Raw genomic sequence first — 113,946 nt, forward strand, 5'->3', positions numbered from 1 at the left:
CGATACCTCATCCCTGCAGTATGAAAACGATGACCTGATGCGCACCGACTTCGAGAGCGATGACTATGCCATCGCCTGCTGTGTGAGCCCCATGGTGATCGGCAAGCAGATGCAGTTCTTCGGTGCTCGCGCCAACCTCGCCAAAACCCTGCTCTATTGCATCAACGGCGGGGTGGACGAGAAGCTGAAGATCCAGGTCGGCCCGAAAGTGGCGCCCATCATGGACGAGGTGCTGGATTACGCCACTGTCATGGCGAGCCTCGACAGCTTTATGGATTGGCTGGCGGTACAGTACATCAGTGCGCTCAACCTTATTCACTATATGCATGACAAATACAGCTACGAGGCTTCCCTGATGGCACTGCACGATCGTGACGTCTATCGCACCATGGCCTGCGGTATCGCCGGTCTATCGGTAGCGGTCGATTCGCTGGCAGCCATCAAGTACGCCCGGGTCAAGCCGGTGCGCGATGCGGATGGGCTGGCGGTCGATTTCGTGATTGAGGGGGAGTATCCCCAGTATGGCAACAATGACGAGCGGGCCGACTCCATCGCCTGCGATCTGGTCGAGCGCTTTATGAAGAAGATCCAGGCGTTGCCGACCTACCGCAATGCGGTGCCGACCCAGTCGATCCTGACCATCACCTCCAACGTTGTCTATGGCCAGAAGACCGGCAACACCCCGGATGGTCGCCGCGCCGGTGCGCCCTTTGCGCCGGGGGCTAACCCGATGCACGGTCGGGATCGCAAGGGGGCGGTCGCTTCGCTGGCCTCGGTGGCCAAGCTGCCGTTCAAATACGCCAAGGACGGGATCTCCTACACCTTCTCCATCGTGCCGGGGGCGCTCGGCAAGGAACCCGCCAATCGCGAGAGCAATCTGGTGGGGTTGATGGATGGCTACTTCCACCATGAGCGGGATGTAGAAGGGGGTCAGCACCTCAACGTCAACGTGATGAATCGCGAGATGCTGCTGGATGCCATCGACAATCCGGACAAGTACCCCAGCCTGACTATCCGGGTCTCCGGCTATGCGGTGCGCTTCAACGCCCTGACCCGCGAGCAGCAGCAGGACGTCATCTCCAGAACCTTCACCAACATGATGTAACTCTCATGCCCGGGGTGAGCAGGCTTGCTCCGGGCCTACTTTTTGTTTGTCAGCACGAGGAAGTAACAGATGCGACAGGTTATCACTACCAAGGCGGCGCCGAGCGCCATCGGCCCCTATGTGCAGGCCACCCGGATTGGCAACATCCTATACACCTCCGGTCAGATCCCGCTGGACCCGGTAAGCGGTGACATTGCGGAGGGGATCGAAGCGCAGACCCTGCGCTCCCTGCAAAACGTACAGGCGATTGTCGAGGCGGCAGGCGGCGAGGTGCGCAACATCTTCAAGACCACGGTGTTTGTCTCGGATCTGAACGACTTTGCTGCGGTTAACCGGGTCTACAACGATTTCTTCACCGAGCACGATGCCATGTATCCGGCTCGCTCCTGCGTAGAAGTGGCTCGGTTACCGAAGGATGTGAAGATCGAGATAGAGGCGATTGCTGCGCTGTAACCCCATCGGGAGTGTGTCAGCAAGCCAAAACAGAGCGGCTGCCAATGGCAGCCGCTTTTGTCTATATGGTCATCGGGCAGATCAGGCGATCCGTTCGATACGAGCCATGTAGAAGCCGTCGAAGCCGGTCTCGGACGGGCTCACGGTGTGATCGTCACGCAGACGGAAGTTTTCGTTGGCGGCGAGGAACTTGTCCACCTGCTGGCGGTTCTCCTCGGGCAGGATGGAGCAGGTTGCATAAACCAGCAGGCCGCCGACTTTCACCATCTGGCTGTAACGCTGCAGGATCTCTTCTTGCAGCGCGACCAGCACCGGCAGACGCTCGGCGGTATCACGCCACTTGGCATCCGGATTGCGCTTGAGGACGCCAAGACCGGAACAGGGCACGTCCAGCAGTACGCGGTCGGCGCTCTCTTTGAGGCGCTTGACGGTCTTGCTGCTGGTGATGACCCGGGTCTCCACGTTGTGGGCACCGGCGCGACGAGCGCGTTGCTTGAGGTTCTCCAGCTTCCACTCTTCCACATCCATTGCCAGCAGACGGCCTTTGCCCTGCATCATGGCGGCGATATGCAGGGTCTTGCCACCAGCACCGGCACAGGCGTCGATAACGCGCATGCCTGGGGCAACTTCCAAAGCGGCAGCAACCAGCTGGGAGCCTGCGTCCTGCTGTTCGAAGCAACCATCGGCAAAGGCCTTGGTACGGAACAGGGCGGCGTCGGAGGTGACCTGCAGGGCAGTCTCCACACCTTCAACCGGAATGGTGGTGACCTGCTCTTTGGCCAGCATGGCCTGCAGCTCATCACGGGTGCACTTGAGGGTGTTGACCCGCAGGTAACGCTTGGGCATCCAGGCCAAGGCTGCACGCTCGGCAGGCCAGGCTTCACCCAGCTGCTCGCTGCCCAGTTTCTCCAGCCAGCTCGGGCAACCATCCATCAATACCGGGTTCTTCTTCGCCTCGGTCAGACGGCGGCGGAATGCCTCTTCATTGAAGCGATCCAGGGTCGGGTGGTTGGGCTGGGCAATTTTGTGGAATGCGTGCCAGCTGTGAAGCAGCGGCCAGACATTCTTTTCGGCCTGACGCACCTGAATACCGGTGAGGAAACAATAGAGGCTGAGACGGCGCAGCAGGTCGCCGGTGACCAGGGCAATCCTTGCCTGTTCTTGCGGTTTGAGTTCGATGCCGGAGAAGTGACGGGCATAAGCGCGGTCGAGGGTAAGACCCTGACCGAGCACATCGTCAACAATGGCAACGACCAGATCCCCGAAACGGGGCAACAGTGGGGATTTGAGCATGAGATTAACCTTGGCCAGATAAAGATGAACCGCACCTTTGTGAAGAGGAGCAGTTCTAAAATTGACAAATCCGCGCAATGATAGGGGTTAGACGGGGTTGGCGCAACACTCCCCATGGGTGAGTGGCTGAAACAGTGGCGCCGGGCTTTTTGATTCGGCGGGATAATGATGCCGGTAATGGTTCAAAAAAGTGCATGACTACAAGGATGACAAAGATGCATGTGACCAGTAAGTGTTCGTTGGCCTTGTTAGTGGCCAGTTTGTTGGGGTCAACCAGCCTGATGGCCAGCGAGTGGAGCACGGTAGCCGCCAGAGCGACTGCGGAGCAAGGTTATGAGGTGCGGGCTAATCAGTTTCGGGTGGCCAAGGTGCCGCTCGACTATTTTGCCGGGCTGCAAGCCGGGGCGAGTGAGCTGACCCTGCCGCTGCCCGATGGGGGGGAGGTCACCTTTGCTCTGGAAGCCTACGACTTGCTGCCTGCAGATCTTGCCGCCAAGTATCCGCAGATCCGCACCTTCAAGGGTCACAACCCGGCGCATCCGATAGAGACGGGGCGCTTCGATCTGGGGCCGCAAGGTTTCCACGCCATGTTCAGCCATCAGGGCAGGATGGTGTTTGTCGATCCGCTGCGCAATGCCGAAGGTTACGCCATCTATTACCAGCAGGATGCCCATAGTCGATTGGAAGAGGCTGCAGATGAGGTGATAGGGCCCAAGCTCAGCAAACTGGTGCGCAAGGTGCAAGTGGATGGCAATGTTCGCAAGCGCTACGTCATTGCCATTTCGGCGACAGGAGAATTTACCCAATACCACGGTGGCTCCAAAGCGCTTACCATGGCGGCGATTGCGACCTTGCTCAACCGCGTCAATCAGGTCTATCAAAGGGATGTGGGCGCCGAATTCGTGCTGGCCAGTGGCAATGACAACCTGATCTTTACCGATCCGGCCAGCGACTTGTTTGCCAATGATAATTCGGATGCGCAGACCAATATCGGGGTACAGGCTTATTACTTTACCAATATGCAGCTCGGTAATTTTGATATCGGCCATGTCCTGAATACCAATGGCGGCGGTCTGGCCGGATTGGCAGTGCTCTGCACCAATCAGAAGTCTGGTGGGATGTCGGGTTCACCCACACCGGTAGGAGATGCCTTCTTCGTTGACTATGTGGCTCATGAAATTGGCCACCAGTTTGGTGCCGATCATACCTTCAACGGCACTACCGGGAGTTGCGGTGCAGGTACCCGGGTTGCCAATCAAGCCTATGAGCCAGGTAGTGGTAGCTCCATCATGGCCTATGCCGGTATTTGTGGTGATGAGAATATCCAGACTCACAGTGACCCCTATTTTCATAGCAAGTCCATCGAGCAGATGCGTGCGCACATGGCGACCGTATCGACTTGTGGAACCACACTCGCGTTGAGCAATAATGCCCCGCAGGCAGCAGCAGGGGGGGACTATGTGATCCCTGCCAATACGGCCTTTATGTTAAAAGGGGCTGGTGGAGATCTGGATAATGATTCTCTGCTCTACAACTGGGAGCAGATCGATCTGGGTACTGAATCGAGTAGTGCCGCCACCATGATTGACGATGGCTCCCGGCCGCTGTTTCGTTTTGTCTCTCCCACGGCATCGCCGGAGCGGATCCTGCCGAGTTTGCCATCCCTGCTCTCCGGCACGCTTGCCAAAGGAGAGGTCTGGCCGACTACCAACCGGGATCTCAATTTCAGACTGACGGTGCGTGATGGTCAGGGTGGCGTTGCCAGTGATGACATGAAAGTGCAAGTGATCAATACCGGTGCGGCATTTCGCATCACCAACCCGTTTTACGGGGTGACTCTCACTCCGGGGGCCAGTCAGGCAGTGGCATGGGATGTGGCGGGCACAACTGTGGCGCCGATCAGTTGCAGCAAGGTGGACATCTCGGTGACCCAGGATGAGGGCGTCAGCTGGACAATGCTCGCCGCCGGACAACCCAATAACGGCGCAGCAACGGTAACGTTGCCTGCCGATCTCACCAGCAGCGTCAGGCTGAAAGTGGCATGCAGCGACAATATCTTCTTTGCCATCAGTCCCCTCAAATTGCCTCTGGTGCAAGGTGGCTCGACTTCAGGTGGCGGCGGTGGTGGCGGGGCGCTCGGATTGTGGACGCTGACTCTGGCGCTGCTCGGCTGTCAACGGAGGCGCACATGAAGGGAGTCCCTCTGTTGCTGCTTGTCATGCTCGGCGGCTGTCAGGCCGATGCCAGCACGCTGGAACAGGAGCTGAGTGCAAACCTCGCCAGGCAGGATTACCGCCTGATAGTGATAGCCGGGCGGGGAGAGTTCGCCCCCGGTATTGCAGCCGAGCAGCAGGCAGAGGCCAAGGCGCGCTGTGGAAAGCGTTATCTGGATGGATTGGGCGATGTGATAAGGCCCGGTCAGCAAGAGATACATGCCAAGTTGAGTGCTTACGCCAGCGAGTATAACCAGCGTATGCTGATTCATTGCCCAATAGCATCGGGCGCTGGCAAGCAGTAATACACCAACGAACCAATCCAAATGGAGGGGATATTCATCCCCCTATCTATCCGTGAAGGCGCCAATGGCGCCTTCACTTTTTTCCGTTGTTGAATGGGGCCAGTCTGTATTGCCTGAGATGGGGAGCGCGGGTATAGCACGATTTTTCAGCGTGACAGAAGTTTTGTGCGAATTTTCTTTTCTGTCTGTCACGCAGATCGTCAATTGACGCTGCACCATACTTGTTGTCACCAAGGTAGGGCAAGGAGGCTCTATGAAGCATGGCATTGCGGTGATTATCACCAGTTTGTCTGTTCAGGTTGCAGCAGAACCACAGTGGACCTTCATGGATGAAAACTTGGAAAGGGGAGGGGTCTATGATGTGCGAGCTGAAAAGGTCAGAGTGGTGGTTCCTGACAAGCCTTTTGAACCCGGGCATCTCGCCAGTGTATTGACCTTGCCATTGCCGGATGGCACTACGGTGCAGTTTGATGTTCATCCCAATGCCTTGCTCCCGGAGCCTTTGGCCCAGCGCTACCCTTCTATCAATACTTACAGTGGGAAGGCTATCGATCGGGCGGCGGATACAGGCCGATTTGATGTCACCATACATGGTTTTCACGGTATGTTTACCTATCAGGGGCGTACCTTTTATGTCGATCCGCTTCAGGACGGTTTCTCTTATGCCGTTTATGAACAGCAAGATGCCTGGCGGCGACAGGATGTGGATCAGGTGATTGATCCTCATGGTATCGAGCGTGAGCGAGCTGTGCTGGTCGATGGCAATTTGCGCAAGCGCTACACTATCGCCATCTCGGCAACCGGGGAATATACCCAGTATCACGGTGGTACCAAGGTTGCAGCACTCTCGGCCATTGCAACACTGCTTAATCGGGTCAATGAAGTCTATCGCCGTGATGTGGGGGCCGAGTTTCAGCTTGCAGCTGATACGGATAATGTGATTTTCACCGATCCTGCGACGGATCCTTTCACCAACTCGACCCAGGATATCGCCATCAACCAGACCCAACAGGGGGTGTTGCTCAATCCTTCTTTTGATCTGGGCCATCTGCTGGCGACATCAGGCGGCGGGGTGGCGACCCTGAGATCTTTATGCAACCCTTTCAGTCGTTCACGGGGTATGACCGGAGGCTCACAGCCTATCGGCGATGCATTCTTTATTGATTATGTGGCTCACGAATTGGGGCACCAGCTGGGGGCAGAGCACTCCTTCAATGGCATGGCCGACAGTTGTGCCACGGGTCGCAAGGCTAGCTCAGCCTGGGAACCGGGCAGTGGCTCGACCATCATGGCCTATGCCGGGATCTGTGGTGAGGAGAATCTGCAGGTTAACAGCACACCTTTTTTTCACAGCAAGTCGATCGAGCAGATGCGGGCTCTGATGGCCTCTCTGCCCTCCTGCGGCACCGACCTTGCGCTTGCCAATAACGCACCGGTTGTGGATGCGGGGGGCGATAGGGTGATCCCCGCCAATACGCCTTTCACTCTTGTCGGTAGTGCGCTGGATCTGGATGGTCATCCCCTCAGTTACACCTGGGAGCAGGTTGATCTTGGCAATGCATCCTACAGCGTGGCAACCATGGTGGATGATGGAACCCGCCCGCTGTTTCGCTTTGTTTCACCGACATCGGATCCCCGCAGAACATTGCCCGCCATGAGCTCTCTGATATCGGGTGTCTTGGCCAAAGGAGAGGCGTGGCCTGCGACCAATCGCAATCTCCAGTTCCGCCTTACCGTACGTGATGGTCAGGGGGCGGTGAGCAGTGATGAAATGGTGGTTCAGGTGATCAATACCGGCGCTGCATTTGCCATCACAGCTCCGCAGATCGGCGCCATGGTGGCGGGTAGCACTCAGCTAGTGACATGGAATGTTGCCGGGACCGATCAGCCTCCTATCAATTGTCCCAGCGTGGATTTGGCACTGACACAGAATGGCGGCTCTACCTGGACTACGCTGGCAAGCGGGCTTGCCAATAACGGTTCGGCCAGTGTGGTGTTGCCTGCACCGTTGACCAGCACGGCCAGGCTGAAGCTGGCATGCAGCAATAATATTTTTTTCTCTATCAATGGGATAAGAGGTAATGCGTCTGCCACTACGGAAAGTGCAACGGTCATTACCGACAACAATGCGGGTGGCGGCGGTGGTGGTGGTGGTGGTGGTGCAGTGAATCTTATCGTGATCCTCCTGATGGGAGGGGCAGCCGGATGGCGCAGGTATTACGGTTAGCCGTCAGTTTGCTGTTTCTATATATCTGCGCAGCGCCTGTTGTGGCCGCATCACTGACCGAGGCAATAGATGAAAGTCTTGCAGCTCAAGATTATCGGCTCATCGTGCGTGGCGGGCGCGGCGGTATGGCTCCGGGGGTTGTGGAGTCATTGCAAGCAGAAGCGAGAACCCGGTGCGGAGTCCGTTATCTGAAAGGGTTCGGTGATGTGATTGAGATGGGCAAGGAGTCGGAGTTTGAGCAGCGGATTGACTATGCCACCCGATATAACCGACAGATGCTGGAAAGGTGCATGCCGGAGGCGATTTCAAGGCCGTAGTGGCTGTTCAACAACGGCGTGTAAATCGGCATGATTGGAGTTATAACTCTAATATTCCAAACATAGTTATAGCCTCATGGGAATGATTCGATGACTCACATATGAGCCTCCATATAATTTTTTTGGAGTTTTAACTCTATTAAAAAGAACTGCTGAAAATGCTAACAAAATGAGCTATTTATAAACTATAACTCACTAACTGCATGACTTTAAATGAAATAAAATTCATTTAATTTTTATTGAAAAAGTTGAATTGTGATTTTCGTCACGTTATTCTCGCCGGCTGTTCAGTCAGGTGATTAATAATGATGAAGTTCACAATAAATGCAATCTCAGTTGTCATCGCAATGTCAGCCAATATCGCGCTGGCATCCCCATGGCATATGGTCGAAGCACACAATAGGCAGGCGGCTGATACAGTCACAACTAGTGCCTATACCAGCTTTAAGGTCGATGAAGAGTTTATTCAAAATCTACGTGCTGGCGATACGCTGATTACTTTGCCATTACCAAATGGTGGAATGGTGCAATTTGAAGTGCAGCCCTCGTCGGTGTTGCCACCTGTATTGGCCGCCAAGTATCCGGATATCATGACCTTTAAAGGCCATGAAGTGGGCAATGAAAATAATACCGGTAGTTTTGATATTTCCCCACGTGGTTTTAATGGCATGTTTATGCACCAAGGGGAGCAGGTGTTTATTGATGTTCAACGTAGTGGTCTTTATTCTGTTTATTACAAGAAAAATGTAAAGCCGCGAAAAAATGGGCATCATGAAGAGCTGATGCAGAATAATACAAGTGAGCATGAAAGTGAAAAAAAGCGCTCATTGTTAGATAGTGCAACTAAGCAAGCAGCACAAAAATATAACTTTCCTGGAATAAAAATATATCGGATTGCGATATCTACCACTGGAGAGTACACCACCTCATTTCATGGTAAAATAGGTGCGTTGTCATCTATTGTAACATTGCTGGTTCGAGTCAATGAGATATATGAGCGTGATCTCGGTATAAAATTTATCTTGGCTGATGGCAATGATAATATTATTTTTGACGATCCGGACACAGATCTATTTTTTAATGGAACTAATAAAGACCGCACATTTACCACGCCTACAATAGACCGTGATGATGCACATCGAAATGAGCTTGTTCAACTGTTGGCTCAAAGAGAAACCAATCCTGCGAAAAAGTTAGGTGAGTTTGATATTGGCCACGTGCTGATGACGACTAATTATTCTGGCTTGGCATGGGGGACGCTGTGCGCAGCTCCAAATCTGGATTATTTCGGGAATAAGTCCCTTGGTCGAAACTTGCGATCTAATGCAATGAGTGGAGCCGGTAATGGCAGCTCGGGAGCGGGAATCGCAGAGATCGATGCGATGTTTGTCGATACCTTTGCGCATGAAGTGGGTCATCAGCTCGGTGCAGAGCATATCTTTAATGTCGACCAAGGCGGACGTGTAGCTAATTCCGCTTGGGAGGTTGGTAGCGGTGCGACCATCATGGGTTATCCGGGCAGAGTTGGCATGGGGTCACAAAATCTGCAATCTAAAACGACTGGTTATTTTCATAGCAAGTCCATTGAGCAGATGCTTGCTGTGCTAGCCAGCCGTCCAGATAATTGTGGCGTTGTTGAGCCTATGTTCAAGCAAGATATTGATGTGAATATCTCACCAGCATCGCAATCAAAAGTTATTCCTGTTAGAACTGCATTTTCACTCACAGGGATTGGTTCTGGTGAAGATGGAATGACCTTTAGCTGGGAACAGGTTGATCTTGGTCGAGCGACAGAGAGTGCATCTGATATTTACTATGGGAAATTGAACGATGGACCCTTATATCGTTTTGTAGCGCCTACAACGTCTCCTGAACGTCACTTTCCTTCTTTGGCTACTCAGCTAAGGGGATATGAACGATTTATGTTGCAACAGCCTGAGCTAATAAAAGATGAAGAGAAGGGCGATCCATGGGTCAATGTACCGCGTACTCTGAATTTCCGTTTGGTGGCCCGTGATGGAAAAGGCGGTGGTGCCTATGATGAGACCTCGGTCGAAGTGGTCGATACAGGTTCACAAACCTTCAAGATATTGCCAGCCCCTGACCAGCGTATTCTGGTTGGCAGCCCGACCACAGTGAACTGGCAAGTAGCTGGAACCGACGGTGGCCGCATCAACTGTCAGCGGGTCGATATCAGTTATAGCAACGATGAAGGCAAGAGCTGGCAGCCGCTGGTCAATGGCGTGAACAACAATGGCGCCCATGAGGTGACCATTCCGGCCAATGCTGGCAGCGCTGTTCGCCTCAAGCTGGCCTGTAGCGACAATATCTTCTATGCCATTACGCCAAAACTGGCGACCAAGAGCAGTGATACACCGGCTCCCCAGCCTGAAAGCAATGGCGGCGGTGGTGGCGGCGGTTCGACCGGTCTGTTCGCGCTGTTGGGCCTTGGTATCGCTGCGCTGCTGCGTCGTCGTGAGATCATGAGCTACTAAACCAGATAACCCAAGGGTGAGATTACCCATCTTTGGTAAATTGATAAACCAAGCGAAGAGGCGTTAGCCTCTTCGCTTTTTTTGTATGGTTTACAAGGTCGCTTTATCGAGCGCACAATGCCTGCGTCACTCTCTTGATGGTCGTGGAACCATTATTTATTTGAAGGAAAATCAAGATGATGGATGTTGCTGATCTGCGCCGTGAATACTCCCGTGGCGGGCTGCACCGGGCCGATCTGCCGGCCGAGCCGCTGGCGCTGTTCGAGAAGTGGTTGGCGCAGGCTTGTGAGGCCAAACTGACCGATCCCACCGCCATGGTGGTAGCGACGGTGGATGCCGATGGTCAGCCCTGGCAGCGCACTGTGCTGCTCAAGCACTACGATGCCCAGGGGATGGTCTTTTACACCAACATGGGCAGCCGCAAGGCGCAGCAGCTGGCAGGCAATCCTCGTATCAGCCTGCTCTTCCCCTGGCACACGCTGGACAGACAGGTGCATGTGACCGGTCGGGTGGAGAAGATGAGCACCTTCGAGGTGATGAAGTATTTCCACAGCCGTCCCAAGGATAGCCAGATCGCTGCCTGGGTCTCCAAGCAGTCGACCCGCATCTCGGCCCGCGGCGTGCTGGAGGCCAAGTTCCTTGAGCTCAAGCAGAAGTTTGCCAATGGCGAAGTGCCGCTGCCGAGCTTCTGGGGCGGATTCAGAGTGGTGATCGAGACGGTGGAGTTCTGGCAGGGGGGCGAGCACCGGCTGCACGACCGCTTCTACTACACCCGCGACGGGGATGGCTGGCATATCGAGCGTCTGGCACCCTGAGCGCGCTGTTCAATTCTGTTTTCACAAGGAGTGTGTATGCGTCTGTATGGTGATCTGCGTTCCGGCAACTGTTACAAGGTGTGGCTGCTGGCCCGCTGGCTGAAGCTGCCCCTTGAGTGGGTTGAGGTGGATATTCAGGCGGGGGATACCCGTACCCCCGTATTTCTGGCCAAGAACCCCAACGGCAAGATCCCGGTGCTGGAGATTGGCCAGGGCGATACGCTGGCGGAATCTAATGCCATCCTCTTCTATCTGGCGCAGGGCTCGTCTTTGTGGCCAACCGATCCGCGCCAGCAGGCCGAGGTGCTCAAATGGATGTTCTTTGAGCAGTACAGCCATGAGCCCTACATCGCGGTGGCCCGCTTTATCGTTCACTATCTCGGCCGACCCGAGTCGCAGGAGGCGCGGCTCGACGGTCTGAAAGCCGGTGGCGAGAAGGCGCTGGCGGTAATGGAGCAGCAGCTGAAACAGAGCCCCTATCTGTGCGGTGATGCGCCGACTATCGCCGATATCGCCCTTTATGCCTACACCCACGTGGCAGAGGAGGGGATCTTCTCCCTGCAGGGGTGGCCCGCTATCCGTAGCTGGATCGCCCGTATCGAAGCCCATCCCCGCCATCTGACGCTGCCAGCGGCCTGTCAGGCCAGCTGATGGAACTGCTGATCGAGGCCAGTCTGTGGCAACCGCAGTGGGCTGCGCTGTTGCTGCACTGGCAGCAGCAAGGTCATCGCTGGCAGCTGCTGCTGGGCAAAGAGGCGGCTGCCGCCCTCGATCAAACCGATGCTCCCTGGGCGAGCAGTCCTCCTGACGGGGTGCTCTGCCCGGGGGCCCTGCTGGCTGCCTGGCTCGATGGGGATCTGCTGGCGGATTTTCATGTTGATCCCAGCCGCCAGGTTCTGATCAGTGCCTCTACCTCGCTATTGACCCTCGCCAAGGAGCAGGGACTGCTCACCCTTGGCCCTGTGGGGGCCGATCTGCCGCTCACCCCCGAGGCCGATTTGGGCGCCGTGCTCAATCGCCTGCTGGTGCGCCGCGTGACGGTGCCGACCCTGGCTGAGGGGCATTCGCTATCAGGTGTCGTATTGCGACCACTGCAGGCCGACGATGAGCGCGAGATAGTGCGCTACTGCAGCGACGAGGCGCTGGCGCGCTACACCCTCAATATTCCTCACCCCTATCCGCCCGAGGGGGCCCGCGACTGGCTGGCGCTCAGCTGGCGCAAGGCGGCGCTTGGCCTTGGCTGGAGCTGGGCCATCACCTTGCCAGAGGAGCAAGGTGCGGCGTTGCTTGGGGTGATCTCCCTGCACTGGAATGGCGAGCTCGCCTGGTGGGTGGGCGTGCCCTGGCAGAATCGCGGTCTGGCGACCCGGGCCGCCAGCTTGGTCAAGGGGTTCGCCTTTGACCAACTGCAACTGCCTGCGCTGACGGCTCGCCATATGCCAGACAATTTAGCCTCCGGCCGGGTGATGGCAAAAGTGGGCATGCACTATCGCGGGCGGCGCCATATCAGCGGTCGCCAGCCGTGTGAGGTGAGCTACTGGCGGCTGGATCGCGCTCCCTCCTTGCCCAATCCCTTGCCCGAGGAAATTTCCCGCTGGCTTGCTGATGAGCGGATCGCCGTGGTGATCCTGTGGGATCCCGCAACGAGCAATCGGCAGAGTGCCAACGGCAAGCTGGCCATCTCGCTCTTTGTTGATGAGAGGGGCGCGGGGGAGGAGTCCTGCTCTATTCGCTGCCCGCCGCATCTTGAGAGGTCTCTGGAGCTGCACTGTTACCCCGTCGAACTGCTGGAGCAGGCCGAACCGGAGCAGTTGTCCCATCTTGGCGGCGTCTTGCTGAAAGACAGGGATGAACAGGGGCTGGCGTGGCTGCTGCAACTGGCCGCGCTGCAGCGGCTGGGGCCCGAGCTGCTTAGCCGCGAGGCGCGCGCATCACGGCGCCACTGGTTCAACCAATTGATGGCGCAGGCGCTGGGTGGCAACGGTGACTCGCCGCAGATACGCTATCAGCAGTTACGGCTGCTGGTGGAGCTGCCGGAGCTGGTCGACGAGCTGGATGGCTGTTGGCATCAAACGCCCGAACTGACCTTTGAGCGGTTGGCGCGGGAGGCTCCCGCCCTCTGGCTGGCCTACCGCGAGGCGATGAACAGGGTCACCCCGGCTACGCTAACCGCCTTGCAGCTGCAGTTTGCTGCTCGTTTTCCTGAGTGCACCCTCCCATTTTTGGACAAAGGTACTCAGAATGACCAGCCGTTGTGTGGAATAATGCCCGCTCTGCTGTACGAGGAGTAATACCTGATGTTGAGAACCGAGCGCCCCGGTGACATGCTGCCGGTCTATGAGCTGCTGAGTGCCGCCTTCGGTCGTTCCGATGAGGCCGAACTGGTCAACCGCCTGCGCGAATGTGGTGCTGCCGTAGTGACCATGGTCGAAGAGGAAGAGTACGAGTTCATGGGGCACCTGATGCTAAGCCCGATCACCATTAACGGCATGGAAGGGCCCTGGCTTGGTCTGGCGCCGGTTGCGGTTCATCCCGACTGGCAAGGCCAGGGGATTGGCTCGGATCTTATCCGTGAAGGGCTTGATACGGCGCTCGAGATGGACTGGAAAGGGGTGGTAGTACTCGGGGATCCGGCCTATTACAGCCGTTTCGGTTTCCGCCCGGCCAGCGAGTTTGGCCTCCACTGCATCTATGAGGTGCCTGCCGACTGCTTTATGGCGATGGAGCTGCAGGAGCGCGGTTTTGCGGGTGTGCAGGGTGAGGTGCTCTATCACCCGCTGTTTGACGAGCTGCCTGACGAAGAGCCGCTCGAGGTGTGAATGGTCGACATCTGTGAAAAAGGCGCCTGATGGCGCCTTTTTCATCTCTATCAGCCAGTCAGGTTAGTTGAAGAACCAGTAACCACGGTTGACCAGACGGGTCAGCAGTTGCAGGAAGCCAGCCTGATCGGCCAGCTCCACCATGTCGGCCTGAGTGATGATGTCTTTGTCACACAGGAGCGAAATGGCGGCCGCATCTTCGCTCTGCAGCGTCCAGGCTTCGCCGTCGATGAAGCACTGCTGGCTCTCGCCGCTGAACCAGACGGTGCGCAGACCCGGCACCTTGATGGCAGGTTCGCCCTGGGTCAGCAGGTCGGCCACTTCCTCGGCGCTGTAGTCCGGCTCGACCGGATTGACATCCAGATCGTGCTTGGCCTCGGAGATCATGGTGCCGAACCACTCCTTGAACAGGGTCTCGTCATCGAGGGCCTGCTGCATCAGCTCGCGCAGACGGTGCAGCTCGTGGGGCTGGATCTCGCCGTGACGGGCACGGGGCTTGAGATCGGCATCGCCATAACGCTCGGTACGCACCTCGTTGTCGATCAGATGATCGGCAAAGGAGGAGATAAGCGCCTTGGCATCTGGTGCGCGGAAACCCACCGAGAAGTTCATGGAGGGCTCGATGGCGTAGCCTTCGTGGGGGAATCCGGGCGGAATGTAGAGAATGTCACCCGGCTCCATGATGACGTCGATGATAGCCTCGAACGGCTCGCAGTGCAGCAGGGCGGCGTGGGCGGCAAACTCGTTGAGCGGCTTGGCATCGCCAACCCGCCAGTGGCGTTTGCCCAGCCCCTGGGTGATGAACACATCGTAGTTGTCGATGTGGGGGCCGACACCCGCGTGAGGGGTGGAGAAGCTTACCATCACATCGTCAAAGCGCCAGCCCGGAATGAACTGGAACGGCACCGCCAGCTCGTTCACCTCGGGGGCCCAGTGGTTGCAGGCCTGTACCAGAATGGTCCAGTTCTCTTCGCCCAGATGGTCGTAGGATTCGAAGGGGCCGTGGGCCGCATCCCACTTGCCGTCGAAACGGGTGACGAGGCGGGACTCTACCACCTCTTCCATGGCCAGACCCGCCAGCTCGTCCGGGCTGATGGGATCCTGAAAGTCGGTGAAGCCGCCCTTGATAAGGAGCGGGCGCTTCTGCCAGTAGTGCTCGAGGAAGTGAGCGATATCCAGATTGAGTTCGTACATGCTGTTTCTCGTGTCTCGCAAAGAGGTTTTGCCCAAGGCGGGCTTGGGAAAAGCCACTCGGGATCCTGCCGTGGCAGGGAAAATAACAGGGGCCCTGTGGCGTATCGTGCACAGGGCCCCTTCGTCACTGCCGGTTGGCTTACTTCAGCAGATCAACCAGACGCTGGGCGTCACCGATGTAGTTGGCCGGGGTCAGCTTCTTCAGCTCAACCTTGACCGCTTCCGGCAACTCCAGAGTGTCGATAAAGGTACGCATCCCTTCGGCATCGACGCGGCGACCACGGGTCAGCTCCTTGAGCTTCTCGTAGGGCTTCTCGATACCGTAGCGGCGCATCACGGTCTGGATCGGCTCGGCCAGCACTTCCCAGTTGGCGTCCAGATCGGCGGCCATGGCGGCGTCGTTGGCTTCCAGCTTGGAGATGCCCTTGAGGGTCGCCTGATAGGCAATCAGGGAGTAACCCACCGCCACACCCAGGTTGCGCAGCACGGTAGAGTCGGTCAGATCACGCTGCCAGCGGGAGATGGGCAGCTTGCTCGCCAGATGCTGGAACACAGCGTTGGCCAGACCCAGATTGCCTTCGGAGTTCTCGAAGTCGATGGGGTTGACCTTGTGCGGCATGGTGGAGGAGCCGATTTCACCGGCGATGGTGCGCTGCTTGAAGTGACCCAGGGAGATGTAACCCCACACATCGCGGTCGAAGTCGATCAGGATGGTGTTGAAGCGGGCCATGGCGTCGAACAGCTCGGCGATATAGTCGTGCGGCTCGATCTGGGTGGTGTAGGGGTTCCAGGTCAGGCCCAAGGAGGTAACAAACTCCTCGGAGAACTGGTGCCAGTCCACATTCGGGTAGGCGCTAAGGTGGGCGTTGTAGTTGCCGACCGCACCGTTGATCTTGCCGAGGATCTCCACCGCCATGATCTGCTTGAACTGGCGCTCCAGACGGTAGGCGACGTTGGCCATCTCCTTGCCCATGGTGCTCGGGGTCGCCGGCTGACCGTGGGTACGGGAGAGCAGCGGCATGTCACGATACTCGTGAGCCAGGCGCTTGAGCTCGCTGATCAGCTTTTCGCAATAAGGCTTGATTACCTCCTCGCGAGCGGTTTTCAGCATCAGACCGTGGGAGTTGTTGTTGATGTCTTCCGAGGTACAGGCGAAGTGGATGAACTCGCTGACAGCCGCCAGCTCCGGGTTCACTTCGACTTTCTCTTTGAGGAAGTACTCCACCGCTTTCACATCATGGTTGGTGGTGCGCTCGATCTGTTTGATGCGGGCGGCGTCGCTCTCATTGAAGTTGCTGACGATGCCATCGAGCAGGGCGTTGGCGGCCGCGCTCAGGGCAGGGACTTCCGGGATCCCGGCGTGGCTGGCCAGTTTTTGCAACCAGCGAACCTCGACTTCAACGCGAAAACGCAGCAGGCCGAATTCGGAGAAGATAGGGCGCAGGGCATCGGCCTTGTCGCCATAACGACCGTCAATCGGGGAAACAGCAGTCAGCGCGGACAGCTCCATGGGGTGAACTCCTGATGATTGGTGTGGGGGATCCGTATTCACTTGCGCGCCGGTCGGGGTGTATCAAGGCTGATGTGCGGCTGTTCACCTTGTCCTCCCTCTGCCTGCGCGCAAGCCAATGATTAGTAACGCTTGGCCAGCTCCACCATCTTCTTGCGAGCGAAGATGATCTGGGTGCGGCTGCCACCGAGCTGACGCCACAGCACGCAGGCACGAATGCCCGCCAGCAGCAGGGCGCGCACCTTGTGCTGCACCAGCGGTTGCTGCAGGAACAGCGGGGTACCCGCCACCTGGATGCGTGGCCCGATGGGGCTGATAAGATCGCTGTAGATGCTCGCCATGTTGGCCAAAATCTGCTCGTCGAGCAGATCGAAGTGCTGTTGCTGGCGGCCAATCTGGCTGATCCGCTCACCCAGCATGTTGAGAATGTCCTTGCGCTTGGCCAGCTTGCGCTCCAGTGCAATCAGGCTTACCACGTAGCGGGTCAGCTCGGCATTCTTCTGGCTGCCGTCGGCACCCAGCTGCTCGACCAGCGCACGGTAGCCGTCGCGAATGGCCAGATGGGTGTTGTTGAACACCTCGAGCGGTTGGCTCGGGTTGGTCACCAGAATGCTGGAGAGGCTCTCGCGCAGGGCGGCCTCGTCACAGCTGCCGTCTCGGGCCACCTTCTGCACCAGATACGCGGCCTGGCAGATGCCGGCAAAGGCCATGGTTCTGTCTTGGAATTTATCGCTCACGTCTGCTGCCTTCTGTTAAGGATTCAAACCGGATGGCTGAAACGTTGTTCGATGATGCCGCCGCCCAGACACACTTCCCCGTCGTAGAAGACGGCGGATTGGCCCGGGGTCACCGCAGCCTGTTTCTCGTCGAAGATGACCCGGATGGTCTCGTCGTCGATGGGCTGGATCAGGCAGGGGATATCCTGCTGGCGGTAGCGGGTCTTGACGGTGCAGCGACGCGGCTCGCGAATGGGGGTGCGATCCACCCAGTGCAACTGGCTGGCAATCAGGCCATCGGAGTAGAGGCGGGGATGTTCGCCCTGCGCCACCACCAGCACGTTGCGCTCGACCTCTTTGTCGACCACATACCAGGCCTCTTCGGTGGCATCTTTGCGACCACCGATGCCGAGCCCCTTGCGCTGGCCCAGGGTGTGATACATCAGCCCCTGATGCTCGCCGATCACCTTGCCATCCACGGTCTCGATTTTACCGGGCTGGGCGGGCAGGAACTTGGCCAGGAAGTCCTTGAACTTGCGCTCACCGATAAAGCAGATGCCGGTGGAGTCTTTCTTCTTGGCGGTGATGAGATCGAGCTGCTCGGCGATGCGGCGCACCTCGGGCTTTTCCAGATCGCCAACCGGGAACAGGCTCTGACCCACTTGCTTCTCGCTCAGGGTGTAGAGGAAGTAGCTCTGATCCTTGTTGGTATCGAGACCGCGCAGCAGGCGCGGGCGGCCGGTGCTGTCGTCACGGCGCACATAGTGGCCGGTGGCGATGTAGGTGGCACCCAGCTCTTCGGCGGCAAATTCGAGGAACGCCTTGAACTTGATCTCCTTGTTGCACAGGATATCCGGGTTTGGCGTGCGGCCAGCCTTGTACTCTTCGAGGAAGTGCTCGAACACATTGTCCCAGTACTCGGCCGCGAAGTTGATAGTGTGGAGTTTCATCCCCAGCTTGTCGCAGACGGCCTTGGCATCAGCCAAATCCTGGGCGGCAGAGCAGTACTCGTCCGTGTCGTCTTCTTCCCAGTTCTTCATGAACAAGCCTTCGACCTGATATCCCTGCTGCTGGAGCAGGTAGGCCGAGACGGAAGAATCCACGCCGCCGGACATGCCGACGATCACCTTGATTTGGCTGTTGTCTGTCATTAGTCGAAGTTACCAGTTCGTTTAAACGGGGCATATTCTACCAGAGTTTTGCGCCCCCGGTCACATATCCATGCCGCAGTTCCCATCAGGAGCCTGATAGCAGGAAATCGTTTTTCTGTTGTTGGCCTTTGTCACCGAAAAAGAGTGTCAAATGGCCTCAGATAAAGGCCTTGAGGGCCGAGAGTGGCAGCCGTGTCCCCGCCAGATAATCCTGAATGCACTGCCATACCAAGGGGCTGCGCAGGGCCGGTTTGCATTCCGCTATTTCTTCCAGAGTGAGCCAGTGGCAAGCCAGCACATCACCGTCAGGATCCTCTGGATGGTGTTGACCGGGCGCTTTTTCAAGGTCGAAGATGATGGCGGTGCGCACATAGGTGGCCTCGCTGTCGGCCGGTTTGAACAGATAGGTGCCAAGCCAGGCGGTCGGCGTGGCGGTCAGACCCGTCTCCTCTTTGAGCTCGCGGCAAGCCGCTTCAAGCAGGTTTTCTCCCGGCTCCACATGGCCGGCGGGTTGGTTGAAGCGGCGCTGGCCTTTTATCTCCTCTTCCACCACCAGAAAGCGCCCCTGCCACTGCACCAGGGCGGCGACCGTCAGGCGCGCCTCCATGCGGGCGTGACTGGTGGTCGATTGCTCTGCCTGATTGCTCATCATGACTCCTTGTCGTTGCTATTGGGATTGCCCGCTCGGGCCGGTCGGCGTGCCGTTCCTCGACCACTGCTGCGGGGTTTGCCGCTGGTCGGGTTTGAAGTTGAACGCTCGGTTGGGTGAGTGGTGCGGGGGCGCTCGTCCCGTCTCGGCTGGCTGGGCCGCCGTGGTGCCTCCCCTGTCGGTTTGGCCGGTTTGGCGGTATGAGCGCCTGAACGGGATGAGGAGGGACGTGGGCGGCTGTTGGAGAGCGGCGCCAGCTCGGGGGCGGGCAGGCTGCGGCTCTCGCCGGGTGCCAGTCCATCGAGGGTCCAGTCACCGATGGCGTAGCGAATAAGGCGCAGGGTGGGGTGGCCGATATGGGCGGTCATCCGCCGCACCTGTCGGTTGCGTCCCTCGATGATTTTGATCTCCAGCCAGCTGGTGGGGATCTCCTTGCGCTCGCGAATGGGCGGATTGCGCGGCCACACCGCAGGTTCATCCATGATGCGCGCCCCGGCGGGCAGGGTCATGCCGTCATTGAGCTCCACCCCGGCGCGAAGGGCGGCCAGTTTCTCCTCGCTCGGGATCCCTTCCACCTGCACCCAGTAGGTCTTGGGGGTCTTCTCCCCCGGCTGGGTGAGGCGCGCCTGCAGCTTTCCATCGTTGGTGAGCAGCAGCAGCCCCTCGCTGTCGCGATCGAGCCGCCCTGCGGCGTAGATGCCGGGCTCTTTGATGTAATCCTTGAGAGTCTCGCGGCCCGCCTCGTCGGTGAACTGGCAGAGCACCATATAGGGCTTGTTCAGCAGGAGCAATTTGCGATCCGCTGGGGCCAGCTCCGGTTTGCGGGGGGAAGCATGGCGGGGGGCTGCTGGTTTGGCCGCCGTGCGCGGGGCGTTATCGCGCGGCGCACGGATGACAGAGAGACGGGAGCGGGGAGATTTCATCGGATACACACTTCAGACAGACGATGGCAGCGAGTGTACCACAGGGTGCTGAGGGCAGGATGAATGGCTGGGGTTTCAACAAACAGCGCCCAGAGCTAATTCGCCTAGCGCAGCAGGCTCTCGATTTCGCCTAGCTCAGCAGGCTCTCGATCACGATAGCCTGACGGGCGGGGGCCGAGCCTGCCTGCAACAGAGCGTGGCTGACCACATCCTCGATCATCGCCTGCGCCAGTCGGGTGAGGGGGCGCAGAGTCTCCCGCCCGCAGCCGGTCGGCACCGCCAGCAGAATAATGGTCTGCACCTGCCCGATTTGAGAGCCCCACTCGATGGGCTCCTTGCAGCTAAGCAGAGTCAGCGCTGGCTGGCTGATCCCTTCGCTCAATACATGAGGCATGGCAAGGCCGGGGCGGATGATGGTGGCCGAGACCTGCTCGCGCCGCTCTACCGCAGCGGTCAGTGTGGCGCGGTCGGTGACCAGTTCGACGGGCAGCAGATCGATCAGATGCTCGAGCGCTTCGGCTTTGGTCAGCGGTTCGGGGTTGTAGGCCAGCTGGCGCAGGGCAAAATGGTAGTCGGGCAGGGCGTTGGCCAGTCGCAACTCCGCCAGCGCGGCGGTGCGCGGGCGCACCAGTGGTTGACCCAGTTCCCCGCACCAACAGGTAAAGGCCATGTGGGCCAGCTCGGCATCGCACCCTTCAATCTGCAACTGGCAGAGATCGCCGGGTTGGGTGGCGAGGGTCAACAGGGAGAGCTGGTTGCTGGCGGCAACGATCTGGCGCCGGGTGAGGTTGGCGCAGCGGATGGTGGATTTGAACATCCTCGCCAGCCGGTTCAACTGCTTGGCCTGGGTGATGCTCAACCCCTGCTGGCAGTAGAAGGTGATTTCGCGGGTCAGCATCAGGCCGGGATCGGCAGGGCCTTGAGTACGGCGTTGGCATCCAGCAGCACGGTTTCCAGTCTCACCTGATGGATGGTGCAGCCGAGGAAGCGCTCTTTCTGCTCAATCTCGATATCGGAGGCAATCAGCACCAGGTCGGCGCTGGCAATATCGCGGGCGGTCAGCATGTTCTCCATGCCCATGGCGCCCTGAGTCTCGACCTTGATCTTGAGTCCCAGCCCAGTGGCGGCTTTTTGCAGGGCATCGGCAGCCATATAGGTATGGGCGATACCGGTCGGGCAAGCGGTGACGGCGACGATCTTCATCTGCTCTCTGTGATGCTGACAAGGGGGAGCAACAAGATAGCGCCAGTGGGGGGCTTTTACCAAAAGCGCATATGAAAAGTGGGATCTTGATGGGGATATGCCTGCCCCTTGAACGGTAGTGCAGGCTCATGCCGGGCCAGCCGGAAGTGGTTTTTCCCCAAACAACAAGGGCCACCCCTGTGGGTGGCCCAGATCAATCTGCGTCTGTTGTTATGGCTATCAGGCGGTCTGGGCAGCCAGCTCGGCGGCTTTCAGTTCGCGCTTGATGCGGCGGATCTTGCGCTCCTCGGCGACCGCGACACAACCCATCAGCACCAGACAGGCGGCGGCTGCGATATCCAGCGCCGCGAAGGTGCCGGTCCAGCCGGTCAGACCGAAGATGGGGGTGCCATCGGCGATCATGCCCAGACCCAGTTTGGCGAAGCTGTCACCAATCAGGTAAGCGAAGGTGCCCTTGACGCCATCGGCTACGCTGATGCCCTGCTTGGGGACGAAGCCCACGGCGGCGACGCCGATCAGCAGTTGCGGGCCAAACACCAGGAAGCCCAGGGTGAACAGGGAACCCAGGAACATAAACTGGGTGGTCGCATGCTGGTAGAGACCCAGGGTGGCGATGATCAGCGCCAGTGCCACACAGGCAACCAGACCACGACGGCCGTTGGCCAGATCGGAGAGGTAACCCCACATCAGGGTGCCGACCAGAGCGCCCACTTCGAAGAAGGTAAAGCCCTGAATAGCCACGTCTTTGGAGAATCCCAGCTCCTGGTGTGCATAGACGGTGGACCACTGGTCGATACCGATACGCACCACGTAGAGGAAGATGTTGGCAAAGCAGAGCAGCCAGATCACCTTGTTGAGCAACACGTACTTCACGAAGATCTGCCACTTGGTCAGCTTCTGCTCTTCGGTAGCGATATCCTCTTCGCTCGCCACTTCGTCAAACAGCTCTTCCACCTTGCCAAGACCATAGGCTTCCGGTGAATCGCTACCAAAGCGCAGGCCGATAAAGCCGACGATCAGCGCGATGATGGAGGGGAAGATAAACATGCCGAGCACGTTGCCATCGAACAGGTAGTTGGCACCGAACAGCGCCACACCGGCTGCACCTGCACCGCCCACGTTGTGGGAGAGGTTCCACATACCCAGATAGGTGCCGCGCTTGTTGCGAGGGGTCCACTTGGTGATGGTGGAGTAACTGCACGAACCGCCACAGCTCTGGAAGAAACCGCTCAGGGCGTAGAAGAAGATCATGAAGTAGAGGCTGAAACCGGTGCCGCCCATGCTGGCACTGAAGCCCAGCATGCAGAGTGCGGAGAGGATCAGCATCAGCGGCAGGAACTGCTTGGTGTTCTTGCCGTCGGCATAGTAGGAGACGATGGTCTTGCCCACCCCGTAGGTGATGGAGAAGCCAAGGCCGATCATGCCGAGCTCGGTCATGGAGAGACCGTACTCCTGGATCATGTCATTTTGCGCAATGTTGAAGTTCTTGCGGATCAGATACATGGTCAAATAGCCAATAAATACAACCAGATAAGATTGCATAAACGGCTTGAACCAGAGCTTGCGCCGGGCTTCGACCGGCAGGTCCAGGGTGGGGACCCGGACCTGTTGGAGCAATTTCAACATCTTCGTTCATCCTCTGCGAGATAGACGGTATTTCCGCCGCGCCCCTCATTTGTAGATAGGTTGTTCGAGGTCACGCCACGGAAGGGGGAACGGAACGTCGGGGCTGTCAGCCGTTGCTGCGCTCGACGCTCCATCCATATAAACCCGGGCCCGGCACGGGATGACGGGGCGCATTGCCCGTCGCGGTGCGGGTCACGACATCAGGTGGGGTGACTCTAATAAGAGGGGCAAAAAATGGCTTGAGAGCCATCCCTAGTGGGGCTAGGAAATTTTCCTAGTTTTTGCGCTTTCGCGGACAAAGCGTGAGAAACATCACACCGCTGACGCCAGATTGCTGCCATTTCAGCCAGTTTGGCGCTTTGTGTAAGGTCTGGGCTGAGGAGGGGAGAGGTCAGAAGGGAGCCAAGGAAAGGCAAGGAGAGAGGTGAAGGGATAGACGAGGAAGAGTGCTTATCGACCACTATTTCTCGGGGGGCGATATTGGGAAATACGGCTCGCCAGCCATCCCAAAAACAAGAGGCCACCCCGTGGGGTGGCCTCTTTTATGCTCTACGAGCCGCGATGGCGAGGGGCTCTCAGGCCGCCTTGGCCAGGGTCACCTCGTCACTCTTCTTGACCCGCAGTTTTTTCAGGGCAACCGCGACCACGCCTGTGACGATGGCACCGCAGATCATGCAGAGCAGGGCCAGCAGCGGCTTGTTGACGGCGCCCAGCAGGGCCACGATGGGGCCACCGTGGGCAACGCTGTTGGTGATGCCGAACAGGAAGGCCATCACAGCGGCGGTCATGCTGCCCAGAATGTTGGCCGGGATCACGGCCAGCGGGTCACGGGCGGCGAACGGAATCGCCCCTTCGGAGATACCCACCAGACCCATGGCACCGGCGGCTTTGCCCGCTTCGATTTCAGAAGCATCGAAGATACCGAGCTTGCGACCGAGCACGGTCGCCAGCGACATGCCAAGGGGCGCAGCCGGGATGGCGCAGGCCATGGCACCCATAAACTGGGTCTGACCGGAGGCGATCATGCCGACGGAGAAGAGGAAGGCCACCTTGTTGACCGGGCCACCCATATCAAAGCCGGCCATACCACCCAGCACGATACCCAGCAGCACCAGACTGCCACCGCTCATGGAGAGCAGCATGGCGTTGAGGCCGGTCATCATGTCGGCAATCGGGGCACCGATGATGAAGATGAAGACCGCAGCGATAAAGAGCGACCCGACGATGGGGGCGATCAGGATCGGCACCAGCGGCTGCACCATCTTGTGGTACTGACGGGTGGCGATCCAGCGCACCAGATAACCGACCAGGAGGCCCGCAATGATGGCACCGATAAAGCCGGTACCGGCATCCGCGCCGTAGAAGCTGCCGTTGTTGGCGATCCAGCCGCCGATAAAGCCCGGTGCCAGCGCCGGACGATCGCCGATGGCGTAGGCGATATAGCCCGCCAGTATGGGGATCATCAGGGTGAAGGCGGCCACGCCCACGTTGAGGATCTGGTTCCACATGCTCCCTTCCGGGATCTGCATGCCGCTCGGGGTCGGGTTGCCGCCGATGGCCAGTGCCAGCGCAATCAACAGACCACCTGTCACTACAAACGGGATCATGTGCGATACGCCGTTCATCAGGTAGCGATAGAGATCCGAGCTGCCGCCGCTGGCGCGCTTCTCGTCACCCTTCTTCTCATCCTTGTCTGCCACATAGGCGGGGGCTTTCAGAGCCTGCTCAATCAGACCCTTGCCATCCTTGATGGGGGCTTTTACGCCGGTCTTGATGAGGGGCTTGCCAGCGAAGCGGGCCATGTCCACCTGCTTGTCGCAGGCAACCACGATGGCGGTGGCGCGGGCGATCTCGTCTGCGGTCGGGCTGTTCTTGACGCCGATGGAGCCGTTGGTCTCCACCTTCACCTCATAACCCAGCTCCTTGGCGGCGCGCTCCAGCGACTCGGCAGCCAGATAGGTGTGGGCGATTCCGGCCGGGCAGCCGGTGACACCGATGATAAAGCCTTTGCTGGTGGTCGGTGCCGCGCTCTGCTCCTCTTTCTTGGCCAGCAGCAGCGCCAGCGCATCGGCCGGGGTGTTGGCCGCCAGCAGTTTGGCGATAAAGCCCTCTTCGATCAGCTTGGCGGAGAGCTCGGCCAGCACCTCGATATGGTGGTTGGCGCCGCCATCGGGGGAGGCGATCATGAAGAAAATATGGGACGGCTTGCCATCTTCGGCGCCGTAGTCGATGCCGTTGCGGCTGATGCCGATGGCGACCGCCGGGTTGCATACCGCCGCACTCTTGGCGTGGGGCAGGGCCACGCCCTCTTCAAAGCCGGTGTTGCCCAGCTCTTCGCGGGCCCACAGATCCTTGATAAAGGCCTGCTCGTCGCTGACCTTGCCTTGCGACGCCAGCAGGCGGGCCATCTCGGTGAAGACCTCTTCCTTACGCGTCGCTTTCAAATCGAGGTTGATCAGATGTTCATTGATCAAGGTGGTGATCATGGCGCTCTCCCCGCTTCCGGTGACGGAAGCTATGCGTGAGTACGTATCGACGTACTGGATAAAAATGACCTGATCATTATCGCGGCTCGCCCGTACCCTCCCTATCGGACAAATGTGCTAATCACTGGATTTTTGTGCGAAGAAAAACGAGATGTGATGAAGATCCCGTTTTCAGGCAGGACTCGCCATTTTCAGCCGACCATCCATTTTTTCTTTAAAAACAGATAAATGAATTGATGTCAGGCTCACCGTCAGGTTTGTAATGCGCCATGTCAATAAATTAATCATCAGCAGGGTCTGGATTTATATGTGGTTAAACGGTGCCATCAGATGTGACCCTTCTCACAAAAAGTCGCCATTTCGCCGGGCGGATTAGGATTTTTATGCGCCATTTCTCCCCCTGCCTTTTGCCCTCGCGAATAGCGGGTTGGCGCGCCCTGGAATGATGCCAGGGCGAGCTTTAATGAGTCCCCAAACCTCTTCGTTGGAAAAAATAGTTTGTTGCATATGCCATAAACTGAGCGTATACATGGCATATGCCAATTACGGCGGCATCATGATCAGACGCTTATCGAGCCGAATGATGCGTGACTAAACCAGTAAAAGTTGATGCGTACGGCTCTTCATCTGGTTGCTGCAAGAGGCTGGGAACATGGCCATGCCAACCGGCAAGCCTGCGGGAAGATCCTGAACAAGGGGACTAATGCAGAGTGGCAAGGGGCAGGGCCGGAATATCAACAGTGATAGCAGGAGGTCAAATGACCATCATCACAGCCATTCCGATGAATGACGACCATATCGCAGGACATTTTGCCAAGGCAGAGCGCTTTGTATTCGTAGATGAACAGGGGAGCACCCTGGCAGAGATCGCCAATCCGGTGGCTGGCAACGAGTGCAAAAGTGCGTTGGCGGAGCTGCTTCAGGCGCAGGGAGCCCGTCGTATCGTGCTGAAAAATATCGGTAGCAAGATGCTTGGCAAGCTGCTGGGCAGTGGGCTTGCCGTCTATCAGGCCAGTCAGGGGCGTCTCGCTATGGCTGACATGCTGAGCAATGAGTCGGGCAATCTGACCGAGCTGACATCCGCTGAACAGGGCAGTGCATCGCGCTGCGCCGAGGGGGCTGGCCATCACGGCAAGGGAAGCCGTCAATGCGCTCCCCGTGGCCGCCTTGGCAAAGGGGGTTGCTGCAAGTCAGCCTCCGGACAACAGCAGGGCTGTCAGGGTAACCGTCAGCGCAACCACAAGAAATGTTGTGAAGAGTAAGCACTACCGCTAGGCCGAACTGGAGGGGAACGTTGATGGAAAACCTGAATCAAGAGGGTAAGCAAATCCCCTCCATAACCAAGATTGCACATATGCCTGTCACACTCTTTTCAATCATCATGGGGCTGACGGGGGCGGCGATTGCCTGTCGCAAGGCATTTCCGGATCTGCTGCTGTTGCAGTCGGCAGGGTTCCTGTTCGGGTCTTGTCATCCCTGCTACTGGCGACGTTTCTGGTGATGTATGGCTGGAAAATCCTCAGACACAATGACGAGTTCCTGCATGAGCTGAAACACCCGGTCAGGATCAATTTCTTCCCGACCATCTCAATCAGCTTGCTGCTGCAATCCGCCTACTGGGCCAGCTGGCATGATGCAGCGCTGGCCCTCTGGTCGGTGGGAGCCAGCTTGCAGTTGCTCTTCACCCTCTACATCATGAGCAACTGGATCCATCGCGACCATTTCACAATCACCCACACCAACCCGGCATGGTTTATACCGATTGTCGGCAATATCGTGGTGCCCCTAGGTGGCATGCCGCTTGGCTTTCACGAGATCAGCCTGTTCTTCTTCAGCATTGGTCTTATTTTCTGGTTCTCTCTGCTGACCATAGTGCTCTATCGGCTGTTCTTTCATGAGAGCCTGCCCGAGAAGCTGATGCCCACCATGTTTATTCTGCTGGCACCGCCCTCCATCGGATTTATCTCGTATAGCGAAATAGCCAGCTCCGGCGATCTGTTTGCCCATGTCATTTATTATTTTGCGCTGTTTGTATTTATCTTGCTGATGTACAACACCCTCACTTTTTTGAAACTGAAATTCTTTCTCTCTTCGTGGGCGTACTCATTTCCACTGGCGGCATTTTCCGCAGCCTCGGCCATGTTTGCCGACGCAACCGGGAATATCATTCCATATTATCTGGCCAAAATAGTGGTGTGTGCCCTGATTGTATTGATCATCTGGTTAATCAGCATGACAGTGCAGTCATTCTATAAAGGTGAGATTTTCACACCGGAGAAATAACGTGATGAAAAATTATCGAGAGATCAATAAAGAACAACACCAGCTTGGCTCTGCTTATCGCAAGAGCAGCCCGGATACCATGAATGCGTTTATTGCGCTGCACAAAGCCGTTATGAAAGAGGACGAGGCGCTGGCGCTGAAATATCGGGAAATGATCGCCCTCGGTATTGGTATCGCTTCCCGCTGCGATGGCTGCATTGCCGCCCATGTTGCCGGGGCCGTGAAGGCCGGTGCTTCGCGAGCGGAACTGATTGCCACCGTGGATGTCGCGGTATTGATGGGAGGCGGCCCCTCCATCATCTATGGCACCCAGGCACATGCCGCCATCGAAGAGCTGCTCTCCTAGCACTCTGTTCTCAACATGCGAGTGGCCAAATAGCGAGTGAATAGATCAAGTGGATGAATATCAATCAGAGAACTATCAACAGACCATGATGTCCCACGCCCGTTGCATGGTGTGTGGCACTCATAACCCGGATTCACTGGGAATTCGCTTTTATCAGGGGGAGGAAGGGACGACGGAAGGGCTGTTTATTGCCAACCAGCGCCATCAGGGTTACAGCGATATTTTGCATGGCGGCATGACCAGCACCCTGCTCGATGCGGTGATGACACATGCGTTGCTGCAACGGGGAATAAGAGGATTAACAGCGGAGCTGAGCGTTCGTTTTATTGCTCCCATCGATATTGGCAGCCAAGTAGCGCTGTCGGCCAGAATAGTCGACCAGCGTCACGGTATCTATCGCCTGAATGCCGTAGCGTCGGTCGGCGGGATGATTGTTGCAAAAGCATCGGCCAAATTTATCAAGCCGAAAGCCAATAACAGGAGTTAGCGTGATGAAAAAAGAGAGTGTGGTTTTACCAGAAATGGATATCGGTATTTCAGCCGCCGATCGCAAGAAAATTGCAGATGGATTGTCGGCACTGCTTGCCGATAGTTACACCCTTTATTTGATGACCCACAATTTTCACTGGAACGTAACCGGCCCGCAGTTCAACAGCCTGCACAATATGTTTATGGATCAATACACCGAGCAGTGGAATGCGCTGGATGTTATCGCCGAGCGGATCCGCGCATTGGGCTTCCCCGCACCCGGCACATATAAGGAGTTTGTCCGTCTCTCCTCCATTGAGGAGGTCGAAGGGGTTCCCTGTGCCAGTGAAATGCTCAAACATCTGGTGTTGGCGCAAGAAGCCACGGCGAGAACCGCCAGAAAACTGTTCGATCTGGTCGATGCCGTCAATGACCAACCCACTGCCGATGTGCTGACCCAGCGCATCGATATTCATGAAAAAACCGCCTGGATGCTAAGAAGCATGCTCTCCTGATGACACGGGGCTGCCATATTCTGTGGCAGCCCGATCCTCCCTTACCTGTTTGGTCCAACCGAGCCTTTTGGTTGCTGTCGTTTGGTTCGATAGCGATGCACGAGCCAGTCAATTCCCGCCATTGCCGCCGCGACGCCAATCATGATCAGAGTGAGGCGGCCGCCCTCCTGCCATGAGAGCAAATCCAGATAAAAGTCCTGCCGAATAAATTCTGGGATCAGGCCGATAGGCAAGGTAATAGCCAGATAGGATATAAATTTTCTGAAAAACATATGGTCAGGTTTTGGAGTCTATTTGTATTGGTCCATCAAGTTTCTTGTTAGCTGTTAACGGTCAGTTGAGATAGCTATTTACCTCTGCCCGAGTCGTGAAACGGTGCTTGTCGTTTGGGAATCGATCAAACAGCTCGCGATGGAAGTGGCGGGAGCTTTTACTGGCTCGCTGCCCATATTCCGATGCCCACACCAGCAGTTGTTGAAAGTTCTTTTCCGCTGCCACTGCATCCCGTTGCCTGGCACTTTGTGATCCGCGCGATAGCAGTGAATCACGGCATACCGACCAGTCGAGATCCAGAAAAAGCAGGGTATCGGCGGCATCAAGCAGTTGCTCGGCCAGGGCACCAAATACCCCTTCGACCACCCATGATGGCTCTTGAGCAAAGGTTTGAATGGCATAGTCAATCTCATGCTGGGGCCGTTTTTTGTTAAACCCGCCCGGTTGCCAGATAATGGTGTCCAGATTGACCTCGCGGATAGTTAACTGCTCAGCCAATCTAGCCGCCAACCAGCTCTTGCCCGATCCAGAGTTGCCAATAATCAGAATACGTTTCATCTATGAGCGCTCTTTTCTGGAACAGATATCTGGAAGCTGGAAAGTCGATGTGGCTCCGAGCATATCCGAATACGAATCGCTAAGCTAACTTACACTCTAGCAAGTTGGATTTAAAATAAAAATATCAACTCTTGAGTTGTCGAAACATATAATCTATTTCATCTTGCTCTGTTCTTATGTGAGAGAGAATTTTAGCTGGTGATTCTTGTTCTATTTTGTCGGGTTCGTCTTCATAACTTGAGTACTCATTTATATCATCCAGAAGTTCTGAGATTGAAACGTGTTCATTTATTAAATCAAAATCATCTGAAATAAGTAGTTCATAGTCGAGAGAGAGATTGTCAATTACTGATGAAGCAAATGATTCTAAGTCTACCTCGTTGTGACATTCATAAAACCCATGGGTGTTTTTAATGATGTAATTGATATCTGATTCAAGCTGTTCTCTCAACGCATTTTTAAGGTGATATTGAATTGATGGGAAAATAGCATCATCCTTAATACATTGATATATATACTCCAGCTCTCCGGCGTTGAATATACCAAGAGATATTAGACTTTTGTAAGTAGTGGTTTTTACGCCAAACTCAACTCCTGAACCTAGAATATTTGACAGTGTGTCTGACGACAGTCCTTTAGGTAATGAAATAGATGTTTCATTAAATAAGTTAATGGCGTTGGAAATGTTTATATTCTTATGTGATAAATTTCTCATGCCTAAATCAAGAGAGGTGATAAATTGTTGACTTATGTTTCCGCTGAATTTTTTAAGCATAAAGTCAATGATTTCATTAGCATCATGTTTTTTATTTTATTTGATTTTATTAAGTCCGAGTAAAATTTAACAACAAGGTTGTTATTTAGGCTGTTAATTAGTTTCTTTGCTTCAGATATGCTACTTATTTTATCTATGACATAGTCTGTTACAGATGGGTTGAAGTGAGTGTAATATATTAAATCATTGCTTATGTGACGTAATAGAATTGAGCCACATACTAATCTTGATGTATGAAAAAAGTCTTTAGGTTGGTTTGTTGTCGATGTGAAGTTATATTCAGTAAGGCCTTGCTCATATGCCACTTCAAGTTCTTGTTCTGATATTTTCCCTCCAGCTGCAATGCAGATTTTTACTAAAATTCTAGCCTGTTCATCAAGTTGAACTGTATAACAATGATCCCAAATTTGATCTGGATGTTCAAGATTATCGTACACAAACTGAGAAAGTGATTTTTCATTTTTGTTTTCTAAGTTCATGGTAAATGCGATCAGTCTAGGATTGAAGTTTCTATGATTTATAATCTTATTGTAAAATCCATCATTTATTATATCTTCTTTCCACTCTAATGGAAGGGGACTATGCCATAGATGGTTATAAAGAATTTTTGCTTTTGTTAGTTTAGAGTAACTGTTGATATTTACGATATATTGGCGCGAGGTAAGTTTAAATGAACGATAAGACTGGCTCATAACTTCCGCTTTGTGAATTATATTTGTCCTCGAAGTTAGAATTAGTCTCTTGTTGGGTTCGTTTTTTAAATGCTCTATTATTTTTACAATATTGTTATCTTGGCTTCCTGAAATGACACTGAAGTAATTAGAACCAAGGAAATCATCAAAGTAATAGATGGTTTTTTCTTCTGGATTGCTAAAGTTGAAAGGATGGTTAGTAACATCCCCTTCGATTACTTCAACGGTATAGCCTCTTTTCATATGTACTTGACATAAATATTCAGCTAGCGTGGTTTTTCCTACACCAGGCTCACCAGAAAGAACGACAACATGTTCGCTATTTAATGATGACAGTGCAGGATGAATATCTTCTGTCATAACAAAAGTTTTATTTATTTTATTCAGTCGCGACAACAGTATAATTTCACGAGATTTAATTGCTGGGTGAAGAAAAAGTTGTAAAACATTTGAGCTCTCAGACCATAGTTTATACCATCGAATTAGTACATCTTGGTTATGTCGTAATAGCGAGTTAAGGTCATCATTTCCAATGATGTCTGAGACATCAAGATTCACTCCCGAAAATGCACTTTTAATTTTATCTTTGTTATTTGGGCTAAGATTCAATGATGTAACGAAAACATATCTTTCTGGGTTGAGCTCTTTTACTTTTTGGACTTCGTTAAGAGCTATTTCTCTGAGTAGCTTATCGACACCTGATTTACGATAATGCTTTGATTGAATAATTATAGTTCCATTTATTGTACTTGAACGGCCATCAATTCCAAAATCACGGCCAGGTTTAAATGATTCAATTTCCCAACCATAAGCACATGAAAGTAGATCATTGACAAAGTCTTCAAATTCAATGTCGGTAAGTTCTTCGAATGTATATTTTTTCATGGTTTGAGCATTTTTTTAAATGGTTGAGTCTATTTTTGAATGGAAATGTATAAATTTTATTCGAGAAGATTAGTTTATTTGATTTTTTTAAAAAGAAAGTTATTTATTGCCAGCCTTTAGTTAGAAACCCTAAACATTAATTATTTCAAGCCATAGGTTATATTAGTTAAGCGTGATCAGGCGAGCGCGAGGGATTTATCACTAGATCAATTTATTGCAGACACGCTACCGCCCGTGGATTACAGCCTCCAGCCTGCTATGGTTATCCGGCGATGTGGGGGGATGGCGAAACGGCTGCACAGGGTTATCTCTGCAAGAGTGGTTGCCAAGTGAGGCATATTAATCGAGTGAGGGGTAGGGTGAAACCGCAGTCGGGCAAAAACCTGCCAAGGATCAATAAATTACTTATTAAGTGGCTGCTATCGGTTCGCTTGGCACAGCAACCGCAGGCAGAGCTTCATCTCTTGCCGGATACAACCGCCACTCAATACTCCAGAAACTTCTCGCCGCAGCGTTCGCAGATCAGATGTTTTACATGGGTGGCCTGATAGGCGAGGGTCTGGCCGAATACCGCATTGGTCAGGCTGCTGGAGCGAAAGGCTTGCCAGAAGGTTTTGCGTGGATCCTTGGGCATGATGTCCTGGCTGTGATCGCGGGCGACCAGCACCACGATATGGCGGGTATGCTCGCCGCATTTGTCACAGCGATGGATTTCACTCGGCGGATTCTGGTCGTGCGGGTTGCTCATAAATGGGCTCGTGCAGAGAGGGGGCCCCCATCATATTCCTCTCCACTTGGCTCTCAACCTTTCTGGTCGAGGGCGTGTGCCGGTTGTGAACAGGATCACCTTTTGTGGCGTAACGCAGACTTGGCCGTGGTGGCAGCCTTTGCGACGTGCTTGTGAGAGGGGATGCCCATGCTGGCCAATACCCGGGCGGCGTTCTCTTCACAGGGCATCTCGTCGGGTTTGGACTCCACCAGCCGGATCAGGGTCTGCAACTGCTGCTTGCTGTGGGCAAGTCTGGCCTCCAGCGCCTCTATGTCGTTCACCTTGGCCTTGAGTGCCGCCAGCAGCGGGGCGTGTTGCCAGGTGCTGATATCCGCCGGTACCAGCTGCTTGATCTCGTCGAGGGAGAAGCCTGCCTGTTGTGCCTGGCTGATGATAGTCAGCAACGGCACTGTCTCGGGTGGGTAGTCGCGATAGCCGTTGGCCCCCCGTTGCACCTTGTTGAGCAGGCCCCTGGCTTCGTAAAAGCGGATAGCCGAGGCCGCCATGCCGGTCTGTTTGGCCAGTTCACCGATCTTCATCTTGCCTCCTGGGCTGCAGGTTGATGGCCCCTGACGTTAAGGCTGAGGGGCGGGTGCCGGGAGATTCTAGGGTTAAAGCTCACTTGAATGTCAACGGCCCTGAGCAAGCAAGGGTTGGGTGGATAGCCTTTCCTTGGTCGTAGCGGCATCTCGACAAAGGGCTTGACCTTCAAGTCAGCTTCAAACTTATGGTGGGGCCCTCACTACTGAGGAGATCGCCATGAACCCATTTACTCCCCTGACCCTGCCAAATGGCAGCCAGCTTATAAACCGCCTCGCCAAGGCAGCCATGGAAGAGAACATGGCTGACCGTGATCATGCCCCCTCCGAGGCGCTGATCCGCCTCTATCGCACCTGGGCTGAGGGCGGCGCTGGCCTTATCATCACTGGCAATGTGATGGTGGATGGACATGCCATGACGGGAGCGGGGGGCGTGGTGCTCGACACCCCGGCGCTATCCCCACAGCTGGCCGGGCGTTTCAGGGCCTGGGCCGAAGCGGCCAAAAGCGGGGGCGCCCAGATCTGGATGCAGATCAACCACCCCGGTCGCCAGATGCCGGCGGCGCTGGGGCAACCTACCCTGGCACCTTCCGCCGTGCCCATGGCGCTCGGCAGTTTCTCCAAACAGTTCTCTCCGCCCAGGGCCATGAGCGAAGCCGATATTGCCGAGGTGAAAGCACGCTTTATCAATACGGCGCTGTTGGCACAGCGTCTCGGCTTTGACGGAGTGCAGATCCACGCTGCGCACGGTTATCTGCTAAGCCAGTTCCTCTCGCCGCTCACCAACCAGCGCCACGATCGTTGGGGCGGCAGCCTTGAGAATCGTGCCCGCTTGCTGCTGGAGATAGTGCAGGGGATCCGTGAGCAGGTGGGGGAGCGCTTCTCGCTGTCGGTCAAACTCAACTCCGCCGACTTTCAGCGTGGCGGCTTCAGTACCGAAGATGCCAAGGCTGTGGTCGACATGCTCAACCCGCTCGGGGTGGATCTGGTGGAGCTCTCCGGTGGCAGTTACGAGGCGCCCGCCATGCACGGTCAGGCCCGCGATGGCCGCACCCTGGCGCGGGAAGCCTATTTTCTGACGTTTGCCGAAGAGATAGTGGGTGCCGCTCATATGCCCGTGATGGTGACCGGGGGGATCCGCCGTTATCCGGTGGTGGAACAAGTGCTCGGCAGCGGAGTGGCGGTCGTTGGCATGGCCACCGCGCTTGCCATCGCCCCGGATCTGCCTGCCAGATGGCGCCGTGAGCAGGCGGCAAGCGCCGAGCTCAGACCCATCCCCTGGCGCAACAAGGTGCTGGCTTCGGTAGGTTATATGGCGATGGTGAAATATCAGCTGCGGCGGCTGGGCCGAGGTCAGCCGAGCCACCCAAAGGTTGCACCATCGCTGGCGCTGGCTTGCCAACAGTGGCAAACCCTGCTTGGCAACGCCCGCTATCGGCGCTGGATCAAGGCGCAGGAAAAGTGAAGAGAGGGTGATTCGCAGGCGGGCGAGCCAGCCAGGCCAGCTTAGGCCGATGCCCGCTTCTGCGGTTTGTTGGTGAGCGGTGATGATATGGCGGGTGGGGGCGAGCTCGGGCTTGCCCAGCCAGCTCAGGCAGACTCCCGCTTTTGTAGATTGGGGGTGATGATATGGCGGTTGGGGGCGAGCTCGGGTTGCTGCATCCGGGTCAGCAGTCGTTTTGCCGCCTGACGGCCGATTTCGCGGGCCGGTGAGCTGACAAAGGTAAGGGCGGGGGAGGTCAGTTCGGCCTCCGCCACATCGTCAAAGCCGAGCAGGGCCACCTGCTGGCCGATGTAGTTGTCCTTGCCCACGGTGCGGCCGCTCGCCTCGACACCATAGATGGCGCCGAGCGCCACCTCGGGGTAGTGGCAGAGCACGGCGGTCACCTTGGGGTGCTGGTGCAGCAGCTGGGCGATGGTGTCGGCTGCGCTGCGCTGGGTGCGCTCGCACTCGAGTACCCACTCCGGTTTGAAGGGCAGGCCATATTGCAGCAGGCTGGCGCAGTAGCCGCCGATCCGCTCGGCGCGGGTGAGGGAGTCGGCTCGCCCGCCGACGTAGGCGATATGGCGGTGGCCCTGCTCGATAAGGTAGGTGGTGGCCTGCTTGGCGGCGTGGGTGTTGTCGGGGCCGATAAAGTCGACGTCATCCCGATAGTAGGAGCGGGCGGCGCACACCACCGGCAGTTCGGAGTCGAGCAGGGTCTCCAGGGTTTTGGCCGCCGCGCCGCGCACCGGATTGAAGATGATGCCCGCCACCCCCTGCCGTGACAGGGAGTGGATGCTCTGCTGCAGCCGCTCCGGGCTGTGGCCGCACTGGGTCAGAAACAGCAGATAGCCCTGCTGCTCCAGCACCTCGCTCACCCCGGCGGTCACCTCGGTATAGAAGGGGTCGGTGATGTCGCGCAGGATCAGCCCCACCAGATTGGATTGCTGGCTGCGCAGGTTGGCGGCGGCGCTGTTGGGCACGTAGTCGAGCTCTTTTATCGCCTGCTGCACCCGCTCGGCGGTGGCCGGCGAGATACGCCCCTTGCCGTTGAGCACCATGGAGACGGTGGTGACCGACACTCCCGCCCGCTGGGCGACATCGGTGATCTTGGTGGCTTTGGCAGAGAGGGATTTGGGCGACATAGGGCGAACGGACGACGGACAGTTGAAAGCGAGGCCCCAGCATACCTGCTCAGATGCTCAAGTGAAACGTTACATCACCATTGGGCCGATCCGGCTCACAAATTTGGATCCTGCTGCCAGCCAGCCCCCTTATTCTGTGATCCTGTCGGCACTTGTAAGTTGATAAAACGTTTTATCATCCAGCAAAACCTGATGCTGACCCGCGCCTTTTGCTTCGAGATTGCTTCGAGATTGCCTCGAGCGGGGGAGGGTAGCCGCAGATATTGCTGTCTATTCACAAGGAGCCGTTTCATGGCCAAGCCTCAAGCCAAATCCACTATCTGGGAGTTCCTGCAGAGCCTCGGCAAGACTTTTATGTTGCCGGTCGCCCTGCTGGCCTTCTCGGGCATCCTGCTCGGTGTCGGCAGCTCGCTCACCAGCGATGCGGTCAAACAGAGCATGCCCTTCCTCGACAATACCGTGCTGCAACTGCTGTTCCTCTGGATGACCAAGGTGGGGCTGGTGGCCTTTATCTACCTGCCGGTGATGTTTGCGGTGGCCATTCCGCTCGGGCTGGCGCGAGAAGAGAAGGGGGTCGCAGCCTTTGCCGGTTTCGTCGGCTATGCGGCGCTCAACCTCTCCATCAACTTCTACCTGACCGTGGCCAACGTCATCGGTGACGCGGCGGCGGAGAAGGCCTACGGGGTGAAATCGATCCTCGGCATCAGCTCCATCGACACCGGTATTCTGGGGGCTATCATCGTCGGGGTGATCGTCGCCAAACTGCACGCCCGTTTCTACACCTACAAGATGCCCGATGCGCTCGCCTTCTTCGGCGGCGCCCGCTTCGTGCCCATCATCACTGTATTGGTGCTGGGTGTGGTCGGCTTGGTCGTGCCGTTCGCCTGGCCCTGGTTTGCTGCCGGTATCAACGGTATCGGGGCGCTCATCTCCCACGCCGGTCCCTTCGGCCCCTTCCTGTTCGGTACCGGTGAGCGTCTGCTGCTGCCGCTCGGTCTGCACCACATTCTGGTGGCGCTTATCCGCTTTACCGAAGCGGGCGGCACCCAGCTGGTATGTGGTCACGAGGTGAGCGGCGCCCTCAATATCTTCTACGCCGAGCTCTCCTGCGCCGACACCACCGGTTTCTCGGTTTCTGCCACCTCCTTCCTCTCTCAAGGCAAGATGCCTGCCTTCCTCGGCGGCCTGCCGGGCGCGGCGCTCGCCATGTATCACTGCGCCCGCCCGGAAAATCGCGGCAAGATCAAGGCACTGCTGGTCTCCGGCGTGGTGGCCTGCGTCATCGGCGGCATCACCGAGCCGCTCGAGTTTCTGTTCCTGTTCGTGGCTCCGGTGCTCTACGTCATTCACGCCATCCTGACCGGTCTGGGCTTTATGACCATGGGGCTGCTCGGCGTCACCATCGGCAACACCGACGGCAACCTCATCGATTTTCTGGTGTTCGGCGTGCTGCAGGGCACCGCCACCAAGTGGTATCTGGTGCCGGTCGCGGCGGCCATCTGGTTTGCCATCTACTACAGCGTGTTCCGCTTTGCCATCGTGCGCTTTAACCTCAAGACCCCCGGCCGTGAAATCGAGACCAGCGAGACTGCTCAGCCCGCAGGCAAGAAGGCCGGCAACAGCGGTTACAACGGTGAAATCATCCTCAACGCCCTGGGCGGCGCCGATAACATTCTGGCGCTCGATAACTGCATCACCCGCCTGCGGATGTCGGTGCAGGACATGAGCAGGGTCGATGACAAGGTACTGAAAGCAAACGGCGCCATCGGGGTGATCAAGCTCGACGAGCACAACCTGCAGGTGGTGATCGGCCCGCAGGTGCATCTGGTGAAAAACCAGCTGCAGAGCCTGATGGGGGCCTGAACCGGCCAATAAGATCCGAACGGGGGGCGCAAGCCCCCCTTGTTTGCCTCTCCCAATATGTCTCCTGTTTATGGAGGGAGAAAATTCATGCACGATATTTATGACTTCGACCATGTGGTCGGCCGCCACGGCACCTACTGCACCCAGTGGGACTATGTGGCCGACCGTTTTGGCCATGCCGATCTGCTCCCCTTTACCATCTCCGATATGGATTTCGAGACCGCCCCCTGCATTCGCCAGACGCTGGCAACCCGCCTTGAGCACGGGGTATTTGGCTACAGCCGCTGGAATCACGACGACTTCAAGGGGGCGGTGAGCAACTGGTTTGCCCACCGCTACGGGGCGAGCCTTGACCCCGAGACGCTGGTCTACGGCCCCTCGGTCATCTACATCATCGCCCAGCTGGTGAGCCTCTGGTCTGCGCCCGGCGAAGGCGTGCTGGTGCATACCCCCGCCTACGACGCCTTCGGCAATATGCTGGCCGCCAACGATCGTGTACTGCTCTCTTGCCCGCTGATAAAGGGGGAGGGGAGCTACCAGATCGACTGGGCCTGCTTCGAGCAACAGGCGGCCCGCTCCGATTGCCGGATTTTGCTGCTGTGCAGCCCCCACAACCCCACCGGCCGGGTCTGGACGCGGGATGAACTGGGCCGGATGGCCACTATCTGTCAGCGCCACGGGGTCAGGGTCATCTCGGATGACATCCATATGGATGTGAGCTTTGCCCGCTACCTGCCGTGGAGCGAGGTGGCACCGGACGATCACTGGGCGCTGGTGAGCTCGGGCTCCAAATCCTTCAATATTCCGGCCCTTGGCGGCGCCTACGCCTTTATTGCCAACGCAGCGGCGCGGACCGCCTATCTGCAGCGGCTCAAGGCGGCCCATGGCCTCTCATCGCCCCCCATTCTCGGGGTGCTGGCCCATATCAGCGCCTATCGGGACGGCGCTGGCTGGCTCGATGCGCTCAAATCCTACCTGCACGGCAATCTCGCCCATGTGGCGGCGCGGCTCAACGCGGCTTTCCCCGCCATCGACTATCGGGTGCCCGAGGGAACCTATCTCGCCTGGATTGACCTGCGCGGCCTTGGCATCGACTCCCCCGAACGGATGGATGCGCTGCAAACCTTGCTGGTGGAGAAATACCGGGTCGCCATCATGCGTGGAGACACCTACGGCCCGGAAGGCACAGGCTATATCCGCCTCAACGTCGGCTGTCCGCGTTCAAAGGTCGATCAAGGACTCGACGCTCTGATCGGCGCTCTGGGGGAGCAGGTGTAAGGCAAATCCATTCAACATGAGAAACATAACGGGGCCATCAGTGATGGCCCCGTTATGTGGGGCAATATAAAAAACCGCCCCGAAGATCCGGGGCGGTTTTTTTATTTGGTGATACCGAGACGAGTCGTCTGGGTGGGTAAGGGCTCAGCGATAGCGGCCACGTACCGAGCTGCTGGCACGGCCGGCCATCTTGATCAGGCTCTGGCGGGTGTGCAGGTGGCAGAGCGCGACGCCGAGGGCATCCGCTGCATCCGCCTGCGGGGTGGCGGAGAGTTTCAGCAGATGGGTCACCATATGCTGTACCTGCTCCTTGGCGGCGCCGCCGGTGCCGACCACCGCCTGCTTGATCTGGGTGGCGGAGTATTCGCTCACTGGCAGATAAGCGTTGACTGCGGCGACGATGGCGCTGCCCCGGGCCTGTCCCAGTTTCAGGGCCGAGTCGGCGTTGCGGGCCATAAAGACCCGCTCGATGGCAAACTCGGTGGGCTTGAACTGGGTGATGATCTCGCATACCCCGTCATAAACCTGCTTGAGGCGCTCCGGCAGCTCGCCGCAATCGGTGCGGATGCAGCCAGAGCCAAGATATTCGGCCTTGCCGCCCACGACCCGGATAACCCCGTAGCCGGTGATCCGCGAACCCGGATCGATGCCCAAAATAATGCTCATGGGTGTTGATTGCTCTAAACGCGAGTGATGGCCGCCAAGATAGCAAACTGTGGCACGTTTGGCTGTATGTCCCTGGTCAAGCGGGCAAAGATTGGCCAGCCTGCGTCGGGCGTGGCTACCCCTTGAACAATTCTATGGTGTCGCCATCCTGCAGGCTGCCGGCACCGCGCACCACCACCCGGTCCCCCTGCTTGAGGGCGCCGCTCACCGCCACCTGCTGGCTGTCGCCAAACAGCACGGTGACCGGCACCCGATTCACCTTGAGCGCCTTGCCGCTTCTCGCCACCTGATAGACCACGCTGCCATCGGTGCCGAGCACCAGAGCGTCACGGGGCAGCAGCATGCTCTGCTGATCCCCCAGTGGCAGGGCAACCCGTACCGGCGAGCCGATGATGAAGGTGCCCGCTTCCGGTTTGAGGCGCAGCTCGATGAGGCGCGACTTGGGATCGGCGCTGGCGGCTCGCTGGTAATAGACGCCGTGACCGCTCAACTGCTCCCCCTCCACCCGCAGCCGGGTTTGCGGTGCCAGCTGCTGGGCCCATAGAATGGGGGCCTGCAGGCGGATATCCGGCTGATCCGGGTTGACCAGCTCCAGCGCCTGCTCGCCCGCGTCCACATGCTCGCCGGGCTGGATGAAGTGGTTGTTCACCACCCCGTCGAACGGGGCATAGATGTGGCTGCGGCGCAGCTGTTCTTCAATCTGGTTCACCTGTATGGCGGCCAGCCGCTCGGCCAGCGCGGCCTGCTCCACATCGTAGCTGGCCTTGTCGTACTGGCTCTGGGAGGCGCTCTTTTGCTGGTGCAGTCGGGTGATCCGTTGGGATTCGGCGCGGGCGAAGCGCAAGTTGCTCTGCCATTTCGCCTGCTCGGCGCGAGCTTGCTCCAGCGAGAGGCGCAGTGCCGCGCTGTCGAGGCGCAGTAGCTCATCCCCTTTTTTGACCCGGCTGCCAAATTCGGCGATCCACTCCACCCGGCCGCTCACTTCGGCGCTGAGTGCCGCCTGCTGGCGACTCGCCACCGTGCCGCTGACCCAGATATTGGCGGCCGCATCCCCTTGGGTCACATCCGCCAGGGTCACCATCTTGCCCTGATCGGCCAATACCGGTAGCGCACTGCCTGCAATCAGCACCGCGCCAGCCAACATTCGGGTAATCATATGTGTCATCGATGAGCTCCTTGCTCAGGCCCGCTGGCGCAGGGGTTGTGGGATCGCAACCTGCTCCCCGAGACGCAGGAAGGCAGGCAACAGGATCAGGGTAAACAGGGTGCTGCAGCTCATGCCGCCGACAATGACGGTGGCGAGCCCGCGGTAAATTTCGCTCCCTTCGCTCGGGCTCAGCATCAGCGGCAGCATGCCGAAGATGCTGGTGAGACTGGTCATGGCGATGGGACGCATCCGGCTTTGCAGGGCATCGGCCACCGCCAGCTGGCGGCTCATGCCGTCCCGCTCGGCGGTGCGGGTCTGATGCACCAGCAGGATGGCGTTGTTGACCACCAGTCCCAGCAGGATGACAAAGCCGATGATGGTGAGCAGATCCATCGGCAGCGGCACCAGCAGCCCGCTCAGTTGCAGCGCCAGCACGCCGCCAACCGAGGCAAGGGGCAGGGTGAGCAGCACCAGCAGGGCATCCTTGATGGAGGCAAACACTCCCCACAGCAGCACCAGCAGGATCACCACGGCGAACAGGAAGATGGTCCCCAGATTGTCGAGCGCCTGTTGCAGGCTGTCGGCATTGCCGGCAATGCGCAGCTCGCCACCGGCGGGCAGCAGGGGGCGGATGGCGGCAAAACTGCGGTTTTTCAGGGTGTCGAGCACCTGCTCCATGGTCATGCCCGCCGGAGGTGCTATCTGCAGGCTGATGCTGCGCCGCCCATCGGCCCGGAAGATACTGGCTGGGCCCATGTCGTGCTCTACCCGCAGCAGCTCGCCAAGGGGAACGATGCGCCCGGAGGGGGTGGCCAGCGGCACTGCCTTCAGTTCGTCCGGATTGGCGGAGCTCTGCCCCATCAGCATGATGTCGAGCCGATCCTCGCCGTCGAAATACTCGCCAACCCGCAAGCCGTCGCCAAAGGTCTGGATGATGGTGGGCAAGGGCGTGCGATCCCAGCCCACTTCGGCGAGACGCCGATCTTGCGGCACCAGTTTGAGCTCGGGGGCGGTGAAGTCGAGACTCGGCTCGGGCCGGATTTGTGCTCCCGGCAGGTCCTTGCTGAGGATCCCCATGCTGGCACGGGCCGCCTGATAGAGCTCGGGCAGGTTGCCCCCCTGCAGCAGCAGGGAGACGCCGTTCTCGCTGTCAAAGCCGCCAAACAGCGACCCCTGACCGCCGAACACCCGGGTGTCGGGAATGCCTACCAGCAACTGTTTCATCAACAGGCTCTCCAGCTCCTTGATACGGTTTTCGTCTTTGGGGCGCACGCCAATCTGGGCGCCCCCCGGGTAGCGCAAGATGTAGTAGTTCTTGAGGGCAGGCTCTTTCTCCCCCTTCATGTAGGGGGCGAGGCGGGCGATCAGGGTATCGATCACCTCTTCGCGCTGGGCCTTGAAATTGACCCCGGGGGTGAAGTTCATCCAGACATCCACCGCGTCCCGTTTCACGTCCGGCAGATAGTCCATCTTGGGCAGCAGCGCCCAGGTGGCCAGTGCCGGCAGACTCATCATCAGGGTGATGACCGCCCAGCGCTGGCGTGAGGTCGAGGTCCAGCGGATCACGTGACGGGTAGTGCGCTGCCACAGCGACTCATAGGGGTCGGTCAGCGTTTCATGTCCCATCCAGCGCGCCGCCACCGCAGGCAGCACGATGACGGCGACCAGCATGGAGACTGTCACGGCGCAGGCGATGGTGAGCGCCAGATCGGCAAACAGCTGACCCTCCACATCGTTGAGCAGCAGCACCGGCAGGAAGATGGCGACCGTGGTGAGGGTGGAGGCGACCAGCGCCGTCCACACCTGACGGGTACCTTCGAGCGCTGCCTCCGCCTTGCTCAAATCCCCCCGCTCGTGGCGCCGGTAGATACTCTCCAGCACCACGATGGCGGCATCGAGCACCATGCCGACGGCAAAGGCGATGCCTGCCAGCGAGATGATATTGAGGGTGCGATCCATCACCTTGAGCAGGCAGAAGGTGAGCATGATGCTGATGGGGATGGCGAGGGCAATCATCAGGGTCGCCTTGAGTTGGCGCAGAAAGAGCCAGAGGATGGCACAGGAGAGCAGCACCCCGAGCCCCAGGTTGGCGGTGACCATGCTGACGGCGCGATTGATGTAGAGGGAGGCATCGAACGACTGCTCCATGTGCAGCCCGACCGGCTCCAGCACCTCGCGGTTGAGCTCGTTCACCCGGGCCTTGATCGCCTCAAGGGATGCCAGGGCATTGGCGCCGCTCTCCTTGAAGATCTGGGCGGCGATGGCGGTATTGCCGTTCTGGATCCGCAGCACCGGGTTCTCTTCCCGGGCCACCCTTACTTCTGCTACATCCCGCAGATAGATGGGCAGGCCATCGCGCCAGTCCACCACCTTGTCCCCCAGCGTCTCGACATCATAGCGACCGGCGAAGCGCAGCTTGTACTCCCAGCGCCCGATGTCGAGGGTGCCGGCCGACACGTCCCAGCCGGTGGTGGCCCGGCTGGCCAGCACCGGGATCTCCACCCCCAGCTCGGCGGCGCGGTAGGGGTCGAAGCGGATCTGGATCTGGCGCTCGTTGATCCCCTCGACTGCGACCGTCGAGACCCCTTCAATGCGCTCCAGCTCGGGTTTGACCCGCGCCTCGATCAACGCCTGATGATCATCGATCACCCCTTTGGCGCCGGGCAGCTGCTGGATGAAGAAGAAGGTGAGGGTGTCGTTGCTGCTGTAGTTGTTGACGTAGGGGCCGCCAATCTTGTCCGGCAATCCCGAGACCCGGTTCAATCGCGAAATCACATCGAGCTGGGCCCGTTGCATGTCGGTGCCGAGGGCAAACTCCATGTCGATTTCGGTAAAGCCGGGATAGCTGTTGCTGACAAGGCTCTTGAGCCCCTGAACCCCCTGCATCTCCTGCTCGATGGGGTCGGTGATCTCCGACTCCATCTCTTGGGGCGAGGCTGAACGCCAGCTCACCGAGATGTTGAGGTGTGGACGGTCGATGTCGGGGAACAGCTGGATCGGCAGTCCCCGGATGCTGAGCAGGCCCAGCAGGAAAATCAGCACGATCGAGACCGCCACCCAGATGGGGCGCTCGATCGCCGTTTTGGCGAGGTTCATTCACTCTTCCTGAGTTGTTGTTATCGGCCATTCCGCTGGCCTTGCTTCCAAAGCCCCTTCAAAGGGACTCAAGCATTTAACTGGAATTCTCCCGGCTTGTAAATGCATGGTTAACAAACAAAAAAACCGGCCACGAGGGCCGGTTTGGTACTGGTTTGCCAAGGGGTCAGGCGGCGTGCTCGACCTTGTTTGGCTGCTTGTTTGCTTGCTGGGAGAAGCCTTCCAGCTCGCCCGGGGCGAAGTTATCTACCTGAATCGCTTCGTAGCGCAGGGCATCGGCGGCCAGCAGCTTGTCCGCTTCGTCCTTGCTCAGGATGGAACCGGCCAGTGCGGCGGCAACCAGCTCCGGCAGCGCCAGTTTGCGGGGCAGTTTGCCCTCTTTCTGGGCCTGCACCAGCTTCTTCTCGTAGGGCTGCACTGCAACCATGGCCTGGAAGGCACGCTCCATCAGGCCGACCGGATCCGCCTCGTCTTTGCCTACATAGCAGAGAGCGGTCAGACGGTCGCGGAATTCGCCCGGCTTCATCATGGCCAGACAGATGGCGTGGCAGCGATCGTCTGCCGGCATCTTGTAACCGACGCCGAACGGGAACACCACCCGCTTGAGTACGGCACCCACTACCTTGTTCGGGAAGTTCTGGAAGAAGCCCTCGAACGCCTTGCCAATCAGGTAGAGGTTGCGTTCCACCGCGTACTGCACGAACGGCAGATCGGAGACCATACGGCCCTGATCCTCGTAGTGCTTGAGGGTGGCGGAGGCCAGATAGAGGTGGCTCAGCACGTCACCCAGACGGGCGGAGATCATCTCCTTGCGCTTGAGATCGCCACCCAGCATCAGCATGGAGACGTCGGCGCACAGGGCCAGCCCTTTACTCATGCGGGAGAGCTGCTTGTAGTAGCGGGCGGTTTCACCGGCTACCGGCGCGCTGTTGAACTGCCCCAGGGTCAGCCCCTGGAACAGGGAACCGAAGAAGTTGCCGGCGCCAAAGGCGATGTGTTTCATCAGCAGGGCGTCAAACTTCTCGAGACCGCGTTCCACGTCGGTATCGGCTGCCGCTTCCAGCTCGGCAAACACGTACGGGTGGCAGCGGGTAGCCCCTTGCCCGAAGATCATCAGGTTGCGGGTCAGGATGTTGGCCCCTTCCACCGTGATGGCGACCGGAATACCCATGTAGGCGTAGCCGGTGTAGTTTTTCGGGCCCAGCTGGATGGCACGACCGGCGTGGATATCCATGGAGTCATCCATGATCTGACGCGCCATTTCGGTCATGTGGTACTTGGAAATCGCGGTGACGATGGCCGGTGCCTGACCCAAATCCAGCGAACCGGCGGTCATACGACGTGCTCCTTCCAGCTGATAGGTGAGGCCGCCGATGCGAGCCAGCGCCTCTTGCACCCCTTCAAACTTGCCGATGGACATGCCGAACTGCTTGCGTACGTAGGAGTAGGCGCCCACGGTGCGGCTTGCCATGTGACCACAGGCGGTGCCAAGGGCAGGCAGCGAGATGCCGCGACCGGCGGAGAGGCACTCCACCAGCATGCGCCAGCCGCGACCGGCGTAATCCGGGCCGCCGATGATCCAGTCGAGCGGAATGAACACATCCTTGCCGAAGGTCGGGCCGTTCAGGAACGCCAGACCCATGGGGTAGTGGCGATCGCCGACACGCACGCCCGGGTGGCTGGTGGGGATGAGGGCGCAGGTGATGCCGAGCTCTTCCTTGTCACCCAGCAGTTTTTCCGGGTCATAGAGTTTGAACGCCAGCCCCAGCACGGTGGCGCGGGGTGCCAGGGTGATGTAACGCTTGTTCCAGTTGAGGCGAATACCCAGCACCTCTTCACCCTTGTGCATCCCTTTGCAGACGATCCCCTTGTCAGGAATGGCGCCCGCATCGGAGCCCGCTTCCGGCCCGGTCAGGGCGAAGCAGGGCACTTCCTTGCCATTGGCCAGCCCCGGCAGCCAGAAATCTTTCTGGGCCTGGGTGCCGTAGTGCATCAGCAGCTCGCCCGGACCGAGGGAGTTCGGCACCATGACGGTGACCGCCACGCTCAGGCTCTTGGTGGCGATGCGGGTGACGATAGTGGAGTTGGCAATCGCAGAGAATTCGCGGCCGCCGTAGGATTTCGGGATGATCAGGGAGAAGAAGCCTTCCTTCTTCAGATAGTCCCACACCGGCTCCGGCAGGTCTTTGGTTTCGTTGACGATCTTGAAGTCATCAACCATGGCGAGCAGGGTTTCGACCTGATTGTCGATAAAGGCCTGCTCCTCTGCGGTCAGCTCGGCCTTGCCGTAGCCGTGCAGTTTTTTCCAGTCGGGGTTGCCGCGAAACAACTCGCCATCCCACCAGACGGAGCCGGCTTCCATGGCCTCCCGCTCGGTAGCTGACAAGGGCGGCAATATCTTTTTGAAGATGCCGAACACCGGACGGGTTACCACCTTTTTACGGATGGAGGGTACGCCGAGCACAACGGCTATCGCCAGCACCAGCAGGACAAGCAATGTGATCATACCGAAGTTCCTTCTATTTCACTGTTTCCGTTGATTTATTGTTGGTTGTTACACGGCCAGGGAGAGCCTGGTCGACTCCACGGGCGCCCCGACTCCGGACGCCAGATAAGGAATAACGTTGCGCACCAGCCCTTCCACATCGAGCTGCTGGCCAAAGTCGGCCAGGGCGATGTCGCGCAGCGCATCGGCAGAGGCCATGGTGAATACGACGGTGCCCAGGGTGAAGTGCAGGCGCCAGAAGAGATCCGCTGGCGACAGGGCCGGATTGGCCTTGGAGATGGCCTGGGTGATCCGCTGCAAAATGGGGCCATAGTGGGCGGTGATAAAGCGGCGCAGGTGGCCCTGGCTGTCGATATAGCCGCGCCCCAGCAGTTGCATGAAGATGGCCGGGCCGTTGGCCCGCACTGCCGAGAGCTTCATCAGCGGCTCGACAAAACTTTCAAACAGTTGCAGCAGGGTCAGCTGCTCCTGCTCCATCAGTACCCGCAGGCGAGCATCGAGATCGGGCATAAACAGGCTCAGATAGCGGTCGAGCACTGCCTGGATCAGCTCCTTCTTGGAGCCGAAGTGATAGTTCACCGACGCCAGATTGACGTCGGCCTCGCTGGTGATCAGACGCAAAGAGGTATCGGCGAATCCCCGCTCGGCAAACAGCACTTCAGCGGCGTCGAGAATACGGTTTTTGGTATCGATTTTACTCACTGGACACCTCACTTAAACGAATGTTTAAAAAGTACGTTTCATAACGTGAAGTGTCAAGAGAATGTGAATGAGTGTTAGCGGAATGTTTTTCGATGAAAAAAGCAAAGTGGGCGGAACTTAGTCAAAAAGCAGGACTCTATATCTATGCCACTGCAATTAAACATTAAGTCTCGCCCAACCTGCACCATGCTAGTTGGGCCTTTTTTTGCGCGTCTGTTACCGGTTTGCGGTTTGCAGGCAAAAAAACCGCCGCAGGGCGCGACGGTGGGGAAAGTGAGTTCGCGTCATCCTGACGGCAAACTGTCGATGCGAGTTCAGGCATGTATCGACGGGGGCAGTATGCCAGCCAGAGCCCCTCAGACTATGTCAGCTTCGCGGTATTTTGTGACAAAGTGTGGCAAGCACTGGCGTGGCCCAAGCTGCCGCTCTTTGCTATGCTGCCCTTTCAAAATATGAGGGGAGATAAGATGAAGTACCCGGTCGATACCCACACTCACACCATTGCCAGCACCCATGCCTACAGCACCATCCACGACTATCTGCCGATAGCCAGGGCCAAGGGGATCAAGCTGTTTGCCACCACGGATCACGGGCCCGAGATGGCCGATGCCCCTCATGTCTGGCATTTTGCCAACTTGCCGATATTGCCAAGAGTGGTGGATGGGGTAGGGATCCTGCGGGGTATCGAGGCCAACATCAAAAACCTGGAGGGGGAGATCGATTTTCCCGAGCGTTACGAGTCGCGCCTCGACATGATCATGGCGGGCTTTCATGAGCAGGTATTCCCTCCCTGCGATCAGGCCACTCACACCCAGGCGATGATCAACGCCATCAAGAGCGGCCGGGTCGATATGATCAGCCACCCGGGCAACCCCTCATTTCCCATCGACATTCAGGCGGTGGTCAAGGCGGCGGCGGACTATCGGGTGGCGCTGGAGATCAACAACTCCTCCTTCATTCACTCGCGCCCGGGCAGCGAAGGCAACTGCCGTGCTATAGTTGAAGCCGCGCGAGATCTGGGGGCCTATCTCACTTTCGGCTCCGATTCCCACGTGGCATTTACTCTTGGCGATTTTGACCACTGCCACCGTCTGGTGACCGAAGCGGGCTTCCCGCAAGAGCGGATCCTGGTGCGCTCCCCCCGCGCCCTGCTCGATTTCCTCGAGAGCCGCGGCCGTACCCATATCCCCGAGTTTTCCGATCTGTAAATCGGGCTCTAACACCATGAGCCAACTCATAAAATCGAGTTGGCTCAATTGACTTGCCGGTCATTTTTTATGAATGTGGAGAGCAACAAGCCGGTATAGCTCAGTTGGTAGAGCAGCGCATTCGTAATGCGAAGGTCAGGAGTTCGATTCCCCTTATCGGCACCATATAAAACAAAGGGTTAGCTTCTCAGCGAAGCTAACCCTTTGTGCTTTTTGGTTGGTGGCCCCTTCTCATATCCCTCTTTTGCTATCGCAAAACCAAGGGAGGAAGGGGCAGCGGGCCAACCCTCCCGGTAGGCGGTTACTCAGGTTTTGCTATTCCCCTCAGGCAACCTCTATGCCTGGCTTGGCTGGCTCCTTCTGCATGGAGAGCTCTCCAGCTTGCGGCGGGGATTCCAGCTTGTCGATGCGCACCGCTGCCACCTTGAACTCGGGGATCTTGGCGTGGGGGTCGGTGGCATTGATGGTGAGCCGGTTGGCTGGGGCTTCGGCAAAGTGGAACGGGATAAAGACCACGCCAGGTTGCATCCGTTTGGTCACGAAGGCGGGCAGTTCTATATGGCCGCGGCGACTGGTGACTTTTACCTGCTCGCTGTTGCTGATCCCCATCCGCTCGGCGTCCGCCACGCTCATCATCACCCGCGGGCCAGCCAGCTTGTCGAGCCCCTTGGTCTTGCGGGTCATGGTGCCGGTGTGGAACTGCTCCAGCAGGCGGCCGGTAGTGAGCACGATGGGATAGGTCTCGTCGGGCAGTTCGGCGGCATAGCGGAACGGGGTCGCGACCATCTCCCCCTTGCCACGGGTGAACTGCTTGCCGTGGAGCAGGCGAGTGCCTTCGGGCGCCGCGTCGTTGCAGGGCCACTGTAGCCCTTGTACACCCACCTTGTCCCACTGGATGCCGGCGTATTGCGGGGTGACCCGGCAGATCTCGGCGGTGATCTCCTGCGGGTGTTGATAGCGCCAGTTGCCACCCATGGCGTTGGCGATCTGCTGGATGATCCACCAATCCTCCCGTGCGTCACCCGGCGCCTTGAGGGCGGGGGAGATGCGCTGCACCCGCCGCTCGGTGTTGGTGAAGTGGCCGCTCTTCTCGGCAAAGGAGCAGGAGGGGAGCACCACATCGGCGAGCTGGGCGGTTTCCGAGAGGAAGATATCCTGCACCACCAGAAACTCCAGCTGCTTGAGCCCTTCTATGACGTGGTGTTGATCCGGATCGCTCAGCACCGGGTTTTCCCCCATCACATAAAGCCCCTTGATGCTGCCCGCGCAGGCGGCATCGATGGTCTCGGTGAGGGTAAGGCCGGGCGTGCGCGGCAAGTCTGGCTGCTGCCAGACGGTTGCGAAGCGGGCATGCACCTCGGGGTTGGCCACCTTCTGATAGCCGGGCAGGCAGTTGGGCAGCGCCCCCATGTCACAGGCGCCCTGCACGTTGGATTGGCCCCGCAGCGGGTTGATGCCACCCCCTTCGATGCCGATGTTGCCGCACAGCAGTTGCAGGTTGGCGATGGCGCGCACGTTGTCGTGGCCGGTGGTGTGCTGGGTGATCCCCATCGAGTAGTAGATGGCGGTGCGTTCGGCGGTGCCGATGAGGCGGGCGAGCTCGATCACCTGCTCGGCCGGTACGCCGGTGACGAGGGCCACCTTGTCCGGGGCATAGGCGGGGGAGAGCACCTCCGCTTGCAGCGCCTCGAACCCTTCCACCCGCTCGGCGATATAGGCCTTGTCGTGCCAGTTGTTATGGATGATCTGCTGCATCAGGCCGTTGAGCAGCATCACGTCGGTGCCGGGACGGTTGGCCAGATAGAGGCTGGCGTGGTCCGCCATTTCGATCCGTTTCGGATCGGCCACTACCAGCCGTGCCTTGCCTGTGGTGACGGCCCGCTTGATATGGGAGCCGATGATGGGGTGAGCCGCCGATGTGTCGGAGCCGATGATGAAGATGAGGTCCGAGTGGTCGATGCTCGGGATGTCGTTGGTCATGGCGCCACTGCCGAGTGACGCCTCCAGCCCGGTAACGGTGGAGGCGTGGCAGAGCCGCGCGCAGTGATCCACGTTGTTGGTGCCCAGCTCCCGTCGCATGAACTTCTGGAACAGGTAGTTCTCTTCGTTGGTGGTTTTGGCTGACGAGAAACCCGCCAGCGCATCGCTGCCATAGTGCTGGCGCAGGGCGGTGAAACGCTCGGCCACCAGGGCGATGGCCTCCTGCCAGCTGGCGGGCACCAGCTCGCCATCTTTGCGGACAAGCGGGGTGGTGAGGCGCTCCTCGCTCTGGATAAAATCAAAGCCGAAACGTCCCTTGACGCAGAGCAGCCCCTGATTGACCGGTGAGTTGCGATTCCCCTCCACATAGCGGATGCGGTTGCGCGCCTCATCGACGTAGAGGGTGACACCGCAGCCGACCCCGCAGTAGGTGCAGATGGTATTGACCGGCGTGAGCAGTTCGGTGCGCCCCTGCGACTTGTCGCGGGCATCCACCAGGGCCCCGGTGGGGCAGACCTGTACGCAGGCGCCGCACTGCACGCAGTGGGAGTCGCCCATCGAGAGTCCCGTGTCGAACTGCGGCCGGTTCGAGAGGGTACCATCGTTGTTCTTGGCAAAGCGCAGCACCCCCTGCACCGCCTGCTCACCACAGGCCTGCACGCACTGGCCGCAGCCAATGCAGCGGTTGGCATCGAACACGATAAATTCGCTGCTGTTATCCACTGCAAACTTCTGGCACTGGCTGGTATCGAGAGCGCTCTGCTCGACCTTGTATTCGGTGGCGTAGTCGCGTAGCGCGCAATCGGTGTTGGCCTGACAGCCGCACTCGAGGCAGCGGCTGGCCTCACTGCGGGCATCGGCATCGTTCAAACCGCGCTCCACCTCGGCAAAGCTGCCCTCGCGATCCTGCTCTGCCAGATGGGGCATGATGGTGCGGGCGACTTTTTTCAGGTGAGCAAACTGGGCGGGATCGACCTGCTTGAGTGTGGGAGCCTTGCAGGCGTTGAAGGGCCGCACCGGGTCGATCATGTCACCGTGGAGGAACTGATCGATGGCCAGCGCCGCCTTGCGGCCATCGGCGACCGCCTCGATGGCGGTGGCGGGCCCGCGGCGCAGATCGCCGATGGCGAACAGGTTGCCGTGGCCGCTGTGCATGGTCTCGGGGTGGGACTCCAGCGTCTGCCAGCGGGTGAAGGAGAGGGTGAGGGGCTCCCCTTCCATAAAGCTGAGATCCGGCTGCTGCGACACTGCCGCAATCACGGTATCAAATTCTTCAAGGAAGAACTCACCGGTGGGCTCCGGGCGGCGGCGACCGGAGGCGTCCGGCTCGCCGAGAGCCATCTTCTCGAGGCGCACCTGACAGACGCGACCAGCCTCATCGGCCAGATTCTCTACCGGATTGGTGAGCATCAAAAAGCGCACCCCTTCCTGCTCCGCTTCGTCGATTTCGTAGGCTTCGGCGGGCATCTCGGCGCGGGTGCGGCGATAGATAAGGGTGGTTTCAGCGCCCAGCCTGACCGCCGTGCGGGCGCAGTCGATCGCGGTATTACCACCCCCGATCACCGCAACCCTCTTGCCGGTGGTGAGCCGCTTGGCCAGCATCCGATCCTTGAGGTAATCGACCCCGAGATAACAACCGGCCAGGGTGCTGCCCGGGTAATCCATCGGCACCGCCTTGGAAGCGCCAACCGCCAGACAGACCGCATCATAGTCGCGGCACAGTGCCGAGAGGGTGATCTGGTGGCCCAGTCGCTGCTGGGTGTGGATCCGCATGCCACTCTGGCACATCAGGTCGATCTCCTGATCGAGGATCGCCTTGGGCAGCCGGTATTCGGGGATGCCGTAGCGCAGCCAACCACCCGCTTCGGGCATCGCCTCGAACAGATCGACCTCGAACCCCTCGTAACCCAGATAGTAACCGCAGGTCAGGCCGCCCGGGCCGCTGCCGATAATGGCCACCCGCTTGCCCTTGGCGGGTTTCATTGTCGGTTGATAGGGGGCGACCTCGGCCAGATCGAGATCGGCGGCATGGCGCTTGAGTTGACGAATGGCCAGCGGCTCATCCACCAGCGCGCGGCGGCACTCCGCTTCACAAAAAGCGGGGCAGACCCGGCCAATGGAGAGGGGCATCGGCAGGGTCTGCTTGATGACGGCCATTGCCGCCTCATGCTCCCCCATGGCGATGTGGTGCAGATAGGATTGAATGTCCACCCCGGCCGGACAGGCGCGTTGGCAGGGGGCTTCGCAATCGGCGTAGTGATCTGCGAGGATGCGGCCGAGCGCCTGCTGGCGGTGTGCGTGCAGGGCATCGCTTTGCGTCGTGATCACCATCCCTGCCTCGGGGCGCGTCTCGCAGGCGCGCAGGATGCCGAGACCGGCAATCTCGACCACGCAGAGATCGCAGGGTGTCTTGGGGCCGCTGGTGTTGTCACCGCACAGGGAGGGGATGTCGATCTGGTGCTGTTTTGCTATCTGGAGCAGGGTTCTGGTCGGGTCAACCGTCAACTGAGCCCCATCGAGGGTGATGGTGATCATGGCGTCATAACTCGCTTTCAAGGCGCAGAAAATGCTGCATCTGGCGGAGCCAGCAGGGGAAGCGACAGGGAGGCCGCTTGCTATACGCTCACCATAACAAAGATTATTTACAACTTTATTTGATTTTAGACAGCTTATTGTTCAAAAGGGAAAACGATTTCAGGTTGTCTTGTCTACCTCATCGGCACGGCGCATCGTTGAGAACTATTTCTGTTAAAGCAGGATATTCATTGTTTTATTGTCAGTTGATGCGTCTGGTAGAAGAGAGGCAGCTCTCGCTCGCGATAGGCGTTATCCGCCAGTAGCACCATTTGTGATGCAACTTATTTTGCATAAATGGTGACTTTGATGAAGGCACTCGGCTGGATAGACGGCTGCTGGATAGGGGGCGGACATGCGTGAGTGGCGAGTCCTAGATAAAGAAAATGGCCACCTTTTCCAAGGCGGCCATTCACGTTGCCGGTCGGTGCCCTGTTGGCCCGAAGGGGTGGTCGCAGGATATCAGCCGGATATCAGGGTCGGCAGTCGGGCTTGCCAGATCTGGTGCCAGTGCTGCAGTTCGCTGCGCGGCATCGGGCGGGCGGTGAAGAAGCCCTGACAGATATCGCACCCTAGCTTGGCCAGCAGTTGCCAGGTCTGCACATCTTCCACCCCTTCGGCGACTGATTTCAGCCCTAGCTTGCGGGCCAGCTCGATGCTCGACTCTATGATGGCCAGACGGGAGGGGTCGGCATAGCAGCGATCGACAAAAGATCGATCAAGTTTGAGCTCGGTAAAGGGCAGCAGCGCCAGCTGCTGCATCGAGGAGTAGCCGGTGCCGAAGTCATCGATGGAGAGGCCAAAGCCGTGCATCCGCAGCCGGGTCAGCACCTCCAGTGCCTTGCCGATATCCTCGACAAACGAGCTTTCGGTCACCTCCAGGGTGATCAGCTCGGGATTGACGCCCCAGCGCTGGCACTGGTTGATCAGGAAGTGGCAGAGATCTCCCTCAATCAGCGAGGTGGTTGAGAGATTCATCGACAGATTGAGGGAGAGACCGGTCTGCCCCCACAGATGGCAATCCTGCAGCGACTTGTTGATGATGACATCGGTCAGCTGATCGATAAGGCCGTTGTTTTCCGCCAGCGGGATAAACATGCCGGGGGAGATCAGCCCGTATTCCGGATGCTGCCAGCGGGCCAGCGCCTCCATCCCCACCCACTGGCCGGACGCAAAGCCGACCTTGGGTTGATACCATGGCAACAGCTGGTCGTTGTCGAGGGCGCGTTTGAGCTCGTCCACCGAGAGGACGAGGCCATCGTCCTTGCCCGAGGGGGCCGACTTGGGTGCCCAGGAGTCGATCAACTGGCGCAGCCGCTGCGGGCTGGAGGGTTTCTCGATGCGACCCAGCACATGGAGACCATAGGCCGCGCTCATGCGCAGCACGGCCTCCACCACGTCATCTTCCAGCGCGCTGGAGAGGATGATGCCGCCCCGAAAGCCACCCAGCGAGAGGCGGCGCAGCAGCGCCATGCCATCCATGCCGGGCATCCGCAGATCGCAGAACAGGATGTCGACAGTGTGGCTCTGGCACAGCGCCAGGGCTTCGATGCCGTCTGCGGCCTCCAGCAGTTGCTGATAACCGAGCGCCCGGATCTGGTGCATCAGGGTCTTGCGTTGAAACCCGTGATCCTCGACCACCATGATGACCAACTCGTCTGCCGTTCTACTCATCGAGCCACAATCCCATTTCACGTTCAATATTGTTCATCTGTTCTTCCACTCTCTGTGTCAGCAGCGCGAGCTCGCTAAACTGTTTGAGGCGGGCCGCCGATTCCAGTTGCGCCGCCTGCTCGGCCAGGGAGAGCTCCCCGACCATTCTGGCTGCCCCTTTGATGCGGTGGGCGATCTCCACCAGCTCCTGGCTATCATCGGAGGAGAGCGCGCTCATCATAGCGTGGCAATCTTTCCGGTTGGAGGCCAGATACTCCCTTGCCATGCTTTTGGCAATCCCTTCATCGCCAAACAGATCTTGCCAGCGACCGATCATGTCGAGATTGATGGCCTGTCGTGCGGGCACTCTCTCTGTGATCGTAGTCGCGGGCAACCACCGCAGCAGCATCTGGCGCAGTGACTCCAGCGAATAGGGTTTGTACAGCATGTCGTTCATGCCGGCTGCCGTCATATTGGCTGCCGCTTCCTCCGAGGTATCGGCAGTGACGCCGATGATGGGGGCTTGCTCCCCTTGTTCCCGCAGGTGGCGGGTCAGGGTGTAGCCATCCATGTGCGGCATGTGGCAGTCGGTGATCAGCAGGGCGAAATTCCGGGTTTGCCAGGCGCGCAACGCCTTCTCGCCATCTTCCACTACCTCGCACTCCACTCCCAGAATCGCCAGCTGACGGGTCAGCAGGGCGCGATTGACCAGATGGTCATCGGCGACCAGCACCCGCCCGCCCAGTTTTTCGATGCTGGCGGCATGGGTGGTCACGGCTCGCCCGGTGATCAGTTCGCGGCAGCTTTCGACCAACAGATCGGGATAGAGGGGGGATTGGCCGAGGCGCCACCAGTTCTCCGAGCCCATGCGTCCCCGCAACGCTTCGCGGGGGGAGAGGATGACCCCCTTGAGAGTGCCGGACTGCAGCAAGGAGTGCCAATCGCTCCCCATGCTGGACTCCAGCGCGGCCTCTTCCGCCAACAGCAGGCCGTCGAGATCGGCGGTGAGCTGGTGGATATCGAGGGGGGTCAACCGGGCGCCGAGCCGTGCCATGGTGGCCTGCAAGGCGGCATCGCTACCCAGCCACCACCATTCGCTGCCCGCCAGTGCGGGTGGTTCCCACAGGCCATTGAGCAGCGGGATGCTGAAGCGGAAACAGGCCCCTTCACCGAGCTGGCTCTTGACCGTCAGGGTGCCGCCCATCTTCTTCACCAGCTGATCACAGATGGCCAGGCCCAGACCGGTGCCACCAAAGCGGCGATTGATATCGGATTCCACCTGCTCGAACGGGGTAAAGAGCAGCGCTTGCTTCTCTTCGGCGATGCCGATGCCAGTATCTGTCACCGCGATAATCAGCTGCTGGTAGTGATAGCTGGCCTGGATCGAAATGGCGCCCTGTTCGGTGAACTTCACCGCATTGTTGAGCAGATTGGAAACCACCTGGCCCACTCTGACCGGATCGATATCGGCCAGGTCGGGGAGTTGATCCTCCCACTGGAGCGTGACCTTCAGCCCCTTGCTGTAGGCCAGTGCGGCATGGCCGCGGATCACGTCGCACACCACAGGTTGCAGACGGCAGGATTGGGGATTTAGGTGCAGCTGACCCGCCTCGATTTTGGAAAAGTCGAGGATATCGTTGACCAGATAGAGCAGGTGGTTGGCAGAGCTCTCCACATTGCGCAGCAGATAGCGCTGGTCATCATTGAGCTCGCTCATGCGCAGCAGTTCCAGCATGCCGTGCATGCCCGAGATGGGGGTTCTCAACTCATGGCTCATGGTGGCCAGAAAAAGGCTGCGCGCCTGCATCGCCTGCTCGGCCGCGGCGCGCGCCTCACGCAGCTCATGCTCCTGTTGCTTGATGGCGGTGATGTCCTGCACCACGCCGTTGAGCAGGCGATCATGGCCCTGTTGCGCCACAAAGTTGCCGCGGATCTGAATATAGCGCTCCCCCTGAACAGAGGGCACCAGCACCTCCATATCGAGCGGCTCAAGGGTTTGCGCATGTTTGGCCACCTTATCGATAAAGGCTGCCAGAGCCTCATCGTTCAAGCCGAGGATCACGCCGCCAGACTCGGCTGCCATCAACTCTTGGTGGGTCATCCCGAGAATGTCGCTGGCGCCTTGGGACAGATAGAGGAATTTCCCCTTGCCAGCTCCTTGCCAGAGATATTGATAAACCAGACCCGGCATGCTGTCGGTGATATCCCGCAGCCTGCCCTCCACTTCCCGCACCTTGTTTTCGGCGGCCTTGAGGGCACTGACATCGGTCAATACCGTCAGCACCCCCTGAATCTCGCCGTCTGCTGCGCGATAGGGCAACTTGACGTAGACCACGTGAAGGGGAACATCCCCCTCGCGCTGGGTATAACCCGATCCTTGGAAGATCTCGCCGGTTTCCCAGACCGCACGCTCCTCGCGCAACATCTGTTGCCGCTCGTCCTCGGTCATATAGCCCCAGCGATCACCTTCTTCCCCATCACCGACAAACAGCTCGCGGTATGCCCGGTTGCTGAGGGTCAGGCGATGATCGCGATCCCGCAGCGCCACCATATTGGGCAGGGAGTCGAGCAGGGTCTGGACGAACACCAACTGTTCATTGAGCGTCTTCTCGGCCCGTTGTCGCTGCACGATCTCCCGTTTCAAGGTACGGTTCCAGGCCCAGAACAGGGTAAACAGCAGGGTGGCTGCCGCGCCGCTCATTACGAACCAGAACAGCACTGTTTCGTTATTGATGCCGGTCTGCACGCTCATGGAGAGCCAGCGTCTCTCCACTTTATTGAGCTCCTCCGGCGGTATCGAATAAAGCACCTTGGTAAGGATCCGCTGCAGCATGGGATCTTTGCGCGTGGCCATGGCGACCGGCAGGCGCAAGTCTTTGCCGGCATAGACCACCTGATAGCTTTCGCTCACCCGCTTGTTGATGGATGGCAGGGTGACCATCACGTAGTCGGCATCGCCCGTGTCCAGCAGCTCCAGCAAGCGGTTGTCATTGTTGACCTCTACCGGATGGGCGCCGATGTGGGTCAGTAGATCTTTATCCAGCGAGCCATGCACCATGCCGACCCGTTTCCCTCGCAGCAGTGAGAGATCGGTGATATCGGCACTGCGTTTGGGGGCAATAACGACCCGATCGACAAACAGATAGCCGGGGGTGAACAGCGCAAACTGGCCGCGGTCGTGGTTGGGGGAGATGGCCGGAATAAAATCGATCTGCCGCAGCTTCAGCATATTCTGGGTTTCACCCCAGCTATTGGTGCGAACCAGAGAGAACTTCAGCCCGGAGACTTGCTGCATCAGCGCCATCAGGTCCGCCACATAACCGACCAGCCTGCCCCGGTAATTGAATTCGCTCATGGAGGTCCAGTCCGGAGAGACGCCGTAAGTTAGCTCAGGATGCTGGTTGAGCCACTCCTGCTCCTCAGGGGTAAACTGCACAGACTTCACCGCTCCTGAGTCCGCATGTTGGCTAGTCGTGGTAGCTGCCAGCATATGACGACGATCTTCAACCGGTATCTCGTTGAATGCCTTGCTCACCAGGCTGACCAGTGCCGGGTCGCTCTTGTGCATATTGATGGAGAGAGACGTGCCGCTTACCCATTCCGGAGTGGCAATGGTGAAGCCAGCCTTGGGGTGCTGATCTTTCACCATCACCAGTGACGGCATGTCGGCAAGATAGGCGTCAGCCATGTGCTTTTTGAGCATAAAGGCTGCTTCGCCGCGACTCTCGGCCTCGGTCACACGGAGAAATCCCAGTTTTTTCAATTCACTGCAAGCATTGACTCCCGTGACACAGACCCAGTGCAAACCATGGGCATCCTGTCGTGACAACTTCGTTTTGCCATTGTTGAGCAGTACGCCGCGCGGCATGGAGAGCAAAAACGGGAGGGAGACAATATTGGATCGCCATTGTTCGCTTGGCTGGTCGTTCACCAGTATGTCGATTGCGCCGTGGTCAAGCCCGGTCAGCGCATCCACGTAGGAGGGGTAAACCTTGTAGCGCAGGGTCAACCCGAGCGTTCTGGCAATCTGCTGCGCAATGTCGGGGACTGGGCCGGTAAAGCGTTGATCTGCATCCTTATAGCTGTATGGAGGGTCACCCATCATCGGCATGCCGATGACCAGCTCTTGGTGTGATGACAGCCAGGCGCGCTCAGACAGATCAAACTCGTCTTCATTCAGACTGGTAATGGCGTGTGCCGCCACGCCCCAGAGCAGTAGCAGGAGAAACAGGAATAGACGATCACATTGGCGGAGCATCAGAAGGAATCCAACAGAATTGGGCGCATATTGTAAGTGCATTAAAATGCAGCGGCCAACTTCAATTTACTCAATATTGGGCCACGACATGCCACTGTGCGGCTGTGAGTCCGGCTAGTACCGGGATGGCAACCTGATGATAAAGCCTGCGCGGTGATGCGCCTGATTTTTTGCCAAAGGCCAGTTCTAGGGGGGATATTGGAAAAAAATCCAACCAGTTTGATATCGGTAAACAACATGGACAAATAAAAAGGGCCACCTCTTGCGAGGTGGCCCTTTCCAAACGTTTGGTGGAGCTGGGGGGATTTGAACCCCCGTCCAAAATTACTACATCCTTGGCACTACATGCTTAGTCACTCTTTACATTCGCCAACCCGCTGCGGAGAGACACGCCACGAATTGACTAGCTCGATTGGTTTTAATGCTTCCGCCCCGAGCAGGACTTCCACACGATCCTGTGAAGGATGACCTTCCGATTCCCTAGGACACAGGCAAGCTAGGGTAGAAGGGCTCTATGCAGGTTATTAAGCTGCTAGTGCGTAGTTTTCGTCGTTTGCGACTATTTTTTTGCGGTTTATTAACGAGGCCTACCGCACCTCGGCATGCACCTTGGGTTTCGTGAATCTTGTCGAATCCAGAATCAGCCCCAAGTTGTTAATTGCGATTGTACGCAAAAATGCTGTCATAGCAAGGCGTTGATACCCATTCCCTCTGGCAGCCAGTCTGTTTGCCGATTTATTGTACGCAGCTGAGCCTGAAGAGCCAACTGCGCTGGGGGAAGGTGAACTGGCGTTCTGATCCTGCCAGTCGCAGGTTAGCCGCGATGCTTGTTCTTCATGATGCGAGCTTTTTCCCGATCCCATTCGCGGGCCTTGGTATCTTCGCGCTTGTCGTGCTCTTTCTTGCCCTTCACCAGGCCGATCTCGACCTTGACCCAGCACTGTTTCCAGTAGAGGGCGAGGGGAACTATGGTGTAGCCCTGACGGGCAATCAGGCTTTCGAGCTTGTCGAGTTCACGACGGCTCAGCAGCAGTTTGCGGGTGCGGGTTGGGTCACATACCACATGGCTGGAGGCCGCTTGCAGTGGCAGGAAGCTGGAGCCGAACAGATAGGCCTCGCCATCGCGGAAGATGACATAGGCTTCGCTGATGTTGGCCTTGCCCGCCCGCAGGGATTTGACTTCCCACCCTTGCAGGGACAGACCCGCTTCGATCTTCTCTTCGATGAAGTATTCGTGGCGCGCGGTTCTGTTGAGTGCAATGGTGCTGGACCCGGCTTTGTTTTTACTGTTTTTTTTGCTCATGACGGGCGATTTCCGGCAATGACTAGGAGGCTCGTATTATACGTAGGCAGGGACGGCTGTAAAACGCGCAGCAGGTCAAGTGGTGGCTTTCTGAGCGGTTTGGCTGAGGTTTTACCTCCACAACCCCAAACATGGTGATAAAATCGCGCCGATTGGATGAGGAAAAGCCATGCCCCGAATTACGCGCAGTGCCCTGGTGATGTTCAGTGCAGAACAGATGTTCAAGTTGGTTAACGATGTGGATGCCTATCCGCAGTTTTTGCCCGGCTGTGTCGGCAGCCGTGTCCACGAGGCTGGCGATGACTACATGATGGCGTCGGTCGATGTGGCCAAGGCGGGGATTGCCAAGACCTTTACTACCCGCAATCAGCTGGATGTGAACCGCCAGATCAGGATGGAGCTGGTGGATGGCCCGTTCCGCAAGCTGGCGGGCTGGTGGACCTTTACCCCGCTTGATGTGGATGCCTGCAAGGTGGAGTTCGATCTCGATTTCGAGTTTACCTCCAAGCTCATCGAGGTGGCCTTTGGTCAGGTATTCCGCGATCTGGTGAGCTCCATGGTCTCCGCCTTCTCCAACCGGGCGAAGGAGGTATACGGTGTCTGACCAGCTCAATATCGAGGTTGTCTATGCCTTGCCGCAGCAGCAGACGGTGATTGCCCTGCGGGTGGCGCCCGAGACCTGCGTGCTGGCGGCCATCGAGCAGTCCGGCATCGTGCAAAAACACCCCGAGATCGATCTGGCGGTCAACAAGTTCGGTATCTACAGCCGCCCGGTGAAAGGGAGCGAGCCGCTGCACGACGGCGATCGTATCGAGATCTACCGCCCGCTCATCGCCGATCCCCGCGAGATGCGCAAAAAGCGGGCCGAGAAGGCCAAAGAGGAGGGGAGAGCCGATAGCGTGACCGGTGGTCGCCCGGATGTGCATCGCAAGCACCGCGAGTAGCGCTCAGGTTTTTCTTGCAGAAAAAAGGCGCCGAGGCGCCTTTTTTTGCTCCCGTTAGCCGGTGAGCTGGCCGAGGGGATATCAAGAGAGGGCTGCTTCTGCCACACCCAGCCGTGCGCGTGCCCAGGCGGCCAGCAGCTCGACCCCGCTTTGCATCACCCGCTCATCGAAATCGAATTCGTTGTGATGGTGCGGCGCCGCCAGATCGGCCCCTAGGATGAGGTAAGCCGCTTCGCCCCCCTGCTTTTGCACCCGCTCCATCAGAAAACCGGCATCTTCGCTGGCGCCAAAGCGGCGAGTCTGGATGGTGGCGAGCCCCTGCTTGCGGGCCAGCGCCGCCAGCTCGGCCTGCAGTGCTGGGCTGTTGTCGAGGGCAATGGCCTCACCCTGCTTGATGATGCGATAGGTGACACCGTGGGCGAGGGCGGTACCTTCGACGATGCGCTGTACCTGACTGAACATGTAGTCGTTGAGCGCGCTGTCGGCGCCGCGGGTCTCACCGCGCAGCTCGGCATGATCGGGGATGACGTTGCGGCCGCTGCCAGCGTGAAGCTGGCCGACGTTGATGCGGGTCATGCCGTCTCGGTGGCGGGGAATGCCGAGCATGGCGGTGGTGGCCATGCAGGCGGCTGCCAGCGCATTGCTGCCGGCATTGGGTTCGAGCCCCGCGTGGGCGGCGGTGCCCATAAAGTGGATGTCGAACTTGGTGGAGCAGAGAAACTCGGTGGGGTTGATCACCAGCTCGCCGCTGCCAGCGTGAATGCCGATATGGAGCGAGAGCAGGGCATCCACGTCATCGAGTGCACCACCGGCAGCCAGCGCCTTGCCACCGCGACACCCCTCTTCGGCGGGTTGGAAGAAGAGCTTGATGCGACCGCACAGCTGCTCTTTCATCGCCATCAGGCTGCTGGCCAGCCCCATGCCGATGGCGGTATGGCCATCGTGAGCGCAGGCGTGCATCCACCCCTTGTTGTGGGAGGCGAAGCCCTCCTGCTGCGGTTGGTGTTGTTCAGCGTCGGACTCTTCCACCTCCACCGCGTCGATATCGAAGCGAAAGGCCAGGGTCGGACCGGGACGGCCGGTATCCAGCTCCCCCATCAGGCCAGTGACATCGCCGATCCGCTCCAGCCAGTCGGGATGGGCTCCCTGACGGCGGGCGCGAGCCTTCTCGGCCGCCACATCCACATCGCGCCCCATCATCAGATTGCTGGCCAGCAGCTTGTCGCCGAGCACGATGCGATAACCGAGCTCGCTCAGGTGGTGGGCAATCAGGCTGGTGGTGCGAAACTCTTTCCAGGCGGCTTCCGGCAGGCGGTGCAGGTCACGGCGCCACAGGATCAGGTGCTCAAGGGTCATCTTGGCTTCCTTGGTGATTCGATTTGTCGGCTATTGTGCCTTTTTTCCCGGCTGACCACACGGGGACTGCAGCTGGTCGGGGGAGCTGTGAGTGCAAGTGGTGGCTGTTCGGGCCGTGAATAGTGGCGAGCGCCCATAAAAAACGCCTCCACAAGGGAGGCGTTGTCGATAGCTGGTTATCAGGCCGCGTGATGGTAAGCGGAGGCTTCAAACAGCTTCTTGTTGGCCACCAGATCGATGGGATCAAAATCATCGACGTTGATGGTGCGCAGGCGACTTACCTCGGCGCGGCGCAGCAGCTCGGCTTCGCTCTGGGCCAGTACGCCAGCGGCCAGGCCGATGTCGGCCACCTTGTCCAGCGCCATGAAGGGGCGCTTGATACCATCGCTCTTGCAGACTTTCTCGAACAGCGGCTCGGCGGCCAGCACGTCATCGAGCGCCTGCTCCAGCAGACCGAAGGGGTTGCCCTCTTCGCGAGTCAGGTATTGGCCCTTGGCCAGGCGGCTGCGGGTCTCGCTCGGGGTTTGCAGCAGACGGGCAACCTGTTGGTCCAGCTTGTCGCACGGACGGTTCAGGTCACGACCCAGCGGCAATACCACGGCGCGCAGGGCAAGGCCAATCCAGCGGTTCGGGAAGTTGCGCAGCAGCTCGTCGATCGCCTCTTGTGCCTTGAACATGGCATCTTGCAGAGCCCAGTGCAGCAGCGGCAGGTCGGCCTGCTGGCGTCCCTCGTCCTGATAGCGCTTGAGGGCGCTGGAGGCCAGATAGAGCTGGCTCAATACGTCGCCAAGGCGGGCGGAGACCCGCTCCTTGCGCTTGAGCTCGCCACCCAGGGTGCCCATCGCCATGTCTGACAGGAACGCCAGGTTGGCCGAGAGGCGGGAGAGCTGCTGGTAGTAGCCCTTGGTCTGATCCTTGTAAGGGGCCGCGGCAAAGCGAGCGCCGGTCACACCCAGCCAGAAGCTGCGTACCAGGTTGCTGATGGCAAAGCCGACGTGGCTGAATACCGCCTTGTCGAAATCCTTCAGCGCCTGCTCCTTGTCGGGGTGGCTGGCAGCCAGCATCTCCGGCAGTACATACGGGTGGCAGCGGATAGCGCCCTGACCATAGATGATCATGCTGCGGGTCAGGATGTTGGCCCCTTCCACCGTAACGGCGATGGGGGCACCCTGATAGCCACGGGCCAGATAGTTGTTGGGGCCCATGCAGATGGCCTTGCCACCGTGGATGTCCATGGCATCGATGATGCACTTCTGGGCACGGTCGGTGAGGTGGTATTTGACGATGGCGGAGATGACCGAGGGCTTCTCGCCAAGGTCGATGCCGGTCACGGTCAGGTTGGCTGCGGCGCCCATGATGTAGGCATTGCCACCGATGCGGGCCAGCGGCTCTTCAATCCCTTCCATCTTGCCGATGGGCAGCTTGAACTGGCGACGGATGCGGCTATATGCGCCGCTCGCCAGGGCCAGCATCTTGACGCCACCTGTGCTGTTGGAGGGCAAGGTGATGCCGCGACCGACCGACAGACACTCGACCAGCATGCGCCAGCCCTGACCGGCCATGGCCGGGCCACCGATGATGAAATCGAGCGGGACGAACACATCCTTGCCCTGGGTCGGGCCGTTCTGGAACGGCACGTTGAGCGGGAAGTGGCGACGGCCGATGCCGACCCCCTTGATGTGTGTCGGGATCAGCGCACAGGTGATGCCGAGCTCTTCCTCTTCACCCAGCAGGTGCTCGGGGTCACGCAGTTTGAAGGCCAGACCCAGTACGGTAGCAATAGGGGCGAGCGTGATGTAGCGCTTGTTCCAGGTGAGGCGCATACCGAGCACCTCTTTGCCTTCCCACTCGCCCTTGCAGACGATACCGAAGTCGGGGATGGAACCGGCGTCCGAACCTGCCTCCGGGCTGGTCAGGGCGAAGCAGGGGATCTCTTTGCCTACCGCCAGGCGGGGCAGGTAGTAATCTTTCTGCTCGTCAGTGCCATAGTGTTGCAGCAGTTCGCCCGGGCCCAGCGAGTTGGGTACGCCAACGGTGGAGGCGAGCACGGCGCTGGCACCGCACAGCTTTTGCAGGACACAGGACTGGGCGTAGGCCGAGAACTCCAGACCGCCATATTTCTTCTTGATGATCATGGCGAAGAACTTGTTGTCCTTCAGGTATTGCCACACCTCGGGGGAGAGATCCGCGCGCTCGTGGGTCACTTCCCAGTCGCTCACCATGCGGCACACTTCCTCGACCGGGCCATCCATAAAGGCCTGCTCTTCGGCAGAGAGGGCGCTGACCGGGATGGCATGCAGTTTTTTCCAGTCCGGGTTGCCCGCGAACAGATCGGCTTCCCACCAGGTGGTGCCCGCTTCAATCGCCTCTTTCTCGGTGCGGGACATTTCCGGCATGATCGATTTGTAGATCTTGAACAGCGGCTTGGTTATTTGATTGCGGCGAAATTCCACCAGATTGAGCGGGATGGCAATCACCGCGAACAGCGCCCATACCAGCAAGGGCACATGACCATAGATGGTGCCAAGCACCAGGGCGGCGCCGGTGACCAGGGTGGAGATGAACAGGGATGCCCGGCGATAGGCCAGGGCTCCGATAACCAGGATCACCCCGAGCAGAGTGAGGGTCGTCGTCATTGCTTGCTCCTTGCGTGGTTAGGTTGCCAACGTGGCGTAACTGATCCAGAGGTCTGACCTGTTGGATATGGCCCCTGTTGTAATTCATACGCACAAAGTTATCAAGCTGTTTACATCTTCATTACCTTCTCTCTGTGATCCCCATAACGCTCACGCGCCGCCAGCGCTGTGGCTCGCAGGGGGGCGACTGTGCGATTCGCTTGTGCGAGAATAGCCGCGATCTACACGCACACTAAAAACAGTGGAAGAGACATCATGTACCAAGAATTGATCCGCAATGAACTGACCGAAGCTGCCAGCGTGCTGCAGGCCTTCCTGGCTGATGAGCAGAACCTGAAAAACATCGAAGCGGCCGCCAAACTGCTGGCCGACTCTTTCAAAGAAGAGGGCAAGGTGCTCTCCTGTGGCAACGGTGGCTCCCACTGTGACGCCATGCACTTCGCCGAAGAGCTGACCGGTCGTTACCGCGAGAACCGCCCGGGTTATGCCGGTATCGCCATCTCTGATCCGAGCCACCTCTCCTGCGTCTCCAACGACTTTGGCTATGACTATGTATTCTCCCGCTACGTAGAAGCGGTCGGCCGCCGTGGCGACGTGCTGCTTGGCATCTCCACCAGCGGCAACTCCGGCAATATCTTGAAAGCCATCGAGGCTGCCCGCGCCAAAGGGATGAAAGTGATCGCCCTGACCGGCAAGGATGGCGGCAAGATGGCAGGTCTGGCGGATGTCGAGATCCGCGTGCCGCACTTTGGCTATGCCGACCGTATTCAGGAAGTGCACATCAAGGTCATCCACATCCTGATCCAGCTGGTCGAAAAAGAGATGGCCAAGTAATCAGGCCATAACTACCAGATAAGGGCTGCGCCGGTAGCATGGTTCGCCATCTGCCGGTTGTTGCCAGTCACAGGGGAAGGGATTGCGCCTTCCCCTGCTGTCTGTCGAACCAGCGTGCTGGTCGAACATGACACAAGCCAAATCATGAAAGGAGTCTGCCGGATATGTGCGAACTGCTCGGCATGAGTGCCAATGTGCCGACCGATATCTGCTTCAGCTTTACCGGGTTGATGCTGCGCGGCGGCAAGACCGGGCCCCACAAGGATGGCTGGGGGATCACCTTCTACGAGGGGAAGGGCTTTCGTACCTTCAAGGATCCCGAGCCCAGCGCCCAATCTCCCATCGCCAGACTGGTACAGGCGCTGCCCATCAAGAGCTGCGCCGTGGTCAGCCACATTCGGCAGGCCAACCGTGGCTGCGTGTCACTGGAAAATACCCACCCCTTTACCCGTGAGCTGTGGGGCCGTTACTGGACCTTCGCTCACAACGGTCAGCTGACCGGTTACAAGAAGCTGCCAACCGGTCGCCACCGTCCGGTAGGGGATACCGACAGCGAGCACGCCTTCTGCTGGCTGCTCGACAGGCTAGAGCAAAAATATCCCAAGCGTCCAGCCAACTTTCCCGCCATGTTTCGCTATCTCGCTACCCTGTGTGACGAGCTCAGAGCGTTCGGAGTGTTCAACATGCTGCTCTCGGACGGGGAATATGTGATGAGCTACTGCAGCAACAACCTGCACTGGCTGACTCGCTGTGCGCCCTTTGGCGAGGCTAGTTTGCTGGATGAGGAGGTGGTGATCGACTTTCAAAGGGAGACCACCCCCAACGATGTGGTGACCCTGATCACCACCCGTCCGCTGACCGGCAATGAGAATTGGGTCAAAATGGCGCCCGGCGAATTCAATCTGTTTCGCATGGGGGAGCGGGTGGCGACCAACCAGGTCGCGTTTGAGCAAGATAAAAAAATACCAGGGTAGATACCTACCCTGGTTCTTCGCAGCAGCCATAAAAGGCAAAAGGGATGAGAGGTGTTGCTGAGCATCATCACTCTGACGGCATTGAGTGTTGATCAATTGTTAATTTGTGGCAATCAAGTTGTTGTCTTGACGGGCGTTTCAGCATCGCTATTTCGATACTGATCACATTTTTTGCCACTTTATTCCCTGAGCCATCCAATCGGGTGCTTCATCACAGCTTGGTCGTGAGCCACGACATCGAAAACTATCTATAGTATGGTCTGTTTGAATACCGTTCTGGAGGAGCCTCGCATGGAGTGGGTGGATCGCAAGGTGTTGCAGCAGCTGGCAGAGGATATCGGTCCGGATATGCTGCCCGTGGTCATCGCAGTCTTTATTGAAGAGGTGGGCGAGCAGCTGAGTCAGCTCAGACCCCTCTATGAACAGGGAGAGTGGGAGGCGCTGGCTCGGGTGGCGCACAGCATGAAATCATCCTGTGGCAGCTACGGCGCCATGCCGAGCTATCAGCAGGTGATGGCGCTGGAGATGGCCAGCAAGCAGGCCGATGTGGCCGAGGCTGAGCGCCAATTGCAACTGCTGGAGGCCTCCTTGCCTCAGGTGCTCGCGTTTCTTGCCGATTATCAGTAACGGCGCCATGCAGGGATGCCGGGGCGCCGTGACCGTTGCCTAACGCTGGTTGAGCAGTTGCTGGATGATCCGGTCCAGCGCCAGTTTCAGCTTCAACCGATCGTGCCGATGGGGCAGCTCAAGCTCGCCCAGCTCGGCTTCGATCACACGCCCTTGCCAGTCCCCCGCATCACTCGCGCCCTGTGGGGCCAGGATGGCATCCAGCCGACCCTGACCGACCCGGGACTCCAGCCAGCGACACTGACTCATCAGATCCAGCTGGCTGGCAGGACCGTTCTCCGCCACCAGATTGCAGACGAAAACCAGCATGGCGCTGCTCTCGTTGATGGCCTGGGCGATCTCGGCCAGCAGCAGTGGCGGCATGATGGAGGTGAGAAAACTGCCCGGCCCCAGAATGATCATGTCCGCCTGCTGCAATGCCAGCACCGCTTCCCGGGTCGCTTGCACTTCCGGCATCAGGCCGAGGGAGAGGGGCGGTGTTGCCAGTTGATCGATGGATACCTCTCCCAGGATCTGGGTGCCACACTCCATATGGGCGCAGAGATCGGTGGGAAATTCAGACATGGGTAGCAATTGTGACTCGATTTTGAGCATGTCACTGATCAGCTTGATAGCATCAAGAGGACGGACACAGAGATTATCGAGCGCCAGCAGCATCAAGTTGCCAAGGTTGTGGCCCGCCAGCTCGCCTTTGCCGGCGAAGCGGTACTCGAACAACAGGCTGCCGATGCTGGGATCGGTCACCAGCTGGTTCAGGCAGTTGCGCAGATCGCCCCAGGCGATGCACTCCTGACTCTTGCGCAGGCGTCCGGTCGAGCCACCATCATCTGTGGTGGCGACGATGCCGGTGAGCCGTTGACCGAGAAACGAGAGGGACGAAAGCACTCGTCCCATGCCATGGCCACCACCGATGGCAACGACCCGATCGAAGTCATTGATGTTTTTTTGCCACATATGGGCGTCCTGTTATTGGTCTCAGTTGACCGCTATGTTAGCAAGCGAAGCGAGATAATTGTTTGATAAAGGTATGATTTTTGCTTGAGGCAGCCATTCGATAAAACAAGGAGATGGTGTTGAAATTTCTGACCGTTCACTCCCTCGCCCAGAATTCATCGCTGGCGGCCCAAGATATCTGCGCGCAGCTGCGCCACCATGCCGATCAGGCCCCCTCCCTGCTGTTACTCTATTTTACCCAAGCCCATGAGGGGGCGATACTGCGCGACGTGCTCAAACGCCAGTTCCCGACGACCCGCCTGCTTGGGTGCAGCTCTTGCGGTGGTGTCATGACCGAGATGGGACACCACGCCCGAGACGGATATGGGCTGGCCGTTGCTGCTCTGTACGATGAGAAAGGGGCATTCGGGGTAGCCGGTGCCAGCGGTGACGGGGTGGATGTGCGGCAGTTGCTGCGCCGAGCCATGAGCGACTGTGGTCGGCCGGGCGAGCTGCCCCAGCTGATCCTGTTTCATGCCAGTCCCGGTAAGGAAGAGGGGCTGCTGGCCGGTATCGAGGCCGAACTCGGTGCCTCGGTGCCGGTGGTCGGTGGATCTGCGGCTGATAGCAGCGTCAGCGGTGACTGGCAACTCAGCTGGGATGAGGCGGTGGCCCAGGATGGCATCGGTCTGGCGGTGCTCTATCCTGATTGCCAGCTGGCCTTTCAGTTTCATTCGGGCTATGTGCCTGCCGAATTCAGCGGCGAGATCACCACCTGCAACGGGCGGGAGGTACTCACCATCGATCATCAGCCTGCCGCCGAGGTCTATGCCCGCTGGTGCGGGCGCGAGCAGCCCTGGCCGGTGGGGGCGATTTTGCGGGAGACCACGCTCACCCCGCTAGCTCGTCAGGTGGGAGCACTGGATGGCATTCCTTACTACAAACTCTCCCATCCCGAAGCTGTGACCGAACAGGGCGGGCTGCGGCTCTTTACCGATGTGGTGCAAGGGGAGCGTCTGCTGTTGATGTACAGCAGTCAGGAAGGGTTGTTGCAGCGCAGCCTCAATGCCATGCGCGTCGAGCCAGGGTATGGGGTCGATGTGGAATTGCAGCCTATCGGCGCGCTCATCATCTTTTGTGCTGGTTGCCGTTTGGCGCTAGGTGATATGTTGTGCCAATTTGTCGAGCAGAGCCAGGCTCGCCTCGGCAAGATCCCCTTTATCACCCCCTTTACTTTCGGCGAGCAGGGGCGGCTGCCCAATGGCGAGCTGGCCCACGGCAACCTGATGGTATCGAGCGTGATTTTCCTGACCCGTTGAGTCGGCAGAACATAACAGAGCAGGCAACAAGATGATTGGCAACAGTGAACTGGAAGCCCTCGGCGACAAATTGCAGACCACGCTGGTCGACCTTATGCGTTGCCGCGAGCGCGAGGCCAAGTATCGTCACGAGTCTCAGACTCTGCTGGGGGGCGTTGCCACCCTCGCCGATGCCAAGACGCTGGAGCAGGTGCTGGAGAGCCTTATCCAGGTGCTCAAACCCTTTATCGGCTTTGAGCACGCTGATGTGGTGGCCTGGGAAGGGGAGCAGGGAAGTACCCACCTCAGTACCGAGCCAATGCTATCAGCCCGCAGTTGGCGCATGACCCCGGCATTTGCCCGCGCCATCTCGGGTGAAACCCTGGTGATTTACGATCCCGCCCAGCTCCCTGAGCTTGCGCCGCTGGCGAGTGAGCCGGGCTGGGCCAGCGTGATGCTGACCGGGCTGCAGGCCCCCGGTTTTACCGCCACCCTCATCTGCCGCCACGCTCGGGCGGGCACCTTCGATCTCACCAGCAAGGCCGCCATGGAGCGTTGCCGTCCGCTTATCGCCCAAGCGCTGGTCAACATCACCTATCGGGCCCGCTTGCAGGAGCAGGTCGCGGTAAAAACCGAAGCGCTGCAGGCCAGCGAACGCCGTTTTCGCAGCTTCGCCGCCATGGCCTCTGACTGGTTCTGGGAGACAGATGCCGAGCATCGCCTCAGTTATGCCTCAGAGCCGGGTTATCTGGATGAGATGACCCCGCAGGCGACCCGGCCGACCCTCTATGACTACGTCTGCAACAAGCAGAGCTGCGATGCCCAGAAATACCTGCAGCTTTTGGCGCTGCGCCAGCCGGTGCGAGGGGTGCGGATGCAGGTTGCGCTGCAACACGGCCCCTGCTGGATGGAGGTGAGCGCCGAGCCCTGCTTTGACCATGATGGCCTGTTTATCGGTTATCGCGGCACTGCCCGGGATATCAGCAACCAGATCCGTAGGGAAGAGGAGCTGGCGCGGGCACGGGATGAGGCCGAAGCGGCCAACCGTGCCAAGTCCCAGTTTCTCGCCATGATGACCCACGAGATCCGTTCGCCCATGAATGCGGTGTTGGGGATGCTCGATCTGGTGCAGCATGCCGAGCTGGCGCCGGAGCAACAGAGCCTGCTGCGCCATGCCACCCACTCGGCCAGATTGCTGCAAACCATCATCGACGACGTGCTCGATTTTTCGAAAATCGAGTCGCAAACCCTGGTGTTTCACTGCGAGACCCTGCAACCCGTCCAGCTTTGCCAATCTCTGGTCGAGCCGCTGCAAGCTCGCGCGACCGCCAAGGGGATCGCGCTGGTTTATCGGGTCGATGAGTCGGTTCCCCGGGAGTTGCAGGGGGATCCGATGCGTTTGTCACAGGTGATGGGCAATCTGCTGGACAACGCCCTCAAGTTTACCGAGCAGGGGCAGGTGACTCTGCACCTGGGTTGGCAGGATGAGAAGCTGCTGATCTCGGTCTCCGACACCGGGATCGGGATCGCCGATGCGGATCAGGCGCTGCTGTTTGAACCCTTCTCCCAGGTCGACAACTCGGCCACCCGGCGTTTTTCCGGTACTGGCCTCGGTCTTGCCATCAGCAAACGTCTGGTGACGCTTATGGGGGGAGAGATCCACCTGAAGAGCGAGCCAGGCAAGGGAAGCTGTTTCTGGTTCGAACTGCCTGGCATGGCGTTGCCTTGCCATAGCCAGCCGCAGCGGGAGGAGGGGGCTTCGGCACTGCTGCCACTGGATGTGCTGGTGGTGGAGGACAGCCCGGTGAACCAGTTGGTGGTGTCGCTGATGCTGCAAAAACTGGTGGGCAAGGTACGGCTGGCAGCCAATGGTCTGGAGGCGCTGGCGCAGGTGGATGAGCAGCTCCCGGATCTGATCCTGATGGATATGCGGATGCCCCTGATGGACGGGCTGGAAGCGACCCGACGCTTGCGTGAGTTGGGATGCACTATGCCAATCGTTGCCCTGACGGCCAATGCGATGGCGGAGGACAAGGCGTGCTGTCTGGCGCAGGGGATGGATGACTTTCTCGCCAAGCCTATCACCTTGTCACGGTTGAGAGAGTGTTTGCAGCGTCACTTTGGTCAGCGGTTGCCGACGCGCGGATAAAAAAAATGGTCAACTTTGTGGGTTGACCAGTTCTTCAGCAAATACTGAAGAGAGCACGGGATAAATCGGGTTGTATCAATCTATATGAAAAATCTGTGCCAACTTTTTTGGGACTCTTTTGTGTTCAATTTTGGCCGTTTAGCGCAGCGGCTCTCTCTTGTTATGGTGTTTTGCGTTCCTACTTACTCGCAAAATGCGAATTTCACATTTTCATTGTTGGAATAATTGCATTTTGCAACGCTGTTTTTGTCATTGTGAAATCAGGCGATGCAGGAATTTACGGGCCGCTTCGCTGTTTTGTTTGGCAATCAGCATCTGCTTTTCATAAATCGGCATCGGCAATATCTCGAGCCAGCGCTGGCAGAGCCAGGCGGCATCTTCAAAGCGCTTGTCCGGATAGAGCTCATCAAGCTCCGGATACTGCTCGAACACTTCCCGCAGGCGATTGACCAGCAGCTTGTCGTTGAAATCTGAGTGGGTGCTCGGCCAGTTGGGCAGCATCTCCACCTTGGCCCGGCGCAGGCCCATCTCGTCTGTTTCCATCTCGTGGATACAGAAGCGCTCCAGTCCCAGCACCGTCACCCCCAGCAGGCCATCATTGAGGGTGTAGAAGTCGGTCACCTTGACCCGGGTGCCCACCGGCAGAATGCGGCCGGATTGTCCCGAGGTGGTCGACTCTTCCATCACGATGCCAAAGCCCTGATCGTTGATGAATGACTCCTTGAGCATCTGCAGGTGGCGTGGCTCGAACAGACGCAGAGGAAGCTTGCCGCCCGGCAGTATGTGGGAAGGCAAGGGGAACAGTGCCAAAGGTTGTAGTTTCATGTTCCATCCTCCATTGAGTAGTTGCTGAATATGACAATGCAGCGACTGTGCCAGAGAATGAAAAAAGCCACCGGAGGGTGGCTTTTCGGGCGGTTGAGGGCGCTTAGTTGCGCTGCTCCAGATACATGACAGCCGCTTCCACGCGGCTTTGCGCCTCGAGTTTCTTCAGCAGGCTCTTCACGTGAACCTTGACCGTTCCCTCGGAGATATGGAGCACCGAGGCGACCTGTTTGTTGGAGAGGCCTTTTGCAATTTCGCGCAGGATTTGCATTTCGCGACGCGTTAAGCTTTCCAGCTTCTGCTGCAGGTGATCCAGCTCGTAGATGTTTTCGAGATAGGGGCGCAGCGGTTCGCTCAGGATCTGCTTGCCAGTCATCACGTCGGCCAGCTGGGCCAGCAGCAGATCAGGCTCGGTATCCTTGAGCAGGTAGCCGTCGGCACCGGCCTTGAGCAAAGCCACCACATCCTGACGGGCATCGGAGACGGTGAGGATCACCACCCGGGAGGTGATCTCTTCGGCCCGCAGCGCCTTGAGGGTATCGAGGCCGGAGAGCCCCTTCATGTTGAGGTCGAGCAGGATCAGGTCCGGCTCGGACTCTTTGGCCAATGCCACGGCATCTGTGCCGTTGGAGGCTTCACCGGTCACCTCCATGTTCTCTTCCAGAGCCAGCAACTGCACAATCCCTTTGCGCATGAGGGGATGGTCATCTACGACCAGAACTGTGTATTTCATCTCGTCCATCAGGCGTCTCTCGCTAGACTGGTGGGAAAGGTCAGATGCACGCAGGTGCCTTGTGGTTGCTGCTCGTTGATGGTCAGCAGACCGTGCAGTTTGCTGGCGCGCTCGTTCATGATGCTCAAACCGTAATGGTTGATCGCCGAGCTGGCGAGTCCGATCCCGACACCGTCATCTGAAATCTGAACCTCAATGTTACCACTTGCGAGGGTCTCACAGCTAACATCAATCACTTGCGCGTTGGCATGTTTGATGGCATTGAGCACTGCCTCACGGATCAGCTGCAAAATGTGGATATGCTGGCCCGCCTCTAGGTCGTTGTCGGCCAGTCCGTAATGGAACCGGATTTCGGCCTGGGTCTGAGGCTGCAGTTGATCAAGCATGACGCGGATCGCTTCCCCCAGATTGGCATCGCCAATGGTGAGCCGGAAGGTACCGAGCAGTTCGCGCAACTGGGTATAGGCATTGCTAAGCCCCTCGTCGATCTGCTGCATCGCCTCCTGCGCCTTGTCATGTTGCCCCTTGGCGTAAGAGCGCTTGAGCAGAGTGGACTGGATCTTGAGATAGGAGAGGGCCTGCGCCAGCGAGTCGTGCAGTTCCCGGGCGATCACCGCCCGCTCCTCCATCAGCAGCAGTCGCTGCTGTTGCAGCAGGGTCTGATCCTTGTGCAGCACCTGAGCCAGCAGCATGGTGAAGTTCTTGATCAACCGCTCGTCGATGGGGTGCTGGCTGATGATGTCGAGGCGGCCGAACTCCTGCTCATCCATCTGCAGATAGAAGCTGGCGACCGCATCGAGATCGCCGGGCCAGCCGGTGCGCCCCGAGATGTAGACTGGCATGGCATTGTGCTCGAAGCGGGTCAGCCGGATGTGGTCGATATGCTGGTGGGCGGCAGCACGGTCCAGCAGTTTGATGAGGGTGCGGGTGCTGAGCGGGGCGGCGTGCAGCTTCTGGGCGGTCGAGTAGAGAAACGAGAGGGTGTCGTTGGCCTGTTGCAGCTTGGCGGTTTTCTCTTCCACCTTGTTTTCCAGCTCCCGATAGAGCTTGCCCAGCTCGTCTGCCATGGTGACGAAGGCGCGCGAGAGCTCCCCCAGCTCGTTTTCGCCGTGGGCGGGCAGCTTAAGATCGAAATCCTGCCGCTGGATCTGGCGGGCGCAGTAGACCAGCTGGTTGAGGGGGGCGACCACCTGCTGGCGGGTGAAGCGTACTGTAAACCAGGCGATGGTGATGATGGCCAGCAGGCCGAGCCCCTCCGCAAGCGCCAGCATCCTCACCTTGAATTCCACGTGGTACTGCATCTGATTGACGAAATTGTCGATGGCCGCCACAAACTGCTCGGTGTTATCGGTGTACCGTCTGGGAGTGCGATCCTCGATGTGTTGGCGCATCACCTGCCACTGGCCGAGCACCTCGCCATAGGTGCGACGCAGGGAGGCAGGAGTGATCCAGCGCTGGGTCTCCTGTAGCTCTTCGGCGTGCAGGGTCTCTTCAAACTGGGAGAGGCGCCCCAGCACGCTGTCGCCCCGCTCGATTTCGTAGGCCATCCGGTAGGCCTGCATCCGCAGCGAACCGGAGAGGTTGATCGCCTTGGCATCGGGTACCGAGTAGAAGAGGGTGACCATGGCGACCAGCGCGATCAGGCTGGCCATGAAGAGGATCAACACCATGGCGCGGCCGATGGCACTGCTGACCGAATGGACCCTGAACCGTTTTCCCATACTGATGCGCACCTCTGAATAGTGATAAGGACCCCGCAAGATGCGTGGGAGTGTACTCCAACTTGTGTTAGCATCGAAAAACTAGATGAACTCCGAGCGGTTTTGCCTAAGTCCTAGCGATAGGGGGAAACCAGCCGTCAGCCGACGTTCGAGCTGTAAGGGTCAGGAAAGAAATGCCCTGGCCTCCCGTATTTGGAAAGGTGTTTATGTTGCCACTTGAAGATGGTTTTTCCCGTCGTTTTTACTATTTGCGTCTGTCAGTGACCGATGTGTGCAATTTCCGTTGCACCTATTGCCTGCCTGACGGTTATCGTCCCCCCGAAGGTCACAAAGCGGGGCGTCAACCCTTTCTCTCGATTGACGAGATCCGCCGCGTGGTCAGCGGTTTTGCCGCCATGGGTACCCGTAAGGTGCGCATCACGGGGGGCGAGCCCTCCCTGCGCCGCGATTTCACCGAGATCGTCAAGGTGATTGCCACCACCCCGGGCATCGAGAAAGTTGCCATGACCACCAACGGCTATCGCCTCAAGGAGCGGGCTCAGGAGTGGTTTGATGCCGGACTCAACGCGCTGAATGTCAGTGTCGACAGTCTCGACCCGCGCCAGTTTCACCAGATCACCGGCGAGAACAAGCTGGCCGAGGTGATGGAGGGGATCGAAGCAGCACTGGCCGCCGGTTTCAAATCGGTGAAGATCAATGCGGTGCTGCTCAAGGGGCTCAACGACTACCAGCTTGATGCCTTTCTGGGCTGGATCAGGTACAAGCCCATCGAGCTGCGTTTTATCGAACTGATGCAGACCGGCGAGATGGATACCCTGTTTCGTGACCACCATGTTAGCGGCGAACAGATCAAACAGCGCTTGCTGGAGAGCGGTTGGGTGCAGCAGTTGCGGGGCACGGATGACGGTCCGGCGCAGGTCTTTATGCACCCCGACTCGCAAGGTGGGGTGGGGCTCATCATGCCCTATAGCAAGGATTTCTGTGCCGGTTGCAACCGGCTGCGGGTCTCCTCGCTGGGGAAGCTGCATCTGTGCCTGTTTGGCGACAACGGCATCGACCTGCGGGATCTGCTCGGCGCAGATGGGCAATCTGATGAGCTGCAACAGCGCATTCGCGCGGCACTGGCGGGCAAGAGTGCCACCCATCGTCTCCATGAGGGCAATGCCGGCATCACCCCTCATCTCGCCTCGATCGGCGGATAACCGCAAAAAATCGCCAACGATTAAATAGCAATCCTCACATGGAGGTATTTTAACCGATGCCTCCATTTTTATTGCGCTGCAAGGCTTTGATCTGGCGCAAGAATCCCCCCTGTTTATCTCCCTGGTGGTATATCCCTTACCTTGTCAGGGCCGCAATATACACCCACTCTTATAATTGGTATCAAGAATGCCAATCATGGACTCGCACTGTCCCCTTTTTCACCAGAACAGGAGTCAACATGCCGGATGAGATCGATCTTGCCCGCCGCGGCCTGTTCCGGGGGCGGCTGAGAACTGCCGAACCGCCGGTGCAGTTGCCCTGGTCAGTCAACTGGTCGGCATTTGTCGCCGACTGCACCCGCTGCGGGGACTGTCTGGCGGCCTGTCCGGAGCAGATCCTGGTGAATGGCGAGGGCGGTTTTCCGGTGGTCGATTTCCAGCGTGGCGAATGCACCTTCTGCACCGAGTGCGCCACGGTCTGCAAGGCGCCTGTGTTTCGCCCGACCAGCGAGTCCCCCTGGCACTACAAGGCCCATATCGAGGCCAACTGTCTGGCCAATGGTCAGGTGTTCTGCCAGCGCTGTCAGGACAGCTGTGAGCCAAATGCCATTCGTTTTATTCCGGTGCTGGGGCGTGTGCCCGCCCCGATGGTCGAGCCGGATCGCTGTAATGGCTGCGGCGCCTGTGTGCAGGATTGTCCGGTTGGCAGCATCAAGGTCGACGGGCGAGCCGCCCCATCCGGTGGTGCGAGCCAGCCCACCCTCAAGCAGGAGTCAGAATGAGTCAGAAGCCGTGTGACACAGAAGCCACAATGGATCAGGAGTTCCATGTATCGAGTCTGGTGGTGCTGACCCAGCCCCCTTTGCGCCATCAGCTCGCCGAGCAGATTGGTGCCCTTGAAGGGGCCGAGATCCACGCCATCAGTGACGAGGGCAAGCTGGTCGTGACCCTGGAAGGTCCGAGCCAGCGGCCGATCATGGCGGCCATTGATGCGATACAGGCGATGCCGGGTGTGCTCTCTGCCGCCCTGATTTACCACCAGTTCGATGAACTGGGCGGTCACTGAAAAGAGTGATGGGATGCCGGGCGTGCCCTCAGCCGCTGATGGCTGGCTCCCGTTCGACAGATTCGACAACTATTACGCGATAAGCAATGTGAGGATATGCCATGAAGCTGAGTCGACGCGACTTTATGAAGGCCAATGCGGTGGCAGCTGCCGCTGCCGTGGCCGGTGTCAGTGCCCCCACGCTGGCAGCCAATCTCATCACCAGTACCGACAAGACGGCCATCCATTGGGATAAGGCTCCCTGCCGCTTCTGCGGTACCGGCTGCTCCGTGCTGGTGGGCTCTCAGGATGGTCGGGTCGTGGCGACTCAGGGCGACCCCGATGCACCGGTCAACCGTGGCCTCAACTGCATCAAGGGCTACTTCCTCTCCAAGATCATGTACGGCCAGGATCGCCTGACCCAGCCGATGCTGCGGATGAAGAACGGCCAGTTCGACAAGGATGGCGACTTTGCCCCCATCAGCTGGGATCAGGCGTTCGACATCATGGCCGAGAAGTTCAAGGCGACCCTGAAAGAGAAGGGGCCGACCGCCGTCGGCATGTTCGGCTCCGGCCAGTGGACCGTCTGGGAAGGCTATGCCGCCGCCAAGCTGATGAAGGCCGGTTTCCGCTCCAACAACATTGACCCCAATGCCCGTCACTGCATGGCCTCTGCGGTCGTTGGCTTCATGCGTACTTTCGGTATGGATGAGCCGATGGGCTGTTACGACGATATCGAGCAGGCCGATGCGTTCGTGCTGTGGGGCTCCAACATGGCCGAGATGCACCCCATCCTCTGGTCGCGGATGTCCGATCGCCGTCTCTCCAATCCGGATGTACGGGTGCACGTGCTCTCCACCTTCGAGCACCGCAGCTTCGAGCTGGCGGACAACGGCATTGTCTTTACCCCGCAGACCGATCTGGCGATTCTCAACTATGTCGCCAACTACATCATCCAGAACGACAAGGTGAACTGGGACTTCGTCAACAAGCACACTGTGTTCAAGAAGGGGGTCACCGACATCGGTTACGGCCTGCGCCCGACCGATCCGCTGCAGCAGAAAGCGAAGAACCCGGACAGCGGCGATGCCACTCCGATGACCTTCGAGGAGTTTGCCAAGTTTGTGGCCGACTACGATGTGGAGTCTGTCTCCAAGCTCTCCGGTGTATCCAAGGAGAAACTGGAAAAGCTGGCCAAGCTCTATGCCGACCCGAGCAAGAAGGTGGTCTCTTACTGGACCATGGGCTTCAACCAGCATACCCGTGGCGTCTGGGCCAACAACCTCTGCTACAACATCCACCTGCTGACCGGCAAGATCTCCGAGCCGGGTAATGGTCCTTTCTCACTGACCGGTCAGCCCTCTGCCTGTGGCACCGCGCGTGAAGTGGGTACCTTTGCCCACCGTCTGCCTGCCGACATGGTGGTGACCGAGCCCAAACACCGCGCCATTGCCGAGAAGATCTGGAAACTGCCGGAGGGGACCATTCCCGACAAGGTGGGTTTCCACGCCGTGCTGCAGGATCGCATGCTCAAAGATGGCAAGCTCAACGCCTACTGGGTGATGTGTAACAACAACATGCAGGCCGGCCCCAACATGAATACCGATCGCCTGCCTGGCTATCGCGATCCGCGCAACTTCATCGTGGTCTCTGACCCTTACCCGACCGTCACTGCCCAGGCCGCTGACCTCATCCTGCCGACCGCCATGTGGGTGGAGAAAGAGGGGGCCTATGGCAACGCCGAGCGCCGCACCCAGTTCTGGCACCAGCAGGTGAAAGCGCCGGAAGGGGCCAAGTCCGACTTGTGGCAGCTGATGGAGTTCTCCAAGCGCTTCAAGGTTGAGGAAGTGTGGCCGGCTGAGCTGATTGCCAAGATGCCGGAAGTGAAGGGCAAAACCCTGTTCGACGTGCTCTATGCCAACGGTCAGGTCAACCAGTTCCCGAAAGAGCAGAGCAAAGGTCTGCTGAACGACGAGGCCGAGCACTTCGGATTCTACGTCCAGAAAGGGTTGTTCGAAGAGTACGCCACCTTCGGTCGCGGTCACGGCCACGATCTGGCGCCGTTCGATCAGTACCACGAAGCGCGCGGTCTGCGCTGGCCGGTGGTAGATGGCAAAGAGACCCTGTGGCGCTATCGCGAAGGGTTTGACCCTTACGTGAAAGCGGGCGAGGGGGTGCGTTTCTATGGCAAACCCGATGGCAAGGCGGTCATCTTCGCCCTGCCGTTCGAGCCTGCCGCCGAGTCGCCGGATAAAGAGTACGACCTGTGGCTATCCACCGGCCGCGTGCTGGAGCACTGGCACACCGGCACCATGACCCGTCGGGTACCCGAGCTTTATCGTGCCTTCCCGGATGCGGTGCTCTTCATGCACCCGGACGATGCCAAGGCTCGCGGCGTGCGTCGTGGCGAAGAGGTGATCGTCTCCTCCCGCCGTGGCGAGGTGAAGACCCGTGTCGAGACCCGTGGTCGCAACCGTCCGCCGAAAGGACTGGTCTTCATGCCCTTCTTTGATGCCAGCCAGCTGGTCAACAAGCTGACCCTGGACGCCACCGATCCGCTCTCGAAAGAGACCGATTACAAGAAGTGCGCCGTCAAGGTGATGAAGGCTTAAGGCGGGGGAGTGCGAGATGAGTCGTAGTCGTCGCCAGTTTCTGGCCGACATGGCCAAGGGGGCCTGCGGTGTGGGCCTGCTTGGCGTGGGGCTCGGTGGCGTGGCCCGCCAGCAGGCACAAGCTGTGCCTGCCCAGGCGCTGCGTCCGCCCGCCGCTCTCGATGAAACAGAGTTCCTCAGCGCCTGCGTGCGTTGCGGGCTCTGCGTTGAGGCCTGCCCCTACGACACCCTCAAGCTCGCCCGGCTGTTTGACCCTGTGACCACTGGTACCCCTTATTTCAAGGCACGTGCCGTGCCCTGCGAGATGTGTGATGACATCCCTTGTGTGGTGGCCTGTCCGAGCGGGGCGCTGGATCAGCAGATGACCGACATCGATCAGGCCCGGATGGGGGTGGCAGTGCTCATCGATCACGAGACCTGCCTCAACTATCTGGGGCTGCGCTGCGATGTCTGTTATCGGGTCTGCCCGCTGATTGACAAGGCGATCACTCTTGAGCTGCAGCATAACCAGCGTACCGGCAAACACGCCATGTTCCTGCCCACGGTACACAGCGATGTCTGTACCGGCTGTGGCAAGTGCGAGCATGCCTGCGTGCTGGAGGAAGCGGCCATCAAGGTGGTGCCACGCCAGCTCGCCAAAGGTGAGCTGGGTCATCACTACCGGCTCGGCTGGGAAGAGAAGGCCAAGGCGGGGAACAAGTCGCTCATCGGCGACAGACTCACCCTGCCCACCCGCAAACCGGAGGGGTTATGAGTCGTTATCCGGGGGAAGAGGCTAGCATCAAGCTGGGGTGGTGGCGTTCCCACCGCTTCCTGCTGCTGCGTCGGCTGAGTCAGTTCAGCGTGCTCGGGCTGTTTTTGCTGGGGCCGCTGGCGGGCATCTGGATCCTCAAGGGCAACCTCTCCAGCTCGCTGTTGCTGGAGACGGTGCCGCTGACCGATCCCCTCACGCTGTTGCAGTCGCTGGCGGCGGGTCACTGGCCCATCGCCACTCTCTGGCTGGGGGCTGCCATTGTGCTGGCCGGTTACTGGCTGGTCGGGGGGAGGGTGTTCTGCTCTTGGGTCTGTCCGGTCAACCTCATCACGGATGCTGCAGCCTGGCTCAGGGTGCGCCTTGGCCTCAAGGGCAATGGCCAGTTCAGCCGTGCGACCCGCTACTGGCTGTTGGCCATGGTGCTGGTGGTGCCTGCTGTGGTCGGCGTGATGGTGTGGGAGCTGGTCAATCCGGTGTCACTCGCCATGCGCGGCCTGCTGTTTGGCATGGGGGCTGGCTGGGCCCTGCTTGCAGCGCTATTCCTGTTCGATCTCTTCGTGGTTGAGCGGGGTTGGTGCGGTCATCTCTGTCCGGTGGGGGCCTTCTATGCCCTGGTCAACCGGGTCGGATTTATCAAGATTTCTGCCAAGGGGCGCGAGCGGTGCAACAACTGCATGGATTGTTATGCGGTTTGCCCGGAGCGTCCCATCCTGCGCGGGCCTGTTCATGGTGCCAAGCGCGGTCATGGGCCCTTGATTGCGGCTCAGGAGTGTACCAACTGTGGCCGCTGCATCGATGTCTGCGCGGAACAAGTTTTTGAAATCACTGTAGGTTTTGCCGTCAAGGCAGAAAAAACGTCGGAGAACAAATAATGAAAAAGCTGATTGGAGCAATGCTGGCCTGCCTGATGGCGGGATCCTTGATGGCAGCGGCCCCCGAGATCACCAACAGTACCGGTGGCCTCAAGTCCGAGCGTGGCGCCACCGATCTGGTGACCGATGCCACCGCCGCGCCCCTGAAAAACTTCCGCAAGGATGGCGCGCCCTACGATCGCCAGTACATGCATCAGCCGCCGCTGATCCCCCACGACATTCGCAACTACGAGGTGGATACCAAGGTCAACAAGTGCCTGGCTTGCCACAGCTTCAAGAATGCCAGTGCCATGAAGGCTCCCAAGATCAGTCCGACTCACTTCGAGACCCGCGACGGCCTGACCCTGGGTGAAGTGTCGCCGCGTCGCTACTTCTGCCTGCAGTGCCATGTGCCGCAAGCGGATGCCAAGCCGCTGGTGGAAAATACCTTTAAACCGGTTGAAGCGCTGAACTGAGGAATCCATAGATGAAATTACCCGGCTTTATCCAACGTCTGTGGACCACCTTCAAGTCACCATCGAAGGCAGCTCTCTGGGTCATCTTGCTGATGGGCTTCTTTGGTGGCGTGATTTTCTGGGGTGGCTTCAACACCGCAATGGAAGCTTCCAACACCGAGGCCTTCTGCACCAGCTGTCACGAGATGAAGGACAACGTGTTCGAGGAGTACCGCGACACCATCCACTACGCTAACCGCTCCGGTGTGCGGGCCAGCTGCCCGGATTGTCACGTACCCCATGAGTGGACCTACAAGATCATCCGCAAGGTGCAGGCTTCCAAGGAGCTGTGGGGCATGATCACCGGCAAGGTGGATACCCGCGAGAAGTTCGAGTCGCACCGACGCGAGATGGCGGAGCGGGAGTGGCAACGAATGAAAGAGACTGATTCGCGCGAGTGCCGCAACTGCCACAACTTCGAGTACATGGACTTCTCCCTGCAGGGGCAGCGTGCCGCCAAGATGCACTCTACCAATCTGGCCAGTGGTGAAAGTACCTGCATCGACTGTCACAAGGGGATAGCTCACCAGCTGCCCGACATGACCGGGGTGAAAGGGTTCTGATCCTGCGACGACAGGCCGGGTTTGCCCGGCCTGCGTTTTGTTCATATATGGGACAAGCATCAGATTTGTGTGTCTTTTAAATCCCATATCTCGTGAAACCTTTGATAGAATCAGCCCGCCGTCACACGCTTGAGCAAGTTGGTCACCCCTGTCTGCGTCAGTTTTTGCGCCCTGACAGCTGGCCTCTCATACCCCTTCTCTTCCTGCCTCGTTGACGGCCCATAGCCACAAGGAGCTGCCCGATGGGACAGAAACACAACGCATTTATTCCCCTCAAGATCGCCGTGCTGACGGTCTCCGACAGCCGCACCGCCGCCGATGACAGCTCGGGCGACTATCTGGTCTCGGCCCTTACCGACGCGGGCCATCAGCTGGCCGATCGGGCGCTCTGCCCGGACAACCTGTTTCGTATCCGCGCGCGGGTGAGCGAGTGGATCGCCGATGAGGGGGTGCAGGTGGTACTGATTAACGGCGGTACCGGCTTCAACGAACAGAACCGGGTGCCGGAAGCGGTCGGTGTGCTGTTCGAGCGCACCGTACAGGGTTTTGGCGAGATGTTCCGTCAACTCTCTTTTGCCGAGATTAAAGGCTCCGCCATGCAGAGCCGTGCGCTGGCGGGACTCGCTAATCGCACCCTGATCTGCTGTCTGCCGGGCTCCACCGGCGCCTGTCAGCTGGGTTGGGAGCAACTGATCCGCGATCAGCTCGATGCCCGCACCAAGCCGTGCAACTTTGTCTCCCACCTCTGAGAGCAAGTGATGAACCAGACCGATACCAAGCAGACCCAGCCCAACCTGACGCATCTGAACCAGAGCGGCGAAGCCCATATGGTGGATGTGACCGACAAGCAGGTAACCGAGCGTGAAGCCCGTGCCGAGGCGTTTGTTGCCATGGCCCCCGAGACGCTGGCGCTGATCCTGAGCGGCCAGCACCACAAGGGGGATGTATTCGCCACCGCCCGCATCGCCGGCATCATGGCCGCCAAGAAGACCTCCGATCTAATCCCCCTCTGTCATCCGCTGGCCTTGACCAAAGTCGAGGTGGAGATAGTGCCGCTGGCCGAGCAGCGCAAGGTGCATATCCGCACCCTCTGCAAGCTCTCAGGCAAGACCGGGGTTGAGATGGAGGCACTGACCGCCGCGTCGGTAGCGGCGCTGACCATCTACGACATGTGCAAGGCGGTGCAAAAAGACATGGTGATCGAACAGGTGCGGCTGGTAGAGAAAAAGGGCGGCAAGTCCGGCCATTTTCAGTTGGGGTTAACGAGCGGGGAACAAGCATGATCAAGGTACTGTTTTTTGCGCAAGTAAGAGAGCTGGTGGCCTGCGACGAGTTGAGCCTGCAGTGCGACTACGCCACCGCCGAACAACTGCGCGCGGCGCTCTGTGAACGCGGCGACAAGTGGGCGCTGGCGCTGGAAGCAGGCAAGCTCTTGGTCGCGGTCAATCAGACCTTGGTGCCCCTCGATACCCCCATCAATGATGGCGATGAGGTGGCCTTCTTCCCGCCGGTGACCGGAGGTTAAGGATGAGCGAGGCAACTATGACGGATCGCATTCTGGTCCAGCGGGAGGATTTCTCGCTGGCGGACGAATATGCCCGCCTAGCCACCCGCCCAGACAGTGGCGCCATTGTCACTTTCGTTGGCAAGGTGCGCGACTTCAATCAGGGGGAGGAGGTGAAGGGGCTGGCCCTCGAGCACTACCCCGGTATGACCGAGAAGGCGCTGGCCGATATCGTGCAGGAGGCCCGTCGCCGCTGGCCGCTGCAGGAGTGTACCCTCATTCATCGTATCGGCGAGTTGTGGCTTGGCGATCAGATCGTGCTGGTGGCGGTGAGCAGTGCCCACCGCGACGCCGCCTTTGACGCCTGTCACTTCATCATGGATTTCTTGAAAACCCGGGCGCCGTTCTGGAAAAAAGAGCTGACCGCCGAGGGTGTGCAACGCTGGGTCGAGGCCAAGGAGAGCGACAACGCCGCCGCTGCCCGCTGGCAAGCCTGACCTGTTCATCACGAGGGGCGCAGGTTCAACGGGAACCACGGCCCCGCCAAGGGGCGCGGATGTGCGGGCCCCATCAGGAGAAAGGGAATGAAACCGTTGTTATCTGTTGTCATCGCCGGTGTCTGCGCCGCCACCTTGCATACCGGTGTCGTGCAGGCTGATGAAGTGAAAGTGGCCGTGGCCGCCAACTTCAAGGGCACCATAGAGCGTATCGGTAAGGAGTTCACCGCCAAGACCGGCCACACCCTGGCCATCTCGTCTGCCGCCACTGGGGTGCTCTACACCCAGATCAGTCACGGTGCACCGTTCGATCTCTTCCTCTCCGCCGATGCGGCGACCCCCGAGAAGCTGGAAAAAGAGGGCATGGGGTGCGATCGCTTCACCTACGCCATCGGCCAGCTGGGGTTGTGGAAGAAGGGGGGGCCGGCCCCTGACGAGGCGACCCTGCGTAGCTGGAAAGGCAACCTTGCCATCGCCAATGCCCGCACTGCTCCCTATGGTGCTGCCGCCATGGCGACCCTCACCCATCTCAAGATCGATCCCAAGCAGTACCGGTTGCTGACCGGCGCCAACATCGGCCAGACCTGGCAATTTGTCGACACCGGCAATGCCGAGCTGGGCTTTGTCGCCTGGGCCAATCTGGTTGAGGCGGGCAAGACTGGTGAAGCCTGGGCAGTGCCAGCGAGCTTCTATCCTCCCATCGAGCAGCAGGGGCTGGTATTGAAGAAAGGTGCCGCGGTCGAGGCGCTGGTCGCCTGGCTCAAGGGGCCGGGTCAGGCGCAGATCAAGGCAGCGGGTTATGCCTTGCCCCAATAAGGGGATGGGCCTGATGCGATACCCTGAGTGGTCGGCCTTCGGGTCGGCCACTCTTTGCAATAAGGATGGATACCATGCCGTTGGGGGCATTTATCAACCGGGAGGTCGGCAATGAGTGAAGGGGATCTGCTGGCTGTCTGGCTCACCCTGAAGCTTGCGGCCTGCACCACAGCGATTTTGCTGTTGCTGGCACCGCCGCTGGCCTGGTGGCTGTCGCGCAGTCAGAACAGGCTGCGGCCGCTGGTTGAGGCGCTGGTGGCGCTGCCGCTGGTGCTGCCTCCCACGGTACTGGGTTTTTATCTGCTACTCGCCTTTTCCCCCGAATATGGCTTCGGCGCCTGGTGGCGCGACACCTTTGGCGCCCCGCTCGCCTTCAGCTTTCTTGGCCTGCTGTTTGCCTCCATCCTCTATTCGCTGCCGTTCGTGGTGCAGCCACTCACCTCCGCTTTCGTCAACATGGGCAACAAGGAGCTGGAAGCTGCTGCGACCCTGGGGCTTGGCCCACTGGAGCGCTTCTTCCACATCATCTTGCCGATGACCCTGCCCAGCTTCGTGATGGCGGCGGCCCTTGGCTTTGCCCATACATTGGGGGAGTTTGGCGTGGTGCTGATGATTGGCGGCAATATCCCCGGCGAGACCCAGGTGCTTTCGATTGCCCTGTTTGATCATGTGGAGGCGATGGATTACCGACAAGCCCACTATCTGGCTGGCGGCCTGATGGCCTTCTCGCTGGTGATGCTGGTGCTGGTCTACGGTGTGCTGCAGCGCAGACAGCGGAGAGTGTTTGGATGAACCAGCCCGCCACTATGCCGCCAGTGAACGAGCCGCACCGCTATGCCCTGAACCTCAATGTCCGGCGCGAGTTTGGCTCCTTTACCCTCGATTGCGTACTGACCCTCGAACTGGGTGGGATCCTCGGCCTGTTTGGCCCTTCCGGCTGCGGCAAGAGCACCCTGCTGCGCATCATCGCCGGGCTCGATCGCCGAAGCGGGGATCGCTTGCGGTGGCGCGAGCGGGAGTATGCTCAACTGTTGCCCGAAGCGCGCCGGATCGGACTGGTGTTTCAGGACTCGCGCCTCTTTCCCCATCTGACGGTGCTCGGCAATCTGCAACTGGCGGCCCGCAAGGGGCGAGGGCGCTGGCAACCCGAAGCGCTGGCGGCGCGGCTCGGCTTTGCCGATCTGCTGGGGCTGCCTGCCCATGCCCTCTCTGGCGGTCAACGCCAGCGGGTAGCGCTGGGGCGGGCGCTGCTGGCCGAGCCTGATCTGCTGCTGCTCGATGAGCCTTTTTCTGCGCTCGATCGGCGCAGCCGCATCCATCAGGCCCATGTGCTCAAGGGGTTGCAGCAGGAGAGCGGTATCCCGATGATCTTCGTCAGCCACGCCATGGAGGAGGTGAGCCTGCTCTGCGATCAGCTGGTGCTGCTGGAAAGTGGCAGGGTGGAGGCGCAAGGCCGGCCGAGCGAGATCTTCGCCCGCACTGATCTCTCGCTCGCCAGCCGTGACGATGCCGGGGTGATGCTGAATGCCACCTTGGCCCACTATGATGACGACGAGCAGATGGCGACCCTGCAACTCGGTGAGCAGCGACTGCGGGTCACCATGACCCATGTGCCGGACGAGAGCGGCCCCTTGCAGATCAAGGTGGCGGGGCGCGATGTGGTGATCGCTACCGCCCCCATCGAGCACTCCAGTCTCTCCAACTGTCTCGTCACCCGTCTGCTGGCGGTGCGCGAGGTGCGCCCCGGCCAGACCCTGTTGCAGTTGGAGCTGGGTCAGCAGATACTGCTGGCCCGGATCACCAGCCGCTCCGCCAGGCGGCTGGCGCTGGCGCCGGAGCAGCAGATCTACGCTTATATCAAGGCGGTGAGTCTGGTCAGCGAAGGCTGATTGGGCGCCGTGCTGATAACGTGGCAGGATGGCCACGGGCAACATAACAACAAGAGATGGTTCAGGTGATGAGTCGAGAGGCAATACACTGATGCGCCGCAATCAGGTGATGAAATTCAACGGTCTTGCCCTGCGCAGTGCGGGGGAGGGCCCTTTGCTGTTGCTGCTGCATGGGCTGGGCTCCTCGAGCCTCGACTGGCAGGCGCAGATCGAACGGTTTTCCGAACAGTACCGGGTGGTGGCGCTGGACTTGCGCGGCCACGGTCAGAGCATGCAGGAAGGGCCGTTCGATGTGGCGACCCTGGCAGCCGATGTGGTGAACTGGCTCGACGAGCAGCCGGAGCCCGCTTGGGTTGTCGGATTGTCGCTGGGGGCCATGGTCGCGCTGGAGTTGGCGCTGCAAATGCCCCACAAGGTGCAGGGGCTGGTGCTGGTCAACGGTTTTAGCGAGTTTCTGCTGGAGAGCCCCAAAGAGCAGGAGCGTTACGCCCAGCGCCTCAAGTGGCTGCGCTGGTTCGGTATGCGCCCGCTCGCCTGGTGGCTGGGACGCGAGCTCTTCCCGGGCCCGGATCTGGCACAGGTGCGCCACACCTTCCGGCTGCGTTTCGTGCGCAATAAAAAGAAAACCTACAAGGCGCTGCTGGAGGCGCTACCCGGCTGGTCGGTACGCGCCCGGCTTGGCTCCATCTGGCAGCCGGTGGCCATCATCTCCACCAGTCACGACTACCTGCCGCTGGCCAAACGGGTAGAGCAGTTTGCCGCCCTGCCCAACGCCACCATCCACACCCCCAACGGCCACCACGCCTGGCCCGCGGAAGATCCCTCGGGCTTTAATCACCTGTTGCAACGGATCCTCACGACCCATTGAGGAAGGGGTTGTTAGGTGCAGGTACCAAAAAGCCGAACCACAGGGTTCGGCTTTTTTGATCCCGTTTGCGTCAAGGATGGGAGCAGACCGGGCAGTCGGGGCGCTTGGGTAGCTTCATCTCGCGGAAGGTGCCGCTCAGGCCGTCAATCATCAGCAGGCGGCCGCTGTAGCTTTTGCCCATACCAGCCAAGAGCTTGATAGCTTCCAGCGCTTGCAGGCTGCCCACCAATCCCACCACGGGGGCGAGCACGCCCGCCTCGACGCAGGTGAGTGCCTGCTCGCCAAACAGGGCGCTGAGGCAGGCGTAGCAGGGTTCACCTTCCTGCCAGGTGAAGCTGCAGAGCTGACCCTCCAGCCGGATGGCGGCGCCACTGACCAGCGGTATTTTGTGCTGGCGTGCCTTTTGATTCAGCAGGTTGCGAATGGCCAGGTTGTCGGTGCAATCGAGCACCAGCTGATGCCGTGGCAGCAGGGTATCGAGCAGCGCCTCATCGGCCACGGTAGCGTGGGTCTCGACGTTGAGCCAGGGATTGAGGGCACGAAGCGACTGCGCTGCTGAGTCCACCTTGTAGTGACCGATGCGCTCATCGTTGTGCAGCACCTGACGCTGCAGGTTGGAGAGCTCCACCTTGTCGAAATCGACCAGGGTGAGCTGGCCAACCCCGGCCACCGCCAGATACTGGCCGGCGGCGCAACCAAGGCCACCGGCGCCGATCACCAGCACCCTGGCCTGCTTGAGCGCCTCCTGCCCCTCGAAATCGAAGGACTTGAGGATGATCTGGCGGTTGTAGCGCAGTAGTTCGGCGTCGCTCAGGATCTCGCTCACAGCAGCAATCCCCCGAATGGCTCCACGGTCACCGTCTCGCCCACGGCGACGCGGCCCCGTTCCCGTTCAAGAACGATGTAGCAGTTGGCTTGCGACAGGGAGCTGAACACGGCGGAGTCCTGCGAGCCGGTGCTGCGCACCTCGAGGCCGTTTGGTCCCTGACTCAGAATGCCGCGCTGGAAGTCGAGTCGGCCCGGGCTCTTTTTGAGTGGCTCGGCCGCAATGGCTTGCAGCTGGAGTGGCCGCTCGAAGTGCTGGCCCGCCAGCTTGGCCAGCGCCGGTTGCACCAGCTGGTCGAAGGTGACCATGGCGGAGACGGGGTTGCCCGGCAGGCCGAAGAACCAGGCGCGGGGCAGACGGCCAAAAGCAAACGGCTTGCCCGGCTTGATGGCCAGCTTCCAGAAGCCGATCTCGCCGAGCTCGTCCAGCAGCTGTTTGGTAAAATCCGCTTCCCCTACCGAAACGCCGCCGGTGGTGATAAGCACATCGGACTCTTCATCGGCGCGGATAAAGGCGGCGCGCAGTTGGGCGGGATCGTCCGGGATGATACCAAGGTCGAGACAGTCGCAGCCCAGCCGCGCCAGCATGGCCCGCACGCCGTAGCGGTTGGAGTCGTAGATGTCGCCGTGGGCCAGCGGGGTGCCAACCGGCTTGAGCTCGTCACCGGTGCTGAAGATAGCCACTTTCAGCGGTCGGCGTACCGGCACGGTCGCGATGCCGAGGGAGGCCAGCAGTGGCATTTCGCGCGGGGTGAGGCGAGTACCGGCTGGCAGCACGCAGGCGCCCTTGCCGATATCGCTGCCGGCGCGGCGGATATTCTGGCCCGGTTCGGGTTGTGCCAGAAAAGTGATCCGATCGCCGTCGGCCTGCGTTTCTTCCTGCATCACCACCGCATCGGTGTCTGCGGGAACCGGGGCGCCGGTCATGATCCGCACGCAGTGGCCGGCGGGCCACTCGCCCTGATAGGGCTGACCGGCAAACGCCTTGCCCGCCATGATGAGCGGGGTGCCGCTGGCGAGATCCGAAAGGCGCACGGCGTAACCGTCCATAGCGGAGTTGTCGAAGGGGGGCACGGCGAGGGGAGAGGCGATGTCGCTGGCAAGAACCCGGCCAAGGGCCTCTGGCAGGGGCAGTTGCTCGCTGTCGCAGCAGCAGGCGAGTTGTTCCAGCATCCCTTGCAGGGCATCGCTTAAGGGGAGTAGTCCGCTGGTATCAAATCCCATCGTCATGACCTCTTTCTATGATTGAAGGCGGGATTATCACAAAAATCCCCGGGGATGGGCAGGTTATCTCAAGAATTCTCGGGGTAATCGGCGCTGAAACGGGGTGAGATGGCCATAAAGTATGAGGTGACGCACAAGTTGACTTGAATCTTGGCGGCAATGGCCGTTTACTATGCCGCCATAACAGATGGCCGTCACATCCCGTGTGGCGACCATTACAGCGATACCGTCGGCCCTGTACGCCGCCATAACATAAGGGGTTGCTCCTTGAGCTGCCCTCACAGTCCCTGAGCGTGGGAGAGAAGATAATGACAACCTTAAGTCCGGAAGCCTTGCTGGTCAGGGCTGCCCTCGAAGCCCAGGGACTGGAAACCCCCCTGGTCACCAACGAGCTGAACAGCCAGCAGAAGCGGGAGAAGATCGAAGGCCATATGCGCTCCATCATGGAGACGCTGGGGCTGGATCTGACCGATGACAGTCTGGCCGAGACGCCGCACCGCATCGCCAAGATGTACGTCAACGAGATCTTCTCCGGCCTCGACTATTCCACCTTCCCCAAGGTGACGGTGATCGAGAACAAGATGCAGGTGGACGAGATGATCATGGTGCGGGACATCAGCCTTACCAGCACCTGCGAACACCACTTCGTCACCATCGACGGCATGGCTCATGTGGCCTATATCCCTCGCGGCAAGGTGATTGGCCTGTCGAAGATCAACCGTATCGTGCAGTTCTTCGCCCGTCGTCCCCAGGTGCAGGAGCGGCTGACCCAGCAGATCCTGCTGGCGCTGCAGACCCTGCTCGGTACCAAGGATGTGGCCATCAGCATCAAGGCGACCCACTACTGCGTCAAGGCGCGCGGAGTGATGGATTCCACTTCCTATACCACCACCACCTCCCTCGGCGGGGTGTTCAAGACCCAGCCCGATACCCGGGCCGAATTTCTGGGCGGCCTGCGTGGATAAGATGGCGGTTGTTTTGTAACCGCCACGCTGAATAAACGAGACGCCAGCAGCCATTGCTGGCGTTTTTCATTGGTCCCGAATGAGAGTGGCGGCCTGCAACGGCTTGACTCGCGCGGCTTGCCTTATGCAAACGTTATGCATTTTTCCGATTTATTCATCTGAGCGGTATATTTAATCGAACACGAAAAAACCCTCGTTTTCACCTTACAAAAAGTAACCGGGCAGACTCTTTCCGAACCATCACAATCCGGTTACTCTAGCGCCCCCTCACGGCTCTCGCTGCCGCTCATGGAATTCAGAGATATTCATCAAGGTTGGATGGTGCGCCACTGAACAGGTGGCCAGATAGTTCATGCCAAGAGGGCGTGAACCGGACGAGTGCTACGAATTTAACGACCACCAGGATATCCCATGAATACCAGTACCATGACCATAGGCAAAAAACTCACCGCCGGCTTTGCCGTGCTCGGTTTGATGGTCGCCTTTATCGGCGGTTTTTCCCTTGTCCAGTTTGGCAACATGAATGATGTTGCCATCCGGTTTACCGACAGCATCCTGCCTGCGGTCAATCGCACAAGTGCGATCGGGGATTCTCTCGGTGAGTTGCGTCGTTATGAGCTGGGTTATTTCGTGGTGGCTGCCGAGCCGCTGAAAAGGGCTGAATATCGGAGTATTGCCAGTCAACAGCTTAACTCGATCGCGCAGCAGCTGATTGCCCATGACAAGACGATCTGGCCTGAGGATGTGGCGGAGCGCCGTACATTCGATACGGTGAAATCTGACTGGGATCGTTACGTCGCCTTGCACCAGCGAGTCAAACAGCTGCAAGACAGCGATCAGCTTGCCGAAGCCCAACGCATCTTCCTTGAGGAGGGGGTTCCCCTTTACACCGCGCTGAGCAAGTCAGTGGCCTCCCTTATCCAGATTAACCATGGTTATGCGTCTGAATCCCGCAGCGACATTGTCGACTCTTATCAATCCGCCAATCTGAGTGTCACCATCGCGCTGGTGGTCGGTTTGATCCTTGTGGTGGTGCTCTCCGTGGTATTGACCCGCCAGATCCGCGACCCGCTGATCATGCTGGCCCGTCAGGCCCAGCGTATTGCCAATGGCGATCTGGGTCAGGGCGAACTGCAGCAGTGGATCCGTGACAGCCGCTTCAACCGCGATGAACTGGGCCAGCTGGGTTCCGCCATCAACCGGATGCAGGGTTCCCTCTCCGATCTGGTGAGCGAGATCGCCGGCTCCGTGAGCCAACTCAGCAGCGCAGTGGAGGAGGTGAGCGCCATCTCCAGCCAGTCTGCCAGCGGCATGGCCATCCAGCAGAACGAAGTCTCCCAGGTGGCGACCGCCATGAACGAGATGCAGTCCACCGTCAATGAAGTGGCCCGCAACACCACGGATGCCATGAGCGCCGCCAAGGATGCCTCCCGCACCTCTGCTGCTGGCAGCGAAGTGGTTCGCAGCTCCATTGCCAGCATCGAAGAGGTGTCGGTCAAGATTGAGCAGGCGGGCACAGTAGTGCAGCAGCTGGAGGCCGACAGCGCCAACATCAGCGTGGTGCTGGATGTGATCCGCGATATCGCCGGTCAGACCAACCTGCTGGCCCTTAACGCGGCCATCGAAGCGGCCCGTGCCGGTGAGCAGGGTCGTGGTTTTGCGGTCGTTGCGGATGAAGTACGTTCATTGGCCCAGCGTACCCAGGACTCCACCGCCGAGATCAGCAAGATGATCGAGCTGCTGCAGAGCCGCGCCGCCGAGGCGGGCAACGCCATGCAGCTGAGTCGTCACCAGATGCAGGAGAGTGTCGGTCTGGCACGGGATGCCGGTACCAGTATCGAGACCATCAACGGAGCCGTGGTGCGCATCACCGACATGAACACCCTGATCGCCACCGCCACCGAAGAGCAGAATGCGGTGACCGAAGAGCTCAACCGCAGCATCGTCAACATTCACAATGCCGCTGACGAGAATGCCCAGGGCGCTCATCAGATCGCCCAGGCTTGCGTCGAGCTGAGCAAGCTGGCCAACACCCTGCACCATATGACCCAGCGCTTCACCCTCTAAGGGTTGATGCATGGATAACAGAAGGCCCCGCCAATTGGCGGGGCCTTGTTGTTTCTGGCGTTGTGGAAGGGCTCAGCTCAGGCCGACTATCTCGCCGTTTTCATCGATATCGATATGGCGATAAGCAGGTAGACTGCCCAGCCCCGGCATGGTCATGATGGGGCCCGCCAGCGCATAGACGAACCCGGCACCGGCGCAGAGCTTCACCTCGTCGATGGGCACCTCGAAATCGGTCGGCACTCCCTTGAGGGCTGGGTCGTGGCTGATGGAGAGCGGCGTCTTGGCCACGCAGATGGGCAAGTGACCCCACCCTTCGGCGGAGAGCTGGGCCAGCTGCTGGCGGGCTTTGTCGGAGAGCTGCACTCCGCGACCGCCGTAGCCGCACTCCACCAGGGTCGCTAGCTTGGCATCGAGGCTCGCCTCGTCGGGGTAGAGCAGTTTCACCTTACCTGGTTGCTCGCAGGCGGTGACCACGGCGCGGGCCAGCGCGCTGGCACCGGCACCACCCTGGGTGAAGGCGTTGGAGATGGCCGCACCACAGGCACCGGCTTGCTGCGCTTCATGGGCCAGCAGCGCCAGTTCGGCCTCGCTGTCGGTGGGGAAGCGGTTGATGGCGACCACCACCGGCACCCCGTAGCGGCGGGCGTTCCGGATATGCCAGGCGAGGTTGGCGCAGCCTTGCTTGAGGGTCGGCAGATCTTCCCCTTGCAGGCTGGCTGGCAGCGGCTGACCCGGGCGGATATCGAGCAGGCCGCTGTTGGCCTTGAGGCCGCGCACCGTGGCCACCAGCACCACGCAGGCGGGGGTAATACCTGATTGGCGGCTCTTGATGTTGAAGAATTTCTCCAGCCCCATGTCGGAGCCAAAACCTGCCTCGGTCACCACATAGTCGGTCAGGCCAAGGGCGATACGATCGGCGATCACCGAGGAGTTGCCGTGGGCGATGTTGGCAAAGGGGCCGGCGTGCACCAGCACCGGCGTCTGCTCGGTGGTCTGCATCAGGGTCGGTTGCAGCGCATCTTTGAGCAGCACCGTCATGGCGCCCGCTACTTCCAGCTGTTCGGCAGTGATGGGCTTGCCGTGAATATCGCGGGCCAGCTGGATGCGGCCGATGCGCTGGCGCAGGTCTTTCAGATCGCTCGCCAGCGCCAGAATGGCCATCAGCTCGGAGGCGGCGGTGATGACGAAGCGATCGCTGCGCTCCACACCATCGGCAGCGCCCCCCTGTCCAATCGTGAGGTGGCGCAGTGCGCGGTCATTCATGTCGAGGGTGCGTGGCCAGAGGATGTTGTCAGCATCGATATCGAGCCGCGGGAGGCCGGTTTTGGCGGTGAACTCGGCACCCAGTTTCTGTTCGTGGAACAGGCGGGCATCGAGGGCTGCTGCCGCCAGATTGTGGGCCGCCGTCAGGGCGTGAAAATCGCCAGTGAGGTGGAGGTTCATCTCCTCCATCGGCACCACCTGGGCGTGGCCGCCACCGGCAGCGCCCCCCTTGACCCCGAATACCGGCCCGAGGCTCGGCTGGCGGATAGTGGCGATGCTGGGCTGGCCGATATGGTTGAGCCCCATGGAGAGGCCAAGGGTAGTCACCGTTTTCCCTTCACCGAGCGGGGTCGGGGTGATAGCGCTCACTAGTACCAGCTTGCCGCTCTGCTTGGGCTGAGACTTGAGCAGGTCGAGGCTGAGCTTGCCTTTGTAGTGGCCATGAGGGCTGAGCAGGTGCTGGGGGATGGCGAGGCGTTCGGCCAGCGCGTGGATTGAGAGACGGGGGGACTGGCGGGAGATCTCGATATCGCTTAGCATCAGCACCTCGTTGGCATATCGGGGTAAAATATGCGGCGCAGTCTAGTGGAATATAACGGGTAATCCAATGACGAAAACGATTTTAATTGGTGAGGGTGAGGTTCGTCAGAATCCTGTTCGGCTGGATCTCAACGCACTCTATCATCCTCCCAAGCAGCCGATGACGGCGCTGGGGATTGTCAGCGCGCTGGTGCCGTTGTTCGGTTTCGGCTGGCAGGCGATGACCCAGGCCCCCGAAACCCAGCTGCGCCACGAGATCCGCAAACGGGTCAACAAGCACAAGACCGACGAGGCAAACCTCATTCTGATCCTGCAGCTGGCCGCCATGTTTGACTACCCCGAGATTGACGTGGCGCTCCCCTATGCCCTCAGTGAGCAGCAGTTGTCGGTGATACGCACCCGTTTGCCACGCTGGCAGTTAAGCCTCGAGCAGGAGCGTCTGCTGGCGAAGCTCACCCCTGTTGCCGCATCCACCACCGCATCCGGTCAGCGTTAGGTTTCAAGCCGGACCAGCAGGCCGGACAGTCAGGCCGTATCTTCTGCTCTGGCAATCATCACGGCTTATCCCACTGTTGCGGGGCGAGATAGCGCTCCTGCACGAACTCGATAAAGCAGCGCACCTTGGCCGAGACGAAGCGGCGGTGCGGATAGACCGCATAAAGTCCCACATCTCCCTTGTCCCACTCTGGCAGCAGGCTGATCAGCTGTCCTGACCGCAGCGCCTCCCCCACGATAAAGGTGGGCTGCAATATGATGCCCTGATCATCACAAGCGGCGCGGGTCAGCGCCACCCCGTTGTTGGCCCGCAGTGGCCCCTGTGGCCGGATGCTCTGCTGCTCGCTTCCCCGTTTGAAGTGCCACTCCGGCTGGGTCAGGGTGTAGATCAGACAGTCGTGCTGCTTGAGATCCTCGGGTTTTTCCGGTCTGCCCTTGCGTGCCAGATAGGCGGGGCTGGCGCAAAGCTCGACCCGAATGGTGGCAAGCTGGCGCGCCACTAGCGAGGAGTCGCTGAGGTGGCCGATCCGCAGCGCCAGATCGAATCCCTCTTCCACCAGCGCTACCCGCCGGTCGCTGTACTCGATATCGAGCTTGAGGTCGGGAAAGCGCTGGCGAAACAGCGGCAGGGCGGGGGAGAGGTGCAGATAGCCAAAATCCATCGGCACCGAGAGCTTGAGGGTGCCGTTCGGCTGCTGGTTATGGTGGGTCAGCTGGCTGTGGGTCTCTTCCAGCTCTGCCAGTAGGGCGAGGGAGCGCTGGTAGTAGAACTGGCCCGCTTCGGTGGGATTGACCTGACGGGTGGTGCGCGACAGCAGTCGGGTGGCTAGGGACTCCTCCAGCTGCTGCATCAGTTTGGAGGCCATGGCGACCGAGATGCCGAGCTGGTTGGCGGCCTTGGTAAAGCTCTGGCACTCCACCACCTTGATAAAGGTACGCATGGCGGCGATCTGGTCCATTTTCCATCCTCAGTAAATAATGAATTTAATAAATCACTGATTATTCATCTTCAGAACGAGGTTAGCATTTTAACCACTGATGTGAACCCCAAGATGAAGGAACGAACGGATGAAAATGACCAAGGCTCTGCTGGCCTCCTGCCTGTTTATGGCTACCCCTCTGATGGCGGCGGATTACGATGTGGATGCGGCGCACACCACAGTGCAGTTCAAGGTGGGTCACCTGGGCTTCTCCGAGCTGGTGGGTCGCTTCAACACCTTCAGCGGCACTTTCAGCATGGATGACGCCAACCCGGCGGCCGCCAAGGCAAGCTTTGAAGTGGATGCCGCCAGCGTCGACTCCAATCACGAGGCCCGCGACAAACACCTGCGCAGCCCGGACTTCCTCGACGTGAAACAATATCCCAAGATGACCTTCGTCAGCTCCACTTACGAGGGCACCAAGGATAAAGGTGTGCTGAAAGGGACTCTGACCCTGCACGGCGTCTCCAAGGAAGTGGCCTTCGATCTGGTCAAGATCGGCGAGGGCAAGGATCCCTGGGGCGGCTACCGCAGCGGTTTCAACGCCTCCACCACCATCAAGCGCAGTGACTTTGGCGTGAGCTACATGCTGCCCGGCATTCCGGACGAGATGAACATCAACCTGTTTGTTGAAGGCGTGCGCAAGTAATGGGCGCGGAACTTCTGCTGCAAACCCTGGCGGCTCCTCTGGGAGCCGCTTTGCTATCGTGGCGCTGGCCGCGACTGGGGTATCTGTGGGGCGCGCTGGCGCTCTGGCTGGTGGGATCCTGGCTCGGTGGCCTCTATGGCATACCGGAAAAGGCGTGGCAGTGGCTGCCGTTAACCCTGCTGGTCCCCGCCATTGCGGCTCAGGTGAACGATCTGCGCGGCTCGCTGCTGCTCTTTGCCGTGATCAGTGCGCTGGTGTGGTGGCAGGGATTGGCCTCGGTACTGGTGAGCGAACCCGGGATCTGGCTGGCGCTGCTGCCCGCCATCCTCTGGTTTGGCTGGAGCACCTTGCGCTGTGACAGCCGCGAGGGGCTCGGGTTTGCTCTCGGCTTTATCTGGCTGGCGCTGGTGATCGGCATCGATGGCAGCCTGCTGATTGCCCAGCTGGCCGGTGCGCTGGCCGCTTTCGCCGGTTTTCGCGCCCTGCTTGCCACCTTTGTTGGCATCAAGGTAGCCCCAGCCGGTCTGGCGCTGGCCCTCGCTTTCGTCCAGATGCTGGCCTGGCAATATGTGGAGGTGCCGCTGGTGGTGTTGCTGCCGGTCTGGTTGCTGCCGCTGCTGGAGTGGGTGTTGCGTGACAAGCCGTTGCCAGTGCGTTGGGGTGGGCTGATCTTGCTTGCTGCCGCGGGAACCGGGCTCAGCCTATGGTGGGTGTGGCCTGCTGCTTCTTTGTACTGATTTTTGCATGAAAAACAGACAATTACAGTCATTTTTGCATACTCGCTCATACTCTTGGCAGATAATGATTGAGCCCCATATGTGTTTCAGATAAAAAGGATTTTCATTTTATTTGGACACACACAGAACCCGGCCGCGCCGGGTTCTGTTTGCCTGCTTTGCGGCACATAAGGAGGCCACAGTTGCGCAGTCAAGGATCTGAGCATCTGTTTTTTCGCCATTTCACCGGACAGGGACGTATCGACGGTCTCTGCATTCTGCTGGTCACTCACCTGCTTCCCGATCGCCCCCGTTTTATCGACGCTCTCGGTCAGATTGGACGGATTGGCGCCATTTTGCCCAAACCGAAATCGGTACACGGTCCGACCCTGGAGTGGGTATCCCAGCACTATCCGGTGCTGCCCCTCAACCGGCGCTGGACCAATGATCCCGACAGTCTCATCCAGCAGATTGCACCGCTGGTGGCCCCCCACGAGCGGTTGCTGATCCTCGATATAGGCGGCTACTTCGCCAAAACCCAGGTGATCTTGAGTGAATACTTCGGCCCCCGTTTCCTCGGGGTGGTGGAGATGACCGAGAACGGCCATCAACGCTATGAACAGGAGGTGCTGGCAACCCCCGTGGTGTCGGTGGCACGCAGCCCCCTCAAGCAGGCCGAGGATATCCAGATTGGTTTGAGCGTGGTCTACTCCGCGGAGTCGCTGGCTCGTAATCTCAACCGTACTTTCAACGTCTGCGAAGCCGTGCTGTTTGGCTATGGCAAGGTGGGGCGCAGCATCGCCCGCGACCTGCGTTGTCGCAACCTCCATCTCGGGCTGGTGGAAACAGATGTGCTGCGACAGGTCGAAGCGCTCTCTCACGGTTTTCGCTTGATCACCAAGGCCGAGGCGTTGAGCCGTGCCGAGCTGGTGATCTGCTCTACCGGCAACGGCTCGCTGGACTTGGCGGATCTGCAGGCGCTGCGCCCCGGCACCATGGTCGCCTCGGTCACCTCGGCTGACGACGAGTTTGCCTTCTCGCTGGCCCAGTTGCCGTGGCCGAGCGAAGAGGTGTGCCCCCATGTGCTGGCCCTCAACCGGCCGGATGGTACCCAGATCTACCTGCTCAACCGGGGTGAGGCGGTCAACTTCGTCCATGGCGCCGTGATTGGCGAATATGTCTATCTGGTGCTGGCGGAGATCATGGAAGGGATCCGGATGCTGGCGGCAGGCCCTCTTGCACCCGGCCTGTTCGAGCTGCCAGAATCGGCGATGCGTACCATTGCCCGCCATTGGCTGGCCGATTTTCATGGGGTTGATCAGCACTGATTTGACCAAACCGGGATCGGCCATTGGGCGGCAGTACGCTACTTCCCGCCATTGTCGCTTTTTTATGGAGTCACTCATGACCGAGTCTGAAACCCTGATCAGCAAACCCCGCATCGAAATCCGCTACTGCACCCTCTGTCGCTGGATGCTGCGCGCCGCCTGGCTGGCGCAGGAGCTGCTATCCACCTTCGACAGCGATCTGGGGGAGGTGGCGCTGGTGCCGGCCAGCAAGGGAGAGTTCCGCATTCTGGTGGGTGGGGTGCAGGTGTGGGATCGGGTGGTGGATGACGGCTTCCCCGAGGCCAAGGAGATCAAGCAGCGGGTGCGTGACGTCATCGCCCCTGAGCGGGATCTCGGCCACTCGGATCGCAAGGCGGCCGAGTAACGCCAGATGGGCCGAGCGCCTCGAAAAGGTGCTGAGCATGAGAGCGAAAGGAGAGGGAGGCGATTGCCTCTCTCTCCTTTTTTGCATTTGGCTGTTTGCCTGGCTCCAGCAGGGTTATAAGCGCGGCTCGGCCAGATGACTGCCGATATAGCGGGCCCGCTTGTGGGACTTGATGCGGCTCACATCGACCCACACCAGCCCATCGATGCAGTGGTTGAAGTCGGGGTCGATGCCAAAATCCATAAACTGGACGCCGCCCGGCTCGCACAGCTCGGAATACTGCTTGTAGAGGGTAGGGATGGCGCAGCCCAGATTGTCGAGACGGGCCTTGAGTGCTTTGAGATCGGCGCCGTAATCCAACCCCTCGAACAGAGGTTGCGTCTCGGGGTAGGGGCGGCGGGAGGGGGCCAGCGCAAGCTCGGGGGCAAAGTGCTGGCGGTAGAAGCTCACCAGCAGATCCTTGGCCGCCGGCGGCAGGCTACCGGAGAGCGACACAGGGCCAAACAGGTAGCGGTAGCGGGGATAGCGGGCCAGATAGGCACCGATGCCGAACCAGAGATAATCGAGCCCCCGCTTGCCCCAGTAGGCGGGCTGGATAAAGCTGCGGCCAAGCTCGATGGCCTGCTCCAGCCGGGGCAGCAGCTTATCTTCAAAGCCGAACAGGGTGTGGCTGTAGAGGCCATCCTTCCCCTTGCTGGCCAGCAGCTCCGCCACAGGGGCGAACCGGTAGGCACCGATAATATCGAGCCGGGCCGGATCCCAGAGGATCAGGTGGTGATAGTCGTTGTCAAAGCCATCGAGATCCCGCCGCTTGCCAGACCCTTCCCCCACAGCGCGAAAGGCGATCTCCCGCAGTCGCCCCAGCTCGCGCAGGATCACCGAGTGACTCAGTTCATGGCGGCGGTAGAGGTAGATCCCCTGACCATCCGGGGTGGTGCCGAGCTGTTCGCAGCTTTCGATGGCCTGTTTGAGCTGGCGGCGATCCTCCGGCAGGGCGATGGGGGCCTCGGTCTGCAGCCGTCCCGCCTTGCCACGGCCAATCCGGTAGAGGTGGTTACGCACCAGCCGCGCCGCCGTCTTGGCGGGTAGATCCTGAAAACTGCCGAGTGGAATGCGCGCCCCTATGGTCACCGGCAGGGTCTGCCCCTGCTGGCGAAACAGCTGACGCACCAGCAACAGGGCGGAGGCGGGCTTGTTGAGCCAGGAGGCGAGATAGAACCAGAGGCTGTTGCGCCCTCCCAGATGGATGGGCACCAGCGGGGTGCGGGTGCGCTGGGCCAGCTTGATAAAGCCTGCCTGCCAGGGGCCATCTTTCACCCCCTTGAGGCCAAGCCGGGATACTTCGCCTGCGGGGAAGATCACCAGCGCCCCTTCATGGGCGAGGTGTTCGTTCATGGCGAGGATGGCCTGTCGATCGGTCTTGCCCTCCATATTGTCTACCGGCAATAGCAAAGGGCGCAGCGGCGCGAGCTGGGCCAGCAGCTGGTTGGCGACGATCTTCACATCGGGGCGGATGCGACCGAGCAGTTGCAGCAGCGCCAGTCCATCCAGCGAGCCGATGGGGTGGTTGGCAACAAGAATGACCCGGCCGCTGGCGGGAATATGCTCCAGTTGCGCCTCGCTGACCCGATAGTCGAAATCGAGCTGGGTCAGCGCCTGCTCGACAAAGTCGAGGCCGCGCAGGTGCGGGTAGCGGGCGGCAAAGTCGGCAAAGGCACGTTCGTTGAGCAGCCAGCCCAGCAGCCGCTTGAACAACGGGGTAAGCAGGGGGTAGCCAAGCAGGCGGGGGAAGTGCTGGGTCAGCAGGGTATCGATAGTGAACATCTGGAGGGCTCCGGCGATCCGTTGCTCCCAGCATGATGTGGCACTGTTCCCGCGACATGTCAGCGGGATGACAGTTTGATGGCAGCGGCAGCCAGTAGCTCCTGAGCGACCCTCCCCGGTTTCCCTTTCTTGATGGGTGATGGCCAGATAGCAAGGGGGGCGCCGGTAAACCGGCTCCCCCCTTGGTTGTCATGGTAATCGATTAACCGCGCCAGGCTGCGGTGAGGCGTACCAGCTCCACCAGGGTGGCGACCGATTTCTCCATGGATTGCAGCGGGATGAACTCGTGCTTGCCGTGGAAGTTGTGGCCACCGGTGAAGAGGTTGGGGCAGGGCAGGCCCATAAAGGAGAGACGGGCGCCATCTGTACCGCCGCGAATGGGTTTGATCTTCGGCACCACGTCGGCGGCTTCCATGGCGGCCTTGGCCAGCTCGACGATATGCATGTGCGGCTCGATCTGGCTGCGCATGTTGCGATAGCTGTCGGTCAGGGTCAGCTCGATGCGGGCCTTGGGATACTCGGCCTGCAGGGCGGCCACCCGGTTCTGCATCTCGGTCTTGCGCGCGGCGAAGCGCTCGTCGTCGAAGTCACGGATGATGTAGTGCAGGGTGCTCTCCTCCACGGTGCCGCTCATCTGGGCCAGATGGAAGAAGCCCTCATACCCGTCGGTGCACTCCGGGGTCTCGTCGGCCGGCATGGCGGCGTGGAAGCGGGCGGCCAGGGTCTGGCTGTTGATCATGCTGCCCTTGGCGGTGCCGGGGTGGACGTTGTTGCCGATAAAACGAACTGTGGCGCTGGCGGCGTTGAAGTTTTCATACTCCAGCTCGCCCAGTTCGCCGCCATCCACGGTATAGGCCCACTTGGCCGGGAATCTCTCCAGCGGGAACAGGTTGGCGCCACGGCCAATCTCTTCATCCGGGGTAAAGCCGACCCAGATATCGCCACGTGGGATCTCGGGGTGGGCCTGCAGGTGGTCGATGGCAGTGAGGATCTCGGCGATACCCGCCTTGTCGTCGGCGCCAAGCAAGGTAGTGCCGTCGGTGGTGATGAGGTCCTGACCCAGGTAGTTTTTCAGGAAGCGGTAGTCACGGATGGCGAGCACCTCGTCACCCTTGCCAAGGCAGATGTCGCCGCCCTGATAGTTTTCGATGATTTGCGGCACTACGTGCTCCGCCTCGTAGTCGGCGGTGTCCATGTGGGCAATCAGGCCGATGGCGGGGGCGTCCGGCTGGTTGCCCGGCAGGCAGCCGGTGAGGTAGCCGTGCTCATCCAGGGTGACCTGGCTCAGCCCCAGCGCCTTCATCTCTTCTTGCAGGGCGCGGGCAAAGATCAGCTGGCCTTCGCTGCTTGGGCAGGCTGGATTGGTCTCATTGGAGCGGGTATGAAAAGTTACGTAACGCAGAAAACGCTCAAGCAGGGTATCCATTAGTCAGCCTCTAACCGATTGTGAGCGGTCATTGTGGCCAATCCGTGCGGGGCACTCATTGCGTCAGCGCAGGTTTTTCCCATTTTTTGACGCAAGGGAAGAGCGGAGAATGTGCTGCGCGCGGGGCAACGTCCGGGAGGGAGATCGCATAAATGTGGCATTTATTGCGATATTTAGGCGCTGGCGGTGGCGACCAAATTCCCCTCAGCCACCGCACAGCAAGGCGTCAGCCCAACCATGGCGTTTTCACACACTTTTCAAGGGGAAACCGGGCTGTCGCATAACCTGCGCCATCCCAGAGCCCGCCTGCCCGCCAGCAAGATTTGATCGACTTATTAAAAGGGGATTTTGAACACTATTTTTTATTGTCACTGCCCGCGGTAAGTGTGTACACTCCGCGCCGATCCAAGGGCAACCCTGAAGCAGGCAGAGCCGCCAGAAACCCGACCGATCATACGCCTATAGGGCGAGGCACGCAGAAACGACAGACACTGCTGGGGAATGGTTTCTTTAATACCGGTTAGGCTCCGGTATCAGGGAGAACAACAGACTCTCATCCTTCATTTGACCGAGTGGGCCACCGGCTCATCATCTTCCCTTGTCATGGGCGGTCACTGACGGTGAGGTGGGCTGTGGTTGTTGTCGTCTATCAACACGCATGCGTGCTGGCGCCTTCGCTTCTCTTCCTTGGAACCCTCTCCTTCTGTCGGGATCGCTGCCGAATGATGAACTGACGGCGTGGCTGATGTCGTCTGTCATCAAAGTACCGCGGCGCCACGGCATAGTGGCACCGCATACCGTTGAGCTTGATGTAAAGCCACCAGCCCCACATCAAGACTCGTTACTTCCCCAAGATCCACCAGGCAGCCTCTGGCTTGCCGCGATGTGCAAAGCGCTGGTTTGGGTGGCTGCGTCTCGTGATGGCAGCGCTCGCCGTACTCTGCACTAGATGGTCTGGATGTGATTGAGGGTAACGAAGGCGACTTTGGGTCGCTCATTTGCGAGGCATAGCCCATGACTAACTGGTCCAGCAAGGACTCCTTGAAGGTCTACAACGTTCCCTACTGGGGTGCGGGTTTTTTCAATATCAATGACGCCGGTCATGTGACCGTCGCCCCCGACAAATCACGCCCTGACGCGCATATCGTGCTCTCTGACGCCATCGAACAGTTGCGTCAGTCCGGGCTGACCACCCCCGTGTTGCTGCGCTTCCCCGACATTCTCAAGAGTCGGGTCGATGCGCTGTTCAACGCCTTCGGTCAGGCCATCGAGAAGTCAGGCTATGAAGGGGACTACCTCTGCGTTTACCCGATCAAGGTAAACCAGCAGCGTCGTGTCATCGAGACCATCAGCCAGTCCTACAGCGACAAGCCCCGGCTTGGCCTGGAAGCTGGTTCCAAACCGGAACTGCTGGCCGTGCTGTCCCATCACCATGAGCAAGGCTCGGTGATCGTCTGCAACGGTTACAAAGACCGCGAATATATCCGCCACGCCCTCTTGGGCAACCTGATGGGCCACAAGGTCTACATCGTGGTGGAGAAGCCCTCCGAACTGGAAATGGTGCTGGACGAGTCAGCTCGTCTCAACATCAAGCCCAACATCGGGGTGCGTGCCAAGCTCGCTTCCACCGGCTCCGGCATGTGGGAATCGAGCGGTGGCTCCATGTCCAAATTTGGTCTCTCCGCCTCCCAGATCCTGGCGCTGATCGAGCGTCTGCGCGGGCTGGGCAAGCTGGATTGCCTGCAACTGCTGCACTTCCATCTGGGCTCCCAGATCGCCAATATTCGCGACATTCAGGGCGGCATCCGCGAGTGCGGCCGTTTCTACGCTGAACTGCGTCGCCTCGGTGCCAACATCGAAGTCGTGGACGTCGGTGGTGGCCTGGGTGTTGACTACGAGGGAACCCGTTCCCAGAGCCACTGCTCCGCCAACTACAGCCTCTCCGAGTACGCCAACAACGTGGTATGGGGTATCGGCGATGTCTGCCGCGAGTTCGACCTGCCGCACCCGACCATCATCAGCGAGTCTGGCCGTGCCCTGACCGCTCACCACGCCGTGCTGGTTACCAATATCATTGGTGCCGAAGGGGTGGAGATGAACGACATCAGCGCGCCGGACGAAGATGCGCCGACCATTCTGCAGAACATGTGGAAAGGCTGGCTGGATCTGCGTAGCGAAGATCCCTCCCTGCTGGAGATCTTCCATGACTCGGTGGCCGATCTGGGTGACGTGAATACCCAGTACACCATGGGCCTCTTGAACCTTGAACAGCGTGCCTGGGCCGAGATGCTGCACCAGAACACCTGTCTGGCACTCAAAGAGATGCTCAACCCGGTCAACCGCAACCACCGTGCGCTGGCTGACGAGCTGAGTGAAAAGCTGGCGGACAAGTGCTTTGCCAACTTCTCTCTGTTCCAATCCCTGCCGGATGCCTGGGGTATCGGTCAGGTATTCCCGGTGATGCCGCTGGCTGGTCTCGATCGTCCGCTCAGCCGTCGCGGTATCCTGATGGATATTACCTGTGACTCCGACGGTCAGGTCGAGCACTATGTTGACGGTCTGGGGGTCGAGAGCACCCTGCCGATGCCGGTCTACGGCGAGAACGAAGAGTGCCACGTCGGCTTCTTCCTGGTCGGTGCCTATCAGGAGATCCTGGGCGACCTGCACAACCTGTTCGGTGACACCCACTGCGCGGAAGTGTGGCTGGACGAAGAGGGCAAGATGGACATTCGCAACGTGGTGCGTGGCGACACCGTCGACCAGCTGCTGCGTTACGTCAACATCGACCCGTCCGTGATCCGCGAGAACTACCAGCGGATCGCTGCCCACCCGGCGCTGGACGATGCCACTCGCAAAGCCCTGCTAGACGAGCTGGAGCTGGGCCTGCAAGGCTACGCCTACCTGGAAGACGAATAAGCCTTCTGTTTGCCCCTCGCTTTTGAGGGAAAATGAAAAACGGCGCCTGCGGGCGCCGTTTTTGTTGCCGGGGGGCCATCCGGCAATATGACGGGGCACTCGGCCCATCTTCATTCGGATAACCGATGCTGGCTCAAGGCATCCGCAGGCCACAGATCTGGCAGATATCTGTCCCTTTCAGCTGCTTCCCTTGATCTGCATCAAGCTTGAACCTAGGTGGTTATTTTACGGTCAGGAGTGATGTTGATGGGATGTAACAAAAGGATGTGCATATGGAACTGAAAAGGGACCCGAGATGCTATACCGACGTCTGTATCGACGGTAAGTGGTATCACTACGACCACTGCAGCACCAACGTCTACATGCTGATGGGAGGCGCCGCGCCGAGCCTTCAGCTGGCCTATGAGCCGAGCAGCGAAGAGGAGCTGATCGAGATGCTCCAGCAGCTGGGACGCTTCTAAATCACCGAATTGATGTCTTGCCATATGGCCATCGGGCGCGTTGCCACGATGGCCACCACTCTTTACCGCTGTACCTAATCTCGGCGGGTTTTATTGCCCAATAACCCCTTGCCAATCTCCAGCATGGCGACGGCCGCGGCGTAGCTGCTATCGGACTTGCCTATCTCATCCGCCACATAGAGAAAATTGGATTGGTACTTCTCGACGGCCTCCCGTGGACTGGTCGCGTCAATAAAGTCCTCCTCCACCTCGAATCCTTGGGTCAGCAGTGCCGCCTTTTCACTCAGAAAAGTCGGAGATGCCATGTCGATAAAGGTGTATTGCTGCCGATTGGACGCCGGAATGGTAAAAAACTGGTATCTGGCCATAGGTAAATTCTCGCTTGAAGCGGGTGATAAATGACGTGACGCTGATTTAATCTGTGGCTCGCAGGCGGCTTGCTTGCCTCGACGTCGCAGACAGTGCGTGTCGGGAATGCCGCATTTTGTTTTCGTTCGAGACTACTTCGTTGGCGTTTGCCCGGCAAGTGGGGCGCAGAAATTTTCTGGATGATCCGAGCAATCGAGATGTTGTGGGCAGGGGCGAGACCGGGATAATGCCGGGCTCACGTTGAGCCCGGCTTGTCAGCGCTCTGTTACAGCATGAAGCTCTGTACCATGGCGCGCAGCTGTTCGGTGAGCTGGTGGATCTGGCGGGCGGCATCGCGGGCGGCGTTGGCCACTTGCAGCGCCTCGTCACTGCCATCGGAGATGCGCACCACGTTGCGTTCGATCTCGTTGACCACGGCGCCCTGCTGCTCGATGGCGCTGGCGATGATGGCGTTGGTATCGACCATTCGATCCACCTTCTCGGTGATGGCGCCGAAAGCCTGTTTTGCCTCCTGCGCCAGCCCGACCCCCTCCTGCGCTTCATGGCTGGCCGCCGACATAGCGGTGACCGAGGCGCGGGCGCCGGATTGCAGCTGTTCAATCATCTGCTGGATCTCGACGGTAGCCCCCTGGGTGCGGTTGGCAAGAGATCGCACCTCGTCGGCCACCACTGCAAAGCCGCGACCCTGCTCACCGGCCCGGGCCGCTTCGATGGCAGCGTTGAGGGCCAGCAGGTTGGTCTGTTCGGCGATGCCGCGGATCACGCTGATGACGCCGCCAATCTGGCTGCACTGCTGCTCCAGTAGGCCTATGGTGTCGGCGGTGCGCAGCACCTCGCGGTTGATATGGTCGATGGCCTTGATGGTGCGCTCCACCACATCCTCGCCCTGACCGACCACGTTCTGCGCCTCCTGGGTCATGCGGGCGGCTTGCAGAGCGTTGCCTGCCATGTCTTGTGAGGTGGCGGCCAGCTCCTTGATGGCGGTGGCGACCTGATGGGTCTCCCCTTGCTGATCGGCAATGACCTCCTGCGAGCGGCAGGTGCGCGCTTCGATCTCGGTGGCGCTCTCCACTACTGTGACGCCATTTTCCCGCACTCGCAGCATCAGGGTGCGCAGGGTCTCCAGGGTCACGTTGTAATCCCGGCTGATGGCGGCCAGCTCGTCCTGACCGACGATCTCGATATGCTGGCTGAGGTCCTGGGCGTTGACCCGGGCGGCAATATCACGCACCCGCCCCACGGTGTCGCGCAGGGAGAGATAGGCACCGATCATCAGGTAGAGGTAGAGCAGCAAGCTGACGGTCAGCGGCGCGGTGACCCACCAGAAGTGGCGCTGGTTGGCGGTCAGCCGCTGATGCAGGTCGGCCTCCAGCCGCTGGCGTACCTGGCTTGCCAGTGCGGTGATGGCCTCGTCCATCTTATCCCCCAGCGCCTGCACCTCCTTGGTGGAGAGCTGCACCAGCTGATCCTTCATCATCTTGTTTTCAATGGTCTCGACCCCCTGACGCACCAGCTGTATCAGAGCATCGGTCTGCTGACCCAGCGCGGCGCGGTAGGCCGGTTCAATCTGGTAGAGCAGGGTCAGATCGGCCTCCAGTTCCTGCAGAGTGGCGCTGATCAGGTCGAGACGAAAACGCAGGCCGCTGTAGCCCTCTGCCTGAAACAGGCCGAAATCGGCGATGGTGGCGGCGCGATCCCGCACCTGAGCCAGCAGGTCGCGCAGCTGCGGCAACCGCTCGCTGGCGAGGATCACCATGTAGTAGGTACCGAGCGCCGGATCCTGGATCAGGCTGCTACTGGCGGTAATGTGCTTGTAGAGGTGGCGCACCTCGGTCAGCAGCTTGTCGTGGCGCAGGTTGCTCTGCTCCACTTCCAGCTTGCCCGCTTCACTCTGCAGGGCGGCCCAGCCCTGCTGGATCACCTCAAAGGAGGGGTTGTTCTGGCGGGTGTCGGCAAAGGCTTGCAGGCTCTGATCAACGGCTTGTGCGGCAGCCTTGACCTGATCATCACCGACCGGATCCACTTCATAGGCGTGACGGGTTACGAGATTGCGATGGGTGAGCAGGGCTTGCTCGATAGCGGGCACGGGGGTGAGATTGACCACTCCCGCCAGCTCGCGGTTGGCCTGGACGTTGTCATCCTGCAGCCGCCCCAGCAGATTGGTCATGCTGTAGGCCAGTGGCAGCAGCATCAGACAGGACCAGAGCAGGAATTTGTATTTGAAGGAGAGCTGATTGCCCAGCCGGATGGCGGGGTTGAAAATCCATTTCATGTTAAGCCTCGATACCTGAGTGCGGGCGTGAGTCGTATTGCCTGAATAGTACTCCGAGCGGCCTCCCTTGGGTGATGGCCGGTTGCAAGTTGTGATCCCCTTGGCTTTTTACTTCCGGGCGGGGGCGCCGTCAGCCGCCCCAATAGAAAACGGGCCACCCGAAGGTGACCCGCGGTCGATAAGGGGACACCGATCAGTTGAACGCCAGGAAGGGCGAGACACAGAGCAGCAGGCCGGTGACGATGATGATGTAGAGGGAGGTGCCCTTGTACTTGTGCAGCGCCGGTACCTGATAGACCAGATAGGCCGGGATGAGGCAACCCACCATGCCGAAGATGGGGCTGCAGATGGAGGTGAAGCTCAGTACCGGTGCGTTGAGCACGATGGCACCCCAGGAGAGCATGACGGTAAACACCATGATCCCTTTGCCTACCAATCCTTTGTTGATGCGGTTTTCCGGCATGACGCGGCGCAGCAGGTTCATCGCCAGACCCTGACAGGCTTCACGAAAGCCCAGATAAACGCCGAAGTAGGCGGTCATTACCGCAAAGATATTGAGGGTCAGGCTCAGGAGCTTGAGGGTCTGGCCGGGCATCCCCTGGGCCACCATGGCCAGCGCGGAGATGTTCTCCTCGGAGGCTTTAACCGCCTGATCGTGGCCCATGGCCAGAGTGAAGGAGACCGCGTAGAAGAACACCACCACGAACAGGATGCCGAAGGCGATATTCATGGCGCGCATCGCCTTGAAGCGGGCCACTTCCAGCGACTTTTCCCGCGAGCGGTAGGAGATCACCATGGGGCTCAGGCTCTGGATAAAGAGGATGGAGGTGAGAGTGAAGGGGAGCATGATGATGGCATCCTTCATCCAGTCACCGGCAGCGGGCATGGCGGTGATGTTGGCCGCATCCCACTTGTCCACCATCATCAGGCCGAGCACGGCCACCACGCTGATCTTGGTCAGTACCATAAAGGTGGAGATCTTGAACAGCAGGTTTTCGCCGCGCGAGGCCAGCGCCACCAGACCGCAAATCAGCACCAGACCGTAGAGCGGGTTTTCCGAGAGCAGGCCGTCGGTGACGCCGAAGCTCTGCAGGAAGGAGGCGCTGTCATTGGTGATGGCGGTGGAGTAGACGAAGACCCAGATCACCAGCATCACGAAGTAGAGTGCGCCGAGCAGCACACCCCAGTTCTTGCCAAGGTAGCCGGTGATGACGCTGGGGTAATCCTTGCACTCCGGCGAAGTGGCCAGGGTGTTGATAAAGAGGCGCTGGAACATGTACATGGCGGGGTAGCCGATCACCGCCGAGAGCAGAAAGACCCACAAGCCCATCAGACCCACCTGTACCGGCAGGAAGACGATCCCTGCGCCGATGGCCATGCCGATGCTCATGATGATCCAGCCCCAGTCGGTGCTGTCGAAGCGAACCGCTTCTTTCCATTCCAGCGTGCCCATCACGGGGCTGGCGAGTGTAGTGCTATGCGCGTCCATTAAAACCTTCTTTTTTGTAGGGATGTGGGAAGGTGGCGCAAATATAGTTGAATAAAACTGTCATAAACAATGCCCATAAGAGTACTTTTGTTCAAATCAGGATGGTGATCACGGTTTATATTGAGGCCGAAAGGTGCCTTTGAACGCCATTTTTGTATCTTTTTGTTGAATGGATAAAATAAAAAGCAAATAATGTTGAACGGAATGAGATTCATGATTGCAAAAAAAATTGCACAAACAGGAGTGGCTATATGAAACGCATCATCACAGCAGCAGCGGCACCTGACGCTATCGGTCCCTACAGCCACGGCACTGCCTATGGCGACCTTATCTTTACCTCCGGTCAGTTGCCGGTCTGCAAGCAGCAGGGTGGTGTGGTGGAAGGGGGGATTGCCGCCCAGACCCGCCAGTCACTGGAAAACCTGAAATCCGTGCTGGAAGCCGCTGGCGGCTCGCTGGATACCGTGCTCAAAACCACCTGCTACCTCGCCGAGATCAGCGATTTTGCCGCGTTCAACGAGGTCTATAAAGCCTATTTCCAGAAAGATTGTCCGGCGCGCAGCTGCTTCGCAGTGAAGGATCTGCCGATGGGCGTCAAGGTTGAAGTGGAAGCGATCGCCCATATCGCTCGTTAATGCTGATAAAAAGGTTCAAGTGATGAAACAAGCGTGGCAGCAGTATCTGCAGATTATTCAACAGGTTGTCAAACCAGCGCTGGGTTGTACCGAGCCAATCGCCGCCGCCTATGCCGCGGCTGTCGCCGTCCGGCAACTGGGCTGTGAGCCCGGTTGCCTCGAGGTTGCGGTGTCGGACAATCTCTATAAAAACTCGATGGGTGTTTATGTGCCGGGCACCGGCAAGATCGGTCTGGCCATTGCGGCCGCGGCCGGTGCCATCGGCGGTAACGCCGACGCCGGGCTGGAGGTGCTGGCCGCGATCCAGCCAGAACAGGTGGATCGTGCCCAGCAGCTGATCGATGCTGGCAAGGTGCAGGTGAGCCGCACCGCCGCCCCCGAGTTTATCTTCTGCCGCGTGACCGTTTATGGCTCTGATGACAAGGGTGAAGAGCACAGCGCCGAAGTGACCCTCTGCGGCGGCCATACCCGCATCGTCGAGCAGCGCCGCGATGGCGAGGTAACCTTCACCGCCGATCAGAGCCAGGGCGGCGCCACCGGTTCCATCTGCGATGGCGTCGATATCAGCATCGCCGCCATCTACGAGTTCGCCACTCAGGTGGAGTTCGAACAGATCAGGTTCATCCTCAAAGCTTCCGAGCTCAACGGCAAGCTCTCCGCCGAGGGGATGAACAACCCCTATGGTCTCGAGATCGGGCGCACCATGCAGCAGAACATCAATGCCGGTCTTATCGGCGAGGATGTGATGAACCGCATCGTGATGATGACGGCGGCTGCCTCCGATGCCCGCATGGGGGGCGCGACCCTGCCAGCCATGAGCAACTTCGGCAGCGGCAACCAGGGCATTGCCGCCACCATTCCGGTGATGGTCATTGCCGAGCGCTTTGCGGCCAGCGAAGAGCAGCTGGCTCGCGCCCTCATCATGAGCCATCTGGGCGCCATCTATATCAAGTCCCACTATCCGCCGCTGTCGGCCTTCTGTGGCAATACCGTGACCAGCGCGGCTGCCTCCATGGCCATGGTCTATCTGGCGGGCGGCAGCTTCGAGCAATCCTGCTTCGCCATCCAGAACGTGCTGAGCGACAGTGCCGGTATGGTATGTGACGGGGCGAAAGCCTCCTGCGCCATGAAGGTGAGTACCTCCTCCGGCGCGGCGGTGCGCGGCTTCCTGATGGCCCTCAACAGTCACTCGGTGTCGGGGCAGGGGATCGTCGCCGGTGACGTGGATCAGACCATCCGCAACGTCGGCCAGATGGTGAAGGAGGGCATGTCTGCCACAGACAGCACCATTATTGATATCATGTCCGCCTGATGTCCCTGTCGGTTGCTGCCCGGCGCCCATTGTCCGGCAGCAACCCTTGCAAGAAGGTCCCATTGTGAAGCTGCAAGAGTTGAGTCCGAGCGATTTTGAGATCCTCAAGTCGATGGAGAACATTGTGGACGGCATCGCCGCCATGTATGGCCAGCACACCGAAGTGCTGCTCCACAGTCTGGATGCGCGCAATCCCTCGATCGTCAAGATTGCCAACGGCCATATCACCGGCCGCAGTGTCGGCGCCCCCATCACCAACCTGGCGATGATGAAGCTCAAGAGCGGGCAGGATATCTCCAGCCCCTACATGACCAAGTGTGCCACCGGCAAGACCCTGCGCTCCATCACGACCGTGATCCGCAACGGGGAGCACAGGGCCATCGGGTTGCTCTGCATCAACAGCGACATGGATGCCCCGCTGCAATCCGTGCTGCGCACCATGATGCCGGAGTGCATGCACCCCCATGAGAGCCATGCCACCCCGGAGGTGTTCGCCCGCAACATCGACGAAGCGCTCAACAGCACCATCGACACCGTCAGTGCCGAGGTGCGCGGCAACGAGGCGGTGCCCCCGTCCCAGAAGACCCGGGTCATCGTCAACCAGCTGCACGACATGGGGATCTTCGAGTTAAAAGACAGCGCCCAGATTGCGGCGCGCCAGCTCGGGATCTCGGTCCACTCCATCTACCGCTATCTGCGGGAGATCAAGAAGGGCTGAGCCGGTTTAATCTGGCCAAATTGGCAGCAAACGGGTCAGCCTTGACCCGTTTTTTACGCCCGTTTTAGCTTCTCTGTTTGGGCCATCCTTCGGGCTCATCTGCTATCATCTTCCCCCTTTATTTTTCTATCTCTCTGAACGTGCTGGAGAAATCATGTCTCGACTCATCTATCTGCTGCGCCATGGCCAGACCCGCTTCAATGCCGAGCAGCGTCTGCAGGGGCGTTGCAACTCCGATCTGACCGACAAGGGTGAGGCGCAAGCCATCGCCATGGGGCGGCGGCTTGCCGCAGAACTGGCGGATCCCGCCCGCTGGACCGTCTATGCCAGCCCGCTCGGGCGTGCCCGTCAGACTGCGCTGCTGGTGTGCGAGCAGTTGGGACTGATGGCAGATCGCATCGTCTGGGACGATCGCTTGATGGAGCTGGGCATGGGGGAGTGGGAGAGCTGCCAGATCCCGGCGCTGCGGCTCGCTC

Annotated in this window: 99 protein-coding genes, 1 tRNA gene, 1 other RNA gene, 1 pseudogene and 1 riboswitch (2 of these 103 only partly in view); of the genes and pseudogenes, 58 read left to right on the top strand and 44 right to left on the bottom strand. The window is 59.2% G+C overall.

What is annotated here, in order from left to right; translation table 11 throughout:
• A protein-coding gene (pflB, locus tag AB5Y67_RS05955) for a formate C-acetyltransferase (protein WP_199428361.1) crosses the window boundary here: on the top strand, positions 1–1,105 show its 3' portion. It extends 1,190 nt beyond the left edge of the window; the window shows 1,105 of its 2,295 coding nt (coding positions 1,191–2,295); its start codon lies off the left edge, out of view; it ends in the stop codon at positions 1,103–1,105.
• 69 nt (positions 1,106–1,174) lie between these two features.
• A complete protein-coding gene (locus AB5Y67_RS05960; protein ID WP_139473745.1) occupies positions 1,175–1,558 on the top strand; it encodes a RidA family protein in 384 nt (127 codons plus the stop codon).
• An 81-nt stretch (positions 1,559–1,639) separates the two neighbouring features.
• On the opposite strand, the gene AB5Y67_RS05965 is transcribed toward AB5Y67_RS05960, so the two are convergent.
• Positions 1,640–2,851, bottom strand: coding sequence for an RsmB/NOP family class I SAM-dependent RNA methyltransferase (locus tag AB5Y67_RS05965; RefSeq protein WP_047434271.1), 1,212 nt, complete (start codon positions 2,849–2,851; stop codon positions 1,640–1,642).
• 215 nt (positions 2,852–3,066) lie between these two features.
• Between AB5Y67_RS05965 and AB5Y67_RS05970 the strand changes: the two genes are divergently transcribed.
• The 8 genes and pseudogenes from AB5Y67_RS05970 to AB5Y67_RS06005 all read left to right on the top strand — a co-directional run.
• On the top strand, positions 3,067–5,043 hold the full coding sequence (locus AB5Y67_RS05970) for a reprolysin-like metallopeptidase (RefSeq protein WP_199428362.1): 1,977 nt from the start codon (positions 3,067–3,069) through the stop codon (positions 5,041–5,043).
• A complete protein-coding gene (locus AB5Y67_RS05975; RefSeq protein ID WP_139410658.1) occupies positions 5,040–5,369 on the top strand; it encodes a hypothetical protein in 330 nt (109 codons plus the stop codon). The genes AB5Y67_RS05970 and AB5Y67_RS05975 overlap by 4 nt, the downstream gene beginning before the upstream one ends.
• A gap of 253 nt (positions 5,370–5,622) precedes the next feature.
• Entirely contained in the window at positions 5,623–7,596 is a 1,974-nt protein-coding gene (locus AB5Y67_RS05980; RefSeq protein WP_199428363.1) for a reprolysin-like metallopeptidase, read from the top strand.
• Positions 7,575–7,913 (top strand): hypothetical protein, encoded by a 339-nt coding sequence (locus AB5Y67_RS05985; RefSeq protein WP_080768659.1) that lies wholly within the window; start codon positions 7,575–7,577, stop codon positions 7,911–7,913. The genes AB5Y67_RS05980 and AB5Y67_RS05985 overlap by 22 nt, the downstream gene beginning before the upstream one ends.
• A 305-nt stretch (positions 7,914–8,218) precedes the next feature.
• Entirely contained in the window at positions 8,219–10,408 is a 2,190-nt protein-coding gene (locus AB5Y67_RS05990; RefSeq protein ID WP_325793609.1) for a reprolysin-like metallopeptidase, read from the top strand.
• 176 nt (positions 10,409–10,584) lie between these two features.
• Positions 10,585–11,223 carry a pyridoxamine 5'-phosphate oxidase gene (pdxH, locus tag AB5Y67_RS05995; RefSeq protein ID WP_199428671.1) on the top strand — a complete coding sequence of 213 codons (639 nt, stop codon included), beginning with the start codon at positions 10,585–10,587 and terminating at the stop codon, positions 11,221–11,223.
• A 36-nt stretch (positions 11,224–11,259) separates the two neighbouring features.
• Complete coding sequence (locus AB5Y67_RS06000; RefSeq protein ID WP_199428672.1) at positions 11,260–11,874, top strand: glutathione S-transferase family protein; 615 nt, start codon at positions 11,260–11,262, stop codon at positions 11,872–11,874.
• Positions 11,874–12,698, top strand: a pseudogene (locus tag AB5Y67_RS06005) (GNAT family N-acetyltransferase); the annotation flags it as partial. The gene AB5Y67_RS06000 and the pseudogene AB5Y67_RS06005, both read left to right, overlap by 1 nt.
• Before the next feature lie 456 nt (positions 12,699–13,154).
• Here the strand turns inward: AB5Y67_RS06005 and AB5Y67_RS06010 are convergent.
• Positions 13,155–13,235 carry a polyketide synthase docking domain-containing protein gene (locus AB5Y67_RS06010; protein WP_368175128.1) on the bottom strand — a complete coding sequence of 27 codons (81 nt, stop codon included), beginning with the start codon at positions 13,233–13,235 and terminating at the stop codon, positions 13,155–13,157.
• 285 nt (positions 13,236–13,520) lie between these two features.
• Between AB5Y67_RS06010 and AB5Y67_RS06015 the strand changes: the two genes are divergently transcribed.
• Positions 13,521–14,042, top strand: a complete 522-nt coding sequence (locus AB5Y67_RS06015; RefSeq protein WP_042082457.1) for a GNAT family N-acetyltransferase — start codon at positions 13,521–13,523, stop codon at positions 14,040–14,042.
• A gap of 63 nt (positions 14,043–14,105) precedes the next feature.
• On the opposite strand, the gene AB5Y67_RS06020 is transcribed toward AB5Y67_RS06015, so the two are convergent.
• From AB5Y67_RS06020 to AB5Y67_RS06065, 10 genes are all read right to left on the bottom strand, one after another.
• Positions 14,106–15,236 (bottom strand): cupin domain-containing protein, encoded by a 1,131-nt coding sequence (locus AB5Y67_RS06020; RefSeq protein ID WP_005334626.1) that lies wholly within the window; start codon positions 15,234–15,236, stop codon positions 14,106–14,108.
• Positions 15,237–15,375: 139 nt separating this feature from the next.
• Positions 15,376–16,746 (bottom strand): adenylosuccinate lyase, encoded by a 1,371-nt coding sequence (purB, locus tag AB5Y67_RS06025; protein ID WP_047434256.1) that lies wholly within the window; start codon positions 16,744–16,746, stop codon positions 15,376–15,378.
• Between the two features lie 122 nt (positions 16,747–16,868).
• Positions 16,869–17,483: a high frequency lysogenization protein HflD gene (hflD, locus tag AB5Y67_RS06030; protein ID WP_005334622.1), complete on the bottom strand. Its 615-nt coding sequence runs from the start codon at positions 17,481–17,483 to the stop codon at positions 16,869–16,871.
• 23 nt (positions 17,484–17,506) lie between these two features.
• Positions 17,507–18,613 (bottom strand): tRNA 2-thiouridine(34) synthase MnmA, encoded by a 1,107-nt coding sequence (gene mnmA, locus AB5Y67_RS06035; RefSeq protein ID WP_005353619.1) that lies wholly within the window; start codon positions 18,611–18,613, stop codon positions 17,507–17,509.
• Between the two features lie 157 nt (positions 18,614–18,770).
• Entirely contained in the window at positions 18,771–19,262 is a 492-nt protein-coding gene (locus tag AB5Y67_RS06040) for an NUDIX hydrolase (protein ID WP_042082454.1), read from the bottom strand.
• Entirely contained in the window at positions 19,262–20,185 is a 924-nt protein-coding gene (gene rluE, locus AB5Y67_RS06045; RefSeq protein ID WP_199428674.1) for a 23S rRNA pseudouridine(2457) synthase RluE, read from the bottom strand. The genes AB5Y67_RS06040 and rluE overlap by 1 nt, the downstream gene beginning before the upstream one ends.
• A 130-nt stretch (positions 20,186–20,315) precedes the next feature.
• Complete coding sequence (locus tag AB5Y67_RS06050; protein ID WP_199428675.1) at positions 20,316–21,083, bottom strand: PTS sugar transporter subunit IIA; 768 nt, start codon at positions 21,081–21,083, stop codon at positions 20,316–20,318.
• On the bottom strand, positions 21,083–21,388 hold the full coding sequence (locus AB5Y67_RS06055) for a PTS fructose transporter subunit IIB (RefSeq protein WP_005334611.1): 306 nt from the start codon (positions 21,386–21,388) through the stop codon (positions 21,083–21,085). Before AB5Y67_RS06055 ends, AB5Y67_RS06050 begins: the two co-directional genes overlap by 1 nt.
• Positions 21,389–21,607: 219 nt before the next feature.
• Entirely contained in the window at positions 21,608–23,014 is a 1,407-nt protein-coding gene (uhpT, locus tag AB5Y67_RS06060; protein ID WP_005334609.1) for a hexose-6-phosphate:phosphate antiporter, read from the bottom strand.
• Between the two features lie 575 nt (positions 23,015–23,589).
• Entirely contained in the window at positions 23,590–25,500 is a 1,911-nt protein-coding gene (locus AB5Y67_RS06065) for a fructose-specific PTS transporter subunit EIIC (protein WP_199428676.1), read from the bottom strand.
• Between the two features lie 758 nt (positions 25,501–26,258).
• Here AB5Y67_RS06065 and AB5Y67_RS06070 point away from each other — a divergent pair.
• Genes AB5Y67_RS06070 through AB5Y67_RS06095 form a run of 6 tightly spaced genes read left to right on the top strand, consistent with a single transcriptional unit; the run spans position 26,259 to position 29,112 of the window.
• Entirely contained in the window at positions 26,259–26,762 is a 504-nt protein-coding gene (locus AB5Y67_RS06070; RefSeq protein ID WP_005361981.1) for a NifB/NifX family molybdenum-iron cluster-binding protein, read from the top strand.
• Positions 26,763–26,797: 35 nt separating this feature from the next.
• Positions 26,798–27,001 carry a hypothetical protein gene (locus tag AB5Y67_RS06075; protein WP_234915224.1) on the top strand — a complete coding sequence of 68 codons (204 nt, stop codon included), beginning with the start codon at positions 26,798–26,800 and terminating at the stop codon, positions 26,999–27,001.
• Positions 26,968–27,783: an SLAC1 anion channel family protein gene (locus AB5Y67_RS06080; RefSeq protein ID WP_234915225.1), complete on the top strand. Its 816-nt coding sequence runs from the start codon at positions 26,968–26,970 to the stop codon at positions 27,781–27,783. Before AB5Y67_RS06075 ends, AB5Y67_RS06080 begins: the two co-directional genes overlap by 34 nt.
• A 4-nt stretch (positions 27,784–27,787) precedes the next feature.
• The gene (locus AB5Y67_RS06085; RefSeq protein ID WP_005353600.1) at positions 27,788–28,129 is read left to right on the top strand and encodes a carboxymuconolactone decarboxylase family protein; all 342 of its coding nucleotides are present in this window, start codon (positions 27,788–27,790) and stop codon (positions 28,127–28,129) included.
• Between the two features lie 49 nt (positions 28,130–28,178).
• Positions 28,179–28,616, top strand: coding sequence for a PaaI family thioesterase (locus tag AB5Y67_RS06090; protein WP_234915226.1), 438 nt, complete (start codon positions 28,179–28,181; stop codon positions 28,614–28,616).
• A gap of 4 nt (positions 28,617–28,620) precedes the next feature.
• On the top strand, positions 28,621–29,112 hold the full coding sequence (locus tag AB5Y67_RS06095; RefSeq protein ID WP_005334596.1) for a Dps family protein: 492 nt from the start codon (positions 28,621–28,623) through the stop codon (positions 29,110–29,112).
• A 41-nt stretch (positions 29,113–29,153) separates the two neighbouring features.
• On the opposite strand, the gene AB5Y67_RS06100 is transcribed toward AB5Y67_RS06095, so the two are convergent.
• The 6 genes from AB5Y67_RS06100 to AB5Y67_RS06125 form a co-directional block, all read right to left on the bottom strand.
• Positions 29,154–29,384, bottom strand: coding sequence for a hypothetical protein (locus AB5Y67_RS06100; RefSeq protein WP_234915227.1), 231 nt, complete (start codon positions 29,382–29,384; stop codon positions 29,154–29,156).
• Positions 29,385–29,445: 61 nt separating this feature from the next.
• Positions 29,446–29,943, bottom strand: coding sequence for an AAA family ATPase (locus AB5Y67_RS06105; RefSeq protein ID WP_199428677.1), 498 nt, complete (start codon positions 29,941–29,943; stop codon positions 29,446–29,448).
• A gap of 124 nt (positions 29,944–30,067) precedes the next feature.
• Complete coding sequence (locus AB5Y67_RS06110) at positions 30,068–30,718, bottom strand: hypothetical protein (protein WP_199427288.1); 651 nt, start codon at positions 30,716–30,718, stop codon at positions 30,068–30,070.
• Positions 30,691–32,295 (bottom strand): restriction endonuclease, encoded by a 1,605-nt coding sequence (locus AB5Y67_RS06115; RefSeq protein WP_325793612.1) that lies wholly within the window; start codon positions 32,293–32,295, stop codon positions 30,691–30,693. Before AB5Y67_RS06115 ends, AB5Y67_RS06110 begins: the two co-directional genes overlap by 28 nt.
• A 484-nt stretch (positions 32,296–32,779) precedes the next feature.
• The gene (locus AB5Y67_RS06120) at positions 32,780–33,043 is read right to left on the bottom strand and encodes a hypothetical protein (RefSeq protein ID WP_199427286.1); all 264 of its coding nucleotides are present in this window, start codon (positions 33,041–33,043) and stop codon (positions 32,780–32,782) included.
• A 95-nt stretch (positions 33,044–33,138) separates the two neighbouring features.
• Entirely contained in the window at positions 33,139–33,603 is a 465-nt protein-coding gene (locus AB5Y67_RS06125) for a MerR family transcriptional regulator (protein WP_199427285.1), read from the bottom strand.
• 220 nt (positions 33,604–33,823) lie between these two features.
• Between AB5Y67_RS06125 and AB5Y67_RS06130 the strand changes: the two genes are divergently transcribed.
• On the top strand, positions 33,824–35,068 hold the full coding sequence (locus AB5Y67_RS06130) for an NADH:flavin oxidoreductase/NADH oxidase family protein (protein WP_199427284.1): 1,245 nt from the start codon (positions 33,824–33,826) through the stop codon (positions 35,066–35,068).
• 125 nt (positions 35,069–35,193) lie between these two features.
• On the opposite strand, the gene AB5Y67_RS06135 is transcribed toward AB5Y67_RS06130, so the two are convergent.
• Entirely contained in the window at positions 35,194–36,231 is a 1,038-nt protein-coding gene (locus tag AB5Y67_RS06135; RefSeq protein WP_103252222.1) for a Mal regulon transcriptional regulator MalI, read from the bottom strand.
• A 291-nt stretch (positions 36,232–36,522) separates the two neighbouring features.
• Between AB5Y67_RS06135 and malX the strand changes: the two genes are divergently transcribed.
• Positions 36,523–38,094 carry a maltose/glucose-specific PTS transporter subunit IIBC gene (malX, locus tag AB5Y67_RS06140; protein WP_199427283.1) on the top strand — a complete coding sequence of 524 codons (1,572 nt, stop codon included), beginning with the start codon at positions 36,523–36,525 and terminating at the stop codon, positions 38,092–38,094.
• Between the two features lie 87 nt (positions 38,095–38,181).
• The gene (locus tag AB5Y67_RS06145; RefSeq protein WP_199427282.1) at positions 38,182–39,372 is read left to right on the top strand and encodes a MalY/PatB family protein; all 1,191 of its coding nucleotides are present in this window, start codon (positions 38,182–38,184) and stop codon (positions 39,370–39,372) included.
• Positions 39,373–39,516: 144 nt separating this feature from the next.
• Here the strand turns inward: AB5Y67_RS06145 and ruvC are convergent, their stop codons facing one another.
• The 5 genes from ruvC to AB5Y67_RS06170 form a co-directional block, all read right to left on the bottom strand.
• Complete coding sequence (ruvC, locus tag AB5Y67_RS06150; protein ID WP_005334512.1) at positions 39,517–40,038, bottom strand: crossover junction endodeoxyribonuclease RuvC; 522 nt, start codon at positions 40,036–40,038, stop codon at positions 39,517–39,519.
• Between the two features lie 115 nt (positions 40,039–40,153).
• Positions 40,154–41,203: an efflux RND transporter periplasmic adaptor subunit gene (locus tag AB5Y67_RS06155; RefSeq protein ID WP_120415680.1), complete on the bottom strand. Its 1,050-nt coding sequence runs from the start codon at positions 41,201–41,203 to the stop codon at positions 40,154–40,156.
• 15 nt (positions 41,204–41,218) lie between these two features.
• The gene (locus AB5Y67_RS06160) at positions 41,219–44,281 is read right to left on the bottom strand and encodes an efflux RND transporter permease subunit (protein ID WP_199427281.1); all 3,063 of its coding nucleotides are present in this window, start codon (positions 44,279–44,281) and stop codon (positions 41,219–41,221) included.
• A gap of 166 nt (positions 44,282–44,447) precedes the next feature.
• Positions 44,448–46,787, bottom strand: coding sequence for an acyl-CoA dehydrogenase (locus tag AB5Y67_RS06165; protein WP_005353557.1), 2,340 nt, complete (start codon positions 46,785–46,787; stop codon positions 44,448–44,450).
• 48 nt (positions 46,788–46,835) lie between these two features.
• On the bottom strand, positions 46,836–47,489 hold the full coding sequence (locus tag AB5Y67_RS06170) for a TetR/AcrR family transcriptional regulator (RefSeq protein WP_005334507.1): 654 nt from the start codon (positions 47,487–47,489) through the stop codon (positions 46,836–46,838).
• A gap of 467 nt (positions 47,490–47,956) precedes the next feature.
• Here AB5Y67_RS06170 and AB5Y67_RS06175 point away from each other — a divergent pair, with 467 nt between their 5' ends.
• Positions 47,957–48,697 carry a phosphatase gene (locus AB5Y67_RS06175; RefSeq protein ID WP_064339731.1) on the top strand — a complete coding sequence of 247 codons (741 nt, stop codon included), beginning with the start codon at positions 47,957–47,959 and terminating at the stop codon, positions 48,695–48,697.
• 89 nt (positions 48,698–48,786) lie between these two features.
• Positions 48,787–48,862: transfer RNA gene (locus AB5Y67_RS06180), tRNA-Thr, on the top strand.
• A 159-nt stretch (positions 48,863–49,021) separates the two neighbouring features.
• On the opposite strand, the gene fdhF is transcribed toward AB5Y67_RS06180, so the two are convergent.
• From fdhF to smpB, 5 genes are all read right to left on the bottom strand, one after another.
• Positions 49,022–53,212: a formate dehydrogenase subunit alpha gene (fdhF, locus tag AB5Y67_RS06185; protein ID WP_199427280.1), complete on the bottom strand. Its 4,191-nt coding sequence runs from the start codon at positions 53,210–53,212 to the stop codon at positions 49,022–49,024.
• Between the two features lie 501 nt (positions 53,213–53,713).
• Entirely contained in the window at positions 53,714–54,925 is a 1,212-nt protein-coding gene (locus AB5Y67_RS06190; RefSeq protein ID WP_005353540.1) for an EAL domain-containing protein, read from the bottom strand.
• Positions 54,918–59,162 (bottom strand): transporter substrate-binding domain-containing protein, encoded by a 4,245-nt coding sequence (locus AB5Y67_RS06195; RefSeq protein WP_199427279.1) that lies wholly within the window; start codon positions 59,160–59,162, stop codon positions 54,918–54,920. Before AB5Y67_RS06195 ends, AB5Y67_RS06190 begins: the two co-directional genes overlap by 8 nt.
• Positions 59,163–59,450: 288 nt before the next feature.
• Positions 59,451–59,810, bottom strand: a transfer-messenger RNA (tmRNA) gene (gene ssrA / locus AB5Y67_RS06200).
• Between the two features lie 166 nt (positions 59,811–59,976).
• Positions 59,977–60,465, bottom strand: a complete 489-nt coding sequence (smpB, locus tag AB5Y67_RS06205) for an SsrA-binding protein SmpB (protein ID WP_005334498.1) — start codon at positions 60,463–60,465, stop codon at positions 59,977–59,979.
• Between the two features lie 169 nt (positions 60,466–60,634).
• Between smpB and AB5Y67_RS06210 the strand changes: the two genes are divergently transcribed.
• On the top strand, positions 60,635–61,069 hold the full coding sequence (locus tag AB5Y67_RS06210) for an SRPBCC family protein (RefSeq protein WP_005334496.1): 435 nt from the start codon (positions 60,635–60,637) through the stop codon (positions 61,067–61,069).
• Positions 61,062–61,409: an RnfH family protein gene (locus tag AB5Y67_RS06215; RefSeq protein WP_005353535.1), complete on the top strand. Its 348-nt coding sequence runs from the start codon at positions 61,062–61,064 to the stop codon at positions 61,407–61,409. The genes AB5Y67_RS06210 and AB5Y67_RS06215 overlap by 8 nt, the downstream gene beginning before the upstream one ends.
• 81 nt (positions 61,410–61,490) lie before the next feature.
• On the opposite strand, the gene AB5Y67_RS06220 is transcribed toward AB5Y67_RS06215, so the two are convergent.
• Positions 61,491–62,765, bottom strand: coding sequence for an amidohydrolase (locus tag AB5Y67_RS06220; protein ID WP_325793613.1), 1,275 nt, complete (start codon positions 62,763–62,765; stop codon positions 61,491–61,493).
• 179 nt (positions 62,766–62,944) lie between these two features.
• Positions 62,945–65,401, bottom strand: coding sequence for an acyl-CoA dehydrogenase FadE (gene fadE / locus AB5Y67_RS06225; protein WP_199427278.1), 2,457 nt, complete (start codon positions 65,399–65,401; stop codon positions 62,945–62,947).
• A 255-nt stretch (positions 65,402–65,656) separates the two neighbouring features.
• Between fadE and lpcA the strand changes: the two genes are divergently transcribed.
• The 3 genes from lpcA to AB5Y67_RS06240 all read left to right on the top strand — a co-directional run bounded on the left by lpcA (position 65,657) and on the right by AB5Y67_RS06240 (position 67,836).
• Positions 65,657–66,235: a D-sedoheptulose 7-phosphate isomerase gene (lpcA, locus tag AB5Y67_RS06230; protein ID WP_005334485.1), complete on the top strand. Its 579-nt coding sequence runs from the start codon at positions 65,657–65,659 to the stop codon at positions 66,233–66,235.
• A gap of 164 nt (positions 66,236–66,399) precedes the next feature.
• Positions 66,400–67,209 carry a class II glutamine amidotransferase gene (locus AB5Y67_RS06235; protein ID WP_005334483.1) on the top strand — a complete coding sequence of 270 codons (810 nt, stop codon included), beginning with the start codon at positions 66,400–66,402 and terminating at the stop codon, positions 67,207–67,209.
• A gap of 291 nt (positions 67,210–67,500) precedes the next feature.
• Entirely contained in the window at positions 67,501–67,836 is a 336-nt protein-coding gene (locus AB5Y67_RS06240) for an Hpt domain-containing protein (RefSeq protein WP_005353511.1), read from the top strand.
• Positions 67,837–67,875: 39 nt separating this feature from the next.
• Here AB5Y67_RS06240 and yvcK read toward each other — a convergent pair whose 3' ends face one another.
• Positions 67,876–68,790 carry a uridine diphosphate-N-acetylglucosamine-binding protein YvcK gene (yvcK, locus tag AB5Y67_RS06245; protein ID WP_040065206.1) on the bottom strand — a complete coding sequence of 305 codons (915 nt, stop codon included), beginning with the start codon at positions 68,788–68,790 and terminating at the stop codon, positions 67,876–67,878.
• A gap of 113 nt (positions 68,791–68,903) precedes the next feature.
• On the opposite strand from yvcK, the gene AB5Y67_RS06250 reads away from it, so the two are divergent.
• Both AB5Y67_RS06250 and AB5Y67_RS06255 read left to right on the top strand, forming a co-directional pair.
• Positions 68,904–70,088 carry an FIST signal transduction protein gene (locus AB5Y67_RS06250; RefSeq protein ID WP_368207581.1) on the top strand — a complete coding sequence of 395 codons (1,185 nt, stop codon included), beginning with the start codon at positions 68,904–68,906 and terminating at the stop codon, positions 70,086–70,088.
• 31 nt (positions 70,089–70,119) lie between these two features.
• Positions 70,120–72,216 (top strand): ATP-binding protein, encoded by a 2,097-nt coding sequence (locus AB5Y67_RS06255; RefSeq protein ID WP_019446540.1) that lies wholly within the window; start codon positions 70,120–70,122, stop codon positions 72,214–72,216.
• A gap of 249 nt (positions 72,217–72,465) precedes the next feature.
• Here the strand turns inward: AB5Y67_RS06255 and AB5Y67_RS06260 are convergent, their stop codons facing one another.
• The 3 genes from AB5Y67_RS06260 to narQ form a co-directional block, all read right to left on the bottom strand.
• Positions 72,466–73,041 (bottom strand): LON peptidase substrate-binding domain-containing protein, encoded by a 576-nt coding sequence (locus AB5Y67_RS06260; protein ID WP_005334473.1) that lies wholly within the window; start codon positions 73,039–73,041, stop codon positions 72,466–72,468.
• A 103-nt stretch (positions 73,042–73,144) separates the two neighbouring features.
• Positions 73,145–73,783, bottom strand: a complete 639-nt coding sequence (gene narL / locus AB5Y67_RS06265; protein ID WP_005334471.1) for a two-component system response regulator NarL — start codon at positions 73,781–73,783, stop codon at positions 73,145–73,147.
• Positions 73,783–75,495, bottom strand: a complete 1,713-nt coding sequence (narQ, locus tag AB5Y67_RS06270) for a nitrate/nitrite two-component system sensor histidine kinase NarQ (RefSeq protein WP_005334468.1) — start codon at positions 75,493–75,495, stop codon at positions 73,783–73,785. The genes narL and narQ overlap by 1 nt, the downstream gene beginning before the upstream one ends.
• Positions 75,496–75,573: 78 nt before the next feature.
• A riboswitch (molybdenum cofactor riboswitch) is annotated at positions 75,574–75,714 on the top strand.
• Here narQ and moaA point away from each other — a divergent pair.
• The 16 genes from moaA (at position 75,702) to AB5Y67_RS06350 (ending at position 88,611) form a co-directional block, all read left to right on the top strand.
• Positions 75,702–76,697: a GTP 3',8-cyclase MoaA gene (moaA, locus tag AB5Y67_RS06275; RefSeq protein ID WP_040065406.1), complete on the top strand. Its 996-nt coding sequence runs from the start codon at positions 75,702–75,704 to the stop codon at positions 76,695–76,697. It overlaps the preceding riboswitch by 13 nt.
• A 239-nt stretch (positions 76,698–76,936) precedes the next feature.
• Complete coding sequence (napF, locus tag AB5Y67_RS06280; RefSeq protein ID WP_064340966.1) at positions 76,937–77,479, top strand: ferredoxin-type protein NapF; 543 nt, start codon at positions 76,937–76,939, stop codon at positions 77,477–77,479.
• Positions 77,480–77,508: 29 nt separating this feature from the next.
• The gene (locus AB5Y67_RS06285; protein ID WP_064341022.1) at positions 77,509–77,763 is read left to right on the top strand and encodes a chaperone NapD; all 255 of its coding nucleotides are present in this window, start codon (positions 77,509–77,511) and stop codon (positions 77,761–77,763) included.
• A gap of 101 nt (positions 77,764–77,864) precedes the next feature.
• Positions 77,865–80,354: a nitrate reductase catalytic subunit NapA gene (gene napA / locus AB5Y67_RS06290; protein ID WP_199427277.1), complete on the top strand. Its 2,490-nt coding sequence runs from the start codon at positions 77,865–77,867 to the stop codon at positions 80,352–80,354.
• 16 nt (positions 80,355–80,370) lie between these two features.
• Positions 80,371–81,108, top strand: coding sequence for a ferredoxin-type protein NapG (gene napG, locus AB5Y67_RS06295; RefSeq protein ID WP_058059905.1), 738 nt, complete (start codon positions 80,371–80,373; stop codon positions 81,106–81,108).
• Positions 81,105–81,980, top strand: a complete 876-nt coding sequence (gene napH, locus AB5Y67_RS06300) for a quinol dehydrogenase ferredoxin subunit NapH (RefSeq protein ID WP_199427276.1) — start codon at positions 81,105–81,107, stop codon at positions 81,978–81,980. The genes napG and napH overlap by 4 nt, the downstream gene beginning before the upstream one ends.
• Positions 81,980–82,435, top strand: coding sequence for a nitrate reductase cytochrome c-type subunit (locus AB5Y67_RS06305; protein ID WP_005334452.1), 456 nt, complete (start codon positions 81,980–81,982; stop codon positions 82,433–82,435). Before napH ends, AB5Y67_RS06305 begins: the two co-directional genes overlap by 1 nt.
• A gap of 11 nt (positions 82,436–82,446) precedes the next feature.
• The gene (locus AB5Y67_RS06310; protein WP_005353459.1) at positions 82,447–83,037 is read left to right on the top strand and encodes a cytochrome c3 family protein; all 591 of its coding nucleotides are present in this window, start codon (positions 82,447–82,449) and stop codon (positions 83,035–83,037) included.
• 242 nt (positions 83,038–83,279) lie between these two features.
• A complete protein-coding gene (moaB, locus tag AB5Y67_RS06315) occupies positions 83,280–83,786 on the top strand; it encodes a molybdenum cofactor biosynthesis protein B (RefSeq protein WP_005344126.1) in 507 nt (168 codons plus the stop codon).
• Positions 83,787–83,795: 9 nt separating this feature from the next.
• Entirely contained in the window at positions 83,796–84,320 is a 525-nt protein-coding gene (moaC, locus tag AB5Y67_RS06320) for a cyclic pyranopterin monophosphate synthase MoaC (RefSeq protein WP_199427275.1), read from the top strand.
• Positions 84,317–84,562 carry a molybdopterin synthase sulfur carrier subunit gene (moaD, locus tag AB5Y67_RS06325; RefSeq protein ID WP_199427274.1) on the top strand — a complete coding sequence of 82 codons (246 nt, stop codon included), beginning with the start codon at positions 84,317–84,319 and terminating at the stop codon, positions 84,560–84,562. Before moaC ends, moaD begins: the two co-directional genes overlap by 4 nt.
• 2 nt (positions 84,563–84,564) lie before the next feature.
• The gene (gene moaE, locus AB5Y67_RS06330; RefSeq protein WP_064340972.1) at positions 84,565–85,038 is read left to right on the top strand and encodes a molybdopterin synthase catalytic subunit MoaE; all 474 of its coding nucleotides are present in this window, start codon (positions 84,565–84,567) and stop codon (positions 85,036–85,038) included.
• 87 nt (positions 85,039–85,125) lie between these two features.
• Complete coding sequence (gene modA / locus AB5Y67_RS06335; protein WP_150389413.1) at positions 85,126–85,854, top strand: molybdate ABC transporter substrate-binding protein; 729 nt, start codon at positions 85,126–85,128, stop codon at positions 85,852–85,854.
• A gap of 111 nt (positions 85,855–85,965) precedes the next feature.
• On the top strand, positions 85,966–86,646 hold the full coding sequence (gene modB / locus AB5Y67_RS06340; RefSeq protein WP_005334429.1) for a molybdate ABC transporter permease subunit: 681 nt from the start codon (positions 85,966–85,968) through the stop codon (positions 86,644–86,646).
• A 14-nt stretch (positions 86,647–86,660) separates the two neighbouring features.
• Complete coding sequence (gene modC, locus AB5Y67_RS06345) at positions 86,661–87,743, top strand: molybdenum ABC transporter ATP-binding protein (protein ID WP_123174128.1); 1,083 nt, start codon at positions 86,661–86,663, stop codon at positions 87,741–87,743.
• Positions 87,744–87,834: 91 nt separating this feature from the next.
• Positions 87,835–88,611 carry an alpha/beta fold hydrolase gene (locus AB5Y67_RS06350; protein WP_064340975.1) on the top strand — a complete coding sequence of 259 codons (777 nt, stop codon included), beginning with the start codon at positions 87,835–87,837 and terminating at the stop codon, positions 88,609–88,611.
• A gap of 70 nt (positions 88,612–88,681) precedes the next feature.
• Here the strand turns inward: AB5Y67_RS06350 and moeB are convergent, their stop codons facing one another.
• Complete coding sequence (gene moeB / locus AB5Y67_RS06355) at positions 88,682–89,437, bottom strand: molybdopterin-synthase adenylyltransferase MoeB (protein ID WP_123172679.1); 756 nt, start codon at positions 89,435–89,437, stop codon at positions 88,682–88,684.
• On the bottom strand, positions 89,434–90,660 hold the full coding sequence (gene moeA / locus AB5Y67_RS06360) for a molybdopterin molybdotransferase MoeA (RefSeq protein WP_320628422.1): 1,227 nt from the start codon (positions 90,658–90,660) through the stop codon (positions 89,434–89,436). Before moeA ends, moeB begins: the two co-directional genes overlap by 4 nt.
• Positions 90,661–90,968: 308 nt before the next feature.
• On the opposite strand from moeA, the gene folE reads away from it, so the two are divergent.
• Complete coding sequence (gene folE / locus AB5Y67_RS06365; protein ID WP_005334419.1) at positions 90,969–91,625, top strand: GTP cyclohydrolase I FolE; 657 nt, start codon at positions 90,969–90,971, stop codon at positions 91,623–91,625.
• A gap of 411 nt (positions 91,626–92,036) precedes the next feature.
• The gene (locus tag AB5Y67_RS06370; protein WP_144715194.1) at positions 92,037–93,692 is read left to right on the top strand and encodes a methyl-accepting chemotaxis protein; all 1,656 of its coding nucleotides are present in this window, start codon (positions 92,037–92,039) and stop codon (positions 93,690–93,692) included.
• A gap of 72 nt (positions 93,693–93,764) precedes the next feature.
• Here the strand turns inward: AB5Y67_RS06370 and AB5Y67_RS06375 are convergent, their stop codons facing one another.
• Positions 93,765–95,495, bottom strand: coding sequence for a formate--tetrahydrofolate ligase (locus AB5Y67_RS06375; RefSeq protein WP_199427272.1), 1,731 nt, complete (start codon positions 95,493–95,495; stop codon positions 93,765–93,767).
• Between the two features lie 67 nt (positions 95,496–95,562).
• Here AB5Y67_RS06375 and AB5Y67_RS06380 point away from each other — a divergent pair, with 67 nt between their 5' ends.
• On the top strand, positions 95,563–95,991 hold the full coding sequence (locus AB5Y67_RS06380; RefSeq protein ID WP_199427271.1) for a hypothetical protein: 429 nt from the start codon (positions 95,563–95,565) through the stop codon (positions 95,989–95,991).
• Between the two features lie 58 nt (positions 95,992–96,049).
• Here the strand turns inward: AB5Y67_RS06380 and AB5Y67_RS06385 are convergent, their stop codons facing one another.
• Positions 96,050–96,949, bottom strand: coding sequence for a LysR family transcriptional regulator (locus AB5Y67_RS06385; protein ID WP_167567637.1), 900 nt, complete (start codon positions 96,947–96,949; stop codon positions 96,050–96,052).
• A 109-nt stretch (positions 96,950–97,058) separates the two neighbouring features.
• On the opposite strand from AB5Y67_RS06385, the gene AB5Y67_RS06390 reads away from it, so the two are divergent.
• The 4 genes from AB5Y67_RS06390 (at position 97,059) to AB5Y67_RS06405 (ending at position 100,048) form a co-directional block, all read left to right on the top strand.
• Positions 97,059–97,619 carry a YceI family protein gene (locus tag AB5Y67_RS06390; protein WP_181223744.1) on the top strand — a complete coding sequence of 187 codons (561 nt, stop codon included), beginning with the start codon at positions 97,059–97,061 and terminating at the stop codon, positions 97,617–97,619.
• Complete coding sequence (locus AB5Y67_RS06395) at positions 97,619–98,356, top strand: hypothetical protein (RefSeq protein ID WP_325793614.1); 738 nt, start codon at positions 97,619–97,621, stop codon at positions 98,354–98,356. Before AB5Y67_RS06390 ends, AB5Y67_RS06395 begins: the two co-directional genes overlap by 1 nt.
• Before the next feature lie 182 nt (positions 98,357–98,538).
• Positions 98,539–99,663, top strand: a complete 1,125-nt coding sequence (locus AB5Y67_RS06400) for an adenosylhomocysteinase (RefSeq protein WP_110302469.1) — start codon at positions 98,539–98,541, stop codon at positions 99,661–99,663.
• Positions 99,664–99,739: 76 nt separating this feature from the next.
• Complete coding sequence (locus tag AB5Y67_RS06405; RefSeq protein WP_019445942.1) at positions 99,740–100,048, top strand: SelT/SelW/SelH family protein; 309 nt, start codon at positions 99,740–99,742, stop codon at positions 100,046–100,048.
• Positions 100,049–100,162: 114 nt separating this feature from the next.
• Here AB5Y67_RS06405 and AB5Y67_RS06410 read toward each other — a convergent pair whose 3' ends face one another.
• Complete coding sequence (locus AB5Y67_RS06410; protein ID WP_279498496.1) at positions 100,163–101,872, bottom strand: lysophospholipid acyltransferase family protein; 1,710 nt, start codon at positions 101,870–101,872, stop codon at positions 100,163–100,165.
• 202 nt (positions 101,873–102,074) lie between these two features.
• Complete coding sequence (pepT, locus tag AB5Y67_RS06415) at positions 102,075–103,298, bottom strand: peptidase T (RefSeq protein WP_199427267.1); 1,224 nt, start codon at positions 103,296–103,298, stop codon at positions 102,075–102,077.
• A gap of 1,014 nt (positions 103,299–104,312) precedes the next feature.
• Here pepT and speA point away from each other — a divergent pair.
• Positions 104,313–106,214, top strand: a complete 1,902-nt coding sequence (gene speA / locus AB5Y67_RS06420) for a biosynthetic arginine decarboxylase (protein WP_005344160.1) — start codon at positions 104,313–104,315, stop codon at positions 106,212–106,214.
• 272 nt (positions 106,215–106,486) lie between these two features.
• Positions 106,487–106,675: a hypothetical protein gene (locus tag AB5Y67_RS06425; RefSeq protein ID WP_005334402.1), complete on the top strand. Its 189-nt coding sequence runs from the start codon at positions 106,487–106,489 to the stop codon at positions 106,673–106,675.
• Between the two features lie 74 nt (positions 106,676–106,749).
• On the opposite strand, the gene AB5Y67_RS06430 is transcribed toward AB5Y67_RS06425, so the two are convergent.
• The 3 genes from AB5Y67_RS06430 to AB5Y67_RS06440 form a co-directional block, all read right to left on the bottom strand.
• A complete protein-coding gene (locus tag AB5Y67_RS06430) occupies positions 106,750–107,043 on the bottom strand; it encodes a hypothetical protein (protein ID WP_042054618.1) in 294 nt (97 codons plus the stop codon).
• 266 nt (positions 107,044–107,309) lie between these two features.
• Positions 107,310–109,316, bottom strand: a complete 2,007-nt coding sequence (locus AB5Y67_RS06435) for a methyl-accepting chemotaxis protein (RefSeq protein ID WP_199427266.1) — start codon at positions 109,314–109,316, stop codon at positions 107,310–107,312.
• 193 nt (positions 109,317–109,509) lie between these two features.
• A complete protein-coding gene (locus AB5Y67_RS06440) occupies positions 109,510–110,805 on the bottom strand; it encodes an amino acid permease (RefSeq protein WP_005334398.1) in 1,296 nt (431 codons plus the stop codon).
• Between the two features lie 251 nt (positions 110,806–111,056).
• On the opposite strand from AB5Y67_RS06440, the gene AB5Y67_RS06445 reads away from it, so the two are divergent.
• From AB5Y67_RS06445 to AB5Y67_RS06460, 4 genes are all read left to right on the top strand, one after another.
• The gene (locus AB5Y67_RS06445; protein ID WP_005344164.1) at positions 111,057–111,440 is read left to right on the top strand and encodes a Rid family detoxifying hydrolase; all 384 of its coding nucleotides are present in this window, start codon (positions 111,057–111,059) and stop codon (positions 111,438–111,440) included.
• A 22-nt stretch (positions 111,441–111,462) separates the two neighbouring features.
• Entirely contained in the window at positions 111,463–112,752 is a 1,290-nt protein-coding gene (locus AB5Y67_RS06450; protein ID WP_199427265.1) for a serine dehydratase subunit alpha family protein, read from the top strand.
• Positions 112,753–112,816: 64 nt separating this feature from the next.
• Positions 112,817–113,470, top strand: a complete 654-nt coding sequence (locus tag AB5Y67_RS06455) for a transcriptional regulator (RefSeq protein ID WP_005334376.1) — start codon at positions 112,817–112,819, stop codon at positions 113,468–113,470.
• Positions 113,471–113,624: 154 nt separating this feature from the next.
• A protein-coding gene (locus AB5Y67_RS06460) for a histidine phosphatase family protein (protein WP_150389405.1) crosses the window boundary here: on the top strand, positions 113,625–113,946 show its 5' portion. Its footprint extends 266 nt past the window's final position; 322 of the gene's 588 nt are visible here — the first part of the coding sequence; its start codon is at positions 113,625–113,627; the stop codon falls past the right edge of the window.

It is taken from the genome of Aeromonas sp. s12 (genome assembly GCF_040907925.1).
Taxonomy (GTDB): domain Bacteria; phylum Pseudomonadota; class Gammaproteobacteria; order Enterobacterales; family Aeromonadaceae; genus Aeromonas; species Aeromonas veronii.

Excerpts from the sequence above, each read along its gene's own strand:
- napH (WP_199427276.1), top strand. The coding sequence starts at position 81,105 with ATGAGTCGTTATCCGGGGGAAGAGGCTAGCATCAAGCTGGGGTGGTGG.
- AB5Y67_RS06390 (WP_181223744.1), top strand. The coding sequence starts at position 97,059 with ATGAAAATGACCAAGGCTCTGCTGGCCTCCTGCCTGTTTATGGCTACC.
- AB5Y67_RS06175 (WP_064339731.1), top strand. The coding sequence starts at position 47,957 with ATGAAGTACCCGGTCGATACCCACACTCACACCATTGCCAGCACCCAT.
- narL (WP_005334471.1), bottom strand. The coding sequence starts at position 73,783 with ATGGACGAGATGAAATACACAGTTCTGGTCGTAGATGACCATCCCCTC.
- AB5Y67_RS06380 (WP_199427271.1), top strand. The coding sequence starts at position 95,563 with ATGACGAAAACGATTTTAATTGGTGAGGGTGAGGTTCGTCAGAATCCT.
- modC (WP_123174128.1), top strand. The coding sequence starts at position 86,661 with ATGCCGCCAGTGAACGAGCCGCACCGCTATGCCCTGAACCTCAATGTC.
- moaA (WP_040065406.1), top strand. The coding sequence starts at position 75,702 with ATGTTGCCACTTGAAGATGGTTTTTCCCGTCGTTTTTACTATTTGCGT.
- smpB (WP_005334498.1), bottom strand. The coding sequence starts at position 60,465 with ATGAGCAAAAAAAACAGTAAAAACAAAGCCGGGTCCAGCACCATTGCA.
- AB5Y67_RS06220 (WP_325793613.1), bottom strand. The coding sequence starts at position 62,765 with ATGACCCTTGAGCACCTGATCCTGTGGCGCCGTGACCTGCACCGCCTG.
- napA (WP_199427277.1), top strand. The coding sequence starts at position 77,865 with ATGAAGCTGAGTCGACGCGACTTTATGAAGGCCAATGCGGTGGCAGCT.
- speA (WP_005344160.1), top strand. The coding sequence starts at position 104,313 with ATGACTAACTGGTCCAGCAAGGACTCCTTGAAGGTCTACAACGTTCCC.
- purB (WP_047434256.1), bottom strand. The coding sequence starts at position 16,746 with ATGGAGCTGTCCGCGCTGACTGCTGTTTCCCCGATTGACGGTCGTTAT.
- AB5Y67_RS06135 (WP_103252222.1), bottom strand. The coding sequence starts at position 36,231 with ATGTCGCCCAAATCCCTCTCTGCCAAAGCCACCAAGATCACCGATGTC.
- AB5Y67_RS06285 (WP_064341022.1), top strand. The coding sequence starts at position 77,509 with ATGGATCAGGAGTTCCATGTATCGAGTCTGGTGGTGCTGACCCAGCCC.
- lpcA (WP_005334485.1), top strand. The coding sequence starts at position 65,657 with ATGTACCAAGAATTGATCCGCAATGAACTGACCGAAGCTGCCAGCGTG.
- AB5Y67_RS06250 (WP_368207581.1), top strand. The coding sequence starts at position 68,904 with ATGGTGTTGAAATTTCTGACCGTTCACTCCCTCGCCCAGAATTCATCG.
- AB5Y67_RS06190 (WP_005353540.1), bottom strand. The coding sequence starts at position 54,925 with ATGAGTAGAACGGCAGACGAGTTGGTCATCATGGTGGTCGAGGATCAC.
- AB5Y67_RS06410 (WP_279498496.1), bottom strand. The coding sequence starts at position 101,872 with ATGTTCACTATCGATACCCTGCTGACCCAGCACTTCCCCCGCCTGCTT.
- AB5Y67_RS06435 (WP_199427266.1), bottom strand. The coding sequence starts at position 109,316 with ATGAAATGGATTTTCAACCCCGCCATCCGGCTGGGCAATCAGCTCTCC.
- AB5Y67_RS05990 (WP_325793609.1), top strand. The coding sequence starts at position 8,219 with ATGATGAAGTTCACAATAAATGCAATCTCAGTTGTCATCGCAATGTCA.
- moaB (WP_005344126.1), top strand. The coding sequence starts at position 83,280 with ATGGGACAGAAACACAACGCATTTATTCCCCTCAAGATCGCCGTGCTG.
- AB5Y67_RS06065 (WP_199428676.1), bottom strand. The coding sequence starts at position 25,500 with ATGATCACCACCTTGATCAATGAACATCTGATCAACCTCGATTTGAAA.
- AB5Y67_RS05960 (WP_139473745.1), top strand. The coding sequence starts at position 1,175 with ATGCGACAGGTTATCACTACCAAGGCGGCGCCGAGCGCCATCGGCCCC.
- AB5Y67_RS06110 (WP_199427288.1), bottom strand. The coding sequence starts at position 30,718 with ATGCTTAAAAAATTCAGCGGAAACATAAGTCAACAATTTATCACCTCT.
- AB5Y67_RS05985 (WP_080768659.1), top strand. The coding sequence starts at position 7,575 with ATGGCGCAGGTATTACGGTTAGCCGTCAGTTTGCTGTTTCTATATATC.
- AB5Y67_RS06115 (WP_325793612.1), bottom strand. The coding sequence starts at position 32,295 with ATGAAAAAATATACATTCGAAGAACTTACCGACATTGAATTTGAAGAC.
- AB5Y67_RS06375 (WP_199427272.1), bottom strand. The coding sequence starts at position 95,495 with ATGCTAAGCGATATCGAGATCTCCCGCCAGTCCCCCCGTCTCTCAATC.
- AB5Y67_RS06310 (WP_005353459.1), top strand. The coding sequence starts at position 82,447 with ATGAAATTACCCGGCTTTATCCAACGTCTGTGGACCACCTTCAAGTCA.
- pepT (WP_199427267.1), bottom strand. The coding sequence starts at position 103,298 with ATGGATACCCTGCTTGAGCGTTTTCTGCGTTACGTAACTTTTCATACC.
- AB5Y67_RS06425 (WP_005334402.1), top strand. The coding sequence starts at position 106,487 with ATGGAACTGAAAAGGGACCCGAGATGCTATACCGACGTCTGTATCGAC.
- yvcK (WP_040065206.1), bottom strand. The coding sequence starts at position 68,790 with ATGTGGCAAAAAAACATCAATGACTTCGATCGGGTCGTTGCCATCGGT.
- AB5Y67_RS05965 (WP_047434271.1), bottom strand. The coding sequence starts at position 2,851 with ATGCTCAAATCCCCACTGTTGCCCCGTTTCGGGGATCTGGTCGTTGCC.
- AB5Y67_RS06120 (WP_199427286.1), bottom strand. The coding sequence starts at position 33,043 with ATGAGCAACCCGCACGACCAGAATCCGCCGAGTGAAATCCATCGCTGT.
- AB5Y67_RS06095 (WP_005334596.1), top strand. The coding sequence starts at position 28,621 with ATGAAAAAAGAGAGTGTGGTTTTACCAGAAATGGATATCGGTATTTCA.
- malX (WP_199427283.1), top strand. The coding sequence starts at position 36,523 with ATGGCCAAGCCTCAAGCCAAATCCACTATCTGGGAGTTCCTGCAGAGC.
- ruvC (WP_005334512.1), bottom strand. The coding sequence starts at position 40,038 with ATGAGCATTATTTTGGGCATCGATCCGGGTTCGCGGATCACCGGCTAC.
- AB5Y67_RS06210 (WP_005334496.1), top strand. The coding sequence starts at position 60,635 with ATGCCCCGAATTACGCGCAGTGCCCTGGTGATGTTCAGTGCAGAACAG.
- AB5Y67_RS06195 (WP_199427279.1), bottom strand. The coding sequence starts at position 59,162 with ATGCTCCGCCAATGTGATCGTCTATTCCTGTTTCTCCTGCTACTGCTC.
- AB5Y67_RS06100 (WP_234915227.1), bottom strand. The coding sequence starts at position 29,384 with ATGTTTTTCAGAAAATTTATATCCTATCTGGCTATTACCTTGCCTATC.
- AB5Y67_RS06020 (WP_005334626.1), bottom strand. The coding sequence starts at position 15,236 with ATGTACGAACTCAATCTGGATATCGCTCACTTCCTCGAGCACTACTGG.
- AB5Y67_RS06125 (WP_199427285.1), bottom strand. The coding sequence starts at position 33,603 with ATGAAGATCGGTGAACTGGCCAAACAGACCGGCATGGCGGCCTCGGCT.
- moeA (WP_320628422.1), bottom strand. The coding sequence starts at position 90,660 with ATGGGATTTGATACCAGCGGACTACTCCCCTTAAGCGATGCCCTGCAA.
- napG (WP_058059905.1), top strand. The coding sequence starts at position 80,371 with ATGAGTCGTAGTCGTCGCCAGTTTCTGGCCGACATGGCCAAGGGGGCC.
- AB5Y67_RS05970 (WP_199428362.1), top strand. The coding sequence starts at position 3,067 with ATGCATGTGACCAGTAAGTGTTCGTTGGCCTTGTTAGTGGCCAGTTTG.
- AB5Y67_RS06050 (WP_199428675.1), bottom strand. The coding sequence starts at position 21,083 with ATGCTGACCCGCGAAATCACCTTCTACTGCCAGCAGGGGTTGAGCATC.
- uhpT (WP_005334609.1), bottom strand. The coding sequence starts at position 23,014 with ATGTTGAAATTGCTCCAACAGGTCCGGGTCCCCACCCTGGACCTGCCG.
- AB5Y67_RS06370 (WP_144715194.1), top strand. The coding sequence starts at position 92,037 with ATGAATACCAGTACCATGACCATAGGCAAAAAACTCACCGCCGGCTTT.
- AB5Y67_RS06350 (WP_064340975.1), top strand. The coding sequence starts at position 87,835 with ATGCGCCGCAATCAGGTGATGAAATTCAACGGTCTTGCCCTGCGCAGT.
- AB5Y67_RS06305 (WP_005334452.1), top strand. The coding sequence starts at position 81,980 with ATGAAAAAGCTGATTGGAGCAATGCTGGCCTGCCTGATGGCGGGATCC.
- AB5Y67_RS06000 (WP_199428672.1), top strand. The coding sequence starts at position 11,260 with ATGCGTCTGTATGGTGATCTGCGTTCCGGCAACTGTTACAAGGTGTGG.
- AB5Y67_RS06040 (WP_042082454.1), bottom strand. The coding sequence starts at position 19,262 with ATGAGCAATCAGGCAGAGCAATCGACCACCAGTCACGCCCGCATGGAG.
- AB5Y67_RS06160 (WP_199427281.1), bottom strand. The coding sequence starts at position 44,281 with ATGAACCTCGCCAAAACGGCGATCGAGCGCCCCATCTGGGTGGCGGTC.
- moaC (WP_199427275.1), top strand. The coding sequence starts at position 83,796 with ATGAACCAGACCGATACCAAGCAGACCCAGCCCAACCTGACGCATCTG.
- AB5Y67_RS06255 (WP_019446540.1), top strand. The coding sequence starts at position 70,120 with ATGATTGGCAACAGTGAACTGGAAGCCCTCGGCGACAAATTGCAGACC.
- AB5Y67_RS06235 (WP_005334483.1), top strand. The coding sequence starts at position 66,400 with ATGTGCGAACTGCTCGGCATGAGTGCCAATGTGCCGACCGATATCTGC.
- AB5Y67_RS06395 (WP_325793614.1), top strand. The coding sequence starts at position 97,619 with ATGGGCGCGGAACTTCTGCTGCAAACCCTGGCGGCTCCTCTGGGAGCC.
- folE (WP_005334419.1), top strand. The coding sequence starts at position 90,969 with ATGACAACCTTAAGTCCGGAAGCCTTGCTGGTCAGGGCTGCCCTCGAA.
- moaD (WP_199427274.1), top strand. The coding sequence starts at position 84,317 with ATGATCAAGGTACTGTTTTTTGCGCAAGTAAGAGAGCTGGTGGCCTGC.
- AB5Y67_RS06450 (WP_199427265.1), top strand. The coding sequence starts at position 111,463 with ATGAAACAAGCGTGGCAGCAGTATCTGCAGATTATTCAACAGGTTGTC.
- fdhF (WP_199427280.1), bottom strand. The coding sequence starts at position 53,212 with ATGATCACCATCACCCTCGATGGGGCTCAGTTGACGGTTGACCCGACC.
- narQ (WP_005334468.1), bottom strand. The coding sequence starts at position 75,495 with ATGGGAAAACGGTTCAGGGTCCATTCGGTCAGCAGTGCCATCGGCCGC.
- rluE (WP_199428674.1), bottom strand. The coding sequence starts at position 20,185 with ATGAAATCTCCCCGCTCCCGTCTCTCTGTCATCCGTGCGCCGCGCGAT.
- AB5Y67_RS06405 (WP_019445942.1), top strand. The coding sequence starts at position 99,740 with ATGACCGAGTCTGAAACCCTGATCAGCAAACCCCGCATCGAAATCCGC.
- AB5Y67_RS06105 (WP_199428677.1), bottom strand. The coding sequence starts at position 29,943 with ATGAAACGTATTCTGATTATTGGCAACTCTGGATCGGGCAAGAGCTGG.
- modB (WP_005334429.1), top strand. The coding sequence starts at position 85,966 with ATGAGTGAAGGGGATCTGCTGGCTGTCTGGCTCACCCTGAAGCTTGCG.
- modA (WP_150389413.1), top strand. The coding sequence starts at position 85,126 with ATGAAACCGTTGTTATCTGTTGTCATCGCCGGTGTCTGCGCCGCCACC.
- mnmA (WP_005353619.1), bottom strand. The coding sequence starts at position 18,613 with ATGACAGACAACAGCCAAATCAAGGTGATCGTCGGCATGTCCGGCGGC.
- AB5Y67_RS06015 (WP_042082457.1), top strand. The coding sequence starts at position 13,521 with ATGTTGAGAACCGAGCGCCCCGGTGACATGCTGCCGGTCTATGAGCTG.
- AB5Y67_RS05975 (WP_139410658.1), top strand. The coding sequence starts at position 5,040 with ATGAAGGGAGTCCCTCTGTTGCTGCTTGTCATGCTCGGCGGCTGTCAG.
- AB5Y67_RS06130 (WP_199427284.1), top strand. The coding sequence starts at position 33,824 with ATGAACCCATTTACTCCCCTGACCCTGCCAAATGGCAGCCAGCTTATA.
- AB5Y67_RS06165 (WP_005353557.1), bottom strand. The coding sequence starts at position 46,787 with ATGATCACATTGCTTGTCCTGCTGGTGCTGGCGATAGCCGTTGTGCTC.
- AB5Y67_RS06070 (WP_005361981.1), top strand. The coding sequence starts at position 26,259 with ATGACCATCATCACAGCCATTCCGATGAATGACGACCATATCGCAGGA.
- AB5Y67_RS06240 (WP_005353511.1), top strand. The coding sequence starts at position 67,501 with ATGGAGTGGGTGGATCGCAAGGTGTTGCAGCAGCTGGCAGAGGATATC.
- AB5Y67_RS06385 (WP_167567637.1), bottom strand. The coding sequence starts at position 96,949 with ATGGACCAGATCGCCGCCATGCGTACCTTTATCAAGGTGGTGGAGTGC.
- AB5Y67_RS06155 (WP_120415680.1), bottom strand. The coding sequence starts at position 41,203 with ATGACACATATGATTACCCGAATGTTGGCTGGCGCGGTGCTGATTGCA.
- pdxH (WP_199428671.1), top strand. The coding sequence starts at position 10,585 with ATGATGGATGTTGCTGATCTGCGCCGTGAATACTCCCGTGGCGGGCTG.
- AB5Y67_RS06075 (WP_234915224.1), top strand. The coding sequence starts at position 26,798 with ATGGAAAACCTGAATCAAGAGGGTAAGCAAATCCCCTCCATAACCAAG.
- AB5Y67_RS05980 (WP_199428363.1), top strand. The coding sequence starts at position 5,623 with ATGAAGCATGGCATTGCGGTGATTATCACCAGTTTGTCTGTTCAGGTT.
- AB5Y67_RS06055 (WP_005334611.1), bottom strand. The coding sequence starts at position 21,388 with ATGAAGATCGTCGCCGTCACCGCTTGCCCGACCGGTATCGCCCATACC.
- AB5Y67_RS06145 (WP_199427282.1), top strand. The coding sequence starts at position 38,182 with ATGCACGATATTTATGACTTCGACCATGTGGTCGGCCGCCACGGCACC.
- napF (WP_064340966.1), top strand. The coding sequence starts at position 76,937 with ATGCCGGATGAGATCGATCTTGCCCGCCGCGGCCTGTTCCGGGGGCGG.
- AB5Y67_RS06430 (WP_042054618.1), bottom strand. The coding sequence starts at position 107,043 with ATGGCCAGATACCAGTTTTTTACCATTCCGGCGTCCAATCGGCAGCAA.
- AB5Y67_RS06260 (WP_005334473.1), bottom strand. The coding sequence starts at position 73,041 with ATGAAACTACAACCTTTGGCACTGTTCCCCTTGCCTTCCCACATACTG.
- AB5Y67_RS06445 (WP_005344164.1), top strand. The coding sequence starts at position 111,057 with ATGAAACGCATCATCACAGCAGCAGCGGCACCTGACGCTATCGGTCCC.
- fadE (WP_199427278.1), bottom strand. The coding sequence starts at position 65,401 with ATGACGACGACCCTCACTCTGCTCGGGGTGATCCTGGTTATCGGAGCC.
- moaE (WP_064340972.1), top strand. The coding sequence starts at position 84,565 with ATGAGCGAGGCAACTATGACGGATCGCATTCTGGTCCAGCGGGAGGAT.
- AB5Y67_RS06085 (WP_005353600.1), top strand. The coding sequence starts at position 27,788 with ATGAAAAATTATCGAGAGATCAATAAAGAACAACACCAGCTTGGCTCT.
- AB5Y67_RS06440 (WP_005334398.1), bottom strand. The coding sequence starts at position 110,805 with ATGGACGCGCATAGCACTACACTCGCCAGCCCCGTGATGGGCACGCTG.